General features: G+C 72.2%; 106 protein-coding genes, 1 tRNA gene and 1 riboswitch (2 of these 108 running past the window's edge). Of the genes, 69 read left to right on the top strand and 38 right to left on the bottom strand.

Annotation, left to right across the window (positions count from 1 at the left end; all coding sequences use genetic code 11):
• Positions 1-957 carry the 3' portion of a zinc-binding dehydrogenase gene (locus ASG94_RS09300; protein ID WP_056925973.1) on the top strand. Its footprint begins 147 nt before the window's first position, so the window shows 957 of its 1,104 coding nt (coding positions 148-1,104); its start codon lies off the left edge, out of view; it ends in the stop codon at positions 955-957.
• Positions 958-972: 15 nt separating this feature from the next.
• Here the strand turns inward: ASG94_RS09300 and gndA are convergent, their stop codons facing one another.
• Positions 973-2,427 carry an NADP-dependent phosphogluconate dehydrogenase gene (gndA, locus tag ASG94_RS09295; RefSeq protein ID WP_056925972.1) on the bottom strand — a complete coding sequence of 485 codons (1,455 nt, stop codon included), beginning with the start codon at positions 2,425-2,427 and terminating at the stop codon, positions 973-975.
• Between the two features lie 64 nt (positions 2,428-2,491).
• A riboswitch (guanidine-III (ykkC-III) riboswitch) is annotated at positions 2,492-2,557 on the top strand.
• Between gndA and ASG94_RS09290 the strand changes: the two genes are divergently transcribed.
• Positions 2,556-2,882, top strand: a complete 327-nt coding sequence (locus tag ASG94_RS09290) for a DMT family transporter (RefSeq protein ID WP_235537184.1) — start codon at positions 2,556-2,558, stop codon at positions 2,880-2,882. Its footprint overlaps the riboswitch before it by 2 nt.
• Positions 2,883-2,917: 35 nt before the next feature.
• On the opposite strand, the gene ASG94_RS09285 is transcribed toward ASG94_RS09290, so the two are convergent.
• Positions 2,918-3,565: a TetR/AcrR family transcriptional regulator gene (locus ASG94_RS09285; RefSeq protein WP_082624026.1), complete on the bottom strand. Its 648-nt coding sequence runs from the start codon at positions 3,563-3,565 to the stop codon at positions 2,918-2,920.
• An 83-nt stretch (positions 3,566-3,648) separates the two neighbouring features.
• On the opposite strand from ASG94_RS09285, the gene ASG94_RS09280 reads away from it, so the two are divergent.
• Positions 3,649-5,175: an MFS transporter gene (locus tag ASG94_RS09280; RefSeq protein WP_056925971.1), complete on the top strand. Its 1,527-nt coding sequence runs from the start codon at positions 3,649-3,651 to the stop codon at positions 5,173-5,175.
• A 124-nt stretch (positions 5,176-5,299) separates the two neighbouring features.
• Positions 5,300-6,814 (top strand): MFS transporter, encoded by a 1,515-nt coding sequence (locus tag ASG94_RS09275; RefSeq protein ID WP_056925970.1) that lies wholly within the window; start codon positions 5,300-5,302, stop codon positions 6,812-6,814.
• A 100-nt stretch (positions 6,815-6,914) separates the two neighbouring features.
• On the opposite strand, the gene ASG94_RS09270 is transcribed toward ASG94_RS09275, so the two are convergent.
• From ASG94_RS09270 to ASG94_RS09260, 3 genes are all read right to left on the bottom strand, one after another.
• Positions 6,915-7,001, bottom strand: a tRNA-Ser gene (locus ASG94_RS09270).
• A 32-nt stretch (positions 7,002-7,033) separates the two neighbouring features.
• Complete coding sequence (locus ASG94_RS09265) at positions 7,034-7,489, bottom strand: nucleoside deaminase (RefSeq protein ID WP_082624025.1); 456 nt, start codon at positions 7,487-7,489, stop codon at positions 7,034-7,036.
• Positions 7,486-7,971, bottom strand: a complete 486-nt coding sequence (locus tag ASG94_RS09260; RefSeq protein WP_056925968.1) for a tRNA adenosine deaminase-associated protein — start codon at positions 7,969-7,971, stop codon at positions 7,486-7,488. The genes ASG94_RS09265 and ASG94_RS09260 overlap by 4 nt, the downstream gene beginning before the upstream one ends.
• Before the next feature lie 103 nt (positions 7,972-8,074).
• Here ASG94_RS09260 and upp point away from each other — a divergent pair, with 103 nt between their 5' ends.
• From upp to pntB, 4 genes are all read left to right on the top strand, one after another.
• Complete coding sequence (gene upp, locus ASG94_RS09255; protein WP_056925967.1) at positions 8,075-8,716, top strand: uracil phosphoribosyltransferase; 642 nt, start codon at positions 8,075-8,077, stop codon at positions 8,714-8,716.
• Positions 8,713-9,780, top strand: coding sequence for an alpha/beta hydrolase (locus ASG94_RS09250; protein ID WP_156411489.1), 1,068 nt, complete (start codon positions 8,713-8,715; stop codon positions 9,778-9,780). The genes upp and ASG94_RS09250 overlap by 4 nt, the downstream gene beginning before the upstream one ends.
• A gap of 117 nt (positions 9,781-9,897) precedes the next feature.
• A complete protein-coding gene (locus ASG94_RS09245; RefSeq protein WP_056925966.1) occupies positions 9,898-11,430 on the top strand; it encodes a Re/Si-specific NAD(P)(+) transhydrogenase subunit alpha in 1,533 nt (510 codons plus the stop codon).
• 1 nt (position 11,431) lies between these two features.
• Complete coding sequence (gene pntB, locus ASG94_RS09240) at positions 11,432-12,871, top strand: Re/Si-specific NAD(P)(+) transhydrogenase subunit beta (protein ID WP_235537183.1); 1,440 nt, start codon at positions 11,432-11,434, stop codon at positions 12,869-12,871.
• A gap of 192 nt (positions 12,872-13,063) precedes the next feature.
• Here the strand turns inward: pntB and ASG94_RS09235 are convergent, their stop codons facing one another.
• The 4 genes from ASG94_RS09235 to ASG94_RS09220 form a co-directional block, all read right to left on the bottom strand.
• Positions 13,064-14,161, bottom strand: a complete 1,098-nt coding sequence (locus ASG94_RS09235; protein WP_056925965.1) for an ABC transporter ATP-binding protein — start codon at positions 14,159-14,161, stop codon at positions 13,064-13,066.
• A gap of 9 nt (positions 14,162-14,170) precedes the next feature.
• Positions 14,171-15,094 carry a sugar ABC transporter permease gene (locus ASG94_RS09230; RefSeq protein ID WP_056925964.1) on the bottom strand — a complete coding sequence of 308 codons (924 nt, stop codon included), beginning with the start codon at positions 15,092-15,094 and terminating at the stop codon, positions 14,171-14,173.
• Positions 15,094-16,041, bottom strand: a complete 948-nt coding sequence (locus ASG94_RS09225) for a carbohydrate ABC transporter permease (protein WP_200958040.1) — start codon at positions 16,039-16,041, stop codon at positions 15,094-15,096. Before ASG94_RS09225 ends, ASG94_RS09230 begins: the two co-directional genes overlap by 1 nt.
• Positions 16,042-16,135: 94 nt before the next feature.
• Positions 16,136-17,446 carry an extracellular solute-binding protein gene (locus ASG94_RS09220; RefSeq protein ID WP_056925962.1) on the bottom strand — a complete coding sequence of 437 codons (1,311 nt, stop codon included), beginning with the start codon at positions 17,444-17,446 and terminating at the stop codon, positions 16,136-16,138.
• A 126-nt stretch (positions 17,447-17,572) separates the two neighbouring features.
• Between ASG94_RS09220 and ASG94_RS09215 the strand changes: the two genes are divergently transcribed.
• Positions 17,573-18,592 (top strand): LacI family DNA-binding transcriptional regulator, encoded by a 1,020-nt coding sequence (locus ASG94_RS09215; RefSeq protein ID WP_442938468.1) that lies wholly within the window; start codon positions 17,573-17,575, stop codon positions 18,590-18,592.
• 28 nt (positions 18,593-18,620) lie between these two features.
• Here the strand turns inward: ASG94_RS09215 and ASG94_RS09210 are convergent, their stop codons facing one another.
• From ASG94_RS09210 to ASG94_RS09195, 4 genes are all read right to left on the bottom strand, one after another.
• Complete coding sequence (locus ASG94_RS09210; protein ID WP_056925961.1) at positions 18,621-19,349, bottom strand: VIT1/CCC1 transporter family protein; 729 nt, start codon at positions 19,347-19,349, stop codon at positions 18,621-18,623.
• A 55-nt stretch (positions 19,350-19,404) separates the two neighbouring features.
• On the bottom strand, positions 19,405-19,959 hold the full coding sequence (thpR, locus tag ASG94_RS09205) for an RNA 2',3'-cyclic phosphodiesterase (RefSeq protein WP_056925960.1): 555 nt from the start codon (positions 19,957-19,959) through the stop codon (positions 19,405-19,407).
• Positions 19,960-19,967: 8 nt separating this feature from the next.
• Positions 19,968-21,113: an acyl-CoA dehydrogenase family protein gene (locus ASG94_RS09200; protein ID WP_056925959.1), complete on the bottom strand. Its 1,146-nt coding sequence runs from the start codon at positions 21,111-21,113 to the stop codon at positions 19,968-19,970.
• A 110-nt stretch (positions 21,114-21,223) separates the two neighbouring features.
• Positions 21,224-21,949, bottom strand: coding sequence for a hypothetical protein (locus ASG94_RS09195; RefSeq protein ID WP_056925958.1), 726 nt, complete (start codon positions 21,947-21,949; stop codon positions 21,224-21,226).
• 149 nt (positions 21,950-22,098) lie between these two features.
• Between ASG94_RS09195 and glgX the strand changes: the two genes are divergently transcribed.
• The 6 genes from glgX (at position 22,099) to ASG94_RS09160 (ending at position 33,582) form a co-directional block, all read left to right on the top strand.
• Positions 22,099-24,315, top strand: coding sequence for a glycogen debranching protein GlgX (gene glgX, locus ASG94_RS09190; protein WP_056925957.1), 2,217 nt, complete (start codon positions 22,099-22,101; stop codon positions 24,313-24,315).
• A 96-nt stretch (positions 24,316-24,411) separates the two neighbouring features.
• Positions 24,412-28,578, top strand: a complete 4,167-nt coding sequence (gene treY, locus ASG94_RS22375) for a malto-oligosyltrehalose synthase (RefSeq protein WP_082624024.1) — start codon at positions 24,412-24,414, stop codon at positions 28,576-28,578.
• A 64-nt stretch (positions 28,579-28,642) separates the two neighbouring features.
• The gene (locus ASG94_RS09175) at positions 28,643-29,446 is read left to right on the top strand and encodes an N-formylglutamate amidohydrolase (RefSeq protein ID WP_056925956.1); all 804 of its coding nucleotides are present in this window, start codon (positions 28,643-28,645) and stop codon (positions 29,444-29,446) included.
• Positions 29,443-30,642, top strand: coding sequence for a flavohemoglobin expression-modulating QEGLA motif protein (locus ASG94_RS09170; RefSeq protein WP_200958039.1), 1,200 nt, complete (start codon positions 29,443-29,445; stop codon positions 30,640-30,642). Before ASG94_RS09175 ends, ASG94_RS09170 begins: the two co-directional genes overlap by 4 nt.
• The gene (locus ASG94_RS09165; RefSeq protein ID WP_056925955.1) at positions 30,639-31,679 is read left to right on the top strand and encodes a glutathione synthetase; all 1,041 of its coding nucleotides are present in this window, start codon (positions 30,639-30,641) and stop codon (positions 31,677-31,679) included. The genes ASG94_RS09170 and ASG94_RS09165 overlap by 4 nt, the downstream gene beginning before the upstream one ends.
• A gap of 79 nt (positions 31,680-31,758) precedes the next feature.
• Positions 31,759-33,582: a sensor histidine kinase gene (locus tag ASG94_RS09160; protein WP_056925954.1), complete on the top strand. Its 1,824-nt coding sequence runs from the start codon at positions 31,759-31,761 to the stop codon at positions 33,580-33,582.
• A gap of 38 nt (positions 33,583-33,620) precedes the next feature.
• Here the strand turns inward: ASG94_RS09160 and ASG94_RS09155 are convergent, their stop codons facing one another.
• Positions 33,621-34,313: an NAD-dependent deacylase gene (locus tag ASG94_RS09155; protein WP_082624023.1), complete on the bottom strand. Its 693-nt coding sequence runs from the start codon at positions 34,311-34,313 to the stop codon at positions 33,621-33,623.
• Between the two features lie 124 nt (positions 34,314-34,437).
• Between ASG94_RS09155 and ASG94_RS09150 the strand changes: the two genes are divergently transcribed.
• Positions 34,438-35,103 carry a response regulator gene (locus tag ASG94_RS09150; RefSeq protein ID WP_056925952.1) on the top strand — a complete coding sequence of 222 codons (666 nt, stop codon included), beginning with the start codon at positions 34,438-34,440 and terminating at the stop codon, positions 35,101-35,103.
• A 25-nt stretch (positions 35,104-35,128) separates the two neighbouring features.
• Here the strand turns inward: ASG94_RS09150 and csrA are convergent, their stop codons facing one another.
• The 5 genes from csrA to flgN are packed head-to-tail and all read right to left on the bottom strand — an operon-like array spanning position 35,129 to position 38,650.
• Positions 35,129-35,362 carry a carbon storage regulator CsrA gene (csrA, locus tag ASG94_RS09145; RefSeq protein ID WP_056925951.1) on the bottom strand — a complete coding sequence of 78 codons (234 nt, stop codon included), beginning with the start codon at positions 35,360-35,362 and terminating at the stop codon, positions 35,129-35,131.
• 34 nt (positions 35,363-35,396) lie between these two features.
• Positions 35,397-35,807 carry a flagellar assembly protein FliW gene (fliW, locus tag ASG94_RS09140; RefSeq protein WP_056926397.1) on the bottom strand — a complete coding sequence of 137 codons (411 nt, stop codon included), beginning with the start codon at positions 35,805-35,807 and terminating at the stop codon, positions 35,397-35,399.
• A gap of 8 nt (positions 35,808-35,815) precedes the next feature.
• Complete coding sequence (locus ASG94_RS09135; RefSeq protein WP_162260798.1) at positions 35,816-36,697, bottom strand: flagellin N-terminal helical domain-containing protein; 882 nt, start codon at positions 36,695-36,697, stop codon at positions 35,816-35,818.
• A gap of 14 nt (positions 36,698-36,711) precedes the next feature.
• A complete protein-coding gene (flgK, locus tag ASG94_RS09130) occupies positions 36,712-38,112 on the bottom strand; it encodes a flagellar hook-associated protein FlgK (protein ID WP_056925949.1) in 1,401 nt (466 codons plus the stop codon).
• Position 38,113: 1 nt separating this feature from the next.
• On the bottom strand, positions 38,114-38,650 hold the full coding sequence (gene flgN / locus ASG94_RS09125) for a flagellar export chaperone FlgN (protein ID WP_235537181.1): 537 nt from the start codon (positions 38,648-38,650) through the stop codon (positions 38,114-38,116).
• Positions 38,651-38,852: 202 nt separating this feature from the next.
• Between flgN and ASG94_RS09120 the strand changes: the two genes are divergently transcribed.
• The 29 genes from ASG94_RS09120 (at position 38,853) to flhA (ending at position 63,020) form a co-directional block, all read left to right on the top strand.
• Complete coding sequence (locus tag ASG94_RS09120; protein WP_082624022.1) at positions 38,853-39,698, top strand: sigma-70 family RNA polymerase sigma factor; 846 nt, start codon at positions 38,853-38,855, stop codon at positions 39,696-39,698.
• A 122-nt stretch (positions 39,699-39,820) separates the two neighbouring features.
• Positions 39,821-40,618: a flagellin N-terminal helical domain-containing protein gene (locus ASG94_RS09115; RefSeq protein ID WP_056925948.1), complete on the top strand. Its 798-nt coding sequence runs from the start codon at positions 39,821-39,823 to the stop codon at positions 40,616-40,618.
• Positions 40,619-40,728: 110 nt separating this feature from the next.
• Positions 40,729-42,069 carry a flagellar filament capping protein FliD gene (gene fliD, locus ASG94_RS09110; RefSeq protein ID WP_056925947.1) on the top strand — a complete coding sequence of 447 codons (1,341 nt, stop codon included), beginning with the start codon at positions 40,729-40,731 and terminating at the stop codon, positions 42,067-42,069.
• 12 nt (positions 42,070-42,081) lie between these two features.
• Positions 42,082-42,459 carry a flagellar export chaperone FliS gene (gene fliS, locus ASG94_RS09105; RefSeq protein ID WP_056925946.1) on the top strand — a complete coding sequence of 126 codons (378 nt, stop codon included), beginning with the start codon at positions 42,082-42,084 and terminating at the stop codon, positions 42,457-42,459.
• Entirely contained in the window at positions 42,456-42,812 is a 357-nt protein-coding gene (locus tag ASG94_RS09100; protein WP_056925945.1) for a hypothetical protein, read from the top strand. Before fliS ends, ASG94_RS09100 begins: the two co-directional genes overlap by 4 nt.
• Before the next feature lie 254 nt (positions 42,813-43,066).
• The gene (locus ASG94_RS09095) at positions 43,067-43,426 is read left to right on the top strand and encodes a flagellar basal body rod protein FlgB (protein ID WP_156411488.1); all 360 of its coding nucleotides are present in this window, start codon (positions 43,067-43,069) and stop codon (positions 43,424-43,426) included.
• Positions 43,426-43,821, top strand: coding sequence for a flagellar basal body rod protein FlgC (locus ASG94_RS09090; RefSeq protein ID WP_056925944.1), 396 nt, complete (start codon positions 43,426-43,428; stop codon positions 43,819-43,821). The genes ASG94_RS09095 and ASG94_RS09090 overlap by 1 nt, the downstream gene beginning before the upstream one ends.
• Entirely contained in the window at positions 43,818-44,135 is a 318-nt protein-coding gene (locus ASG94_RS09085; protein WP_056925943.1) for a flagellar hook-basal body complex protein FliE, read from the top strand. The genes ASG94_RS09090 and ASG94_RS09085 overlap by 4 nt, the downstream gene beginning before the upstream one ends.
• Positions 44,132-45,727 (top strand): flagellar basal-body MS-ring/collar protein FliF, encoded by a 1,596-nt coding sequence (gene fliF, locus ASG94_RS09080; protein WP_056925942.1) that lies wholly within the window; start codon positions 44,132-44,134, stop codon positions 45,725-45,727. The genes ASG94_RS09085 and fliF overlap by 4 nt, the downstream gene beginning before the upstream one ends.
• Positions 45,727-46,737: a flagellar motor switch protein FliG gene (gene fliG, locus ASG94_RS09075; RefSeq protein WP_056926393.1), complete on the top strand. Its 1,011-nt coding sequence runs from the start codon at positions 45,727-45,729 to the stop codon at positions 46,735-46,737. The genes fliF and fliG overlap by 1 nt, the downstream gene beginning before the upstream one ends.
• Positions 46,721-47,323, top strand: coding sequence for a FliH/SctL family protein (locus tag ASG94_RS09070; protein ID WP_156411487.1), 603 nt, complete (start codon positions 46,721-46,723; stop codon positions 47,321-47,323). Before fliG ends, ASG94_RS09070 begins: the two co-directional genes overlap by 17 nt.
• Complete coding sequence (locus tag ASG94_RS09065) at positions 47,320-48,621, top strand: FliI/YscN family ATPase (protein WP_056925940.1); 1,302 nt, start codon at positions 47,320-47,322, stop codon at positions 48,619-48,621. The genes ASG94_RS09070 and ASG94_RS09065 overlap by 4 nt, the downstream gene beginning before the upstream one ends.
• Entirely contained in the window at positions 48,621-49,085 is a 465-nt protein-coding gene (locus ASG94_RS09060) for a flagellar FliJ family protein (protein ID WP_056925939.1), read from the top strand. The genes ASG94_RS09065 and ASG94_RS09060 overlap by 1 nt, the downstream gene beginning before the upstream one ends.
• Positions 49,082-50,047: a transglycosylase SLT domain-containing protein gene (locus tag ASG94_RS09055; RefSeq protein ID WP_056925938.1), complete on the top strand. Its 966-nt coding sequence runs from the start codon at positions 49,082-49,084 to the stop codon at positions 50,045-50,047. Before ASG94_RS09060 ends, ASG94_RS09055 begins: the two co-directional genes overlap by 4 nt.
• Positions 50,044-51,486 (top strand): flagellar hook-length control protein FliK, encoded by a 1,443-nt coding sequence (locus tag ASG94_RS09050; RefSeq protein ID WP_156411486.1) that lies wholly within the window; start codon positions 50,044-50,046, stop codon positions 51,484-51,486. The genes ASG94_RS09055 and ASG94_RS09050 overlap by 4 nt, the downstream gene beginning before the upstream one ends.
• Positions 51,487-51,495: 9 nt before the next feature.
• Entirely contained in the window at positions 51,496-52,020 is a 525-nt protein-coding gene (locus ASG94_RS09045) for a flagellar hook assembly protein FlgD (protein ID WP_056925936.1), read from the top strand.
• A gap of 25 nt (positions 52,021-52,045) precedes the next feature.
• On the top strand, positions 52,046-52,885 hold the full coding sequence (locus tag ASG94_RS09040) for a flagellar hook-basal body complex protein (protein ID WP_056925935.1): 840 nt from the start codon (positions 52,046-52,048) through the stop codon (positions 52,883-52,885).
• A 158-nt stretch (positions 52,886-53,043) separates the two neighbouring features.
• A complete protein-coding gene (locus ASG94_RS09035; protein ID WP_082624021.1) occupies positions 53,044-53,319 on the top strand; it encodes a flagellar FlbD family protein in 276 nt (91 codons plus the stop codon).
• A complete protein-coding gene (locus ASG94_RS09030) occupies positions 53,319-54,104 on the top strand; it encodes a motility protein A (protein WP_056925934.1) in 786 nt (261 codons plus the stop codon). Before ASG94_RS09035 ends, ASG94_RS09030 begins: the two co-directional genes overlap by 1 nt.
• Before the next feature lies 1 nt (position 54,105).
• Positions 54,106-55,005 carry an OmpA/MotB family protein gene (locus tag ASG94_RS09025; protein WP_056925933.1) on the top strand — a complete coding sequence of 300 codons (900 nt, stop codon included), beginning with the start codon at positions 54,106-54,108 and terminating at the stop codon, positions 55,003-55,005.
• Positions 55,002-55,445, top strand: a complete 444-nt coding sequence (locus ASG94_RS09020; RefSeq protein WP_056925932.1) for a flagellar basal body-associated FliL family protein — start codon at positions 55,002-55,004, stop codon at positions 55,443-55,445. Before ASG94_RS09025 ends, ASG94_RS09020 begins: the two co-directional genes overlap by 4 nt.
• A gap of 114 nt (positions 55,446-55,559) precedes the next feature.
• Positions 55,560-56,516 (top strand): flagellar motor switch protein FliM, encoded by a 957-nt coding sequence (locus ASG94_RS09015; RefSeq protein ID WP_235537180.1) that lies wholly within the window; start codon positions 55,560-55,562, stop codon positions 56,514-56,516.
• On the top strand, positions 56,513-57,277 hold the full coding sequence (gene fliN / locus ASG94_RS09010; RefSeq protein ID WP_056925930.1) for a flagellar motor switch protein FliN: 765 nt from the start codon (positions 56,513-56,515) through the stop codon (positions 57,275-57,277). The genes ASG94_RS09015 and fliN overlap by 4 nt, the downstream gene beginning before the upstream one ends.
• Before the next feature lies 1 nt (position 57,278).
• Entirely contained in the window at positions 57,279-57,776 is a 498-nt protein-coding gene (locus tag ASG94_RS09005; RefSeq protein WP_056925929.1) for a FliO/MopB family protein, read from the top strand.
• Positions 57,773-58,672 (top strand): flagellar type III secretion system pore protein FliP, encoded by a 900-nt coding sequence (gene fliP / locus ASG94_RS09000; protein ID WP_235537179.1) that lies wholly within the window; start codon positions 57,773-57,775, stop codon positions 58,670-58,672. The genes ASG94_RS09005 and fliP overlap by 4 nt, the downstream gene beginning before the upstream one ends.
• Before the next feature lie 6 nt (positions 58,673-58,678).
• On the top strand, positions 58,679-58,948 hold the full coding sequence (gene fliQ, locus ASG94_RS08995) for a flagellar biosynthesis protein FliQ (protein ID WP_056925928.1): 270 nt from the start codon (positions 58,679-58,681) through the stop codon (positions 58,946-58,948).
• 3 nt (positions 58,949-58,951) lie between these two features.
• Positions 58,952-59,725 (top strand): flagellar biosynthetic protein FliR, encoded by a 774-nt coding sequence (locus ASG94_RS08990; protein ID WP_056925927.1) that lies wholly within the window; start codon positions 58,952-58,954, stop codon positions 59,723-59,725.
• 6 nt (positions 59,726-59,731) lie between these two features.
• Positions 59,732-60,907 (top strand): EscU/YscU/HrcU family type III secretion system export apparatus switch protein, encoded by a 1,176-nt coding sequence (locus ASG94_RS08985; RefSeq protein WP_056925926.1) that lies wholly within the window; start codon positions 59,732-59,734, stop codon positions 60,905-60,907.
• A 67-nt stretch (positions 60,908-60,974) separates the two neighbouring features.
• Positions 60,975-63,020, top strand: coding sequence for a flagellar biosynthesis protein FlhA (gene flhA / locus ASG94_RS08980; protein ID WP_056925925.1), 2,046 nt, complete (start codon positions 60,975-60,977; stop codon positions 63,018-63,020).
• 178 nt (positions 63,021-63,198) lie between these two features.
• On the opposite strand, the gene ASG94_RS08975 is transcribed toward flhA, so the two are convergent.
• Together ASG94_RS08975 and ASG94_RS08970 are read right to left on the bottom strand one after the other, a co-directional pair.
• Positions 63,199-64,893 (bottom strand): histidine kinase, encoded by a 1,695-nt coding sequence (locus ASG94_RS08975; RefSeq protein WP_056925924.1) that lies wholly within the window; start codon positions 64,891-64,893, stop codon positions 63,199-63,201.
• A gap of 251 nt (positions 64,894-65,144) precedes the next feature.
• Positions 65,145-66,080: a 1,4-dihydroxy-2-naphthoyl-CoA synthase gene (locus ASG94_RS08970; RefSeq protein WP_056925923.1), complete on the bottom strand. Its 936-nt coding sequence runs from the start codon at positions 66,078-66,080 to the stop codon at positions 65,145-65,147.
• Between the two features lie 84 nt (positions 66,081-66,164).
• Between ASG94_RS08970 and ASG94_RS08965 the strand changes: the two genes are divergently transcribed.
• Positions 66,165-66,605, top strand: a complete 441-nt coding sequence (locus ASG94_RS08965; RefSeq protein ID WP_056925922.1) for a nitroreductase family deazaflavin-dependent oxidoreductase — start codon at positions 66,165-66,167, stop codon at positions 66,603-66,605.
• A 4-nt stretch (positions 66,606-66,609) separates the two neighbouring features.
• Here ASG94_RS08965 and lhgO read toward each other — a convergent pair whose 3' ends face one another.
• The 5 genes from lhgO to recC all read right to left on the bottom strand — a co-directional run bounded on the left by lhgO (position 66,610) and on the right by recC (position 76,983).
• Positions 66,610-67,818 carry an L-2-hydroxyglutarate oxidase gene (gene lhgO, locus ASG94_RS08960; RefSeq protein ID WP_056925921.1) on the bottom strand — a complete coding sequence of 403 codons (1,209 nt, stop codon included), beginning with the start codon at positions 67,816-67,818 and terminating at the stop codon, positions 66,610-66,612.
• A 52-nt stretch (positions 67,819-67,870) separates the two neighbouring features.
• On the bottom strand, positions 67,871-68,473 hold the full coding sequence (locus tag ASG94_RS08955) for an ACT domain-containing protein (protein ID WP_056925920.1): 603 nt from the start codon (positions 68,471-68,473) through the stop codon (positions 67,871-67,873).
• Positions 68,474-68,558: 85 nt separating this feature from the next.
• Entirely contained in the window at positions 68,559-70,313 is a 1,755-nt protein-coding gene (recD, locus tag ASG94_RS08950; protein ID WP_156411485.1) for an exodeoxyribonuclease V subunit alpha, read from the bottom strand.
• Positions 70,310-73,642: a UvrD-helicase domain-containing protein gene (locus tag ASG94_RS08945; protein WP_056925919.1), complete on the bottom strand. Its 3,333-nt coding sequence runs from the start codon at positions 73,640-73,642 to the stop codon at positions 70,310-70,312. Before ASG94_RS08945 ends, recD begins: the two co-directional genes overlap by 4 nt.
• A complete protein-coding gene (gene recC, locus ASG94_RS08940) occupies positions 73,639-76,983 on the bottom strand; it encodes an exodeoxyribonuclease V subunit gamma (RefSeq protein WP_056925918.1) in 3,345 nt (1,114 codons plus the stop codon). The genes ASG94_RS08945 and recC overlap by 4 nt, the downstream gene beginning before the upstream one ends.
• 92 nt (positions 76,984-77,075) lie before the next feature.
• Here recC and ASG94_RS08935 point away from each other — a divergent pair, with 92 nt between their 5' ends.
• Positions 77,076-77,741 (top strand): HAD family hydrolase, encoded by a 666-nt coding sequence (locus tag ASG94_RS08935; RefSeq protein WP_056925917.1) that lies wholly within the window; start codon positions 77,076-77,078, stop codon positions 77,739-77,741.
• Positions 77,742-77,845: 104 nt separating this feature from the next.
• On the opposite strand, the gene ASG94_RS21325 is transcribed toward ASG94_RS08935, so the two are convergent.
• Entirely contained in the window at positions 77,846-78,019 is a 174-nt protein-coding gene (locus tag ASG94_RS21325) for a CsbD family protein (protein ID WP_082624020.1), read from the bottom strand.
• Between the two features lie 164 nt (positions 78,020-78,183).
• Positions 78,184-79,659, bottom strand: coding sequence for a S8 family serine peptidase (locus ASG94_RS08930; protein ID WP_235537178.1), 1,476 nt, complete (start codon positions 79,657-79,659; stop codon positions 78,184-78,186).
• 136 nt (positions 79,660-79,795) lie between these two features.
• On the opposite strand from ASG94_RS08930, the gene ASG94_RS08925 reads away from it, so the two are divergent.
• The 6 genes from ASG94_RS08925 to ASG94_RS08900 all read left to right on the top strand — a co-directional run bounded on the left by ASG94_RS08925 (position 79,796) and on the right by ASG94_RS08900 (position 86,641).
• On the top strand, positions 79,796-80,536 hold the full coding sequence (locus ASG94_RS08925) for an ABC transporter permease (protein ID WP_442938466.1): 741 nt from the start codon (positions 79,796-79,798) through the stop codon (positions 80,534-80,536).
• Between the two features lie 152 nt (positions 80,537-80,688).
• Complete coding sequence (locus ASG94_RS08920) at positions 80,689-82,353, top strand: ABC transporter substrate-binding protein (protein ID WP_056925915.1); 1,665 nt, start codon at positions 80,689-80,691, stop codon at positions 82,351-82,353.
• Positions 82,354-82,480: 127 nt separating this feature from the next.
• Complete coding sequence (locus tag ASG94_RS08915; RefSeq protein ID WP_056925914.1) at positions 82,481-83,491, top strand: ABC transporter permease; 1,011 nt, start codon at positions 82,481-82,483, stop codon at positions 83,489-83,491.
• Between the two features lie 13 nt (positions 83,492-83,504).
• Positions 83,505-84,443: an ABC transporter permease gene (locus ASG94_RS08910; protein WP_056925913.1), complete on the top strand. Its 939-nt coding sequence runs from the start codon at positions 83,505-83,507 to the stop codon at positions 84,441-84,443.
• Between the two features lie 4 nt (positions 84,444-84,447).
• Positions 84,448-85,482 (top strand): ABC transporter ATP-binding protein, encoded by a 1,035-nt coding sequence (locus ASG94_RS08905; RefSeq protein WP_056925912.1) that lies wholly within the window; start codon positions 84,448-84,450, stop codon positions 85,480-85,482.
• Positions 85,475-86,641, top strand: a complete 1,167-nt coding sequence (locus ASG94_RS08900; protein ID WP_056925911.1) for an ABC transporter ATP-binding protein — start codon at positions 85,475-85,477, stop codon at positions 86,639-86,641. The genes ASG94_RS08905 and ASG94_RS08900 overlap by 8 nt, the downstream gene beginning before the upstream one ends.
• 207 nt (positions 86,642-86,848) lie before the next feature.
• Here ASG94_RS08900 and ASG94_RS08895 read toward each other — a convergent pair whose 3' ends face one another.
• From ASG94_RS08895 to ASG94_RS08880, 4 genes are all read right to left on the bottom strand, one after another.
• Positions 86,849-87,127, bottom strand: coding sequence for a DUF7218 family protein (locus tag ASG94_RS08895; RefSeq protein ID WP_056925910.1), 279 nt, complete (start codon positions 87,125-87,127; stop codon positions 86,849-86,851).
• Between the two features lie 76 nt (positions 87,128-87,203).
• Positions 87,204-88,379, bottom strand: a complete 1,176-nt coding sequence (locus ASG94_RS08890) for a hypothetical protein (RefSeq protein ID WP_156411484.1) — start codon at positions 88,377-88,379, stop codon at positions 87,204-87,206.
• 52 nt (positions 88,380-88,431) lie between these two features.
• Positions 88,432-90,168, bottom strand: coding sequence for a GAF domain-containing SpoIIE family protein phosphatase (locus ASG94_RS08885; RefSeq protein ID WP_056925908.1), 1,737 nt, complete (start codon positions 90,166-90,168; stop codon positions 88,432-88,434).
• A gap of 139 nt (positions 90,169-90,307) precedes the next feature.
• On the bottom strand, positions 90,308-91,696 hold the full coding sequence (locus tag ASG94_RS08880) for a glutamate decarboxylase (protein WP_056925907.1): 1,389 nt from the start codon (positions 91,694-91,696) through the stop codon (positions 90,308-90,310).
• A gap of 203 nt (positions 91,697-91,899) precedes the next feature.
• On the opposite strand from ASG94_RS08880, the gene ASG94_RS08875 reads away from it, so the two are divergent.
• From ASG94_RS08875 to ASG94_RS08845, 7 genes are all read left to right on the top strand, one after another.
• Complete coding sequence (locus ASG94_RS08875; RefSeq protein WP_056925906.1) at positions 91,900-92,520, top strand: hypothetical protein; 621 nt, start codon at positions 91,900-91,902, stop codon at positions 92,518-92,520.
• 74 nt (positions 92,521-92,594) lie between these two features.
• Positions 92,595-93,035 (top strand): DUF6325 family protein, encoded by a 441-nt coding sequence (locus tag ASG94_RS08870; RefSeq protein ID WP_056926389.1) that lies wholly within the window; start codon positions 92,595-92,597, stop codon positions 93,033-93,035.
• 11 nt (positions 93,036-93,046) lie between these two features.
• Positions 93,047-93,346, top strand: a complete 300-nt coding sequence (locus ASG94_RS08865) for an SHOCT domain-containing protein (RefSeq protein ID WP_056925905.1) — start codon at positions 93,047-93,049, stop codon at positions 93,344-93,346.
• Between the two features lie 25 nt (positions 93,347-93,371).
• Positions 93,372-93,911, top strand: a complete 540-nt coding sequence (locus ASG94_RS08860) for a hypothetical protein (protein WP_056925904.1) — start codon at positions 93,372-93,374, stop codon at positions 93,909-93,911.
• Positions 93,908-94,447 carry an RDD family protein gene (locus ASG94_RS08855; protein ID WP_200958038.1) on the top strand — a complete coding sequence of 180 codons (540 nt, stop codon included), beginning with the start codon at positions 93,908-93,910 and terminating at the stop codon, positions 94,445-94,447. Before ASG94_RS08860 ends, ASG94_RS08855 begins: the two co-directional genes overlap by 4 nt.
• 24 nt (positions 94,448-94,471) lie before the next feature.
• Positions 94,472-94,963, top strand: coding sequence for a DUF7144 family membrane protein (locus ASG94_RS08850; RefSeq protein WP_056925903.1), 492 nt, complete (start codon positions 94,472-94,474; stop codon positions 94,961-94,963).
• Positions 94,964-95,005: 42 nt separating this feature from the next.
• Positions 95,006-96,400, top strand: coding sequence for a hypothetical protein (locus tag ASG94_RS08845; RefSeq protein WP_056925902.1), 1,395 nt, complete (start codon positions 95,006-95,008; stop codon positions 96,398-96,400).
• Here the strand turns inward: ASG94_RS08845 and ASG94_RS08840 are convergent.
• A complete protein-coding gene (locus ASG94_RS08840; RefSeq protein ID WP_156411483.1) occupies positions 96,378-99,158 on the bottom strand; it encodes a LuxR C-terminal-related transcriptional regulator in 2,781 nt (926 codons plus the stop codon). The genes ASG94_RS08845 and ASG94_RS08840 overlap by 23 nt on opposite strands.
• A gap of 221 nt (positions 99,159-99,379) precedes the next feature.
• Between ASG94_RS08840 and ASG94_RS08835 the strand changes: the two genes are divergently transcribed.
• The 5 genes from ASG94_RS08835 (at position 99,380) to ASG94_RS21675 (ending at position 104,304) form a co-directional block, all read left to right on the top strand.
• Positions 99,380-100,324 (top strand): YhjD/YihY/BrkB family envelope integrity protein, encoded by a 945-nt coding sequence (locus tag ASG94_RS08835; protein ID WP_056925900.1) that lies wholly within the window; start codon positions 99,380-99,382, stop codon positions 100,322-100,324.
• 85 nt (positions 100,325-100,409) lie between these two features.
• Positions 100,410-101,252, top strand: a complete 843-nt coding sequence (locus tag ASG94_RS08830) for a class II glutamine amidotransferase (protein ID WP_056925899.1) — start codon at positions 100,410-100,412, stop codon at positions 101,250-101,252.
• Between the two features lie 18 nt (positions 101,253-101,270).
• Positions 101,271-102,479, top strand: coding sequence for a carboxylate-amine ligase (locus ASG94_RS08825; protein WP_056925898.1), 1,209 nt, complete (start codon positions 101,271-101,273; stop codon positions 102,477-102,479).
• Positions 102,476-103,195: a hypothetical protein gene (locus ASG94_RS08820; protein WP_156411482.1), complete on the top strand. Its 720-nt coding sequence runs from the start codon at positions 102,476-102,478 to the stop codon at positions 103,193-103,195. Before ASG94_RS08825 ends, ASG94_RS08820 begins: the two co-directional genes overlap by 4 nt.
• Before the next feature lie 887 nt (positions 103,196-104,082).
• Positions 104,083-104,304, top strand: a complete 222-nt coding sequence (locus tag ASG94_RS21675) for a hypothetical protein (RefSeq protein ID WP_156411481.1) — start codon at positions 104,083-104,085, stop codon at positions 104,302-104,304.
• A 291-nt stretch (positions 104,305-104,595) separates the two neighbouring features.
• Here the strand turns inward: ASG94_RS21675 and ASG94_RS22160 are convergent, their stop codons facing one another.
• The 3 genes from ASG94_RS22160 to ASG94_RS22650 all read right to left on the bottom strand — a co-directional run bounded on the left by ASG94_RS22160 (position 104,596) and on the right by ASG94_RS22650 (position 106,299).
• The gene (locus tag ASG94_RS22160) at positions 104,596-104,865 is read right to left on the bottom strand and encodes a hypothetical protein (RefSeq protein ID WP_200958037.1); all 270 of its coding nucleotides are present in this window, start codon (positions 104,863-104,865) and stop codon (positions 104,596-104,598) included.
• A gap of 155 nt (positions 104,866-105,020) precedes the next feature.
• Positions 105,021-105,431 carry a prevent-host-death protein gene (locus ASG94_RS21315; RefSeq protein ID WP_082624016.1) on the bottom strand — a complete coding sequence of 137 codons (411 nt, stop codon included), beginning with the start codon at positions 105,429-105,431 and terminating at the stop codon, positions 105,021-105,023.
• A 502-nt stretch (positions 105,432-105,933) separates the two neighbouring features.
• Complete coding sequence (locus ASG94_RS22650) at positions 105,934-106,299, bottom strand: hypothetical protein (protein WP_442938465.1); 366 nt, start codon at positions 106,297-106,299, stop codon at positions 105,934-105,936.
• A 336-nt stretch (positions 106,300-106,635) separates the two neighbouring features.
• On the opposite strand from ASG94_RS22650, the gene ASG94_RS08810 reads away from it, so the two are divergent.
• Genes ASG94_RS08810 through ASG94_RS08800 form a run of 3 tightly spaced genes read left to right on the top strand, consistent with a single transcriptional unit; the run spans position 106,636 to position 111,778 of the window.
• Positions 106,636-110,199, top strand: a complete 3,564-nt coding sequence (locus ASG94_RS08810) for an ATP-binding protein (RefSeq protein ID WP_056925895.1) — start codon at positions 106,636-106,638, stop codon at positions 110,197-110,199.
• Entirely contained in the window at positions 110,157-110,717 is a 561-nt protein-coding gene (locus tag ASG94_RS08805) for a hypothetical protein (RefSeq protein ID WP_156411480.1), read from the top strand. The genes ASG94_RS08810 and ASG94_RS08805 overlap by 43 nt, the downstream gene beginning before the upstream one ends.
• Entirely contained in the window at positions 110,714-111,778 is a 1,065-nt protein-coding gene (locus ASG94_RS08800) for a hypothetical protein (protein WP_056925893.1), read from the top strand. The genes ASG94_RS08805 and ASG94_RS08800 overlap by 4 nt, the downstream gene beginning before the upstream one ends.
• A 682-nt stretch (positions 111,779-112,460) precedes the next feature.
• Here ASG94_RS08800 and ASG94_RS08795 read toward each other — a convergent pair.
• Positions 112,461-112,676 carry a hypothetical protein gene (locus tag ASG94_RS08795; RefSeq protein WP_056925892.1) on the bottom strand — a complete coding sequence of 72 codons (216 nt, stop codon included), beginning with the start codon at positions 112,674-112,676 and terminating at the stop codon, positions 112,461-112,463.
• A gap of 1,612 nt (positions 112,677-114,288) precedes the next feature.
• On the opposite strand from ASG94_RS08795, the gene ASG94_RS08790 reads away from it, so the two are divergent.
• On the top strand, positions 114,289-114,540 hold the full coding sequence (locus ASG94_RS08790) for a hypothetical protein (RefSeq protein WP_056925891.1): 252 nt from the start codon (positions 114,289-114,291) through the stop codon (positions 114,538-114,540).
• Positions 114,541-114,687: 147 nt separating this feature from the next.
• Here the strand turns inward: ASG94_RS08790 and ASG94_RS08785 are convergent, their stop codons facing one another.
• Positions 114,688-114,782, bottom strand: partial view of a hypothetical protein gene (locus tag ASG94_RS08785; protein WP_056925890.1) — the final stretch only. Its footprint extends 1,216 nt past the window's final position; the window shows 95 of its 1,311 coding nt (coding positions 1,217-1,311); the start codon falls outside the window, past its right edge; its stop codon occupies positions 114,688-114,690.

The raw sequence follows: 114,782 nt of genomic DNA, 5'->3' as shown, positions 1-114,782 counted from the left end.
TCCGACCTCTCCGTCGTCGACGGCAACCGGGTGCGCCCGGTCCCGATGCTGCTCGGCCACGAGGCCGCGGGCCGGGTCGTCGAGGCAGGGCCCGGTGCGACCGTCCCGGTCGGCACCCGCGTCGTCCTGACCTTCCTCCCCCGGTGCGGCGAGTGTGCCGCCTGCGCCACCGACGGGCTGGCCCCGTGCATCCCGGGCAGCGCGGCCAACAACGCCGGGCACCTCGTCGGCGGTGCCCAGCGGCTGCACCGCGACGGCGCCGACGTCTTCCACCACCTCGGCGTCTCGGGCTTCGCCGACCACGCGGTGGTCCACGAGACCTCGGTGGTCGCGGTCGACGACGACGTGCCCGCCGAGGTCGCCGCCGTGCTGGGGTGTGCCGTCCTCACCGGCGGTGGTGCGGTCCTCAACGCCGGCCGGCCCACGCCGGGCCAGACCGTCGCCGTCGTCGGGCTCGGGGGAGTCGGGATGGCCGCGGTGCTGACCGCGCTCGCCCAGGACGGCGTACGCGTCGTCGGCGTCGACACCCTCCCGGAGAAGCTCGACGCCGCCCGGCGACTGGGTGCCCACGACGCCCTGACGCCCGACGAGGCCCTCGAGCAGGGCCTCCAGGCCGAGGTCGTCATCGAGTGCGTCGGACGCGCCCGCGCCTTCGAGTCGGCGATCGGGCTGACCGCCCCCGGCGGCCGGACCGTGACCGTGGGCCTGCCCGCCCCCGACGACACGGCCACCGTGTCGCCGCTGGCCCTGGTCGCGCAGGGCCGCACCATCATCGGCAGCTACCTCGGCTCGGCCGTCCCGAGCCGGGACATCCCCGTCTTCGCCGAGCTCTGGCGCACCGGGCGGCTGCCGGTCGAGCACCTGGTGTCGTCGCACATCGCCCTCGAGGACATCAACGAGGGCATGGACCAGCTCGCCGACGGACACGCGATCCGCCAGGTCATCACCTTCGGCTGAGGGGCCGCCCGCCGGTCAGCCGGCCGACTCCTCGGGACGCCCGTCCTCGGCCCACCGCGTGTGGAAGGTGCCGTCGCGGTCGGTCCGCTGGTAGGTGTGCGCGCCGAAGTTGTCGCGCAGCGCCTGGATGAGCGCCGCCGGCAGCCGGTCGCGCCGCAGGCCGTCGAAGTAGGCCAGCGACGAGGAGAACGCAGGGGTCGGTACGCCGCCGCGCGCCGCGGTCGCGACCACCTCGCGCCAGGCGTCGACGCCGTCCTTGACGGCGTCGGCGAAGTACGGCGTGGTCAGCAGCGTGGTCAGGTCGGGCTCGTCGGCGTACGCCTCCTTGATCCGGTCGAGGAACTGCGCCCGGATGATGCAGCCGCCGCGCCAGATCGTGGCCACCTCGCCGAGGTCGATGTCCCAGCCGTGCGCCTCCGCGCCGGCCGCGATCTGGTCGAACCCCTGGGCGTAGGCGACGACCTTGGAGGCATAGAGCGCCGCGCGGACCTGGTCGACGAAGGCGTCGCGGTCGACCTCGACGCGCTGCGCCTCGGGGTCGGTGGCGAAGACCTCCCGCGCGGCGGCGCGCTGCTCGGTGTGGCCCGACAGCGACCGGGCGAAGGTGGCCTCGGCGATGCCGGTGACGGGGACGCCGAGCTCGAGGGCGTTCTGCACGGTCCAGCGTCCCGTGCCCTTCTGCTCCGCGGCGTCGCGCACGACGTCCACGAACGCGTGCCCGGTCGCGGCGTCGGTGTGACGCAGCACGTCGGCGGTCATCTCGATGAGGAACGACTCGAGGTCGCCGCCGTTCCACTCCTCGAAGACGTCCGCGACCTGGGCGGGCTCGAGGCCGAGCACCGAGCGCAGCAGGTCGTAGGACTCGGCGATGAGCTGCATGTCGGCGTACTCGATGCCGTTGTGCACCATCTTCACGAAGTGCCCGGCGCCGTCGGGGCCGACGTGGGCGCAGCAGGGCGTGCCGTCGACGACTGCGGCGATCGACTCGACCACCGGGCGCAGCCGCTCGTACGCGTGCTCGGAGCCGCCGACCATGATCGAGGGGCCGTGGAGGGCGCCCTCCTCGCCGCCGGAGACCCCCATGCCGACGAAGTGCAGGCCGTGCTCGGCCAGGGCTTCCTGCCGGCGGATGGTGTCGGTGAAGAGTGCGTTGCCGGCGTCGACGACGATGTCGTCCTCGTCGAGTAGCGGCACGAGCTCGTCGACCACCGCGTCGGTGGCCTCGCCGGCCTTGACCATGATGACGATCGCGCGCGGACGGGCGATGGCTGCCACCAGCTCCTCTAGGGACTCGGCGCCGACGAAGTCGCCCTCGTCGCCGTAGTCCTCGAGCAGCGCGGTCGTCCGCGCGGTCGTGCGGTTGTGCACCGCGATCGTGTGGCCGTTGCGGGCGATGTTGCGCGCCAGGTTGCGTCCCATGGTGGCCAGTCCGGTGAGTCCGATGGTCGCTCGAGCCTGCTCGTCGGTCATGTCTCGCCCAACGTGCACCCCCGACCCGCTATTCCGGCGCCGGGGGCTCGCGCGGCTAGGATCGGCGCTGAGCCGACCCGGCTCGCCGGACGAGGGAGCCCGTACCCGGACAGCGACAAGACGGCCTCATGGAGGTCGTCATGGCGTGGTTCGTGCTCATCCTGTCCGGGGTCCTGGAGGCGGTGTGGGCCGTCGCCCTCGGCCGCTCGGAGGGGTTCTCGCGTCCCGTCCCGTCGGTGGTCTTCGTGGTCGGCCTCGTGCTGAGCATGGGCGGACTGGCCTACGCCATGCGCACCCTGCCGGTCGGGACGGCGTACGCCGTGTGGGTCGGGATCGGCGCCGCCCTCACGGTGGGCGTCGGGATGGCCACCGGGACCGAGTCGGTCAGCGCGGTCAGGCTGCTGCTGATCGCCGGCCTCGTCGGCTGCGTGGTCGGGCTCAAGCTCGCCCACTGACGCAGGGGCGGCGTCGTACGCCCGCGCCCGTCCGCTCACTTGGGCGCGCCGCGCGGGGCGAGCTCCGGCCAGGTGCCACTCGCTCCGAGCCCGCGGTCGACGCTGAGGAGCAGCGAGGTCAACGCGGCGGCGCGATCCGACGGCTCGAGTCCCCGCAGCGGCCCCTCCACGTTGAGCACCGCGAACCCGTGCACCACCGACCAGCAGGTCACCTCGGCGCCGGGGCGGTCCTTCGGGGACAGGTAGCCGACGTCGACCAGCTCGTCCAGCGCGACGTTGAGCATGCCGTAGGGGTCCTCGCCGGCGCCCTCGGCGTCGGGGGCGTCGGGGTAGGCGGTGAACAGCAGCCGGAACAGGCCCGGCTCCGCGAGCGCGAACTCGACGTACCCGGCGCCGATGGCCACCAGGCGCCGACGGGCGCGAGCGACCGGGTCGGCCTCGTCCACGGTATCCAGCCGACGGTGGACGGCGCCGACCAGCTCGACCATTGCGCGCTCGGCGACGGCGTCCACGAGGGCGTCGCGGTCGGCGAAGTGCCGGTAGGCCGCGTTGTGCGACACGCCGACCCGACGGGCCACCTCGCGCAGGGCGAGGCCCTCCGGACCCCGCTCGCGGACCGTCTCGACGGCTGCCTCCACGAGCGCCGTGCGCAGGTTCCCGTGGTGGTACGGAGTGGTGGTCACCCGCCGAGCCTATTCGATGTTGACACCGGTAACTTCAGGGGTCACTCTGGTGTTACCACTGTCAACATCGCCCCGGAGCCACCGTGAACCGTCCTCACGCCATCCTGGCGACCGTCTGCCTGGCCGCCCTCACCATCAACCTCGACACCACGATCGTGAACGTCGCACTCCCGAGCCTCGCGCGCGAGCTCGACGCGAGCACCCGCGACCTGCTGTGGGTCGTGGACGGCTACAACCTCGCCTTCGCCGCCTTCGTCCTCGCGATGGGCAGCCTGAGCGACAAGTTCGGCCGACGACCGGCCCTCGTGCTGGGCCTCGCGTCCTTCGCGCTCACCAGCGGTGTCGCGGCGCTCGTCGACAGCGTCGAGGCGCTCGTCGCGCTGCGGGTCCTGATGGGCATGAGCGCGGCACTGATCTTCCCCACGACCCTGTCGATCATCTCGAACACGTTCCCGGACCGTCGGGAGCGGGCGGCCGCGCTGGGCGTGTGGGGTGCCGCCGTCGGCATGGGAGTGGCCCTGGGCCCCATCACCGGAGGCTTCCTGCTCGAGCACTTCTCGTGGCACAGCGTCTTCTGGGCCCTGGTCCCGGTCGGCCTGGTGGCCATCGCGATGACGCTGGCGTTCGTGCCGGAGTCGCGCGACCCCGGCGTCCCCGCCCTGGACCGCACCGGCCTGCTGCTCTCGGTGGCGACCCTGGGCGTGCTGACGTGGACGATCATCGAGGCACCCGAGCGCGGCTGGGCCAGCGCCGCCACCGTGGGGGGCTTCGCCGCCGCCCTGGTGCTCGCCGTCGTGTTCGTGCTCGTCGAGAGGGCGTCGCGTCACCCGATGCTGGACGTCACCTTGTTCTTCGACCGCCGCTTCAGTGCCGCGTGCGCCGCGGTGACGATCTCGTTCTTCGCCCTCTTCGGCTTCATCTTCCTCATCACCCAGTTCTTCCAGTTCGTGCGCGACTACTCGGCACTGCAGACCGGGGTGCGCATCCTGCCCGTGGCGCTGTCCATCGCCGGGGCCTCGATCCTGGGCGCGCACCTGGCGCCGCGCATCGGGACGAAGGTCGTGGTGACGATCGGACTGGCCTCGCTGGGCTCGTCGTTCCTGTGGGTCTCGACGATCGGCGTGGACGTGTCCTACGCCAGCACCATCGTCCCGCAGATGGTGCTGATGGGGCTCGGTCTCGGACTGATCAGCACCCCGGCGACGGAGTCGATCATGCAGGTGCTGCCGCCGGCCCGAGCCGGGGTGGGCTCGGCGGTCAACGACGCTTCCCGTGAGCTGGGCGGCACGCTGGGCGTTGCAGTGGTCGGCTCGCTCTTCTCCTCCCTGTACGGCGCCCGGCTGGTCGAGGCCCTCGACGGCAGGCTGCCGGCCGACCTCCTCGACCGGGCGCGCGGCTCGGTCGGCTTCACCGACGCCCTCGCGGCCCGGGCGCCGGGCGTCGCCGATGCCATGGACGCGGCGTTCATGGACGGGCTGTCCCTCGCCTGCGTGGTCATCGGGGTGCTGTGCCTGCTCGGGTCGGCGGCCGCGTGGTTCGCCCTGCCCGGCGAGCGCTACGACCCGCTGGCCGAGGCGCGGCCGGTCGCGGAGACGGTGCCGACGAGCTAGTCACCGAGAACGCCGTCCCGCAGGCCGACCGGCGACCTCACCCCGCACGGGTGATCTCCTCACGCCGTCCGAGGTGCTTGCGTGGACGGGTTCGCGAGAATTCCCGGGCGAGAGGAACCGCGAGATGGTCGAGGTCGACGCGACAACGGCGAAGGGCGCGGGCGGGGTGCTCGCGGCCACCTGCATCTCCACGCTGGTGGTCAACGCCAACACGTCCGCGGTGAGCATCCTGCTGCCGGCCATCAGCGCGGACACGGGCATGGCGGTCGAGACCCTGCAGTGGGCCGTCACCGGCTACTCACTGGTCGGCGCCGCCGTCATCGTGACCTCGGGCTCCCTCGGCGACGTCTTCGGTCGCAAGCGCGTCTTCCAGATCGGCCTCCTGCTGTTCATCGCGTCCTGCGTGCTCATCGCCCTCGCCGACTCGGGAGGGATGGTGATCGCCGGACGCCTCGTCCAGGGTGCCGCCGGCTCCACCATCCTGGCCTGCGGGCTGAGCCTGCTCACCGTGGCCAACAGCGGCTCGGCGCAGGTGCGAGCAGTGTCCCTGTGGGGTGCCGCCGCCGCCGTCGGTGCCGCTGCCGGACCCCTGGTGGGAGGGGTGCTCGTCGACGTGGCCGGGTGGCAGGGACTGTTCTGGATCGACGCGGTCATCGCGGTCCTGGTCGTCGTGCTCACGGCCGCCACCGTCTCGGAGTCACGCGACCCGGACCGGCCACCGACGATCGACTACGCCGGGTCCGCGCTCGTGGCGCTGACCCTCGCACCCCTGATCCTCGCGCTGAGCAAGGGCAGCGACTGGGGCTGGCTGTCGCTCGCCACCCTCGGCTGCTTCGTGGTGTCGGTGCTCGCGGGCGTCGGGTTCGTCGCCGTGGAGCGCCGCGTCGCCCTCCCGCTCCTGGACCTGGCGCTCCTGCGCAACCGGGTGCTGGTCGGGTCGACCATGGCCATCCTGATCGGCGCCGGCACGATCAACGCGCTCATGTTCGTGCTGAGCCTCTACCTGCAGGACCCCAGCACCCTCGGGTTCAGCCCGCTGGACGCCGGCCTCGCCACCCTGCCCGCCACCGTCGGGCTGGTCGTGGTCGCGCCCCTGGTGCCGCGACTCGCCACGAAGTTCGGCGGCCGCCAGGTGGTCGCCATGGGCTTCCTGCTCACGGCGCTCGGGTTCTGCGCCGTCGGCCTCGTCGAGTCCTCCTGGAAGTACGGCGCCTTCGTGCTGCCGCTGCTCGCCATCGCCGTCGGCATGGGCCTGTCCAACGGCCCGGCGTCGGCGGCATCGACCGCGTGCGTCCCGGCCGCCCAGGTCGGCTCGGCCTCCGGGGTCTCGAACATGGCGCGCTACGTCGGGGCCGCCGTCGCGACGGCACTGGCCGCGACGGTGTACGGCTCGGTGACCGCCAACCAGATCGCCGACGGGGCCTCCGACGCCGACGCGCTGGCCTCCGGCCTGTCCGCGACGTCGTGGCTGATGGCCGGGTTCAGCTTCGCCGGCGTCCTCATGGCCGTGGTCATGGGACGCAGGTTCCGTGCCTCGCAGGGAACCCTCGGTGATGCAGCGGCCGCGGCCTCCGCGCACACCCACACCCTGCCGACGACCGCCAGCGGGGGAGCCATGGCGGTGGCCCTCCGGTCCTGACCGGAGGATCCGACGGCCCGGGGCCGTCCGATCCTCCGTGCAACCGGACCGGGCCCGAAATGAGCGACAGCCGGATCCAGGGGATCCGGCTGTCGATAGGCGGTGGCGGTGGGATTTGAACCCACGGTGGGTTTGACCCCACACATCATTTCGAGTGATGCACCTTCGGCCGCTCGGACACGCCACCGCGGGAGAGATTACCGGACGGTCGACGCGGCGCTAAATCGACCTCTGCTCGGCGAAGAACGCCTCCAGCAGGGCGGTCGACTCGGCGGCCAGGACTCCGCCGAGCACCTCCGGCCGGTGGTTGAGGCGCCGGTCGCGGACGACGTCCCACAGCGAGCCCACGGCGCCGGCCTTGTCGTCGTACGCACCGAAGACGACACGCTCGACGCGGGACAGCACGGCCGCGCCGGCGCACATGGTGCAGGGCTCGAGGGTGACGACGAGCGTGCAGCCGGTCAGCCGCCACTCGCCCCGCGCCCGGGCGGCGGCGCGCAGGGCGACGACCTCGGCGTGCCCGGTCGGGTCGCCCTCGGCCTCGCGCACGTTGCGGCCGCGGGCGAGGACCTCGCCGGCGGGGTCGAGCACGACGGCACCGATCGGGACGTCCCCGGTCGCCACCGCCTCCTGCGCCTCGGCCAGGGCCAGGCGCATCGCAGGCTCCCACCTCATGCAGACGTGAACCCGACGGCGTCGTCGAAGAGCTCGCCGAAACCGAGGCGGCGCGTGATGTCCGACAGCATCTCGTCGGGGAAGAGGTCGACGTCGTCCAGCAGCACGCCCATGTCGATCGCGTGCATCCCCAGGTCGCCGAGCAGGTCGAGGTCGCCCGCCGGCACCTGCTCGTCCTCGTCGTCGGCGGGCGGCAGGCCGAGGAAGTCGACGGCCGACTGGGCCAGCTCCCACTCCTCGGCGGCGGTTACGTCCGACAGGAGCACCCGGGTGGTCGACCCGACCACCCGCACCAGGACGAAGAAGTCCTCGTCGACAGCCACCATCGCGACCGCGCCGCCGTCCCCGGGGAACCGCCGCAGGGCGTGCGCGAGCGAGTGGACGGAGTCGTAGGCGGGCGAGGCGATCTCCTGCAGCTGCCACTCGTCGCCGTCGTGGAACGCGGCCAGCGCGAAGTCGATCCCGTCCGACTGCTCAGACATGGCGACCCCTTCCTCGTGCTGCGTCCCGACCGAGGTTCCAGAGTCGCAGAAAGCCGACCCGCCGCCAACCCTGTTGCCGCCCGCGCCCACTAGGGTTTGCGCCATGCGCACCCACGTCGTCGACCACCCGCTGGTCTCCCACAAGCTCACCACGCTGCGGGACGAGTCCACCGACTCGCCGACCTTCCGCCGGCTGACCGACGAGCTGGTCACCCTGCTGGCCTACGAGGCGACCCGCGAGGTCCGCGTCAACGAGGTGACCATCCAGACGCCCGTCTCGGAGGCGACCGGGGTCAAGCTCGCCAGCCCCAAGCCGCTGGTGGTGCCGATCCTGCGCGCCGGCCTCGGCATGCTCGACGGGATGATGCGGCTGCTGCCCACCGCCGAGGTCGGCTTCCTCGGCATGATCCGCAACGAGGAGACGCTGGCCGCCTCGACGTACGCCGAGCGCCTCCCCGAGGACCTCTCCGGTCGCCAGTGCTACGTCCTGGACCCGATGCTGGCCACCGGCGGCACCCTCGCCGCCGCGATCCGCTTCCTCACCGACCGCGGTGCCGACGACATCACCTGCATCTGCCTGCTCGTCGCCCCCGAGGGCGTGGCCGCGCTGGAGCAGGAGCTGTCCGACCTCGACGTCCCCGTGGCCGTGGTGACCGCTGCGATGGACGAGCGCCTCAACGAGAAGGGCTACATCGTCCCGGGCCTGGGCGACGCGGGCGACCGCCTGTACGGCGTGGCGCAGTGACCCTGCGGCCCGGCCGCCGCGACCGCCTCGAGCGCAGGATCAACCGCCTCGCCTCCGCCAGCCCGGCCCGCCTCCAGGCGCTGCTCGCCGGCCGCGAGGTCACCAGCGAGGGCCAGCGGCTGAGCCCGCAGTTCGCGCTGGCCCTGCGCGCGCTGGCGCTGAGCGGCAAGACGTCGTACGACGAGCTCGACGTCCCCGCCGCACGGGAGCTGCTGGAGAAGGAGTCCTGGACCTTCAGCGGCCCCACCATCGAGGTCGGGGCCGTCCACGACGTCACCCTTGCCGAGGACGGCGAGGTGCCCGTCCCGGCGCGGCTCTACCTCCCGGCCGACGAGCCGGGAGGCTTCGGCGGACCGCCGCCGGTCGTGGTCTTCCTCCACGGCGGCGGCTGGGTCCTCGGCAGCGTCGAGAGCCACGATTCCGTCACCCGCTTCCTGTGCCGCCACGGCCGGGTCGCGGTGCTCTCGGTCGACTACCGCCTCGCCCCCGAGCACCCCTTCCCGGCCGCGGTCGAGGACACGCTCCACGCCGTGCGCTGGGCCCGACGCCACGGTGAGGAGTGGGGGTACGACGGCACCCGCCTCGCCGTCGCCGGCGACTCGGCGGGCGGCAACCTGTCCGCCGTGGCCTGCCAGCAGCTCCGCGGCACCGACGACCTGCCCGACCTCCAGGTGCTGGTCGTGCCCGGCGTCGACTTCTCGCGGCACACGGCCTCGCGGGCGACGTACGGCAACGGCTTCTTCCTCACCGACGGCGAGATGGACTGGTACGAGGACCACTACCTCGGGCCGGACACCGACCGCAGCGACCCGCGGGCGTCCCCGCTGCTGGCCGAGGACCTGTCGGGGCTGCCGCCGGCGTACGTCGTGGTGGCCGGCTTCGACCCCCTGCGCGACGAGGGCGAGGCCTACGCGCACGCCTTGCGGGATGCCGGCGTGCCGGTCACGCTGCGCCGCCACACCACCCTGGTGCACCCCTTCATCAACGGTGTCTCGATGAGCGACGAGGCGCGCGCCGCGGGCTTCGAGATCGTCGGCGCGATCCGCCTGGGCCTGGGCGTCTGACCCCTAGCCGGCGGGGCGCGCCGGGTCCTCGACGTGACGCGGACCACACGAGACGCCCGTGTCGAGGGGCGCTCCGCGTGTACCTTGAGCGCGGTCCGACCCCGACAGGAGGCGCCCGTGCGCATCGGTATCCCCCGCGAGTCCCGGCAGGGCGAGACGCTGGTCGCCGCCACGCCCACCACCGCCGGCCAGCTGCAGGCCCTCGGCTACGAGGTCGTGGTCGAGCGCGGCGCGGGCACCGCTGCCGCGCAGCCCGACGACGCGTTCGAGGCCGCCGGCATCCGGGTCACCGATGCCGAGGAGGTGTGGTCGAGCGACGTCGTGGTCAAGGTCGACGCCCCCACCCCGGACGAGATCTGGCGGCTGCGGGCCGGGTCCACCGTCGTGTCGCTGATGGCGCCGGCGCGCAGCCCCAAGCTCATCGAGCAGCTCCAGGCGCAGCGGGTCACCGGCCTGGCGATGGACGCCGTCCCCCGCATCTCGCGCGCGCAGGCCATGGACGTGCTGTCGTCGATGGCCAACGTGGCCGGCTACCGCGCGGTGGTCGAGGCCGCCCACGCGTTCGGCCGCCAGTTCACCGGGCAGGTCACCGCGGCCGGCAAGGTCCCGCCCGCGCGGGTCTTCGTCGTCGGCGCCGGCGTCGCCGGGCTGGCGGCCATCGGTGCCGCCGGGTCCATGGGGGCGATCGTGCGCGCCTTCGACGTCCGCCCCGAGGTCGCCGAGCAGGTCGAGTCGATGGGCGCCGAGTTCGTCACGGTCGAGATGGAGCAGGAGGTCTCCTCCGACGGCTACGCCAAGGAGATGACCGCCGACCAGGAGGCCGCCACCGCCGCGATGTACGACGAGGAGGCGCGCAACGCCGACATCGTCATCACCACCGCGCTGATCCCCGGCCGCCCCGCCCCGAGGCTCATCACCGCCGACACCGTGGCCGCGATGCGCACCGGCTCGGTGATCGTCGACATGGCCGCGGCCAACGGCGGCAACGTGGAGCTGACCCGGGCCGACGAGGAGGTCGTCACCGACAACCTCGTCACGATCCTGGGCTACACCGACCTCGCCGGCCGGCTGGCCGCCCAGACCAGCCAGCTCTACGGCACCAACGTGGTCAACCTCCTCAAGCTGATGACCCCCGGCAAGGACGGCGAGCTGGTCCTCGACCTCGACGACGTCGTCGTACGGGGCATCACCGTGACCCGCGACGGCGAGACCATGTGGCCGCCACCGCCGGTCCAGGTGAGCGCCGCCCCGGTCGCTGCGGAGCCGGCCGCCGTGCCGGTCGCCCAGGAGCCGCCGAAGCCACCCGACCCGCGCCGAAAGTGGTACGCCGCCGGCCTGGCCGCGGTCCTGTTCGCCCTCGTCGCGGCGTACTCCCCACCCGACTTCCTCGGGCACTTCACCGTCTTCGCGCTGGCGGTCTTCGTCGGCTACTACGTGATCTCCAACGTGGCCCACGCGCTGCACACCCCGCTCATGAGCGAGACCAACGCCATCTCCGGCATCATCCTGGTCGGCGGCATCCTGCAGGTCGGCAGCGACAACACCGTGGTGACCGTGCTGGCGCTCATCGCCGTGCTCGTCGCCAGCATCAACATCTTCGGTGGCTTCCTGGTGACGCTGCGCATGCTCGAGATGTTCAGGAAGGACTGACGTGAGCGACTTCCTGACCTCGGAGCGACTGCCCGGGCTGATCCAGGCGGCGTACATCATCGCCGGCATCCTCTTCATCGGCGCGCTCGCGGGCCTGTCGAAGCACGAGACCGCCAAGCGCGGCAACCTCTTCGGCATGGCGGGCATGGGCCTGGCCCTGCTCGCGACGCTCGTCCTCGCGGCCCGCAACAGCCAGTACGGCGACCAGCGACCGCTCGGCGTGACCCTGGCCCTGATCCTGGTGGCCATGCTCGTCGGCGGGTCGATCGGTGCTTGGCGGGCCCGCACGGTGGAGATGACCGGGATGCCCGAGCTGGTGGCGATGCTGCACAGCTTCGTGGGCCTCGCCGCGGTGCTGGTGGGCTACAACTCGTGGATCGAGCTCCACGACCTCGGCGGCTCCGACACGGTCCACGACGTCGAGGTGTTCGTCGGCGTCTTCATCGGGGCGGTGACCTTCACCGGCTCGATCGTGGCGTGGGCCAAGCTGAGCGGCCGGATGACCTCCAGCCCGCTGATGCTGCCGGGTCGCCACCTGCTCAACCTGGCCATCCTCGTCGCCTCGACGGCCCTGGCCGTGTGGTTCGTGGCCGACGACGGCGACACGGCGCTGGTGCCGCTGCTGGTGATGACGGCGCTCGCGCTGGTGCTCGGCTTCCACCTCGTCGCCGCCATCGGCGGTGGCGACATGCCGGTGGTCGTCTCGATGCTCAACTCCTACTCCGGCTGGGCCGCCGCGGCCGCGGGCTTCATGCTCAGCAATGACCTGCTCATCATCACCGGGTCGCTGGTGGGCTCCTCGGGTGCGATCCTCAGCTACATCATGTGCACGGCGATGAACCGCTCGTTCGTGAGCGTCATCGCCGGCGGCTTCGGCTCCGACGGCGCTCTCAGCGGTGAGGCGCGCGACTACGGCGAGCACCGCGAGATCACCGCCGACGAGACGGCCGAGCTCCTCGCCGACGCGAAGTCCGTGATGATCACCCCCGGCTACGGCATGGCGGTCGCCCAGGCGCAGTACCCCGTCGCCGAGATGACCAAGAAGCTGCGCGAGCGGGGGGTCGAGGTCCGTTTCGGCATCCACCCCGTCGCCGGCCGGTTGCCCGGCCACATGAACGTGCTGCTCGCCGAGGCCCGCGTGCCCTACGACATCGTGCTGGAGATGGACGAGGTCAACGGCGACTTCGCCCACACCGACGTGGTGCTGGTGATCGGCGCCAACGACACGGTCAACCCCGCCGCGCTGGAGGAGCCGGGCTCGCCGATCGCGGGCATGCCGGTCCTCGAGGTCTGGCACGCCAAGGAGGTCGTCGTCTTCAAGCGGTCGATGGCCACGGGCTACGCCGGCGTGCAGAACCCGCTGTTCTTCAAGGAGAACTCCCGGATGCTCTTCGGGGACGCCAAGGAACGGGTCGACGACATCGTGCGCGCGCTGGGCTGATCCCCTGGCACTGCGCCGGGTGGCGGCACATCGCAGTCCCACCACGCAGAGTGGCGGCGTACGACGTCAGACGTGGCCCCGGAGCTGCGATCTGCCGCCAGTTTGCGCGCGGGCGGCCTCGCCCGGGCGAAATGCGGTCCGCCGCCCCCCGAGGCGGGAGGCGGCGGACGAGCCGGGCGTCGTACGACGCTCTCAGTCGGTCGGCAGGGCGTCCCCGGACTCGACGTCGAAGGCGTGCAGGCGACCGGGCTCGATGCTGAACCAGACCTTGGCGCCCTTGGCGGGGACCGAGCGCGGGGCGATGCGGGCCACGACGTGGTCGGCGCGCAGGTCGTCGCCGATCATGTTGCCGTAGAGGAAGGCGTCCGAGCCGAGCTCCTCGATGACCAGCGCCTCGACGGGGAACGACGCGGCGTCGTCGGCCGAGGACAGCACCAGCGCCTCGGGACGGAAGCCGAGCTGGACCTTGTCGCCCTTGAGCGCGCCCACCGTCGAGCGGGGCAGCGGCACCCGGGCCTCGCCGATGAGCGCGTGGCCGTCCTCGACGCAGAAGGTGCCGAGGTTCATGGCCGGCGAGCCGATGAAGCCGGCCACGAAGGCGTTCTTGGGCTTGTCGTAGAGCCCGAGCGGGGTGTCGACCTGCTGGAGCAGGCCGTCCTTGAGCACCGCGACCCGGTCGCCCATGGTCATCGCCTCGACCTGGTCGTGGGTGACGTAGACGGTGGTGGTGTCGAGGCGTCGCTGCAGCGAGGCGATCTGCGTGCGGGTCGAGACCCGGAGCTTGGCGTCGAGGTTGGACAGCGGCTCGTCCATGCAGAAGACCTGCGGCTGGCGCACGATGGCCCGGCCCATGGCCACGCGCTGGCGCTGGCCACCGGAGAGCGCCTTGGGCTTGCGGTCGAGGTAGGGCTCGAGGTCGAGGATCTTGGCGGCCTCGAGCACCCGGGCGTCGATGTCCGACTTGTTGACCCCGGCGATCTTGAGCGCGAAGCCCATGTTCTCGCCGACGCTCATGTGCGGGTAGAGCGCGTAGTTCTGGAAGACCATCGCGATGTCGCGGTCCTTGGGACGCAGGTGCGTGATGTCCCGGTCGCCGATGAGGATCCGTCCGCTCGTGACGTCCTCGAGGCCGGCGAGCATGCGCAGGCTGGTGGACTTGCCGCAGCCCGACGGGCCGACGAGCACGAGGAACTCGCCCTCGGCGATCTCGAGGTCGAGTCCGTCCACGGCCGGCTTCTCGCTGCCGGGGTAGATGCGGGTGGCCTTCTCGAAGGTGACGCTGGTCGACATGGGGGTTCCTTATCCCTTGGTGCCACCGGCGGTGAGGCCGGCGACGAGGTGCTTCTGGGCGAAGAAGAAGACGATGGCTGCGGGGATGGTGATCAGGACGGCGCCTGCGGTGAGCAGCTCCCAGCGGGGGCTGAACTGCGGGACGAATTGTTGCAGGCCGGCACCGAGCGTGTAGTGGTCGTCGCTCTGCATGAAGGCGATCGCGTAGGCGACCTCGCCCCACGCGGTGAGGAAGGTGTAGAACGCCGTGACCGCCAGGCCCGGGCGGGCCAGCGGCAGGATGACCCGCCAGAACGTGCCGAAGGGGCCGAGGCCGTCGAGCGCCGCGGCCTCGTCGAGCTCCTTCGGGATGGTGTCGAAGTAGCCGCGCAGCATCCACGCGCAGAACGGGACGGCCACGGTGCAGTAGGCGATCACCAGCGACGCCTTGGTGTCGATGAGGCCGGCCTTGGCCATGATCGTGTAGATCGGGACGATCAGGATCGCGACCGGGAACATCTGGGTGATCAGGAAGACCCACATCAGCCCCCGCTTGCCGGGGAAGTTGAAGCGGCTCAGTGCGTAGCCGGCGGTCGCGGCCATCGCGATGCCGATCACCATGGTGAAGGCGGCGACGACCAGCGAGTTGAGGAACCACGTGGGGAAGTTCGTGTCGAAGAGGACCTTGCGGTAGTTCTCCAGGGTCGGGTCGACGACGAACTGGATGTCGCTGCGGCGGATCTCGCTGGCGGGCTTGAACGAGCTCAGCACCACCCACGCCATCGGGAACAGCGCGATGAAGGTGGCCAGGAGCAGGGTGGCGTGGAGCGCCACGCTGGCCCCGACGGAGCGGTCGCTGCGGCGCCGCACGCGGGGCGCGCGGCGGTCCTTCGCCGTCGCCCCGGCGATCATCTCGTCGGTCTCGACGATGACGGGCGGAGTGATCGAGCTCATCAGAACACCTCTCCCTGGGTCTTGAGCACGCGGCGGTAGATCGAGGCGTAGACGATGAGGATCGACAGGATCAGCACGCCGTACGTCGCGGCGAGGGAGTAGTCACGGATGCCCTCGAAGGCGGCGCGGAAGGCGCCGGTCACCAGGATCTCGGTCTCGCCGGCGGGCTGGCCGCGCGTCACGAAGTAGATGATCGGGAACATGTTGAAGGTCCAGATGGTGCCGAGCAGGATCACCGTCGAGCTGACCGGACGCAGGCCGGGCAGGGTCACGTTGCGGAAGCGCTGCCACGGGGTGGCACCGTCCATCTCGGCGGCCTCGTAGAGGTCCCCGGGGATCGACTGCAGGCCACCCAGGATGGCGACCATCATGAAGGGCACGCCGAGCCAGATGTTGGCGACGATGGCCGTGGACAGCGAGGTCCACCGGTCGTCGAACCACGACACGCCGCTCCCGCCGAGGGCCCGGAGGGTCGCGTTGATGAGGCCGAAGTTCTCGTCGAAGAGGAAGCGCCACGCGAAGGCGGCCACGAAGGCCGGCACGGCCCACGGGACGATGAGCGCCACGCGGTAGAACCCCCGGCCCCGGAAGCTCCGGTTGAGCATCACCGCCAGGCCGAGGCCGATGCCGTAGTGGAAGACCACGCAGGCCACCGTCCACACGATGGTGTTGGTGAACTGCAGCCAGAAGTGGCCCTGGGCGCCGGTCAGGACGTCGACGTAGTTGTCGAGGCCGACGAACTGGGAGGCCTTGGGGTTCGGCGAGCAGGTCTCGCCACCACCGAGGGTCTTCTTGCAGATCTCGCTGCGCTGGTTGGACTCGTTGAGGTCGGTGAAGGACTGGTAGACGCCCTGGACCAGCGGGGCCAGGACGAGGACACCGAGCACGGCCACGGTGGGCAGCACCATGGCCCAGGCGTACCAGTGCTTGTCGAAGCTCTTGCGCATGCTCTCAGCTGTCTGGTGAGGGGACGGGGGAGGGGAGCCGGGGGGGCTGGGATCGGTGCGGGGGCGGCTCGAGGGCCGCCCCCGCACCGACGTGTCAGTCGAGCGAGTAGTCGGGGACGACGTCGCTCTTGTAGGTCTCCGCGGCCTTGTCGAGGGAAGCCTGGACGGGCTTGCCCTGGATGAGGACCTCGGTGGCCATGGTGTCGAGGGCGGCGAAGAACTGTCCACCCTCGGGGATCCACGGGCGGGCCTGGGCGACGCCCATCGCGTCGGCCCACAGGGCGACCCGCTCGTTGGTGACCATGTCGTAGGCGTCGGCGTTGCCGGGCAGCAGGCCCAGCTCGTCGGCGACGAACGCCTCGGACTCGGCCGAGCTCATGAACTTGATGAACGCGATGGCGGCGTCCGCCTTCGACTCGTCCATGCCGGAGTAGACGACGTAGTTGTGGCCGCCGACCGGGGCGCCCTGACCGGCGGAGCCGGCGGGGACCGGCGCGACGCCGAGGTTCTCGATGCCACCGAACTTCGGGTCGTCAGCGATGCCGGCGACCTCCCACGGGCCGTTAAGGATCATGCCGACCTTGCCCTCCTTGAAGAGGGTCATCATGGTGCCGTAGGGGTCGTTGGCGACGGGCTTGACCGCGGCGCCGGACTTCACCATGTCCTGGGCGATCTGGATGCCCTTGGCGGCCTCCGGGCTGTTGACCGTGATGGTCTCCGACTCGGTGTCCACGAGGTCGGCGCCCTCGCCGTACATGAACGGCAGGACGAAGTAGCCGCCCGAGTTGAGGTAGATGCCGCCGACGCCGGCCTTGCTCTGGAGGGCCTCGGACGCGGCCTCGACCTCTTCCCAGGTGGTCGGCGGGGCCTCGGGGTCGAGGCCGGCCTTCTCGAAGAGCGCCTTGTTGTACATCAGGCCGAGGGTGTCGGTGACCTGCGGCACGCCGTACGTGCTGCCGTCGTAGATGTTGCTGGAGAGCGGCGTCTCCTGGAAGTTGTTGTCCTCCAGGGCGGCGGTGCCGTCGAGGGCGTAGAGGTAGCCCAGCGAGGCGAACTCGGGGGTCCAGGCGACCTCGGCCCGCAGGATGTCAGGCGCGCCCGAGCCGGACTCGGCCGCGGTCTTGAACTTGTTCTGGGTCTGGTCGAAGGGGACCGTCTCGTGCTTGATCGTGACGTTCGGGTACTCCTCGTTGAACTTCTCGATCAGCTTGTCGTAGGCGGGGGCCTCGTTGGTGGGGTCCGAGGTGTCCCACCAGGTCAGCTCGGCCTCCATCGAGGTCGGGTCGGTGTCTCCGGAGGAGGTGTTCGAGTCGGCGTTGCTGTCGCTCTCCGAGCCGCCGCCACAGGCGGCGAGGACGAGGGCGAGCGCGGCGGTGCCGGCGATACCGGGCAGCGTGCGGCGCATTTGTGCTCCTTGCGAGGGGTGGTGTCACCGACCGGGAAGGGGTCCTGTGACGAGGGTCACCGGACGATAGCAAGAAGCCTGCAAGATTTGGAAGTCCTTGCAGGATCGCTGCAAAGCCGCTTTCATGTGACCATGCCCACCCTCGCCGAGATCGCTGCGGAGGCCGGTGTCAGCGAGGCGACGGTGTCCCGCGTGCTCAACTCCAAGCCCGGCGTGAGCGACACCTCCCGCCAGTCCGTCGTCACCGCCCTGGACGTCCTGGGCTACGAGCGACCCCGCCAGCTGCGCCAGCGCAGCGCCGGGCTGGTGGGCCTGGTCGTCCCCGAGCTGGAGAACCCGATCTTCCCGGCCTTCGCGCAGGTCATCGAGGACGCGCTCGCCCGCCGCCGCTTCACGCCGGTCCTGTGCACCCAGTCGCCCGGCGGCATCTCCGAGGACGAGTACGTCGAGTCGCTGCTCGACCACGGCGTCGCCGGGATCATCTTCGTCTCGGGCAAGCACGCCGACCGCGGCGCCGACCACGACCGCTACCGCACCCTCATCGAGCGCGGGATGCCGGTCGCCTTCATCAACGGGTACGTCGAGGGGCTGGGCGCGCCGTTCTTCTCCACCGACGACCGGGCCGCGATGCGGATCGCGGTGTCCCACCTGGTCCAGCTGGGCCACACCACGATCGGCCTGGCCATCGGCCCGGCCCGCTTCGCCCCGTCGCACGACAAGCGCGAGGGATTCGTCGAGGCACTGGGCGACGAGCTCGGGCTCTCCGAGGCCGCGGCCCGGGGCTGGATCGCCGAGGGTCTCTTCACCGTCGAGGGCGGTGCGGCCGCGGCACGGGCCCTCATCGACCGGGGCGCCACCGCCATCGTGTGCGGCTCGGACCTGATGGCGATGGGCGCGATCCGCGCCGTGCGCGACGCGGGGCTCAGCGTGCCCGGCGACGTGTCGGTCGTCGGCTTCGACGACTCGCGGCTGCTGCCCTTCCTCGACCCGCCGCTGACCACGCTGCGCCAGCCCGTGGGCGAGATGGCCCTGCAGGCCGTGGACACGCTGTGCTCGGCGATCGCCGGACAGCCCCTGCCCAGCCACGACTACGTCTTCCGCCCCGAGCTGGTGCTGCGGGCGTCCACCGGACGCGCTCCTGCCTGACGTCGCCACCCCGAGGGGCGGCGCGGGGTCAGATCCCGCCCACCAGGGCGCCGATCCCGTAGGTCACCACCATGGCGATGACGCCGCCGCCGACGTTGCGCAGCACGGCCCGGCCGGCGGGGCTCTGGCCGAGGCGGGCGCTCGCCCAGCCGGTCAGGGCCAGTGCGAGCACCACCGAGACCCCGGTCACCCACACGCGGGCGCCCGCGGGACTGAGGCTGATCGTCAGCAGCGGGAGCAGGGCGCCGGCGGTGAAGGCCAGCATCGAGGCCCAGGCGGCGTGCCACGGGTTGGTGAGCGCGTCCGGGTCGATGCCCAGCTCGGCCTCGGCGTGCGCCCCCAGGGCGTCGTGGGCGGTGAGCTGCTCGGCCACCTGCAGCGCGAGGTCGTTGCTCAGGCCCTTCTGCACGTAGAGGTCGGCCAGCTCCGCGAGCTCCTCCTCGGGCTCCTCGGCGAGCTCGCGGCGCTCCTTGGCCAGCAGGGCCTGCTCGGAGTCGCGCTGGGTGCTCACCGAGACGTACTCGCCGGCGGCCATGCTGATCGCGCCGGCGACGAGCCCGGCGACGCCGGCGACGAGGATGGCCTGGCTGTCGGTGGTGGCGCCGGCGACACCGACGACCAGGCCCGCGGTGGACACGATGCCGTCGTTGGCCCCGAGCACCGCGGCCCGCAGCCAGTTGAGGCGCGTTCCGAGGCTGTCGTCGTGGGGCTCGTCGTCGTGGGGACCGATCTCGAGGTCGGTCGCGTCGGTGCTCATGGGGCCATCCTTCGCAGCGCGGGGCAGTCCCGCAACGAAGGCCAGCCTGTGCTGGCTAGCCCAGCGGGAGCGTGGCGACCACCTCGTGCCGCGGGCGCCCGCGCGGGCCCTCCCCGAGGTACGACGCCACCAGGGCCACCTCGTCGACGGTCCAGGACGGACCGGCGTAGGTGTCGAGGAGCCGCACCCACCGGCTGACGTTGGCCGGGCCGCCCAGGCGGGCCAGCGTGAGGTGCGGCCGGAACCGCTGGCCGTCGACGACCGCACCGGAGGTGTTGGCCGCCGCCCGGGCACCCCGGGACAGGGCGTCGAAGTCGCCCTCGAGCCCCGCCCACAGGACTCGTGCCCGGTCGGGGTCCGGGAACGCGCCGCCACCGACGACGCGGCTGGCGAACCGCTGCTGCCGGCCGGCGGTGGCGGCCAGCCGCTCGGTCAGCTCGTCGACGGAGTGGTCCGCGACGTCCTCCATGAAGGCCAGCGTCAGGTGCCACTGCTCGGCCGGCGCCCAGCGCCAGCGCTCGTCGGGCCGGGCGCCCGCGTCGCGGCGTACGGACAGGAAGTCGTCGAGGTCCTCCACCGCCTCGGGTGGAGGGACCACGGCGACGAACATCCGGGTCGTCACAGGCCCAGGTCGCGCCCGATCAGCATCTTCATGATCTCGTTGGAGCCGGCCCAGATCTTGCTGACCCGGGCGTCGCGCCAGGCGCGGGCGACGCGGTACTCGTTCATGTAGCCGTAGCCGCCGTGCAGCTGGACGCAGTGGTCGAGCACGTCGTTCTGCACCTGCGAGGTCCACCACTTGGCCTTGGCGGCGTCGACCGCGGTCAGCTCGCCGCGGGTGTGCTTGAGCACGCACTGGTCGACGTAGGCCTGGGTGACCTCGACCTGGGTGACGAGCTCGGCCAGCAGGAAGGAGTTGTGCTGGAAGCTGCCGATCGGCCGGCCGAAGGCCTGACGGTCCTTCGCGTACTGGACCGTCTCCTCCAGGATCTGCGCGGCGTGGGCGAGGTTGGTGACCGCCGAGCCGAGCCGCTCCTGCGGCAGGAACTGCATCATCGAGATGAAGCCGGTGTCGAGGGGGCCGATGAGGTCGTCGTTGCTGACCCGGACGTTCTCGAAGGCCAGCTCGGCGGTGTCCGACTCGTCCTGGCCGACCTTGTCGAGCACGCGCCCGACCGAGAAGCCGTCGAGCGAGGTGTCGACGCCGAAGAGGCTGATGCCCTTGGCCTTCTTCTCCGGGCTGGTGCGGGCCGCCACGACCACCATGTCGGCGCTGCCGCCGTTGGTGATGAAGGTCTTGGAACCGTTGATGATCCAGTCGTCGCCGTCACGCACGGCCGTGGTCTTGAGGTTGGCGAGGTCCGAGCCGCCGCCGGGCTCGGTCATCCCGATCGCGGTGAGCAGCTCGCCGGAGCAGAAACGGGGCAGCCAGCGCTCCTTCTGCTCGTCGGTGGTCAGGTGCACGAGGTACGGCGCGACGATGTCGGCGTGGATGCCCACGCACGAGGGCAGGGTCATGTTGACCTTGGCGAGCTCCTCGGTGAGCACGGCGTTGAAGCGGTAGTCGCCCGCCTCGGAGCCGCCGTACTGCTCGGGGATCTCCAGGCCGAGGTACCCCTGCTTGCCGGCGGCGAGCCAGAACTCGCGGCTCAGGCCGTGCCCGGCGGCGTACTCGTCGAGGTGGGGGACCACCTCGCGGTCCAGGAACTCCTTGACCGAGGCGCGGAACGCCTCGTGGTCCTCGTCGTAGATCTCGCGCGTCATGGCGGCTATGTTACCCGCCAGTCACCTGAGGTGGGCGCGGTCGTGACGGACGCCGCACGACCCGCTCCCGGGCACGGACCTCGCGTACGTCGGCCGGGACGGCCGCCGCCTCAGAGCCGGGCGGTGTCCCCGCCGTTCGGGGCCTCGACCTCGAACGGCTCGTCGAACTCCGAGAGGGCGAGCACGACGGGTTCGCGGCCGCCCTCCACGGTCATCTTGACCACGCGATGGGGACTCTCGCTGAGCACCCAGGTGCGTTGCAGCGCGACGCCGCCGGGGCGGGCGCTGATCTCGACGGCGCGAGCACCGTCCAGCTCGACCTCCGTGCCCCGGGTCGCCTCGACCTCCTGTCCCTTCTCGTGCTCGAAGGCCGAGAAGTCCTTGAGCAGCGCGTCGAGGTCGCAGACCCGGCCGAACGTCTTCCCCTCCACGGTGATCCACTTCCGGCTGAGCCGGTCGAGCTCGGAGCGCGGCACGTCGCGGCCCCTGGTGACCATGTTGTAGAAGGCGGCGTCGCCCTTGAACCAGGTCGTGCCGCCGACCCGGCGCAGGTCGACGTGGCGGCCCTCCAGGCTCAGGCTGCCGCTGCAGCGGCCGGCGCGATCGACGTGGAGGTCGACGAAGAACTGCCGGCCGTCCTCCCACACGGAGCCGGTCAGGCGCAGCGACTCGACGTCGTCCATCGCCCTCTCGCCCGCCACGGCGATGGTCGTGGCGGACTGCTCGGCGAAGTCGCTGGTCCGCGCGGCCTCGTAGACCGAGCAACCCGAGACGAGCGAGACGCCGAGGGCGGCGACGGCGAGACGCGCGAGGACGCGCTGCGTACGTGATGCCACGAGTGACCCCCTGATCGACCGGCGGCAGCATCAGACCATGCACCCGCAGGGGTGCGCAGGCGAACGGCCCCGACGCCCGGACGGTGACAATGGTCGTCCGGCCCCGTCCTGCGGATAGGCTTTGAACGATCCAACTACTTAGGAGCCCCGTGCAGATCTGGCCAGGAACGCCCTACCCGCTCGGTGCCACCTTCGACGGCAGCGGCACCAACTTCGCCCTCTTCAGCGAGGTCGCCGAGCGTGTCGAGCTGTGCCTCTTCGAGGTCGGCCCCCGCGGCAAGGTCACCGAGACCCGCCTCGAGGTCACCGAGGTCGACGCCTACGTGTGGCACTGCTACATCCCCACGGTGCAGCCGGGACAGCGGTACGGCTACCGCGTCCACGGCCCGTGGGACCCGGCCAACGGCCTGCGCTGCAACCCCAACAAGCTGCTCCTCGACCCCTACGCGAAGGCGACCAGCGGCGAGATCCAGTGGGACCAGTCGCTGTTCGGCTACGACTTCGGCGACCCCGACTCGCGCAACGACGACGACTCCGCGGGCCACATGACCCACGGCGTGGTCATCAACCCGTTCTTCGACTGGGAGGGCGACCGCCGCCTCAACATCCCCTACAACGAGTCCTTCATCTACGAGGCGCACGTCAAGGGGCTCACCCAGCTGCACCCGGACGTGCCGGAGGACCAGCGCGGCACGTACGCCGGCCTCGCGCACCCCGCGATCACCGACCACCTCACCAAGCTCGGCGTCACCGCCATCGAGCTGATGCCGGTCCACCAGTTCGTCCAGGACTCCACCCTGCTCGACCAGGGCCTGCGCAACTACTGGGGCTACAACACCCTGGGCTTCTTCGCCCCGCACGCCGACTACGCCTCGAGCGTGGAGGGCCAGCAGGTGCAGGAGTTCAAGTCGATGGTCAAGGCGATGCACGCCGCGGGCATCGAGGTCATCCTCGACGTGGTCTACAACCACACCGCCGAGGGCAACCACCTCGGCCCGACGCTGAGCTTCAAGGGCATCGACAACCCGGCGTACTACCGCCTGGTCGAGGACGACCAGCGCTACTACATGGACTACACCGGCACCGGCAACAGCCTCAACGTGCGCCACCCGCACTCGGTGCAGCTGATCATGGACTCGCTGCGCTACTGGGTCACCGAGATGCACGTCGACGGCTTCCGCTTCGACCTCGCCGCCACCCTGGCCCGGGAGTTCTACGAGGTCGACAAGCTCTCGACCTTCTTCGAGATGGTGCAGCAGGACCCGGTGGTCAGCCAGGTCAAGCTCATCGCCGAGCCGTGGGACATCGGCCCCGGCGGCTACCAGGTCGGCGGCTTCCCGCCCCAGTGGACGGAGTGGAACGGCGCCTACCGCGACACCGTGCGCGACTTCTGGCGCGGCGAGCCCTCGCTGGGCGAGTTCGCCTCGCGCCTGTCCGGCTCGTCGGACCTCTACGAGCACTCGGGCCGCCGGCCGTTCGCCAGCATCAACTTCGTCACGGCCCACGACGGCTTCACCCTGCGCGACCTCGTCTCCTACAACGAGAAGCACAACGAGGCCAACGGCGAGGACAACAACGACGGCGAGAGCCACAACCGCTCGTGGAACCACGGCGTCGAAGGACCGACCGACGACTCCGAGATCCTCGAGGCCCGGGCCCGCGAGCAGCGCAACTTCATTGCCACCCTGCTGCTCAGCCAGGGCGTGCCGATGCTGCTGCACGGCGACGAGCTCAGCCGCACCCAGAACGGCAACAACAACACCTACGCCCAGGACAGCGAGATCGCCTGGGTCCACTGGGACCGGGCCGACAAGCCGCTCATCGAGTTCACGGCCGCGGTGGCCAAGCTCCGCGCCAGCCACCCGACGTTCCACCGCAAGCGGTTCTTCACCGGCAACACGGTGCGCACCGGTGACGGCCAGCGCCTCAACGACATCGTGTGGCTCGCGCTCGACGGCACCCCCATGGAGGACGACAAGTGGGAGGGCCAGAAGGCGATCGGGATGTACCTCAACGGTGACGGCATCGCCGGCAAGGACGCCCGCGGCGGCACCATCACCGACGACCACTTCCTGCTCTACTTCAACGCCGACGGGCCGGCCGACGTGACGCTGCCGGCCGACGAGTACGCCGCGGCGTGGGACGTGGTCATCGACACCGGCGGAGCGGCCGACACGGCGCAGACGCTGGAGGCGGGTGCGACGCTCGCCCTGGGGACCCACAGCCTCGTCGTGCTCCGCGAGCACGCCGAGCCCGAGGGGCAGCCGGACCACTCGGTCGCGGCGTCCTTGGCCTCGCTCGCCGACGCCGGCTCCGTCGACGCCACCCCGGCGGCCGACGAGCGGCACCGGCACGACCAGGACTGAAGCAGCAGGACTGATGCAGCAGGACTGATCCCGGGAGGGGCTGGGTACGGCCCCTCCCGAGACCAGCCGACCGAGCAGACCCCACCGAGAGGGACCATGCGCACCCCCGTCAGCACGTACCGGATCCAGATCACCGAGGACTTCGACCTGCACGAGGCGGCGCGGGTGCTGCCCTACCTGCACGACCTCGGCGTGGACTGGGTCTACCTCTCGCCGTTGCTCGCGGCGGAGGCGCACAGCAACCACGGGTACGACGTGTCCGACCACGGCCGCATCGACGCCGCCCGCGGTGGGGTGTCCGGGCTGTCGGCGGTGTCGGCGGAGGCCCACCGGCTGGGCATGGGCGTGCTGGTGGACATCGTCCCCAACCACGTGGGCGTCGCCAGCGCCAGCGACAACGCCTGGTGGTGGTCGGTGCTGACCCACGGCCAGGCCTCGGACTACGCCGACGCCTTCGACATCGACTGGGCCGCCGGCGGCGGTCGGCTGCGCATCCCGGTGGTCGGCGACGACGACCTCGCCGACGACCCTTCGACGGGCTCAGGACAAGCGGGGATCGACCACCTGGTGGTCGAGGCGGGCCAGCTGCGCTACCACGACCACGCCTTCCCGCTCGCGCCCGGCACGGCGGACGACATGGACGAGCTGGGGCTCACCGCACAGGACGTCCACGCCCGTCAGCACTACGAGCTGGTCTCGTGGCGCACGGCCGACGCGGGCCTCAACTACCGCCGCTTCTTCGCGGTCAACACGCTGGCCGCCATCCGGGTCGAGGACCGCGAGTGGTTCGACCGCTCCCACGACGAGATCGGCCGCTGGTTCTCCGAGGGCCTCGTCGACGGTCTGCGCGTCGACCACCCCGACGGCCTGCGCGACCCCGAGGGCTACCTGCGCGACCTGGCCGAGCTCACCGGCGACGCCTACGTGCTCGTGGAGAAGATCCTCGAGCCCGGCGAGGAGCTGCCCCGAGAGTGGCCGACCGCCGGCACCACCGGGTACGACGCGATGGCGCTCGTCGACCGCGTCCTCACCGACCCGGCGGCGGCGCAGGCCCTCGGCGCGCTCGACGAGCGGCTGCGCGGCGGGCCCGTCGACTGGCCCGCGATGGTCCACGACAACAAGCGCGCCGTCGCCGACGGCATCCTGCGCTCCGAGGTGCTCCGCATCGGCCGCGAGCTGCGCGTCGCGCTGAGCCGCTCGGGGGTCGACGCGCCGACCGACACCGACGACGCCGTGGGCGAGCTGCTCGCCTGCTTCCCCGTCTACCGCTCCTACCTGCCCGGCGGCCGCCACCACCTCGACGAGGCCTTCGCCCTCGCCCGCGAGCTGCGACCCGACCTGGCCGCCACGCTCGACGTGCTGCTGCCGGTGCTGTCCGACCCAGCCCAGCCGGCGGCCCTCCGCTTCCAGCAGACCTCCGGCATGGTGATGGCCAAGGGTGTCGAGGACTGCTCCTTCTACCGCTGGTCGCGCCTCACCTCGCTCAACGAGGTCGGGGCCGACCCGTCCGTCTTCTCGGTCACCACCGACGAGTGGCACGACGCCATGGCGACCCGCCAGCGTGAGTGGCCGCACGCCATGACCGCCCTCTCCACCCACGACACCAAGCGCGGCGAGGACGTGCGGGCCCGGATCACCGCGCTCGCCGAGGTCCCCGACCCGTGGGAGCGCGCGCTCGACCGCCTCCTCGACCTGGTGCCGCTGCCCGACCCCGGCTTCGGCAACCTGCTGTGGCAGGCCGTCATCGGTGCGTGGCCGGCGGCCGGGCTCGACGGCGACTGGCGCGAGCGCCTGCACGGGTACGCCGAGAAGGCCATGCGCGAGGCCGGCGACCGCACGCAGTGGACCGCCCCGGACGAGGACTACGAGGCGGCCGTGCACGCGGCCGTCGACGCCGCGATCGACCGGCCCGAGGTGCGGGCCCTGGTCGACGAGGTGCTGGCCGCGGTCGCGGACGCGGGCTGGAGCAACGCCCTGGTCGCCAAGCTCGTCGCGATCACCATGCCCGGCGTGCCCGACGTCTACCAGGGCAGCGAGCTGTGGGAGCAGTCCCTCGTCGACCCCGACAACCGGCGTCCGGTCGACTACGACGTACGCCGCAGCCTGCTCGAGGCCGTCGAGCAGGGCCACCGCCCGTCCCTGACCGGTGGCGTCGACGACCCGGGCGCGGCCAAGCTGCTCGTCACCCGCGCCGGCCTGCTGGCCCGCCGCGAGCAGGCCGAGCTCTTCGACTCCTACGCCGCGCTGGCCGCGACCGGTGAGGCCGCCGACCACGTGCTCGCCTTCGACCGCGGCGGCGCCATCACCGTGGCGACCCGCCTCCCGCTCGGCCTGGCCGCGCGCGGCGGCTGGGGCTCCACCACCCTCGCCCTGCCGGCGGGGGAGTGGACCGACGCGATCTCCGGCCACGTCCACACCGGCGACGTCCCGCTCGCCGACCTGCTCGCCGACCTGCCCGTGGCCCTGCTGACCCGCAGCGCCGCGCCGCTCGACCCGGTGCGCGGCCGCTTCGACGTCTGGGCGCCGCGCGCCCGGACCCTGACCCTCCAGGTCGGTGACCAGCGGGTGCCGATGGCCCGCCGTGCCGACGACTGGTGGACCCCCACCGGCCCGGTGCCCGACCCTTCGACGGGGCTCAGGACAGGCGGCGAGGTCGACTACGGCTACCTCGTCGACGACGGGGACCGCCCGCTGCCCGACCCGCGCTCGCGGCGCCAGCCGGACGGGGTGCACGGTCTCTCGCGCACCTTCGACCCCGGCGCCCACGAGTGGTCCGACGACGCCTGGACGGGACGCCAGCTCGCGGGCTCGGTCATCTACGAGCTGCACGTCGGGACCTTCACGCCCGAGGGCACCCTCGACGCCGCGCTCGGCCGGCTCGACCACCTGCGCTCGATCGGGGTCGACCTCGTCGAGCTGATGCCGGTCAACGCCTTCAACGGCACCCACAACTGGGGCTACGACGGCGTCCTGTGGTCGGCGGTGCACGAGCAGTACGGCGGCCCCGCGGCGTACCAGCGCTTCGTCGACGGCTGCCACGCGGCCGGCCTCGGCGTGATCCAGGACGTCGTGCACAACCACCTCGGTCCGTCGGGCAACTACCTGCCGGTCTTCGGGCCCTACCTCAAGCAGGGCGCCAACACGTGGGGCGACCTCGTCAACCTCGACGGGGAGGGCAGCCACGAGGTCCGCCGCTACATCCTGGACAGCGTCCGGGCCTGGTTCACCGACATGCACGTCGACGGGTTGCGCCTCGACGCCGTGCACGCGCTCTCCGACGCGTCGCCGACCCACCTGCTGGAGGAGATGGCGGTCGAGGTGGCCGCCCTGTCGGCCCACCTGCGTCGCCCGCTCACCCTCATCGCCGAGTCGGACCTCAACGACCCGCACCTCGTCACCCCCCGCGAGGCGGGCGGCTACGGCCTCGACGCGCAGTGGAGCGACGACTTCCACCACGCCGTCCACGTGGCCCTCACCGGCGAGACCGACGGCTACTACGCCGACTTCGAGCCGCTGTCGGCGCTCGGCAAGGTCCTGACCCGGGGCTTCTTCCACGACGGCACGTTCAGCTCGTTCCGCAACCGGCCGCACGGCGTGCCCGTGGACGTCGAGCGGGTGCCGGGCTGGCGCCTGGTGGTCGCCAGCCAGAACCACGACCAGATCGGCAACCGGGCCCGCGGGGACCGGATCACCGAGGCGCTCGACGACGACCAGCTCGCCTGCGCGGCGCTGCTGACGCTGGCCTCGCCCTTCACCCCGATGCTCTTCCAGGGCGAGGAGTGGGCGGCCTCGACGCCGTTCGCCTTCTTCACCTCGCACCCCGAGCCGGAGCTGGGCCGGGCGACCGCCGAGGGCCGGCTGGCGGAGTTCGAGCGGATGGGCTGGGACCCCGCGGTGGTGCCCGACCCGCAGGACCCTGCGACGTACGAACGCTCCAGGCTGGACTGGGACGAGCTCGGGTCCGGGCGCCACGCGGTGCTGCTCGACGTCTACCGGCGCCTCGGCGCGCTGCGGCGCGAGCTGCCCGAGCTCACCGACCCGGACCTGCGCCGGGTGGACGTGGACGTCGACGAGGATGCCCGCACGCTGGTGATGCGGCGCGGCGCCGTCACGGTCGTGGTCAACTTCGGTGGGTCCGCGGCGCGGGTCGAGCTGCCGGGCGAGCACGAGCTGCGCTTCACGACCCCGTCCGGGGCCTCGCTCGTCACCGACGGCCTGGAGCTGCCGGCGCACGCGGGTGCGCTGCTGCGTCGTACGCGCTGAGCCCACACCCCTGTGGGTGTGCGCGGTTGGCCGCCGGGCGAGGGCGGTCGGTAGACAGGCCCGCATGACGACAGGGAGAGGGACGTCCGGGATCGTCGCGTTCACCGGGGGCTGGGACACGCAGGTCGTGGCCACCTCCGTGCACGCGGGGCACGACCTGCGGCCCCGCGTGGCCGAGGCGATGGTGCTCGGCGAGGACGTGCGGCTGCGCGAGGAGGACCCGTACACCGACGTCATCGCCACGGCCGTCGAGTCGCGTGCGCTGACCTTCAGGTCCCGCTTCGAGGTCGACCTCAACCGCCCGCGCGAGGAGGCGGTCTACCGCAAGCCCGAGGACTGCTGGGGCCTGGACGTCTGGGCCGACGGCACGCTGTCGGAGGAGCTCACGACCGGCAGCCTCGAGGTGTACGACGAGTTCTACCGCCGCCTCGGCGAGCAGCTCGACGAGGTGGCCGCGCGCGGACCCTTCGTCCTGCTCGACGTGCACTCCTACAACCACCGTCGCGACGGCGTCGACGCCGAGCCGGAGCCCGCGGAGGACAACCCGGACGTCAACGTCGGCACCGGCACCCTGGACCGTGAGCGCTTCGGGGGCCTGGTCGACGACTTCATGACCGCGCTGTCGGCGGAGCAGGTCGGCGGCGAGCCCCTGGACGTGCGCGAGAACGTGCGGTTCCAGGGCCGGGCCGTCTCGTGGTTCGTCCACGACCGCTACCCGGACGTCGGCTGCTGCCTGGCGCTGGAGTTCAAGAAGACCTTCATGGACGAGTGGACCCGTGAGGTCGACCACGAGGGTCTCGCGGAGACCGTCCGCGCCCTCGGCGCCACCGTCCCGGTGCTCGAACGGGCCCTGGCCCGGCTCCGGTGAGCCCGGACAGCGAGCCGACGGGGCCCGCGTCGTCGGTGCCGGGGATCGCTCCCACCGACCGCGCGATCGACCACGCCCTGGCCCAGCTCTCCCGCACCTTCCGCTTCCTCCTCGACATCACGCCGGTCGACGCCGACGACGTCAAGGACGACTTCCTCGAGGGCGAGGACCCCGAGCCCGACTTCACCTACCGCGAGCTGGAGACCGACCCCGAGGTGGTCCGGGCCATGCTGGACGACATCAGCGTGTCGTCCGTCGAGGACGCCACGCTCGGCCACCTGCTGCGCGCCAAGCACCGGGAGATGGAGCTGCAGCTCGACATGCTCCAGGCGCGGGAGTCCGACGACTTCCTGCAGCTGAGCATCGAGCTGTACGGCGGGGTGTCGCCGGCCCTGCGCCGGCAGGCCGAGGCGCTGCTCCAGGCGGTCACCGGGACGGAGCCCCCGGGCGACGCCCTCGACGCCGAGGAGTTCCTCGCCCTGGCCCAGGCCGAGATCGCCCACTACCGCGAGGTCGACCCGGACCTGGAGATGCACGCCGAGATCAGGCCGGACGTGAACGGCGTCATGGTCTCCGGCGACACCCTGCTCATCGGTCCCGAGTCGCGGGTGCAGCGGGCCCGTGCGGCCGCCCTGCTGCACCACGAGGTCGGGACCCACCTCGTCACCCAGGCCAACGGCGCCCACCAGCCGATCAAGGTGCTGGGCGTCGGGCTGGCCGGCTACGACGAGACCCAGGAGGGCCTGGCCGTGCTCGCCGAGATCGCGTGCGGCGGGCTCACCGCCTTCCGCCTGCGCCAGCTCGCCGGCCGCGTCGTGACCGTGCACCGCCTCATCGACGGTGCGACGTTCGGCGAGGCCCACGAGGCCCTGGTGGCGGACGGCTTCCCGCGCGGGAGCGCGTTCACCACCGTGATGCGCGTCTACCGGTCCGGAGGGATGACCAAGGACGCCATCTACCTGCGCGGCCTCGTCGAGCTGCTCGAGCACCTCGGCGGCGGCGGTGCGCTCGACCTGCTCTGGCTCGGCAAGTTCTCGCTGGGGGACCTGCCCCTCATCGGTGACCTGCGCGACCGGGGCGTGCTGCACCCGCCACGGGTGCTGCCCCGCTACCTGCACGACCCGGCAGTCGCGGCCCGTCTCGACAGGGCCGCCGGGACCGAAGATCTCAGCACACTCCTGGAGGGACACCCATGAAGATCGGCTTCGTCGTGAACGACATCGAGACCGAGCAGGCGCAGTACACCACCAACCGACTGGCCATGGCGGCCAAGGAGATGGGGCACGAGGCCTGGTACATGGGCATCGGCGACTTCGCCTACGAGCCCGACGGCTCGTTGAGCACCAAGGCCCGGGCCGGTGACGCCAAGAGCTACCGCTCGCTGGAGCGGCACCTGTCCGACGTGCAGAAGCCCGAGGTCGAGCAGCTCATCGGGCTCGACGAGTTCGACGTGGTCATGCTGCGCAACGACCCCGCCGACGACGCCGAGAGCGACCCCTGGCGCAACAACGCCGGGGTGGCCTTCGGCCAGCTCATCGCCTCCACCGGCGTGCTGGTCGTCAACGACCCGACCAGCCTGGCCAACGCGCTCTCCAAGGCCTACTTCCAGCACTTCCCCGAGGTGGTCCGCCCGCGCACGCTCATCTCCCGCGACGAGGACATGATCGAGGAGTTCATCACCGACCTCGGCGGCAGGGCGGTCCTCAAGCCGCTGCAGGGCTCCGGGGGCGCGGGCGTCTTCCTCATCGACCGCAAGGAGGCGCCCAACCTCACCCAGATCATCGAGGCGATCTCCCGCGACGGCTACGTCGTCGCGCAGGAGTACCTCCCCGAGGCCGTCAACGGCGACGTCCGGCTCTTCGTGATGAACGGCCAGCCGCTCCAGCACCAGGGCGAGTACGCCGCGTTCCGGCGTACCAACAAGACCAAGGACATCCGCTCCAACATGTCCGCGGGCGGCACAGCCGAGAAGGTCACGGTCACCGACGAGATGCTCGCCATGGTCGAGGTGGTCCGCCCCAAGCTGGTCGCCGACGGGATGTTCCTCGTCGGCCTCGACATCGTGGGCGACAAGCTGATGGAGATCAACGTCTTCAGCCCCGGCGGCCTCGGGAGCGCGCAGAGCCTGTACGAGGTCAACTTCGCGCCGGCGATCATCGGCGAGCTCGAGCGCAAGGTCCACATCCGTCGCCACTACCCCGAGATCGACAACATGAGCCTCGCCACGAGCTGAGGGTCTGCACGTCCGTCTGCGTGAAACAGCCCCCATGACGCGGGTCCGCGTGTCATCGTGGGCGCTGGAGGTGAGGGGCATGACCGGCACGGAGCACGTCGTCGCGCCCGAGCGCCCCCACCAGGGGGGCTGGGGCGAGCCGGCCACCCGTGCCCAGCTGTGGCGCATCGCGGACGACCTGCGACGCCGCGCGGGCTTCGGCATCTGCGCGATCGAGGTCCGGCGCAGCGACGACATGATGGAGTTCGTGGCGATCGCCACCGACGACCCGGCCGCTCGCGAGCTCGAGGGGCAGAGCTCGCCCCTGGACGTCATGTACCCCGCCGTCGAGCTCGGCGAGGCGGTCGGTGTCTTCACCTTCGTGGCCTGGGAGGCGATGTCCCAGGAGGCCTGGGAACGCATCGAGCCGTACGTCGTCGTACCCGACGGGAAGATCACCGGCGACCCCCTCGCGTGGCACCCCCAGGACATGCTCGTCGCCCGGCTCATGGACGCCTCGGGTCGCCTGCGTGCCTTCGTCTACCTCGACGTGCCGGACTCGGGCCGGCGACCCACGCACGGCGACCTGCTCGCCATGGGAGCGGACCTCGACGTCGGGCTCCAGGCGGTCATCACCACCGTCGAGCGCGAGGAGTACGCCGCCGGCATCCGGCTGGCGACCGGCGCCCGGGCCGTCGTGCGCTCGGCGGTGAGCCGGCACGGGCTCACCGAGCTGCTGCGCGTGGCGAGCGAGGAGCTGCTGCGGTCGTTCCGTGCACAGCTGCTGGTGGTCGACGTCTTCGGGGAGACCCTGGTGGTGCACCCGGAGGCGTCCGTCGGGCTGCCCGAGCCGTCGTTGCACGCCGCCGTGCAGGCCTCCGCCCGCGCGTGCTGGGCGGGCCAGCGGGTGCTGCTCATGGACGGCACGCGGGTGTGGGGCGACGACGCCCTCGACGCCGAGCGCGGCGACGAGCTGGTCGCCTACCTGGCCGCCTCCGGGCTCGGTGAGGTGGTGGTGGTCCCCGTCGGCGCCGGCGACGAGGTGCTCGGCATGCTGGTCATCGCCCGGGCGGCCGGGCGCGCCGGCTGGACCGACGACGAGAGCTCGGCGGCGCTCGACGTGGGCCACGACCTGGGCCGCGCCATCCTCAACGCCCGGGCCTCCCAGCGCGAGCGGAAGGCGGCCGAGGAGCTGCGTCGGGTGGACGACTACCGCGCCGGGCTGATCGCGACGCTGGCCCACGAGCTCAAGAACCCGATCGGGGTCGTCTCCGGGCACGCCGAGATGCTCGCCTCGCTGGCCGACGTCGAGGGCCTGCCGCCGGCGGCGCTGGTGTCGCTCGAGGCGATCACCCGCGGCGCCGACCGGCTCGCCACCTTGGTCGAGGACCTGATGACGCTGAGCAAGGTGGGCGACCCCGCCCGCGAGCTCGACGCCGTGCCGGTCGACCTGCGTCGCCTCACGAGCACGGTCGTGGAGCAGGCGGGACTCGCCGCCGCGCAGGGCGGCGTCACGCTCGTCGGGGCCATGCCACCGGACCCGCTGCTGGTGCTGGGCGACGAGTCGTCGCTGACGAGCATGGTCACCAACCTGGTGACCAACGCGATCGGCTACTCCGACGCCGGGGGCGGGGTGCGGGTCTCGCTGTGGCGCCAGGGCGACGACGTCGTCCTCGAGTGCGCCGACGAGGGCCTGGGCATCTCCGCGGAGGACCAGGCCCGGCTGTTCACCGAGTTCTTCCGCAGCTCCAACACGGAGGCCCTCGGACGCCCGGGCACCGGGCTCGGCCTCACCATCACGAAGCGGGTCGTGGAGCGCCACGCGGGCCGGATCGAGCTCGAGTCCGAGCTCGGCGTGGGCTCGACGTTCCGCGTGCTGCTGCCGGTGGCCGAGCCCCCCGAGGCCCTCGTCGTCACCTGGTGACGGCCGTGCGGCCCCGCACCCGTCGACGGCCCGCCGGCCTAGAGGGCCGCGAGCACCTCGTCGACCCAGGCGGGCACCAGCTCGGTGGCCGGTCCGCGGCGGGACCGGTGGACGTCGCCGCTCGCCTCGCTCGGGTCCAGGTTGAGCTCGAGGGTCTGCTTGCCGTTGCCGAGGGCGTAGTGCACGAAGGCCGCGGCCGGGTGGACCAGACCCGACGTACCGATCGAGACGAAGAGGTCGCACGCCCACAGCGCCTCCTCGACGGCCTCCATGTCGTGGGGCACCTCGCCGAACCACACCACGTCGGGACGCAGCGTCGCCTGCCCGCAGGTCGGGCAGGCCGGGCGGTGGCCCAGCGGGCCGTCCCACTCCGTGCGCTCGTCGCAGGAGGTGCACCACGCCGCCCGCAACCGGCCGTGCATGTGGTGCACCCGGCGCGAGCCACCCCGCTCGTGGAGGTCGTCGATGTTCTGGGTGACGAGGTGGAGCCGGTCGCCCAACGCCTCCTCGAGCCGGGCCAAGGCCCGGTGCGCGGCGTTGGGGCGGACCCGGGCGAGGGCCGCGCGGCGCTCGTCGTAGAACCGGTGCACCAGGTCCGGGTCGTCGTCGTACGCCTCGGGGGTCGCCACGGTCATCGGGTCGTGGCCCTCCCACAACCCGTCGGCGTCGCGGAACGTCGGCAGCCCGCTCTCCGCGGAGATGCCTGCTCCGGTCAGGACGACGATGCGCACGCCACCACCCAACCATCCGACCTAGCACGGCCCGCGATCGGACCGACATCCGGGGACCCGCCACGCGGCGTGCGCCGGGAACCTACGCTGGGACCCGTCTCATCGGGGAGATGGAGGAGTCACCATGCCGCACGGCGTCGCGGAGGGCAGGATCCGCGTCTACCTCCTCGACGACCACGCCCTCGTACGCCGGGGGCTGCGGGCCGTGCTCGAGCTCGAGGACGACATCGAGGTGGTCGGCGAGGCCGGGACCGTGGCCGAGGCCGTGCCGCAGATCCTGGACCTGGTGCCGGACGTCGCGATCCTCGACGGCCGCCTCCCCGACGGCCACGGGATCGAGGTGTGCCGTCAGGTCCGCTCGGCGGACCCGCGCATCAAGGCTCTCATCCTCACCAGCTACGACGACGACGAGGCGCTCTTCAGTGCCATCCTCGCGGGCTCCGGCGGGTACGTCCTCAAGCAGGTCGACGAGTCCGCCCTCGTCAGCGGGATCCGGGCCGTCGTGCAGGGCCACTCGCTCATCGAGCCGGAGGTCGCGGTCCGCGTGATCGAGCGGATGCGGGGGGCCGGCACCGTCCCCGACGGCATCGACTCGCTCAGCGGCACCGAGTCGCAGATCCTCGACCTCATCACCGAGGGGCTGACCAACCGGCAGATCGGCGAGCGCCTCTACCTCGCGGAGAAGACGGTGAAGAACCACGTCACCACCCTGCTCGCCAAGCTGGGGGTCAAGCGGCGCACGCAGGCCGCGGTGATGGCCTCCGAGCTCCGGCGTCGCCGGTCGCGCTGAGGGCGTCGCCGACCGCGCTGAGGCTCTAGGGCCGGTCGCGCAGCGCGTGCAGCAGGGAGTCGACGGTGTCGTCGCTCGGGGAGGCGGCGTCCTTGTTGGACTGCTCGAGCTGGACGAGCAGCTCGGCGCGGTGCACCGCGACCGATCGTGGCGCGGTGATGCCGATGCGCACGACGTCACCGCGCACCTCGAGCACCGAGATGGTGACGTCCTCGCCGATCACGACACTCTCGCCCGCACGGCGGCTCAGGACCAGCATGCCGTCACGCTACCCGGTCGCGCCGAGGCACAGGTCACCCGATCAGCGGGGTGGCGACGGACAGGGCGGGGTCGTCGAGCAGGACCTGCACGGCCCGCTGCGTCGCGGTGTCGACGAGGACCGGTGCGGCCAGGTTGGCCGTCGTGGTGGCCAGGGACTCGCCGGCCGTCAGGACGCAGAGCATCACGATGTCGTCGAGCGAGGACGAGCCCAGCTCGGTGAGGACGTCCTCCTGCACCTCGGGGGCGTAGTCGGGGAAGAACGTCACCGGGGGCACGACCAGGAACCGCGTCCCGGGCCGGTCGATCGAGGTGAGGCTGCACAGCACCCCGTCGTCGTCGACCTGCACCAGCGCGAAGCGGGCCAGGTCGGGGAAGCCGGGCATCGGCTGCACCAGCTCGATCACCGGGATCTCGGGCAGGGCGCTGCTGGCGGGAGTCTCCATCGTGGCGATCATCGCAGAAAGTCCACCAGGCTCGGCTGCAGCACCCGTGAGGTGGCGGCGAGGGCGGCCTGGTAGGCGACCTCCTGCATCTGCAGCTCCATCATCGTGCGGGGCAGGTCGGCGCTCTCGATCTCGGCGAGGGAGCTGGTGAGCGTGAGCTCGACGTCGCCGGCGCGGGTCGCCGCCTGCTCGACCCGCACGGTCCGGGCGCCGACGTCGGCGCGGGCCATGGTGATGCGGCTCCCGTCCGCGGCCAGGGCGTCGAGGCCGACACCGATGGCCGTCCGGTCGCCGGCACGCAGCGCAGTGGACAGCGCGCTCAGGTGGTCGAAGACGTTGTCGCCGTCCGTGCCGAACGCGGCGGGGCCGGCCAGGGCCACGTCCACGACGCTGCCCTCGGCCACGGTGCGGTTCACCGCGCCGGTGTCGCCGGCGAAGGTCACCACGCCACCGGCCTGGCTGAACGCGACGGAGCCCGCCGTGGTCCCGCCCAGGACCGGGCGGTCGAGGTACGACGTGTTGGCGGTGGCGAGCAGGCCCGCCCGGATCTGGTCCACCTCGACGGCGAGGGCCTCGCGGGCCTCGGGGCCGGCCGAGCCGTTGGCACCCTGCTGCGCGAGCTCCCGCGCGCGTCGTACGGCGTCGCCCGCGGTCCCCAGCGTCGCGTCGATGGTGTTGAGCCAGCCCAGGCCGTCCTGCGCGTTGCGGGCGTACTGCTGCTGCGCTCCCGCCGCCGAGCGCAGGCGCATGGCCGAGCCGGCGTCGCCGGGGTTGTCGGAGGCGCGGTTGAGGACCCGGCCGGTGGACAGGTGCTCCTGGATCTGGGCCAACCGCGAGAGGCTGCCCTGGAGGTGGGTCATGGACCGGTCGGTCAGCATCGACTGGGTCACCCGGCCGATCGTCATCAGCGCACCAGCCCCGTGCGGTTGATGAGGGTGTCGAGCACCGAGTCCAGGGTGGTCATCACCCGGGCCGCGGCCTCGTAGGACCGCTGTGCCTGCATCATCGTCACCATCTCCTCGTCCAGGCTCACGCCGGACAGCTGCTCACGGGAACCGTCGACCTGGCCGGTGAGGTTCTGCTGGGTGGCCGCCAGGCGGCGGGTCGAGGCCACGTCACTGCCGAGGACGGTGACGAAGCGCTGGTAGGACTGCTCCGGGCCGGCGAGCGCGTTCGCCACGGCGGTGGCGTTGCCGCCGTCGCGGTTGGGACCGCCGCCGACCCCGGAGGCGGCGAGCAGTGCCGGGTCGGTGACCAGGAGGACGAGGGGGCCGCCGGGAGCCGCGGGGTCGACCCCGAGGAGCGGTCCACCGGGCGTCCCCTGCGCGTCGTACCCGGACCGGTGGGCCGCGTTGACGGCGTCGGCGACCTGCTGCGCGACGCCCTGCAGCGACGAGCGGAGGGCGGGCAGCGTGGTGGAGAGCAGCTCGACACGTCCGCCGGCCTGTCCACGCAGGCCGGCCACGGCGGTCGCAGCGCCACCGGGCGGGGTGACGGAGAGGGCCAGCGGGGCACCGTCCGCGGTGCCGTCGGGGTTGATGCCCGCGGAGACGTCCAGCCGGCCGGCGCGGTTGCCGGCGACGAGGGCGACGCCTCCCACGGTCACGTCGAGGCCGCCCTGGCCGTTCTCGACGGCCGTGCTGCCGGTCAGCTCGGAGAGCCGCAGCGCCATCTGGTCGCGCGCGTCGAGCAGGCCGGAGGCGTCGTTGCCGGTGAGCCGCGCGGCACTGATCGCCTCGTTGGTGGCAGCGAGGTCGGAGGCCAGGGCGTTGGCCTGGTCGAGGTCGGCGAGCAGCGCCATGCGCTGGTCGCCCTCCTCGGACTCGACGCTGCGACGCTGCACGGCCACGGCGTCGACGAAACCGGTGGCCGTCGCGAGCACCTGGGTGCGCGCCGCCGACGAGTCGGGGTTGTTGGCCAGGTCGTGCCAGGCGCTGCGGACGTCGGCCAGGGCGCCCGAGATGCCGTCCCCGGCGGGCTCACCGAGGGAGGCCTCCACGCGGGCCAGCGCGGCGGTGCGGGTGTCGAGGTAGGACTGGGTGCCGTGCTCACGGCGGGCGCGCGCGTCCAGCAGCGGATCGACGAGCCGGTCGAGCGAGCCGACCCGGACCCCGTCGCCGTGACCGTCGTACCGGCTCCACATCGCGGGCTGGGCGGGTGCGCCGACGGCCTCGCCGACCACCCGGCGGCGCGCGTACCCGTCGGTGGAGACGTTGGCGATGTTGCCGCTCGCGACGTCCATGACCGTCTGGTGGTAGCGCAGCGCACTGAGGGCGGTGTTGACCGAGCCGAAGGTGCCGGACACGTCACAGGCTCCGGTCGACGAGACGGTTGCGCAGCGGCTCGGCGGTGGCCGCGCCCTCGGCCGTGTAGCCGTCGGTGGACTCACCCATCGAGAGCAGCGTCTCCCGCGCGGAGCGGTAGCCGGCCGAGATGAGGTGCCGGTTGGAGTCCGCGAGGGCGCTGATCTCGGCCGTGGCGGCGACGAACGCCGCGCGGTGCTCGGCCAGGATCGTCGACCACGGCTCGTCCGCCGCCTCGGCCAGCGCGGCCAGGCTGGGGTTGCTGGACATGCCCGTCGCCGCGGCCGCCTCGTCCGAGGCCACCGCCCGCAGCACGTCGGTCTGGCGGATCGTCGCCAGCAGCGCGTCGATGTCGCGGGCGGCAGCGGCGAGCCAGCGGCTGCGGCCGCTGGCCAGCACCAGCTGCTCGACCTCGAGCTTGTAGTGCAGCTCGTCCAGCAGCTCGCGCTCGCGCCAGAGCACCAGGGAGAGCCGCTCCATCGCCTCCATCGTGGCGTCCACTCTCCCTGTGCCGGTGATGATGTCGTCGGTGCGCGTCACGGTGGACACATCGGGTGCCGCGGCCCGGACCTGAGGCGTTCGGGTGTCCGGTATGGACCATCACCGGGTCGCGGGGTGAGCCAGTCCGGCATGGCCCGTTCGGGTCAGGCCCGTCGGGACCACGGTCCCCGATGGATCCCACCGACGGCCCTTCGTCCACATTTCGTCAACGCAACGTCTACGGGACATCAACACTTCCGAGGTGCCCAGCAACAGCCCGTCCTCCGTGCCCTCCTCAGACGACCTGGTGACCTCCCACATCCCCCTCGTGGGTCACCTCGTCCGGGAGACGCTCGCGCGGGTGCCGGGCCACGTGGACCGCGACGACCTCACCTCCGCGGGACTCGCCGCCCTCGTGCTGGCCGCGCGGGCCTATGAGCCGGAGCGCGGGGTCCCGTTCGCCCGCTACGCCTCGACGCGCGTGCGCGGGGCCCTGCTCGACGAGCTGCGCAGCGTCGACTGGGCGACGCGTGCCGTGCGCCGCCGCGCGCGCGACCTCGACGAGACCAGGACCCGCCTCACCCACTCCCTCGGACGGGTGCCGACCGACGCGGAGGTGGCCAGCGCCCTCGGCCTGCCGCTCGAGGAGGTCGTGGCCAACCGCGAGGACCTCGCGCGCGCCCAGGTGCTCTCGCTGGAGGCAGGTGACGAGCACGGGTCGTACGCCGAGTCCCTGGCGTCCGCGTCCCTCACCCCGGAGCGGGCGCTGGAGCACCAGGAGCTGCTCGGCTACCTCGGCGAGGCGATCGCCGAGCTGCCCGAGCGGCTGCGACGCGTCGTCGAGGGCTACTTCCTGGACGAGCAGCCCATGGCGGAGCTCGCCGCCGAGCTGGGCGTGACCGAGTCCCGGGTGTCCCAGCTGCGGGCCGAGGCGATGGTCCTGCTCCGTGACGGCATCAACTCCCAGCTCGACCCGCACCTGGTGCCGCAGCACGAGCGTCCCGGCGGGGTCGCGGCCCGCCGGCGCGAGAGCTACTTCGCCGCCGTCGCCGAGCGGCACGCCGCGGCCCTGCGCCCGGTGCGGCACCGCGTCGCCACCAGCGCCTGAGCGACCACGGGAAAAAACTTCCGGTCGATCCCTCACGTGGGGCCACGACCGGCCGAACAGCACCTCGACGGAGTCCACGGACGGACTCCAGCTCGATCCCATAACCACGGAAGGAATCCATCATGGGTCTTCGCATCAACCAGAACATCGACGCGGTCAACAGCTACCGCAACCTGTCGGTCACCCAGGGCCAGATGTCCAAGTCGCTGGAGAAGCTGTCCAGCGGCTTCCGCATCAACCGCGCCGCCGACGACGCGGCCGGCCTCGCCATCTCCGAGGGCCTGCGCTCGCAGGTCGGCGGTCTCAAGATGGGTGCCCGCAACGCGCAGGACGGTGTCAGCCTCGTGCAGACGGCTGAAGGCGCGCTCACCGAGGTCCACTCCATGCTGCAGCGCATGAACGACCTGTCGGTCCAGTACAACTCGGGTGCCCAGAGTGCCGACTCCAAGACTGCGCTGGCGGCCGAGTTCGGCCAGCTCAAGACGGAGATCGGCCGGATCCAGGACAACACGAAGTTCAACGGCGACGCCCTGTTCGACGGCACCGCCAAGACCTTCCAGGTCGGCTACGCCAGCACCGACACGATCGACATCACGGCGACCGCGACGGGCGACTTCAAGACCAGCATCGCTGCCCTCGACATCACCACCTCGACCTCGGACGACGTCCAGGCGGAGATCACCAAGGTGTCGGGCCAGCGGGCCGAGCTCGGTGCCACGCAGAACCGCTTCGAGCACACCATCAACAACGTCAACGTCGCCATCGAGAACCTTTCGGCGTCGGAGTCGCGGATCCGCGACACCGACATGGCGGCCGAGATGATGAGCTTCACCCGCTCGCAGATCCTGTCCCAGGCCGGCACGGCCATGCTCGCGCAGGCCAACCAGGCCCCGCAGGGCGTCCTCTCGCTGCTGCGCTGAGGCTGACCGGCCAGCTTCTCCCACGGTGACGGGTGGGCCGCGGTCTCCGCGGTCCACCCGCCACCACCCGGGAGCGGCGGCCCCACGACGGGGAACGAGGGAGGACGACGATGAGCCCAGCGGCCAGCATCAGCGGCCTGGGGAGCGGCCTGGACACCGCCACCATCATCGAGCAGTTCATGCAGCTCGAGGCGGCCCAGCAGACGCGCCTGAAGTCCCGTGCGAACAGCGAGAAGTCCGTCGTCTCGATCCTCCAGTCCCTCAACACCAAGATCGCCGCGCTGGCGACCCGCGCCGCCGACCTCGCCAAGCCCGCCACCTGGGCCGCGGTCGCCGCGACGTCGACCGACGCCAAGGTGTCGGTGACCACGACCGGCACGGCCGGGCCCGGCTCGTTCTCGCTGCGCGTCGACCGGACGGCGGCGAGCCACCGGCTCGAGCACGCCACCGCCGTCGGGCTGGACGCCGCCGGCGCCGTGCCCGCGACGGTCCGCCTCGACCGCCTCGACGGCACCGCCGCGGTCGACCTCACGACCGACGGGACGCTCCAGGGCCTGGTCACCGCGATCAACGACCCGGCCAACGCCACCGGCCTGCGGGCCACCGCCGTCAAGGTCGGGACCGACGCCTACCGGCTGGTGGTGGAGTCCGCCGCCACGGGGGCGGCCTCGGACTACACCCTCACCGACGCGGTCGACGGCTCGGCGCTCCTCGGGGGGGCGACCCTGCGGGCAGGCCGGGACGCCCAGGTCACCGTCGGTGACTCGATCGTGGCCACGTCCTCGACCAACACCTTCACCGACCTGGCCGCGGGGGTGTCCGTCACGATCGCGGCCGGCACCGCGCCCGGCGCCACCGCGGAGGTGACCCTCGCCCGTGACCCGGCCACGCTGGCGACGTCGCTCAAGGGCCTCGTGGACGCGGTCAACGCCGCGCTCGCCGACATCGACACCCAGAGCCGCTCCGGCGGCGTCGCGGGGTCGAGCGGGCCGCTCTCCGGCGACCGCGGGGTGCGCGAGGTGCGGGACCGCCTGCTCGCCAGCGTCTTCCCCGGCGACGGCACGACGCTGGCCGACCTGGGCGTCCAGACCGACCGGAGCGGCCGGCTCGTCCTCGACGAGGCGGCGTTCCGGAAGGCGTACGAGGCCGACCCCACCGCCGTGCAGACCCGGATGACCGCCGGCGGCACCGGCTTCGTCGCCCGCGTCGCGGAGGCCGCCAAGGCGGCCACCGACCGCACCACCGGCATCCTCACGACCGCCATCACCGGCCGCAACGAGTCCATCAAGCGGCTCGACGACGGCATCGAGGCGTGGGACATCCGTCTCGAGCTGCGGCGCACCACCCTCACTCGTCAGTTCACGGCCCTGGAGACCGCCCTGAGCCGGATGAACAGCCAGTCCTCCTGGCTGTCCGGCCAGATCTCCTCCCTCACGACATCGGGAAGCTAAGGAAGGCACCCCATGACCAACGCTGCATCGGCCTACACGACGGCCTCCGTCCAGACCGCCAGCCCCGCGCGGCTGCTGGTCATGCTCTACGACCGGCTCGTCCTGGACTGCCGTCGCGCCATCATGGCGCAGCGTGCCGGCGACCACGCCGCCGCGCACGGCCACCTGCTGCACGCGCAGGACATCGTCGCCGAGCTGCAGAGCAGCCTGCGCCCCGAGCTGTGGGACGGGGCCGAGGCCCTCAGCAGCCTCTACTCGCACCTGCTCGTCCAGCTCGTCCAGGCCAACGTGCGACGCGACGCGACGGTGACCGCGCAGTGCCTCGACCTCATCGTCGGCCTGGCCGACGCGTGGCGCCAGGCCGCCCTCGAGACGGCGACGTTGGCGTGAGCGCCCTGATCGTCGAGGAGGAGGGCACGGCCCACCTGATGGTCGCCTGGGAGACCGTGCTGGACCGCCTCGAGGCCGACGTGCGGATCTCCGAGCGGATGCTCGCCGACCTCGAGGCGGACCTCGAGATCGGTCGCGACGCCGGGGTCGGCACGTGGACGCCACTCGCCGTGGACGGACCCCTCCCCGAGGCGCTCGTCGGGCGCGCCCGCGAGCTCGAGCGACGTCAGGCGGCCCTGCGCGAGGGACTCGTCCGGGCGATGGCCGACACCCGCGCCGGACTGGCCCGCGTCCGCCGCACGGCCTTCGCCGAGGCGACCTCCGCGCCGGCGTACGTCGACGTCTCTGCCTGACCGCCTGCCTGACCGCCCGCCTCACCGCGGGCCCTGATCGCACGGCCGTCACGGGTGTGACCACCTGGTCGGACCAGCCGGCATGACCCGGCCGGGTGGTGCCGACCGGGACCAAGGTCCCCGACTCGTGTGGCAGGCCTGTTGACTTCTCCACAACTCCTCAACACCGCACGCGTGGCGCCGATGCGGAGGGTGAGCACGGACCGCTCACCCCCCGCCGAAGGACCGGCACCACCTCTCCTGGAGGAGAACGCGTGTCCCTCGGCATGCCCGATGCCGTCTCGTCGGTGCTCGCCTCGGCCCTCGACGGCCTGGCGACCCGGCAGAACGTGATCGCCGACAACATCGCCAACGTCGACACCCCGGGCTTCCGGGCGACGAGCGTCGACTTCGAGACCTCGCTGCGTGCCGCGATGCAGCGCGGGGAGATGTCCGCCGACGGGGTGGCCCCGACGACCCAGGCCTCCAACGCGCCGGTGGGGACCGACGGCAACAACGTCGACCTGCGCCAGGAGTCGCTCTCCGCGGTGCAGACCCAGTTCCAGTACCAGATGATGACGCGCGCGGCCTCCGACCACTTCGCCCTCATCACCACCGCGGCGGGGTCCTTCTGATGGGCGCCTTCGACATGCTGCGCATCGCCAACTCCAGCCTGGGCATGCACCAGACCTGGCTCGACGCGCTCGCCCACAACATTGCCAACGCCAACACCGTCACGGCCACCAGCGACGACGCCTTCCAGGCGCAGATGGTGGTGGCGACCGCCCGCCCCGAGGGTGGGGTCGACGTCGCGGGCATCGAGCTCGGCGACGCCGAGGGGCTGCTGGTGCACGATCCCGACCACCCGCTCGCCGACGCGGACGGCATGGTCCGCACCCCGGCCATGGACATGTCCGTGCAGATGACGTCGCTCGTGCAGGCCCAGCGCGGCTTCCAGGCATCGGTCCAGGTCACCAAGACCGCCCAGGACACCTACGGCGCGGCACTGCAGATCGGACAGGGTCGATGAGCATCGGCGGCATCGAGGCCATCGGCTTCACCCCCCTCGCCGCCCCCGTGGTGTCGGCGCCGGCGTCCCCCGCCGCGGCCAGCGGCCCCGGCAGCGACTTCGGCAGCATGGTGCTCGACGGCATCGAGCGGCTCGAGGGCGTGCAGGACAAGGCTGACGGCCTCGCCGTCCGTGCGGCGTCCGGCACCCTGCCCAACATCCACGACTACACCCTGGCCGCCACCGAGGCGGAGGTCGCGACCAAGCTCACCGTCGCCGTGCGCAACAAGGCCATCGAGGCGTTCAGCGAGATCATGCGGATGCAGGTCGGATGAAGGCCGGGATCACGCGCGCGCTGGACCGCTACCGCCGGTCGTTCCTGCTGTTCACGCCGGGGCAGAAGGTCGTCACCGTCGTCGGCAGCCTGGCCCTGCTCCTCGCGGCCTTCATGGTCTTCCGCTGGGCCTCCGCGCCGTCGTACTCGCCGCTCTACACCGACCTCGCGCCCGAGGACGCGTCCGCGGTCGTCGAGCAGCTGCAGGCGGACGGCATCGCCTACGAGATCGGCGGCGGAGGCGGCACCATCTCGGTGCCGAGCAAGGACGTGTACGCGACCCGCATCGCGCTGAGCGGGGAGGGCATCCCCTCGCACAGCAGCGACGGCGGCTACGCCCTCCTCGACGGGCAGGACATCTCCACGTCGCAGTTCAAGGAGCAGACCGACTTCAAGCGGGCGATGGAGGGCGAGCTGGCCGCCACGATCGAGGCCATCGACAGCGTGGACACCGCGGTCGTGCACCTCGCCATGCCCCCCAAGCAGGTCTTCGCCGAGGAGCAGGACCCGGCCACCGCCTCCGTGCTGGTCGACACGCGGGCCGGCACCGAGCTCGACCCCGACCAGGTGCAGGCGATCGTGCACCTCGTCGCCTCCAGCATCGACGGGCTCGACCCCTCGAAGGTCACCGTCGCCGACTCCACCGGACGGGTGCTATCCGACGGTGGCGACCCCGCCGACGGCATGACGACCGGTCGCAACCGGCAGGTCGAGGAGTACCAGGACCAGCTGAACGCCAAGGTGCAGACGCTGCTGGACCAGGTGTTCGGCCCCGGCAACTCGTCGGTGCAGGTGACCGCCGTCCTCGACTTCGACCGCAAGGTCACCGAGACCACCACCTACGGCTCCCAGAAGAACGCGCCGACCCTCTCGGAGTCGGTGCAGGACGAGACCTACTCCGGCAACGGCGCCCCCGGCGGCGCCGGCGGGGTCGTGGGACCGGACGCGCAGCTGGAGACCGGCGGCGCCGGGACGGACGGCAGCTACAGCAACACCTCCACCGTGCGCGAGAACGGCATCGACAAGGTCGTCGAGCAGTCCGAGACCGCGCCCGGGTCGATCAGGTCCCTGCACGCCGCGGTCGTGGTCGACACCAACTCCGAGGTGGTCGTGGACGCCGCCGAGATCGACGACCTGGTCTCGGCGGCCATCGGGCTCGACGTCGAGCGGGGCGACACGATCGCGACGTCGGTCGTGCCCTTCGACACCTCCGTCGAGGACGCCAACGCGGCGGCCCTGGCGGAGGCCAAGGCGGCCGAGGCCGCGGCGAGCCGCAACGCCTGGATCCGCAACGGCGTGCTCGGCGGCGTCGTGCTGCTGCTGGTCGGCCTGGCGTGGCGCCGGTCGCGACGCAGCGCCCAGGCACGTGAGGACGCCACGTCGTACGTCGTGGAGCAGCTGCGCCAGGAGCAGGCCGAGAGGGTCGCCCTGCACGCCCTCTCCGAGCGCGCCGACGACACCGCCACGCAGCTGGCGCTGGCCCCGGTGCCCGCCGGCGTCGACGGGATGCGCGACGAGCTGGTCGCCCTCGTGGAGCGCCAGCCCGACGAGGTCGCCGCGCTGCTGCGCGGCTGGCTGGTGGAGCGTCCGTGATGGCGACGATGACCTCCGCCGGGGCCCGCAAGGCAGCCATCGTGCTGGTGCGCCTCGGCAAGGACCGCGCCGCGCAGGTGCTGGCCCACATGAGCGAGGACGAGGTCGAGGCGGTCTCGAGCGAGATCGCCCAGCTCGTCTCCGTCCAGCCGGACGAGACCCGCGACGTGATGGGCGAGTTCTCCGACCTGCTCGCCGCGCGCCAGCACCTCCTCCAGGGCGGGATGGACCTCGCCCGGGACCTGCTGCAACGCTCCCTCGGCGAGGACCGGGCCGAGGAGGCCCTGCAGCGGCTCAACGCCAGGGCGATCCAGCTCCCGTTCCAGTTCCTGCACCGCGCCGATCCCGCCCAGCTGCGGTCCTTCATCTGCGACGAGCACCCCCAGGTCATCGCCCTGGTGCTGGTCCACCTGTCCGCCGAGAAGGCCTCGCTCGTGCTCTCCGGGCTGTCCTCGGAGCTCCAGGCCGAGGTGGCGCACCGCATCGCCGTCATGGACCGTGCCAACCCCGACACCGTCCGGGTCGTGGAGTCGGTGCTCGAGCGACGTCTCTCCTCGGTGCTCCAGCCGAGCGACTCCTCGCGCGTGGGTGGTCTCGGACCGCTCGTCAGCATCATCAACCGCGCCGACCGCTCCACTGAGCGCCAGATCGTGGACGGGCTCGAGAGCCTCGACGCCGGCCTGGCCGAGGAGGTGCGCAGCCGGATGTTCATGTTCGAGGACATCGTGGGCCTCGGCGACCGGGACGTGCAGCAGGTGCTGCGCCAGGTCGAGTCGTCCGAGCTGGCGCTGGCGCTCAAGGGCGTCTCGCAGGAGGTGCGCGACAAGATCACCGGCAACCTGTCCGAGCGGGCCGCCGAGAACGTGCTCGAGGAGGTCGAGCTGCTCGGCCCCGTCCGGCTCACCCAGGTCGAGGAGGCCCAACAGTCGGTCATCCGCACGATCCGGGCGCTCGAGGAGCGCGGCGACATCGTGGTGCGCCGAGGAGGCGACGATGAGTTCATCGACTGACGCCGCCCCCCGGTGGGCCGCGCCTCCCGCGATGACAGGCATGCGGATGCCCGAGCTGAGCCTCGTCGAGACCACGCGCTCGGCGGCGCGTGCCCAGGGGTACGCCGTGGGCTGGGCCGAGGGACGTCGCGAGGCCGAGGCCGCCGTACGCGCCGAGACCGACGACCTGGTCCGCGCCGCCGCTGCGGCCGAGGACCGTCGGGCGGGCGAGCACGCCGCCGCCCTCGCGGCGCTGGGCGAGGCCGCCGCGTCGCTGCGCGAGGAGCTCGCCCGCACCTGTCGTCGCGTCGACGAGCAGGCCGGCGGGCTCGCGCTCGAGCTGACCCGGGCCCTGGTGGGTGCCACGACCCCCGACCCCGCGCACGTCCTGGCCCGGGTCACCGGGCTGCTGCCCGAGCACGCCGTGTGCTCGGTCCGGCTCCACCCCGACGTCGCCGCGACCGCGGGCGACCTCGGCGCGCTGGGGATCTCGGTCGTGCCCGACCCCGCCCTCGGTCCGGGGGACGCCGTCGCCCGGGCCGACGACCACGTCGTCGACCTGCGCGTCGACGAGGCGCTCGCGCGGCTGCGGGAGGCGCTGTCATGAGCCTGCTGACCTCCGACGTGCGCGCGCGTGCCCTCGGGGCCGTCGCCCCCCTGCGCCTCGGCCAGGTGGCCGAGCTGCTCGGCCTCCAGGTGCGGGTGACCGGCCTGCCCGCGGCCGTCGGCGACCTCGTGTCCGTCGAGGGGCGCACCACCGTCCTCGCCGAGGTCGCAGCCAGCGGCCCCGCCGGGCTCACCTGCCTCCCTCTCGGCGAGGTGACCGGCCTGCGGGTCGGGGACGTCGTGCGCCACACAGGCGGCCCCCTGCAGATCGGCGTCGGCGACGCGCTCCGCGGTCGGGTCCTCGACGGCCTCGGTCGCCCCGTCGACGGCGGACCCTCCCTCGACGACCTGCCGCGGGTGCCCGTCACCCACCCGGTCCCGCCCGCCCTCAGCCGCCCGCGGATCGAGGAGCAGGTCGGCCTCGGCGTGCGGGCGCTCGACGCGCTGACCCCCTGCGGGCGCGGCCAGCGGATCGGCATCATGGCCGGTTCCGGTGTCGGCAAGTCCAGCCTGCTGTCGATGATCGCGCGGGGGACCGACGCCGAGGTGTCGGTGATCGCCCTGGTCGGCGAGCGAGGGCGCGAGGTCCGCGAGTTCATCGAGAACGACCTCGGGCCCGAGGGCCTGGCCCGCTCCGTCGTCGTGGTGGCGACGTCGGAGGCCCCGCCGGTCGAGCGGCTGCGCGCGGCCACCGTCGCGACCCGCATCGCCGAGTGGTTCCGCGACAGCGGCCGCGACGTCGTGCTGATGATGGACAGCCTCACCCGGGTCGCCATGGCCCAGCGCGAGATCGGCCTCTCCGCCGGTGAGCCCCCGGCCACCCGCGGCTACCCGCCGAGCGTCTTCACCCTGATGCCGCAGCTGCTGGAGCGGGCCGGGACCTCCGCGACCGGCAGCATCACCGGCCTCTACACGGTGCTGGTGGAGGGCGACGACATGCAGGACCCCATCGGCGACACCGCGCGCTCGATCCTGGACGGCCACGTCGTCCTCTCGCGACGGCTCGCCACCGCGGGCCACTTCCCGAGCATCGACGTCCTCGAGTCCCTCTCCCGGGTCGCGGGCGCGGTGACGACGCCCGCGCAGCGTGCGGACGCGACGCGGCTCCGCCGGCTGCTGGCCGCGCACCGGTCGGTGCGCGAGCTGGTCGAGATCGGCGCGTACGTCGCCGGTGCGGACCCCGACGCGGACGTCGCGCTGGCCCGCATGCCCGCCATCGACGACTTCCTCCGCCAGGAGATGGACGACCCGACCCCGACCGCGGACACCTGGCAGCGACTGCGGGAGCTGGTGTCGTGATGGCGAGCAGGACCGACGTGGCCGCCGACGCCGGCATGCGGGCCGTGGCCCGGGTGCGCGGCGTGCGCGAGCTGGACAGCCGGCTCGGGCTGGCGCGTGCCGCTGCCGACGAGCGCGAGGCCGCCCGGCGCCTCGCCGCCGTGCAGGACCGTCTCGTGGCCAGCGCGGTGCCCGAGACGAGCGACCCCGTGTCGTTCGCCCTCGGTCGTCTCGCGGCGTCCGGGGTGGCCACCGAGCTCGCGGACTCCCGCCGCGCGCTCGCCGCCGCGGGGAACCTCACCGCGGCCGCCCGCGACCACTGGCAGCGCGACAGCACGCGACTCTCCGCCGTCGAGCTCCTCCTCGAGCGCCGCCAGGAGCAGCGACGCGCCGAGCGGCTGCGCCGCGAGACCGCCGAGGTCGACGACCTCGTGGCCGCCCGCTGGCTGCGCGCTCGCCGCCGCTCCGGGGGAGGGGCACCATGAGCATCACCGACGTGACCTCGCGCATCGCCCAGATCCAGGCCCAGCTGGGCATGCTGCCCCGCGCCACCTCGGCCGTCGCCGGCGCCTCCTTCTCCGGGGTGCTCTCGCGCGCCGCCGTGGCGGCACCGGGTGCGGTCACCGGTGCGGTCACGGGCGAGCAGGTCGTCGCCAAGGCGCGCGAGATGGTCGGCCTGCCCTACGTCTGGGGCGGCACGGACCCGGAGCGCGGCGTCGACTGCTCGGGCCTCGTGCAGTCCGCCTACTCCGCCTTCGGCATCGAGCTCCCGCGGCTCTCGGCCGACCAGGCCCGCTCCGGCACCGAGGTGCCCAGCCTCGCCGCGGCCCGGCCCGGTGACCTGATCGCGTGGGACAACTCCAGCCGCAACGTCGGAGCCGACCACATCGCGATCTACCTCGGCAACGGGCAGATGATCGAGGCGCCGCGCCCCGGCGGCCGGGTGCAGGTCGTCCCGGTCACGACGCCTCCCGACTACATCCGCCGAGTGCTGCCGGACGTCGCGGTCACGCAGCCGGTGGCGGGTTTCACCGCGGGCGTGCCGACGTCGCGCGTCCCCGAGGGAACGCCGTACTCCTCGCTGTTCGAGCGCGCCGGCGCCGCGCACGGGATCGATCCCGCGCTGCTGGCCGCCGTCGCCCGGCAGGAGTCCGGCTTCGACCCCGCAGCCGTCAGCCCGGCCGGTGCGCAGGGCCTGATGCAGCTGATGCCGGGCACGGCGAGCGGCCTGGGCGTCACGGACCCCTTCGACCCGGCTCAGGCCGTCGACGGTGCTGCCCGCCTGCTCGACGACCTCATCGGCCGCTTCGGCCAGGTCGACCTCGCGCTCGCGGCCTACAACGCCGGGCCGGGTGCGGTCCTGCGCTACGACGGCGTGCCGCCCTACCCCGAGACGCGCGCCTACGTGCAGTCCGTCATGTCCGCCTGGCAGGAGTCCGCAGCATGACCGTCAGTCCTGTGCCGACCGCTCCCGTGGTCCCGGTCCTCGCCCCGGACGCCGTGGCGGGCCATGCCTCGGTCTCGTCCTCCGGCTCCGGGGACGCGGGCGCGGACGTCTTCGCCGCGCTGGTCGCCGGCCTGCTGGCCCCGGCCGCCGGATCCACGGCGGCGGGACTGGGGGAGGAGCCCGGTGCGCCCGCGGCTCCCGCCGAGGAGGCCGCGACCGACGGGCCGACCGCGCCCGTCGTCGTGCCCCCGGCGGCGTTGCCGGTGTGGCCGTTGCTCGTGGACCGGCCCGTCGCTGTCCAGACGGACGACGTACCGGCACCCGGTGCCGCGGGGGGTCCGGCCCCGACGTCCGGGCCCCCCGTCGCCGGTGCCGTGTACGACGCGTCGTCGCGCGCCGCCGCCATCCCGGCGGCCCCCGGGTCCCCGGCCGCCCCCGGGCACATCGCGGCTCCGGCGACCCCCGAGGCCCCCGTGGCTCCCACGACCCCGGGTGCCCTGGCGGCTCCCGCGGCCCCGGTCGCTCCGGCGAGCCAGGTGACCCGGCCGGCGGCCGTGGCGCCGGCTGGCCTGCCGGCCCAGGCGGCTCGAACGGCCCTCGCGGCCCCCGTCGCCCCGGAGGCCGCCGTGGACCCTGCGTCCCCGGCCGCCCCCGAGCAGACCGCGGACCCGACGCACCCCGCCGCCGAGTCCCGGGACACGACGGCGAGCGGCTCGGTCACCGGGGCTGCTGCGACGTCGCCCTCGCCCGGAGCGGACCCCGCCGTCCCCGCGGCAGCCCCGGCGCCGGTCCCCGCGCCGGCCTCGCCGCCCGGCGCGATGACGGACCCGGTGACCGGCCTGACGACCGGCCCGGTGACCGGCCCGGCGGCCGTCGCCGCGCCGACCGCTGTGGTCGCGCCCACCGCCCCCGAGGGCGCCCGGACCGGACCGGTGGTGGCTCAGGTCGTGCCGGAGGTGACCCGGATGGTGTCCCGCGGCGACGGCGTGCACCGCCTGACCATGCGGCTCCAGCCGGAGGCCCTCGGCGCCGTGCGGGTGACGCTGACCGTCCGCGACGGCGAGGTGCACGTGCAGCTGGCCGCCGGCGAGGACGCCCGACGGGCCCTGGCGGAGGGTGCCCCCGAGTTGCGGCGGGTGCTCGAGCTCGCCGGCGCGTCGGACGCCCGCGTGGTCGTGCGCGACCTCGCGGGGACCGCGGTGGGCCCCCTCGCCCCCTCGACCCCCGGCGGCAGCGCCGGGCCCCTCGACCAGTCGCCCGGCCCCCATGCGGGCACGGGCGGCGACGCCTCGCAGCCCGGCACGGGCCGGGGCGAGCAGGACCAACGCGCACGGACGCGTGGTGGAGCACCGGCCATGGACGGCCTCATCGATGGAGCGAACCCGCTCCGTCCCGACCCGGTCGGCGGTGCCCCGCGGGGCATCGACCTGACCATGTGAGGAGGGTTCGTGTCCATCTCCCCCACTGAGGCGGTGGTCCCCGCGACCAACGCCTTCGCCCTGGGTGCGACGTCCACGACGGCCGCCCAGGACGACAAGCAGATGTTCATGGAGCTGATGGTGGCCCAGCTGCGCTACCAGGATCCGCTCAACCCCACCGACTCCGGGGAGTTCCTCGCGCAGTCGGCGCAGTTCACCGCCCTGGAGAAGATGCAGGGCGTCTCCGACGCGGTGGGCGCGCTGCTGGGCTCGCAGATGGCCTTCGGCGCCGGCGCCATGGTCGGCCAGCAGGTCTCGTGGGTCGACACCGACGGTGCGACCACGCACACGGGCAGCATCGACGGGGTCACCTTCGGCGCCCAGGGCCCGGTCTTCGACATCGGCGGCGTCCAGGTCCCCCTCGCCCAGCTCCTCTCCGTCGGGACCACGACCCCCGTCGTGCCCGACACCACCACCGACACCGGCGTCTCCGGCACCGACGTCACCGGCACCGACACCACCGACAGCCCGGGCACCGCCCGGACGACGGCCTGAGGCCGTTCCCGAAAGGACTCATCCCATGCTCCGCTCACTGTTCTCCGGCATCAGCGGCCTGCGGGCCAACCAGACGATGCTCGACGTCACCGGCAACAACATCGCCAACGCCAACACGGTCGGCTTCAAGGCCAGCACGACCGTCTTCCAGGACACCCTCAGCCAGGTCATGCGCGGCGCCGGCGCCGCGGGCTCCGGCAACGGCGGCACCAACCCGCTCCAGGTGGGCCTCGGGGTGCAGGTCGCCGCGACCGCCGGCACCTTCACCCAGGGCTCCGCACAGTCCACCGGCAGCGCGACCGACCTGATGATCCAGGGCGACGGCATGTTCGTCCTCGGCTCGGGCGCCGAGCGCGTCTACAGCCGCGCGGGGGCCTTCACCTGGGACGAGCAGGGCAACCTCGTGTCGCCCAGCGGCAAGAAGGTCCAGGGCTACGCCCCCGGCGACGCGGGCGGCACCCTGCGCGACATCAACCTCGACGCGCCGGCCGGCAGCCTGCCCGCCGGCGTGGAGATGACGTCGTACTCCATCGGCGCCGACGGCGTCCTGCGCGGGACCTTCTCCGACAACGTGCAGCGTGACATCGCCGTCGTCGCGGTCGCCGACTTCACGAACCCCGCCGGTCTCGAGAAGGTCGGCCAGACCGCGTTCCGCGCCAGCGCCAACTCCGGTGCCCCCGAGCTCGGCGTGGCCGGCCAGGGCAACCGCGGAGACCTGGTGGCCGGCACCCTGGAGATGTCGAACGTCGACCTCGCGGCCGAGTTCACCAACCTGATCCTGGCCCAGCGCGGGTTCCAGGCGAGCTCGCGGGTGATCACCACCTCGGACCAGGTGCTCGAGGAGCTCGTCAACATCAAGCGCTGACCCCGGCGCACGACCGGCGCCCCGGGCAGGAGACCTCCTGCCCGGGGCGTCGTACGCATTTCGACGTCCGGTTCCTCAGGTCGCGGTCGCCGCCGCCGATGGGGAGCACGAGGCCCACGGACGGGCCTGACGTGGGAGCACAGGGATGGTGCACTGAGATGATCTTGTTGACCCGACTCTCGGGGACGGTGTTCGTGCTGAACGCCGACCTGATCGAGCGACTCGACTGCACGCCGGACACGGTGGTCACCCTCGTCGACGGCAAGAAGTACGTCGTCGCGGAGGGCATGACCGACGTGGTCGAGCAGGTGCGCGCGTGGCGTGCCGGCGTGGTCGGGCTGGGACCGTTGACCGGCCCGGAGCGGCCGGCCCCGGCGCCGCGCTCGCACCTCGCCGCCGTCGCGGTCCACCCCGCCCGGGACGGGGACGGCTGATGGACCCGGCAACCCTGATCGGCGTCGGCCTGGGGCTGGTGATCATCGTGGTCGCCAACATGCTCGAGGGCGGCAACCCGATGAGCCTGCTGCTCCTGCCGCCCATGCTGCTCGTGCTGGGCACCACATTCATGGTGACGATGGCCGGCGCCACGATCCCCGACACCAAGAACGCGCTGAAGGCCCTCAAGACGGCCTTCACCGCCAAGGTGCGCCCGGCCGCCGACGTCGTCCCGACCGTGGTCTCGCTCGCCGAGAAGGCCCGCAGGGAGGGCCTGCTCGCGCTGGAGGACGAGCTGCGCGGCGTCGACGACGCGTTCCTGGTCAAGGGCGTCACCCTGGCCATCGACGGCACCGACCCGGACGAGGTCCGCGACATCCTCGAGGCCGAGGTGCACGCCGTCCGGGTGCAGGGCAAGCACTCGGCCAAGTTCTTCGCCGACGCGGGCGCCTACGCGCCCACCATCGGCATCATCGGCACCGTCATGGGCCTGGTCCACGTCCTGGAGAACCTCGCGCAGCCCGAGGAGCTCGGCCACCTCATCGCCGCGGCCTTCATCGCGACGCTGTGGGGCGTCATGTCGGCCAACGTGATCTGGCTCCCGATCGGCAACCGCCTCAAGCGGCTCACCGAGCTCGAGGCCGCCCGCATGGAGCTGGTCATCGAGGGGGTGGCGGCGATCCAGGCGGGGTCCAACCCGCGCATCATCGCCCAGAAGCTGGCCTCGCTGCTGCCCGCCGGCGAGCAGCCGGCCGCCGCGGCGACCGGTACCCGGGCGGCCTGACGTGTCCGCCGGAGGTCGCCGTCCCCGTCGCGAGGAGCACGAGGAGCACGAGAACCACGAGCGGTGGCTGGTCACCTACGCCGACATGGTCACCTTGCTGATGGTGCTCTTCATCGTCATGTTCTCCATGAGCGTCGTGGACGAGAAGAAGTTCAACGCCCTCAAGGCCGGCCTCGCCGCGGGCTTCGGGGACTCGACGTCGGTGATGACCGGCTCGGAGTCGACGTTGGACCAGCCCGGCGTCGCACCGATCGCACCGGTGCGACCCGACGCCGCCCTCACCGCCACGCCGGCGGTGCAGCGGGCCCAGCGCGCGCTGGTCGACCAGGAGCAGGGGTACGCCGCCGCGCGGGCCGAGGCGGCCCGTCTCGACCGGCTGGGGGAGGAGCTCGGCCGGGCACTGCGGGAGGCCGGCCTCGCCCACGACGTCAGCCGCCGCATCGACGACCGCGGGCTCGTGCTCAGCCTCACCTCCCGGCACGTGGTCTTCCAGCCCGACCGCGCCGAGCTCAGTCCCCGGGGCCAGCGCGTGCTGGACGTCGTCGCACCGGTGCTGCGCGGCACCCCCGAGGATCTGCGCGTGGACGGGCACACCAACCAGGTGCCGGTGAAGCCGCGTTTCTTCGCCACCGACTGGGACCTCTCCTCGGCCCGCGCGGTCACCGTGCTGCGCTACCTCAACGAGGCCGGCGCGATCCCCGGGGAGCGGCTGAGCGCTGCGGCGTTCGGCCACGAGGTGCCCCTCGTCGACCCGAGCCGGCCGGGGTCGCAACGCGTCAACAAGCGGGTCGACATCGTCGTCATCTCGGCGCTGCCGGCCGCCGCCCGCGAGCTGCTCGACGAGGTCGCAGCGACCGAGGGCGAGACCCCCCAGGACGAGACAGAAGGAGGCTCCTCATGAGCAGCACCACCCTCAACCGCCCCGCCGAGTCGCAGGCCGAGACCGACGAGGAGGGGAAGGGCGGTCGCAAGCGGCTCGTCGTCGTGGCCGCGGTCGTGCTGGTAGCGCTGGTCGCCGGCTGGTGGTTCCTCCTCCGGCCCAGCGGCCCCACGGAGCCCGAGCCGGGTGAGGTGATGACCCTGGAGCCCATCCAGGTCAACCTCGCCGACGGGCACTACCTGCGCATCGGCATCGCGCTCCAGCTCTCCGCCGACGCCCACGAGGCCGACGGCAGCAAGGCACTGGACGCGACCATCGACCTCTTCAGCGGCACCGACCAGGGCGACCTGGTCAAGGCCGGCCAGCGGCAGGAGTACAAGTCGGAGCTGGAGGAGAAGCTGCACGAGGACTACCACGGAGACGTGCTGGAGGTGTACTTCACCGAGTTCGTCACCCAGTAGCCGGCCCCGTCGCACCCCCGTCGCCCCCCTCCGGCGAACGGGCCGTCGCGGTCGGCCTGAGTCCGGTCCGCGCCGACCCCTCAGATCCGGGGAGCGGGCGCCGATAGGGGGGTCGTGACGCTCCTCCCGCCTTCCCCCGGCCCGGCGTACGCCGGCGCCCGCGCACGCCGGCGCGCCCGCACGGGATCCGAGCCGACCGCCTACGACTTCCGGCGACCGATCCAGCTGTCGCGCGAGCACTCGCGGCTCCTGCAGCTCACCCTCGACGGGTTCGCGCGCCAGGCGGGCACCGTGCTGACCTCCGGCCTGCGCACCGTGTGCGCGGCACGCCTGCTCGGCGTCGCCCAGCAGACCTACGCGGAGTACATCGACTCCCTCGAGGCCACCACCTACCTCGTCAAGTTCACCGCCGAGCCGGTCCCCGGCATCGGCCTGCTGGACCTCCCGCTCCCGGCGGTGATGAGCGCGATCGACCACATGCTCGGCGGCCCGGGCTCCGGGGAGCAGCCGCAGCGTCCCCTCACGGAGATCGAGAGCGCGGTCGTGCGCGGCGTGGTCACGCGCCTGCTCGGCGAGCTGGAGTACAGCCTCACCGACATCGTCGAGGTCCACCCCGAGCTGGCCGGCGTGGAGTACAGCCCCCAGCTGGCACAGGCGGCCGGGGCCGGCGAGGTGATGGTGGTGGCGACGTTCGACCTGATGGTCGGGGAACGTTCCCACCGGGTGAGCCTGTGCCTGCCGTTCGCCAGCCTGCACCCCCACCTGGTCCGCGCCGCCGCGCCGGCCCCGGTCTCCCACCGGGAGCAGGCCCAGCGCGCCCGGGCCGCTCAGCTGGTGGACCGTCGGTTCCAGGACGTGCCGGTCCCGGCCGTCGTCCGCTTCCGTCCGACCCGGCTGGGACCGGACGCCCTGAGCAGCCTCGCCGTCGGCGACGTGCTGCGCCTCTCGCACCCGTCCACGGCACCGCTGGAGATCGTCGTGGGCGAGACCACCTTCGCCCACGCCACCCCCGGCACCCACGGCGCCCGGCTGGCCGCGTTGGTGGTCGGCTCGTCCAAGGAGAACGCATGACCACCCTGATCGACCCGCTCACCGACCTGACCACCGGCCTGGTCACCACTGCCGCGGCGGCCGCCGCCGCCGTGCTGCCGGCACCTGCCGCGCTGGTCGCGGGCGCCCCGGCCGCGGGCGACGCCTCGGCCGTGGCCGGCTTCGCCGGCGCCGCGGTCGCCGAGCTGCACCTGCCCGGCGCGCCCCGCGTGGCCGTGCTGGTCGGCGCCGACCTGGTGCAGGCGCTGGCGAGCAGCCCGCTGGGCGGGCTCGACCTCGCCGCCGCGACCCAGCCGGCCCTGGACGCGGCCGCCGCCGCCCTCGGCGCCCGCTGCGGCGCCGCCCGCGAGGTGGCCGTGGCCCAGGTGGCGATCGACCTCGGTGGCCCGTCCACGCTGGTGCCGCTGCTCGGCGACGGCCTCCCGGCCGGTGCCCTGCTGGTCTCCGACGCCGTGGGCGCTGCTGTCGCGGCCGTGCGCGCGGCCGACGCGGCCGGCTCCGACCCGGTGTCGCTCCCGGGCGCCCCGATCGCTCGTCGAGGCATCGAGATGCTCCACGGCGTCGACATGGAGGTGACCGTCGAGCTCGGCCGGACCCGGATGACCGTCCGCGACCTGCTCGCGCTCTCCCCGGGCGCCGTCCTCGAGCTGGACCGCGCCGCCGGCAGTCCCGCCGACCTGCTCGTCAACGGCCGCCTCATCGCCCGCGGCGAGGTCGTCGTCGTCGACGAGGACTTCGCGCTGCGGGTGACCGAGATCGTCGACGAGAGCACTGCAGGCTGACGTGCTCGAGCTGACCGTCCGACTGGTCGCCTCCCTGGCGGTCGTCGTGGGCCTCATGCTGCTGCTGGCCCGGATCGTGGGCAAGCGGTACGGCGCCCGCGCCGGCGCGCCGGTGCAGGTGCTGCACCGCCAGCCGCTCTCGCGCAGCACGTCGGTGGCCGTCATCACCGTCGGCAGCCGCGTCCTGGTCGTCGGCACGACCGACCACCAGGTCAGCCTGCTCGCCGAGCTCGACCCCGAGGACCTGGTCGTCGAGGGCGAGCTCGACGGACCGGGCGCCGAGGAGCTCGTGCTGCTGCCCGCCTCCACCCCGGACGGGTCCGTCGCCGGCAGCCCGCTCCGTGTGCCGACCGTCCTGCGTCCCACCGGCGCCCACCGTGCGGCCCACCGCGCCGAGGGCACGCGCCGTACCGTCGACGGCGGCGGCCTCGCCGGGTCGGTGCTCTCGGCGCAGACGTGGCGCCAGGCGTTCGCCGCCGCCACGGGCAAGGCCTCGTGAGCCCGCGCGAGCGGGTGCGCGGCAGCCTGGTCGGCCTCCTCGTCGCGACCGTCGGCGTCGTGCTCGCGAGCCTGGGCCTGCTCGTGTCGCCCCCGGCCGCCGCGCCGGCCGGTGCGGCCACCCCGGCCTTGTCCACCCCGGCGCTGTCCGCCCCGGCGCCCGCGCTGCCGATGGCGCCCGAGGGCCCGACCGCGCCGCGGGGTCCCCAGGGACCGGACGGCCCCGGGTCGGACAGCTCGGTCACCATCGACCTCGACGGCCTGACCGACAAGCCCGGCACCCCGGTCACGGTCATCCTGGCCCTGTCGCTGCTCTCCCTGCTGCCGGCCATCCTGCTGACCTGCACCAGCTTCACCAAGGTGCTCGTGGTCCTGGGGCTGACGCGCAACGCGCTGGGCCTGCAGCAGATCCCGCCCAACCAGGTGCTGGCCGGGCTGGCGCTCTTCCTCTCGCTGTTCATCATGGCGCCGGTGCTGTCGGAGATGAACGACACCGGCCTGCAGCCCTACCTCGACGGCGACAAGACCGTGACGGCGGCGTACACCGACGGGGTCGAGCCGCTGCGGGACTTCATGCTCGACCAGACCGGGGACGACGAGCTGCGGCTGCTCACCAATGTCGCCGGTCGCGAGCTCCCCGAGAACCGGGACGAGGTGTCGATGGCGACGCTCGTGCCGTCCTTCGTGCTGAGCGAGCTCAAGCAGGCGTTCATCATCGGCTTCATCATCTTCATCCCCTTCCTGGTGATCGACATCGTCATCAGCGGTGCCCTGATGGCCCTCGGCATGATGATGATGCCGCCCGTCATGGTGTCGCTGCCCTTCAAGCTCCTGCTGTTCGTCCTCGTCGACGGCTGGGGCCTGGTCATCACCTCGATCGTCTCGAGCTACGAGTAGGCCGCCATGACCGACACCACCGTCATCAACATCGCCCTGCAGACCATGGTGGTCGCGCTGAAGCTCTCCGCGCCCATCCTGGTGACCTCGCTGGTCATCGGCTTCACCATCTCGCTGTTCCAGTCGATGACCCAGATCCAGGAGTTCACCCTCGCGTTCGTGCCCAAGCTGGTGGGGGTGGGCCTGGCGCTCCTCATCTCCGGCGGCTGGATGCTGCAGACCCTCGTCGACTTCACCCGGGACCTGTTCGCCATGGTCCCCACGTTGCTGGGCTGAGCCGTGGGACCCACCCTCACCGTCGCGGGGGAGCCGCTGCTGGCCTACCTGCTCGCGTCGGTGCGGATCATCGCCTGGCTGGCCCTGGTGCCGCCCTTCGCCGGCCGGTCCGTGCCGGTGGCGGCCAAGGTCGTGCTCTCCCTCGGCCTCGCCTTCGCGGTCGTGCCGTCGGTCGAGCGCGGCAGCATCCCCACGGCCACCGGGGAGCTCCTCGTCACGGTGCTGACCCAGGTGGTCGTCGGCTCCGCGCTCGGGCTCGTGACCTACGTGCTCCTCGCGGCCGTGGCCACCGCCGGGTCGCTCGTCGACACCTTCGGCGGCTTCCAGCTGGCACAGGGCTTCGACCCGCTGTCGATGAACATGAACACCGTCTTCGGCAAGCTCCACCAGATGCTCGCGGTGATGATCCTCTTCGCGACGGGCGGCCACCTCATGGTCCTGGGCGGGCTGCTGCGCAGCTTCGACCTGCTGCCCCTCGGCGAGGCGCCCCGGCTGGAGGGCGCCTCCCACGTGCTCGTCACCGCGTTCGGCATGTTCTTCCTGACCGCCGTGCAGATCGCGCTGCCCCTGATCGCCGTCCTCTTCGTGGCCGACCTCGGCCTGGCGCTGCTCACCAAGGTGGCCCCCCACCTCAACGCCATCAACGTGATGTTCCCGGCCAAGATCGGGCTCACCCTGCTGCTCCTCGGCCTCTCCCTCCCGGTGCTGCCCGAGGCCGTGGGGCGCCTCGTCCAGCTCGCCAACGAGGCGCAGGCCAGCCTCGTGTCCGGGGGGTGAGGGCGGGTGTCGGAGGAGAAGACCGAGAAGCCCACCGCCCGCAAGCGCAAGGAGTCGCGCAAGGAGGGGCAGGTCCCGCGCACGCAGGAGCTGGGCGGCTGGGCCACGCTGCTGGTCCTCGGCGCGGTGATGCCCAGCCTGCTCTCCCACGAGCTGACCGCGCTCGCGACGCTGATGAAGGACTGCTTCACCGTGCGGGGCGACGTCGAGGTCGCCGACGCCATGCTGCTGCTCGGCCGGGGCGCCCGGCACGTGATGCTCACCCTGGTCACGCTCGGCTCCGGGGTCATGCTCGTCGGCGTCGCCGCCGCGGTCGCCCAGGGCGGCTTCTTCCTCGCCACCAAGAGCGTGAAGCCGTCGTGGAAGAAGCTCGACCCCATCCAGGGGTTCAAGCGGGTCTTCGGGACCCAGGCGCTGTGGGAGGGCGCCAAGATGCTGCTGAAGAGCTCCGTCGTGGGCTTCGTCGTCTACGGAGCGGTGATGGCGCTGATGCCCCTCATCGGCGGGCTGGTGCCCATCTCCGCGGTGCTCGAGGTCGTCCGCGACGAGGTGTTCTCCCTGGTCCGCAGCGTGGCCGTCGCCGGCATCGTCATGGCGGTGGCCGACTACGCGATGGTGCGCCGGCGGATGGGCAAGCAGACCCGGATGACCAAGCACGAGGTCAAGCAGGAGAGCAAGCAGACCGAGGGCGACCCGCTGGTCAAGAGCGCGATCCGGGGCCGCCAGCTCGCCGCCGCGCGCAACCGGATGATGGCCGACGTCCCCACCGCCGACGTGGTGCTGGTCAACCCGACGCACGTGGCCATGGCCCTGCGGTACGACGCGGAGCGGGGCGCGCCGCGTGTGGTGGCCCGGGGGGCCGGGGTGGTGGCCCAGCGCATCCGCGAGCAGGCCGTCGAGCACGGCGTGCCCCTGGTCCGCGACGTCCCGCTCGCGCGCGCCCTGCACCGCTCCACCGTGGTCGGGCAGGAGATCCCGCCCGAGCTGTACGCCGCCGTGGCCCAGGTCCTCGCGTTCGTCATCTCGCGCCGGTCCACCGGCAGCCGGGGCGGCGAGCACCGCAGCCCGCGTCGGGAGAGCGACCTGCCCGCCGTGGCCGTCGCGGGACGGCGACGCCGCGCCGTCGTACCGGTCGCGGTGAACCCCTCAGGAGCGGTCGCCGCCGGCCGATGGGAGGCGTGACGCCAGGACGGCGTCGTCCGGTGCCACGGAGGGCGCCCTGTCCGGCGACCCTCCCGAGAGGCACCACGTGGAACCCAAGCGTCTGATGCAGCTCGGCGTCCCGGCGGGCGTCGTGCTCATCGTGATGATGCTCGTGGTGCCGCTGCCCGCGGTCGTCCTGGACCTGCTCATCGCCTTCAACATCACCGGCGCGCTGCTCATCCTGCTGGTCGCGATGTTCGTCCACCGGCCGCTCGACTTCGCGGCGTTCCCCTCCGTCATCTTGGTGATGACGCTCTTCCGCCTCGCTCTCAACGTCAGTGCGACCCGGCTGGTGCTGCTCGACGGGTACGCCGGCAAGGTGATCGACACCTTCGGCCACTTCGTCGTGGGCGGCTCGCTCGTGGTGGGCCTGATCGTCTTCGCGATCCTCCTGGTCATCCAGTTCCTCGTCATCACGAAGGGCGCCGAGCGGGTCGCGGAGGTCGGGGCGCGCTTCACCCTCGACGCGATGCCCGGCAAGCAGATGGCCATCGACGCGGACCTCAACTCGGGCCTCATCGACGAGGAGGAGGCCCGTCGCCGGCGCCTGGAGGTGCACGGCGAGGCCGACTTCTACGGCGCGATGGACGGTGCCTCGAAGTTCGTCAAGGGCGACGCGATCGCGGCCATCGTCATCACCGTGGTCAACCTCGTGGGCGGCTTCGCGGTCGGCATGGCGCAGAAGGGGATGTCCTTCGGCGACGCCATCACGACGTACAGCCTGCTGTCGGTCGGCGACGGGCTCGTCTCGCAGATCCCGGCGCTGCTCCTGTCGGTGGCCACCGGCCTCATCGTCACCCGGTCCACGGCGAGCGGCGACATGGGCTCCGACATCCTGCGCCAGCTCGGCGGCAACCGGGTGCCGCTGCAGATCGCCGGCTTCGGCGCGCTGTTCATCTGCCTCATCCCGGGCCTGCCCAAGCTGCCGTTCGTGGCCGCCGGCGGCGTGATGCTGCTGGCGTCGAGCCGCGCGCCGAAGGAGACCGGCGAGCCCGAGCAACCGCCGATGGAGCAGGCGCTGGCCGCACCGCCGGACAGCCCCGAGCTGCTCGCCGCCGAGATCCAGGTCGACCCGCTCGGGCTGGAGCTCGCGCCGGACATCATCGACCTCGTCGACGCCGCCAACGGTGGAGACCTGCTCGACCGCGTCAAGGCCCTGCGCCGCAAGATCGCTGGGGAGCTCGGCATCATCGTCCCGCCGGTGCGCACCCGCGACAACCTCGACCTGCCCGCCCGCACGTACGTCATCAAGCTGTACGGCATCGAGGTGGCGCGGGGCGAGTCACCCCGCGGCACCGTCCTGGCGATCGGGGACACCCTGGGCGGGCTGCCCGGGGAGTCCACCCGCGAGCCCGTCTTCGGGCTCGAGGCCCGGTGGATCCCCGCCGAGCTGCGCGTCCAGGCGGAGCTGAGCGGCGCCACCGTCGTCGACCGGGCCTCGGTCATCACCACGCACCTGGCCGAGGTCGTCGGGACCCACGCCGGCCGGCTGCTCGGTCGCGAGGACGTGAAGACCCTCACCGACCTGGTCAAGCGCAGCCACCCCGTGGTGGTCGACGAGCTCACTCCCGCGCAGCTCACGCTGGGCGAGGTGCAGCGCGTGCTCCAGCACCTCCTGGAGGAGCAGGTCTCGGTGCGCGACCTGGTGCGCATCTTCGAGGCGCTCTCCCTCAAGGCCCAGGTCACCAAGGACCCCGACGCGCTCGCCGAGGCCGCCCGCGCTGCTCTCGGGCCGGCCATCGTGGCACCCCACCTGGCCGACGGCGCAGTTCACGTCATCAGCTTCGAGCCGACCCTGGAGCAGCGGATGCTCGAGGCCATGCGTCCCGCGGACCCCGGCTCGGTGATCGCGCTCGACCCGCTGCTCGGCCAGCGCGTGCTCGCGGAGGTGACCGACCTCAGGACGGCAGCCGAGGACCGGGGCCTGCGGCCGGTCGTGGTCTGCGCGCCGCAGCTGCGCCCGGCGGTGCGTCGCATGCTGGTGCCCGTCCTGCCCTCGACGGCGGTGCTGTCGTACACCGAGCTGACGGGCGCCACCCAGGTGCGCTCGGTCGGCACCGTGTCCGGTGACCGGCTGGCGGTGACGGCGTGAGGACCGTCTCGGGCCCGGCGCTCGTCGTCGCCGCCGTACTGACCTCGCCGGCGCTGTGGGCCGCGGCCACCGGTGCGATGCCGCTCGACGTGGCGCTGGTGCGCTACCTGCTGGCCGTCGGCGTGTGCGGTGTCCTGCTCTCCGCGGCGGCCGGATGGATCGGGACCTCCCCGGGGGCTCAGCCCTCGGTCTCGACCGCACCCGCGTCGGAGCCCGCGACCGGGTCCGCGCCCGGATCCGGCTCGCCGACCGGGTCCACGACCGCACCGGGTGCCGAGGGCTCGGCACCGCTGGTCGGTTCCGGCCCGGCCTGACGGTCCAGGCGCACCTGCCAGCGCAGCCGGGTGCCGCGCCCGTCGGCCGGTCCCACGTCGAGGCCGCCGCCGAGCTCGCGGGCCCGGGCGGCGAGGTTGCGCAGGCCGCTGCGGGGGCCGTCGTCCGTGCCGGCGCCGCGGCCGTCGTCGGTCACCGTGAGGGTGAGCAGGCCGTGCTCGGCCGAGACGTCGACCTCGCACCGGGAGGCGTGGGCGTGGCGGGCACAGTTGGACAGGGCCTCCCGCAGGACCACGGTCGCCTGCTCGGCCAGGTCCTGCTCGACCAGCGAGTCCACCGGTCCCCACGTGCGCACGACCGGCAGGAACCCGAGTGCCGACTCGTACTCCTGCGCGAGCGCGAGCACGTCGCGGCGCAGCGAGCCCGAGCTCCCGCGCTCGAGCGCGAAGATCGTGCTGCGGATGTCGCGGATGGAGTCGTTGATCTCTCGGATCGCCTCGGCCACGTGGTCGGCGCTCGCGACGCCCGTGCCCGTCGTACCGGTGCCGTTGTGCGCGGTCCGGGCCCGCAGGGTCAGCCCCGTGGCGTACAGGCGCTGGATGACCACGTCGTGCAGGTCGCGCGCGATGCGGTCCCGGTCGGCCTCGAGCACCGCGTGCTGCCGTTCCTGCTGCAGCACGCCGTGGTCGAGGACCAACGACCCGTGCCGCACGAAGGAGGTGAGCAGCGACCGGTCCTCGGGGAAGCGCCCGGTGCGTGCGGGGTCCAGGACCAGCACCACCACGCCGACGTATGCGTGGTCCGGGCTCAGCGGCACGCCCCAGACGGTCTCGCCGTCCACCCGGGCGGTGAAGTCCGCGCCGTCGCCCTGCGCGGTCCGCGCCTGCTCGGCCACCCGGTCGAGGAGCCGGGGCAGCGCGTCGCTGCGCTCGCCGGCCACGGCGGTCACGTCGACACCGTGCTCACCCGCTGCGACCACCGCCGCGGTCCGGGCACCCGCGATGCGGCGTGCCCCCTCGGCGATGCGGGCCATCGGCTCGGCGAGGAGGAAGGGCGGTCGCAACGACTGGTCCACCGCGGCCGCGAGCTCGACGGCCTCCCGGCGTCGCTCGCTGAGGGCGTAGCTGAGGGCGTTGCGCACCGCCACGCCGGTCACCCGGCCCAGCTCGGCGATGCTCTCGACGGCGGCGTCGGCGAAGCCGTCGCCGGCGGGGTCGGCGAGCAGCAGGTCCGCGAAGAGCCGCCCGTGGACCAGCACCGGGACGCGGAGCACCTCGTCGCCGGACTCGGGGTCGAGCGTCCGGAGCACGTCGGGCTCGCGTCCGCCCGCCCGTTCGTCCGCGAGCGGCAGCCCGGCGTCGCCCAGGCGCTCCCGCAGGACGGCGGCCGCCTCGGGGTCGATGCCGTGCACCAGCAGTCGCGGCTGCTCTCCGTGGCAGGAGTCCTCGACGTCGTCGAGGACGGCGAGCACCACGCGGCGCGCGCCGGTGCGGTGGGCGCCGATGGTCGCGGCACGCTCGAGCACGGCGTCGAGGTCGAGGACGGACACGATCTCGAGCAGGTCGGAGCGCTGTCGTACGGCCGAGCCCGAGAAGACCATGGCCCGGATTCAACCAGTCGGGTGGGAGCGCCCAGGATGCCGGGCCGTCCGCCCCATGTAACGCGCTGTTGCACGAGCTCCACACCCCACCGGTGGGGTGTGCAGCGCATGTAACGGAGCGTTACAACCGGGTGGCTGGTCGGCACCTCGATCCGCGACGTAGACACGCGGACATCGGTCGTGCGACCAGCACCTGGCCCGCGTGCGCGCCGGCCCCCGCCGGGGGTGGTGTCCGCGCGTCTACGAGCTCCTCAGAAGTACCAGGGGTACGGCGACCAGTCCGGGTCGCGCTTCTCGAGGAACTGGTCGCGGCCCTCCTGGGCCTCGTCGGTCATGTAGGCCAGCCGCGTCGCCTCGCCGGCGAAGAGCTGCTGGCCGACGAGCCCGTCGTCGAGGAGGTTGAAGGAGTACTTGAGCATCCGCTGGGCGGTGGGGGACTTGCCGTTGATCCTGCGGCCCCACTCCAGGGCGGTCGCCTCGAGGTCGGCGTGGTCGACCACCCGGTTGACCGCGCCCATCCGGTGCATGGTCTCGGCGTCGTACTCGTCGGCGAGGAAGAAGATCTCCCGGGCGAACTTCTGCCCGACCTGCCGGGCGAGGTACGCCGAGCCGTAGCCGCCGTCGAAGGAGCCGACGTCCGCGTCGGTCTGCTTGAAACGGGCGTGCTCGCGGCTGGCCAGGGTGAGGTCGCTGACCACGTGCAGGCTGTGGCCGCCGCCGGCCGCCCAGCCGGGGACGACGCTGATGACGACCTTCGGCATGAAGCGGATCAGCCGCTGGCACTCCAGGATGTGCAGGCGGGCCAGCTTGGCCTTGTCGATCGGGTTCGGCGGGGCGCCCGCGTCGTCGTGCCCGCCGGTCTCGTACTGGTAGCCGGCCTTGCCGCGGATGCGCTGGTCGCCGCCGCTGCAGAACGACCACTTGCCGTGCTTGGCGCCCGGGCCGTTGCCGGTGAGCAGCACGCAGCCGACGTCCGCGCTGGTGCGCGCGTGCTCGAGGACGCGCAGCAGCTCGTCGACGGTGTGCGGGCGGAAGGCGTTGAGCACGTCGGGCCGGTCGAAGGCGATCCGTACCGTGCCGTGCGCCTTCGCCCGGTGGTAGGTGAGGTCGGTCAGGTCCTCGAAGCCGGGCACGTCGTCCCACTGGGACGCGTCGAAGATCTCGGACACTCCGTCGATCGCACTCATGCCCGCAACCTAACGTCCGCGTCGCGTCGTACGCCGACCCGGCCCCTGTGGAATCCGGGGGCCCGACGTGGTGTTGTCGCGGACATGGCACTGACAGGCGAGTACGTCCCGAGCGCAGCGAAGTGGGTCCGCGACAACGTGGAGGAGTACGAGGCGACGAACGGCGAGAAGGGCGGCACGCTGCCCGGCACCGACTTCCCCGTCGTGGTCATCACCTCCGTCGGCGCGACCTCCGGCAAGCTGCGCAAGAACCCCGTGATGCGCGTCGAGCGCGACGGCGCCTACCTCGCGGTGGCGTCCAAGGGCGGCGCGGACGAGGACCCGGCGTGGGCCGACAACTTCCGCCGGCACCCCGAGGTCGAGCTCCAGGACAAGGCGGAGAAGCACACCTACCGCGTCCGCGAGCTGTCGGGCGACGAGCGGGCGGACTGGTGGCAGCACGCGGTGGCCACCTGGTCGACGTACTCGTCGTACCAGGAGAAGACGGACCGCCTGATCCCGATCTTCCTGCTCGAGCGCGCCTGAGGACTCAGCGCGACCCGGAGCGCCGGCCGAGCGCCTCGGCCACGACGTGCTCGGCGATGGCCAGCGCCGACGTGGCCCCCGGGGACGGCGCGTTGCGGACCAGCACGACCCGGTCGGTGCCGGTGATCACGAAGTCGTCGACCAGTCGTCCGGAGGAGTCCATGGCCTGCGCGCGGACGCCGCGCGGGCCACGGGTCACCCCGACGCCGTCCAGCTCCGGGACGTAGCGCTGCGCCTCGGCGACGAAGCGGCGGGGGCTCACCGCGGTCCGTGACTCGCGGACCGCGGCCGCGACGTTGCCGGCGGCGAAGCGCCAGAACCCGGCGAAGCCGACCGCGTCGAGGACGTCGCGCGGGACCACCCGGCGGGGTCGGTAGGACTCGCGGCCGAGGGAGAGGAAGGCGTTGGGCCCGAGCATCAGGGCCCCGTCGACCCGCGGGGTCAGGTGGACGCCCAGGAACGGGTAACGCGGGTCCGGCACCGGGTAGACCATCCCGCGCACCAGCGAGCGCTGTCGCTCGGGGACGAGGAAGTAGTCGCCGAAGAACGGCACGATGCGCGGGTCCCGCGGCTCGCCCAGCAGTGCGGCGAGACGGTCCGACTGGAGGCCGCCGCAGACGATCACGACGTCGAACTCCGCCTCCTCGAGCGCGGTGCCCACCCGGACCCCGGTGCCGCGCTCGTCCAGCGTGGTCACGGCCTGGCCCAGGCGCAGGCTGCCCCCGGCGGCCACCAGCTCGTCGGCCAGCGCCCGCGTCATCGCGGGGTAGTCCACGATCGCGGTGTGCGGGGAGTGCAGGGCGCGTACGCCGACCGCGTGCGGCTCGAGGGCGCGCAGCCCGTCGGCGTCGACCATCGCCACGTCGGGGACCCCGTTGGCGACCGCCCGCGCGTGGATCGCCTCGAGGCGGCCGACCTCGGCCTCCTCGAGCGCCACCACCACCTTGCCGCACTCGTCGTACGCGATGTCGTGCTGCGTCACGAACTCCTGGAGCAGGTCGACGCCACGGCGGCACAGGGTGGCCTTGAGGCTGCCGGGCTCGTAGTACAGCCCGGCGTGCACGACGCCGCTGTTGTGCCCGGTCTGGTGGGCGCCGACGTGGTCCTCCTTCTCCAGGAGCGTGACGTCCGCGCCGTGGTGGCACGCCAGGTGGCGGGCCACCGCGGTGCCGATGATGCCGCCGCCGACGACGGCGGCGCGCAGGCCACTCATCGGGCGAGCATGCCACAGCGCGAGGCGCCCGCACGGGGAGCCGGGCGCAGCCTCAGACGCGGCTGATGGTCTGCGCCAGCCCGAGCAGGTGGCCGAGCCGGGCGAGCTCGGAGTCGAGGAAGTCGGGACCGCCCCGGCGCCCCAGCACGATCACGTCGCCGTCGATGGGCGCTGCGCACAGCAGGGTCACGTCGTCGACCCCCTCGAGGCGGCTCGGCCGGTCCAGGCCGATCCAGCCGAGGGTCCGGGGTGCGGCGTCGGTGGCCCGCACGACGGTGCCGTCGGGTGCGATCCGCGAGGCCCAGTCGACGCGGAAGGTGATCGGCAGCAGGTCCAGCACCCGGTCGATCGCGTGGGAAGGCTGGGCGGTCAGCTCCTCGACCACCTCGAGGTCGAGGAACAGGTTGCCGCCGGCGGCGTACCGGTTGATCCAGAGCACCTCGACGCCGTCGATGGCGTTGCACGCCGAGACCACGGAGTCGGGCATGGCGCCGGGGCTGATCTCGAGCAGCACGTCGTCCACCGCACGGCCGTCGGAGCCCTTGTCGACGATCTCGATGGCCTCGATGTCGCCCCCGGCCTCACCGATCGCGCTCGCGACGCGACCCAGCGATCCCGGGACGTCGGGCAGCGAGACGCGGAGCAGGAACGGCATGGTGCGAGGCTAGCGGCGACGTGTTGCGGACGTGTTGCCCGTACCGCTGCGTGGGCGGCGTGTCCGGGTGGTGTCCGGACGTGTGTCACCGGCCGGCGAGGCGCACTCGTAGGCCGCTCGCGCGCTGGGCCTGCCGCTCGATGGCCGCCCGGACGGCGGGCTCGGGACCGATGACGCGCACGCGCTGCTGGGCCCGGGTGACCGCGGTGTAGAAGAGCTCGCGGGTCAGCAGTCGCGACTCGACGTCGGGCAGCAGCACGCTCACCACGTCGGCCTGGCTGCCCTGGCTCTTGTGGATCGTCATCGCGTGCATGGTCTCCACGGAGCCGAGGCGCGACGGTGCGAAGTGGAGCGGCTCCGGGCCGGAGCCGGCGATGGCCACGCGACGACCGCCCTCGGGGGTCGCCACCACGACGCCGGTGTCGCCGTTGTAGAGGCGCAGCGCGTGGTCGTTGGCGGTCACGAGCAGCGGTCGGCCGAGGTAGTCGCGCTCGTGCAGCGGGTCGCCGGTCTCGGTGGCCAGCCACTGCTCGATGCGGCGGTTCCAGTGGTGGACGCCGTACGGGCCGTCGCGGTGGGCGCACAGCAGCCGGTGCCGGTCGAGGGCCGCGAGCGCCCGGGGCATGTCGCCGGCGACCGCGGCGTCCCGCACGGCCAGTGCCGCGGGCAGGGCGGTGGCGCGGATCTGCGAGGCCGGGTCGGCGTCGGTCACCCACTCGACCGCCTCGTGACCCGCGGCCAGCACCTCGAGGGCCGCGTCGGCGTCGCCGAGGCGCAACGCCTCGGCGAGGGCCCGGATCTCCGGGCCGAAGCGGTGGGTGGTGCGCAGCGCGGCCACCGGCGAGTCGGGCCGCCCCTCGTAGCCGCGGACGAGGTCGGTGAGGACCGCGCCGGCGTCGACGGAGGAGAGCTGGTCGGGGTCGCCCACGAGCACCAGCCGGGCGTCGGGGCGCACCGCCTCCAGCAGCCGCGCCATCATCGTCAGCGACACCATGGAGGACTCGTCGACCACCACGACGTCGTGCGGCAGCCGGTTGCCGCGGTGGTGCCGGAAGCGGGTGCTGTTGCCCGGCAGCGGCCTCAGCAGGCGGTGCAGGGTCATCGCCGAGAGCCCCGTCAGTCGGGCCCGGTCGGCCTCGGCGAACCCGGTCGCCGAGCCGTGCACCGCCTCCTCCAGCCGCGCGGCCGCCTTGCCGGTCGGTGCCGCGAGGGCGACGCGCAGCCCCTGCCCGTGCGCCTGCGCCTGCTCGTGGAGGGCCACCAGGAGCCCCGCGACCGCGGTGGTCTTGCCGGTGCCGGGGCCGCCGGTGATCACCGTCGTCCACTGGCCCGCGGCACCGCGGCACGCAGCCTGCTGCTCGCCGTGGCCCTCGCCGAAGACGCGGTCCAGGGCCGCGTTGACCACGACCGGGTCGTACGACGGCGTCGAGGCGGCGCGGGCGGTCAGGTCGTGGAGGACCTGCGTCTCCTGCTCGTGGTAGCGGTCGAGGTAGAGCAGCCCGTGCTCCCAGTGCAGCACCCCGAGCCCCACGAGCGGGCTGGCCGCGACCGCGCCCGCCCAGGCGACCGGGTCGGGCCACGGGAGGGCCTCGGCGACCGGCAGCTCGGTGACGGTCGCCAGGTCGAGGCAGATCGAGCCGGCCCGCACCGCGCGGGCGGTCAGCGCGATCGCGAGCAGCACGGTGTCGTCGTCCTCCCTGCCGAGGCGCCCGAGGGTGGTGGCCACGTGCACGTCGGCGGAGGTGATCAAGCCGGCGGTGTTGAAGCTCGCCAGCAGCCCCTGCGCGCCGAGGGCGAGGCGGGCGTCGGTCGGGTCGTCGACCTCGAAGACGTCGCTCACGGTGCGACTCCGTCCAGCAGGTTGGAGAGCTCCTCGACGAGCGCGACCGGCGGCCGCCACGCGAAGACGCCGCACGGCGCCCCGTCGACCCGAGGGGTGTCGGGACCGCACATGCCGCGCAGGTAGAGGTAGAGCACGCCGCCCAGGTGGGCCGCCGGGTCGTAGTCGGGCAGACGCCAGCGCAGGTAGCGGTGCAGCACCACGACGTAGAGCAGGGCCTGCAGCGGGTAGTCGGAGTGCCCCATGGCCTCGTCGAGCACCGCGGGCCGGTAGTCGTGGGCGGTCAGTGGCGCGGCCAGGTCGCCGAGCCAGTTGGTCTTGTAGTCGGCCGTCAGGTAGCGGGTGCGGCCGTCCACCTCGACCCGCAGCACGAGGTCGATGGACCCGGTGAGGTAGCCGGTGAGCAGCTGGTCGGCGAGCCCGGCGTCCGCGGCGAGGGCGTCGGCGTACCCCCGGACGGGGTCGCCCTCGGGCAGGTGCCGCCGCAGCATCGGCGCGAGGTCCCCGAGGCGCACGGTCCCGGCGGAGTACGACGCGTCGTCGCCGCCCGCGAGCGGCAGCTCGAAGTCGAGCTCGGTGAGCCGGTCGCCGGCCCCCACCTCGAGCAGGGTCGACTCGGCGGCCAGGGGACCGAGCGGGCTGGTGCACACCGCCACGAGGGCGTCGGCGAGCTCGTCGGCGTCGAGGTCGACCGGCCACCACACCCGCTGCTCGGCGATGTGGGCCAGCACCTCGGCGCGGAAGTCGGGCGACCCGGGGTCGGCGTGCTCGAGGACCGCGTGGACCAGGGAGCCGAAGGTCGCACCGACCGGGAGGGCCGCCATCGGGGATGGCACGGCCGCGAGGTCGAGGTCCGGCGCGGGGACGGGGGCGTCGAGGTCGAGGAGGCCCAGGTCATCGTCGTCCTCGAGCTCGGGGACCTCCTCGGGCTCGGAGAGGGAGTGGCCGTGCGGGGTGCTGGCGGCCGCCGACAGCGAGGAGTAGGAGGTGCGCCGCCAGGCGGTGTCGACCCGACGGGTGAAGCGGCGGGCAGCGAGCGCATGGACCGGCTGGGCGATCGGCGTCGTGTCCGGCGCGGGACTGTCGGCCAGCTCGGGCTCGGGACCGCCCGCGGCGCGCCAGTGGCCCAGGATCTCGACGATGCGGTCGTCGGCCACGACGGGCTGCTCGTCCGGCACGGCGGCGGTGCCCGGTCGGCGCCCGAACAGCAGCCGGTGCAACGGGGAGGCGGGGGTGTTGAGGGCGGCCGGGGCGTACCAGGCGACGACCTGCGACTGGGCGCGGGTGAGGGCGACGTAGAGCAGGCGCAGCGCCTCGCCGGCGTCCTCGCGCCGGTGCCGGGCGACGTGCGCACCGCGCCACGGACTGGCGCCGCCCACGTCGCGGGCGCGCCGGCCCGCGTCGTCGTGGAAGAGCGGCACGTCCGGGTCGTTGCCGGTGTAGCGGTTCCACAGGGTGGGGACGTAGACGATGGGGTACTGGAGGCCCTTGCTGCCGTGGATCGTCACCAGCTGGACCGCCTCGGCGTCGGAGTCGAGGCGACGGGTGCGCTCGGAGGCCACCTCGACCTGCTCGTCGGCGACCTGGGCGCGCAGCCAGGCCAGCAGTCCCACGATGCCGAGCCGCTCGTCGACCGACACCTTGTGCAGGGCCTCGCCGATGTGGCGCAGGTCGGTGAGGGTGCGCTCGCCCCCGACCCGGGCCAGCACCCGCGCGGTGAGGCCGTCGACGACCGTGGCCTCGAGCACGGCCGCGACCCCCCGGGCCGCGAACACGTCGGCCAGGGTGCGGACCCGGTCGGCGAGCCGGTCTGTGCCGTCGTCCCCGCTGGCCTCGAGGTCGGCCGCGGAGATGCCGAAGAAGGAGGTGAGCGCGGCGGCCCGGACCCGGTCGGTGCGGTGCGGCTGCTCGACGGCCTCGAGCAGGGTGAGCCACTCGGTCGCCGCGGGGGTGTGGAAGACGGTGCCCCCCGAGCTGATGACCGCGGGCACCCCCAGCACGGCCAGCGCCTCCTGCACGGCCTGGAGCTCGGCCCGCCGGGCCGCCAGCACCGCGACGTCGCCGGGCCGCACCCGCCGGCCCCGGAAGGTGGCCGTGCCGGTCAGCAGCCGCTTGATCTCCCGGGCGACGTCGAGCGTGACGTGGTCGCGCCAGTGGCCGACCGTGACCTTGGCGCGCGGGCCCACCCCCAGCTCGGCGCGACGTACGACCCGGAGCCGGAACGGGTCGCCGGCGCCCTCGAGCCGCGAGCCCGGGTGCGATGCCTCGACGGGGTGCACCACGATCCGCTCGTCGCCGAGCTCGGCGGAGCGCAGCAGTGCCTGGAGCCGGGAGAGCAGGGCCTCGTCCGAGCGGTAGTTGACGCCGAGGGTCTGGGTCTCCCCGGCCGTCTCCGCGGCCCGGAGGTAGGTCACGATGTCGCCCCCGCGGAAGGCGTAGATGGCCTGCTTGGGGTCGCCGATGAGCACCATCGTCGCGGCGCCGGTGAAGGCGCGGTCGAAGACCTGCCACTGCACCGGGTCGGTGTCCTGGAACTCGTCGATGAGCACGACCTTCCACCGGTGCCGCATCCGCGCCCGCGCCGGTGCGTCCTCCTCGGCCAGGGCGTCGGCCAGCTGGACCAGCAGGTCGTCGTAGCTCAGCACGCCGAGCCGGCGCTTGCGGACGTCGATCTCGGCGAGCACGTCGAGGGCGAACCGCACCCGGGCCGCGGCCTCGGAGTCGGGCGCCTCCTCGAGGGCGTGCTGCGGCTCGACCACCGCGCGCGGGTCGCCCACCACCTCGCGGGCGATGCGCAGGGCCACGTCGCGCGACCACGGCGGGGTGCGCTCGCCGGCGAAGCGGGCGAGGTAGAGGTCGTCGACCACCTCGGTGGTGAGCTGGTCGAGGTCCTCGACGAGGGTCGCGGAGGCGTCGGTGTCGCCCGCCACCCCGAGGCTGCGCAGCACCAGCTGGCAGAACTGGTGGATGGTGGCGATGGTCGCCGCGTCGAAGGAGACCAGCGCGTCGGTGAGCCGGCGGGCGCGCCGCCGCCGCTCGTCGTCGCCGGCGTCGAGCAGCCACGTGTGCAGGTCGCTCGGCGCGCGCTCGCCCGTCGGGTCGGCGAGCACCTCGGCCGCCTCCACGAGCTGGGCCCGCACCCGCTCGCGCAGCTCCTGGCTGGCCGCCCGGGTGAAGGTCACCACGAGCATCTCGTCGAGCGTGGTCTCGCCCGCGGCGACGTACTTGGTGACGAGGGCCGCGATCGTCCACGTCTTGCCGGTGCCGGCGCTGGCCTCGAGCAGGGTGGTGCCCGTGGGCAGCGGGTCGAGGATGGAGAACGTCTTCACAGCGACCTCACCAGCTCGCGCCCCTCGCCCAGCAGCGGTCCCCACGTGAGCCACGCGTAGTGGGCGAGCCGGTGCGGAGCCGGCCCGGTCTCGTCGCCGCGCAGCGGCGCGGTCAGCAAGGAGTACGGCGGGTGCTCGCCGAAGGCGCGCACGTGCCAGGCGTCGCGGTCCTCGCGCGGGAAGCCGGACTCGTTGAAGCGCGGGGTGGTCCACTCACGGTCGGCCTTGAGGTCGGGGTCGGACTCCCGCCCGGCCAGGGCGAAGCGGTAGTCCTCGGCGTAGGCCAGCGACGTCCGCACGGGCAGCGGCAGGGGCTCGCACTGGCCCCGGTCGTGGACGTCGATGAGCTGGCGCAGCCAGGCGCGGGCGTCGTGCTCGGCCAGCGGGCGGACCATCGCCACCTGGCCGCCGGTGCGGTGCTTGCCGACCGTGTGCATCGTCCAGTTCTCGTCGGGGTGGCCGGCCGCCAGCGCCAGCGCGTCGATCCACGCGGCGAGGCGGTGCTTGGCGCCGAGGCTGGAGTAGCTGACCGCGACCCGGTTGTTGCCCCACACCTGGCCGATCGTGCCCGTGACACGTCGGTCGCCGAGGTCGATGTCCACGTCGAGGGACCGGGGAGGGCCCGTGCGCAGCGACAGCCCGTGGGTGACCAGCGGCTTGACCTTCTGCACGATCGAGGTGAGCACGCCGACCCCCAGCTCGCCGGGGGGCAGCAGCCCGCGCAGCTGCTCGGCGACCATCCCCGTCTGCGGGTCGGCGCCGGCCAGCACGTCGCCCACGAGACGGTCGCCCACCGCCCACTGCTCCAGCCCGTCGAGGACGATCGGGACGGCGTCCTTCGCCTCGTCGGCGTCGTAGGGGGTGCTGATCCGCAACCGGCTGCGGAAGAAGCCGCGGACCGGGTGGGCGAAGAAGTCGTGGAGGTCGGCGAGCGCGACGTCGGTCGCGGCCTCCGGTGCCGGCAGCGGCTCGGGCACCAGCTCGCGCACCTCGATGCGGGGTCGGCGCGCGGCCAGGGCCCCCGCCAGCGCCGTCTGGTCGAAGGTGAAGGGCTCCGCGCCCCCGAGCCGACCGGGCACGAGGTTGACCTCGTCGAACGGCTGGAGGGGGTGGTGCACGAGCAGCCGGTCGCGCACGGGCGCGGCAGCGGTGCGGTCGAGGGCGTCGAGCAGCTCGCCGAGGGGCACGGCGGGCGGCCGGGCGGCGCCGTTGTGCTCGCCGTGGCCGGTGTAGGTGACCACCAGGGTCTCGGTGGCCGCCCCGATCGCGTCGAGCAGCAGCTGGCGGTCCTCCGAGCGCAGGTCGCGCTCGCCGGTGAGCGGGCGGCGGGCCAGCACGTCGTCGCCGTCGACGGAGGCGATGCGGGGGAAGACGCCGTCGTCGAGGCCGACCAGGCAGACCACCCGGTGCGGCACCGAGCGCATGGGGACCATGGTGCAGACCGTCAGGGTGCCGGTGCGGAAGTTGGAGCGGGTCGGTCGACCCCGCAGCCGGTGCTGCAGCAGGGCGCGCACGTCGGCGTGCCGCAGGGTCGTGGTGGCCCCGCTGACGCTGGAGCTGATGCGGCCGATCTCCCGGTCGAACTGCGCCAGCTGCCAGGCGTCGGCCAGGGCGGTCGAGGTGAGCCGGTGCACGGCCTCGGAGATGGCCGCGGTCCACTCCTCGACGGTCTGCGCGCGCTCGGCCCGCTCGGTGAAGGCGTGCAGCCGCTCGACGAGCTCGGCGAAGCGTCCGGCGAGCTCGAGGTCGCCGTCCCCGACGTCGTCGATCGGCAGCGTGCCCCCGACGAACCGGTGGCCCTGCCCGGACATCGCCGCGCCCAGCAGCACCCGCCGCATCCCGAAGCGCCAGGTGTTGGCGTCGACCGGGACGCCGAAGGTGCGGCGGTGCGCGGCGTCGTACCCCCAGCGGATGCCGGACTCGGCGACCCAGTGCGAGACCCGCTCGAGGTCGTCGTCGCCCCACCCGAAGCGGGCCCGGACCGGATCGGCGCCGGCGAGGTCGAGCACCTGGGTCGCGGTGAGCCGTCCCCCGGCGAGCTCGACGAGGGCGGCCGCGACGCCGAGGAGCGGGTTGGTGGCGCCGAGCGAGCGGTCGGCGAGCCGGACCCGCAGCTGGTGGGCGGGGTGGCCGGCCCCGTCGGCGGTGACGTCGGCGAGCCCGAACCCCGCGGAGATCAGGGGTGCGTAGGACTCGATGTCCGGGCACATCACCAGGATGTCGCGCGGCTCGAGGGTCGGGTCGTCCTGGAGCAGCCCCACGAGCACCTCGCGCAGGACGTCGACCTGCCGGGCCGCGCCGTGGCAGGCGTGCACCTGCACCGAGGGGTCGCCCGAGGGACGCCCGGCCCTCAGGTCGGCGTCGGGCGCGGCGTTGGCGCGCAGGTCGTGCTGGAGCCAGCCCAGCAGGGTGTCGGGCAGGGGAGGGGTGGGGCCGACCGCGACGGCGGCCTCCCCCAGGCCGCGCCGCAGCTCGCGGGAGTCGCGGCCCAGCGAGGCGAGCAGCGGGTGGCCGACGGCCTCCGCGGACGTGTCGTCGGTGCGCGGCACCGGGCCCTGCGCTGCGGTCGGCGCCAGCTCCTCCCAGAGCGTGGTGGAGGCCTGAGGCAGCCACAGGTGGACGTCGCGCAGCTCGCCGAGGGCGCGCAGGAGCGCGACCTCGGTCACCGGCAGTCGGGTGTGGCCGAAGAGGGAGAGCCGGGGCGGCAGGTCGAGGTCGTCGCCACCGGCGCGCAGCCGCGCCACGGTCTCGGCGTGCCGCACGTCGGGCGGGGTCGCGCCGACGTGAGCCAGCAGCCGCCGCCACAGCTCGGCCTGCCAGTGTAGGTCGTCGTCGAGGACGCCTCCGGCGCCGTCGGTGTCGCGTCCCTCGCGCCAGTCCCCGACGAGCGCGGGACGCTGGACGGCGTACGACGCGAAGAGTCCCGCCAGCCGGCGGGCCACCGCGTAGCGGCGCGCCTTGCGCTCCGCGCCGGTGTCGAGGTGGCCGAGATGACGGCTCAACGCCTCGAAGCCGGTCTCGCCGAGACAGGAGTCGATGACCTCGAGCAACGGCCACGCGAGCCGGTCGGGGTCCCACGGGTCCTCGGAGTCCTTGCCGAGCAGCATCGCCACCAGCGAGTGGGGGGTCACGAAGTCGACCCCGGCGCACACGCCGTCGCCCCGCCGCCCGCCGACGCCGAGGCGGTGGCTGAGCCGCTGGGTCAGCCACCGCTCGACCCCGCGTGCGGGCACCACCACGACCTCGCGTGCGAACGGGTCGCCGAGCGGCGTCGCCAGCAGGTCGGCGAGACCGTCGGCCAGCGCGTCGGTGCGCTCGGCGACATGGAGGTGCAGGGCCATGACGTCACCCTGCCATCCGGCACCGACAGCACTCCGGACCGGCGCCCCGGGGGAGGGTGCGGACCGGCGACCGCGCTGGTTACCGTCGACGCATGGATACCCCGGTCGTGCTCCTGGACATCGACGGCACGCTCGTCGACTCGACCTACCACCACGCCGTCGCGTGGCACCGGGCCTTCGTCCGCCACCACGTCGACGTGCCCCTGTGGCGGATCCACCGCTCCATCGGGATGGGCGGGGACAAGCTGGTGGCCGAGGTCGCGGGCGTGGAGGTCGAGGACCGGCACGGTGACGCGCTGCGCGAGCGCTGGCAGAGCGAGTACGCCGCGCTGCTCGACGAGGTCGCCCCGCTGCCCGGCGCCCGCGACCTCGTCGTCGACCTGCACCAGCGGGGCCACGTCGTGGTGCTGGCGTCGTCGGGGGCCGAGCGCTTCGCCCACGAGGCCGTGCGGATGCTGGACGTCGCCGACGAGGTGGCGGCCGTGACCTCGTCGGACGACGCCGAGGAGTCCAAGCCCGAGGCCGACATCCTCGTCGTCGCCCTGGACCGGGTGTCGGGCGAGCGGGCGGTGCTGGTCGGGGACACGCCGTACGACGTCGAGGCGGCCTCGCGGATCGGGCTGGCCTGCGTCACGGTGCTGACCGGCGGCTACTCCCGGGCCGAGCTGGAGGAGGCGGGTGCGGCGCTCGTGGTCGAGTCGCCGGGCGACCTCGTCGGGCTGGAGTGGGGCGACCTGGTGCGTCCGGCCCGTCGCTGACGGGTCCGGGAACGGGACGAGGGACACCGACCCCCATCGATGTCCCTCGCTGCCGTTCGCGAGAACGGCGGGCCGCCCCAGGGGGCGACGCTCTCCCCGAAGGGTCAGTGCTTGAAGGCGTCCTTGACCTTCTCGCCGGCCTGCTTGACGTCCGACTTGGCCTGGTCGTTCTTGCCCTCGGCCTCCAGGCGGTCGTTGTCCGTGGCCTTCCCGGTGGCTTCCTTGCCCTTGCCGGTCAGGTCCTCGGCCGTGTTCTTGATCTTGTCGTCAAGACCCATGACTCACACCTCGTTCACATGCTGGTTCCCGGAGGGCCGGGCTCCCTTCGAACCTGCCACCCAGCACCACGCGGGCCAACACCCCTGCGGGTGGCCCGGTCGCACCGGTGGCCGTCGTCCCCGAGACGGACGACGGCCACCGGGCCCGGGGGGTCAGGTCCGGGTCAGCGGATCGCCTCCGCGGCCGCGACCACGTCGACGAGGCCGTAGCCCTTGTCGTACGACGTGGTGCCGAGCGGTCCCGGCTCGTAGGCCGCGCCGTCGGCGTACTTGTGCGCGGTCGTCTTCAGCGCGGCCTCCACCTCGGCCGGGGTCGCGGTGGGGTCCGCCTGGAACAGCTGGGCGACGATGCCGGCGATGTGCGGCGCCGCCATCGACGTGCCGCTGATGGTGTTGAACGTGCCCACGTCGAGCGGGCCGGGGCCGTTCTCCGGGGCGAGGCCGGTCGCGCAGATGGCCAGGTAGAGCCGGCACGAGGAGGTGATGTTCTCGCCGGGTGCTGAGATGTCGGGGTACGTCGACTGGTCGCCGGCCCGGCCCCGCGAGCTGAAGTCCGACACGGTGCCCTCACGGGTGCCGGTGTCCTGGTCGTAGTAGGACGCCACCGAGATGATGCCGCCGGTGGGGTCGGTGCCGGGCGGGTTGGACAGGCTGGTCGAGCCGTCCCCGCCGTCGTTGCCGTTGGCCCACACGGTCACGACGCCCTCGGCGGCCAGGGCGCGCTGGAGCTTGACCGTCGCCGACTCGGGGTCGAACGCGCCACCGCCGCTCGGGCCGTAGGAGTTGTTGGTGACCTTGATCGGCGGGCACGTCGTGGCCGGGACACCGGCTCCGCAGGGCGCCTCGTGGTTCTCGAGCACCCAGTTGAGCGCGGCGTCGGCGCCGATGATGAACAGGCCGGCACCGGTGGAGACGGAGACGAGCTTGGCGCCGGGCGCGGCACCCTGGAGCTTCTTGCCACTGCTCAGCGTGACCGGGTTGCCGGCCACGATGCCGTTGACGTGGGTGCCGTGGCCGCCGACCGACAGGGTGTCGGTGTCGACCGAGGTGGGCACCCTCTGGACCGAGCAGACGGCCTCGAGGGGGTCGCACAGCGTCTTGAGGTTGGCCACCACGGCGCTGCTGCCGTCGGGCTCCTTGAAGTAGGGGTGGGTGGGGTCGACGCCGGAGTCGATCACCGCGACGCTGACGCCGTGGCCGGTGAGCTTCTGGCCGTCGGCACCCGTCAGGGTCTGGGTCGCCTCGTAGCCACGGGTGGCGGTGTTGCTGGTGTCCTGGAACAGGTCGATCGCCTGGTTGCCCTCGACGTGGGTCACGCCCGGTTCCGAGCGCACCGCCTGCACCTGGCTGCCGGTGCCGGTGGCCACGACGACGGCGATCTTGTCGAAGCTGGTGACCGCGGTCATCCCGGTCGCCGCGACGGCGTCGCGCGCCTGCTGCAGCGTGGCGCCGTGCACCATCACCGAGGTGGGCGTGCCGGCGTCGAGCCGGGCCAGCTGGGTGACGAGCCCGGACGACAGGTCGGCCCGCTCGCCGGAGTCCGCCGCGGTGGCGGACGTCGGGACGGTGAGGCTGGCTGCGGCGACGAGCGCGACGGCGCCGACGGCCAGGCTCCTCACCGGTGTGGTCGTGATGCGCACGATCGAATCCCTCCACGCCCCGTCGCGTTCGGTGCGGTGCGACCCGGTCGGTCGGGTCACGAGGCGATGTGGGGTGAACGAGCCGGAGCCCCACGGGTCACGGCGGGTGTCCCCGCGGTGCGGGAGGATGCGACGCGTGGAGCACGTCTGGTGGGGCCTGGGACTGCTGGTCGTCGCCCTGACGACGTTCGTGCTGGCGCGCCTCGCGCGGGTCCGGCTCGGCTGGCTGCCGGTGACCGCGATCCTGCGCGCGAGCGTCCAGCTGGCGGCGGTGGCCCTGATCCTGCGCGGGGTGCTCGCCGTGCCCTGGACGGTCGCCCTGTTCGTGCTCCTGATGGTGACGACCGCGACGTGGACCGCCGGCGGCCGGGTGGCGGGTCTCGTCGGAGGTCGCCGCATCGCCCTGGTCGGGGTGGTCGCGGGCGCCACCGCGTCGCTGGTCCTCGTCTTCGGCCTCCGGCTCGTCGACCTCGAGGCGCGCTACGTCGTCGCGGTCGCCGGCATCGTGATCGGCAACGCGATGAGTGCCGCGACCCTCGCGGGGCGCACCTTCCTGCGGGACGCGCGAGCCCGGCGAGACGAGGTCGAGGCGTGGCTCTCCCTCGGTGCCACTCCGGCGCAGGCGTACGACGACGTGGGGCGCACCGCGGCTCGCGAAGCGCTGCTCCCGACCCTCGACCAGACCCGCTCCACCGGTCTCGTCACCCTCCCGGGCGCCTTCGTGGGCGCCCTGTTCGGCGGCGCCACGCCGGTGGTGGCGGCCCAGTTCCAGCTCGTCGTCCTGGCCGCGATCGCCCTCACCATGCTCACCACGGCGGTCGTGGTGACCCGCCTGGCAGGCCGCGCGCCGTACGTCGTCGTCGCTGCCGACACCTGATCGTGCGGCGCGCACCCGTTCTCTGGTCGTGTCGCGCTCGTGTCCCCGTCGTGTCCGCGGTCGGGCTAGAGTGCCGACCCTCAGTGACGTGGGTCACGTTCGGGCCGGGCCGGCGTGGAGGTGGACCACACCGACAGCGAGGTGTTGATCTGATGAAACCAGTCCGCAAGCTGGCGTCCCTGGCCGTGGTGGGCGCACTCGCGCTGGCCACGGCGTCGTGCGCCGAGTCCGAGCGCGGTGACGGCGGGGAGGGCGGCGGCGACGAGTCGACGTTCACCTTCGGCGCCGCCGGTGCCCCCGAGATGTTCGACCCCCTCTACGCGACCGACGGCGAGACCTTCCGCGTCACGCGGCAGATGTTCCAGGGCCTGCTGGGCATCGAGCCGGGCAGCGCCGAGGTCATCCCGGAGCTCGCCACCGAGTGGACCTCCAACGAGGACGGCACGGAGTGGGTCTTCACGCTGCGTGACGACGTGACCTTCCACGACGGCGAGCCCTTCAACGCCGACGCGGTGTGCGCCAACTTCGAGCGGATGTTCGACCAGAACGAGGCCGGCCAGGTCGCCGCGGAGTACTGGGGCTACGTGATGGGCTCGTTCAAGAACGACCCGGAGGGCTCGCTGTACAAGAGCTGCGAGGCCACCGACGAGTTCGAGGCGACCGTCACCATCAACCGGTCCACGTCGGGCTTCCCGACGATGCTCACCCTCGCGGCGCTGGCGATGCAGTCGCCGAAGGCGATGGAGGAGGGCAACGCCAACGACATCGCGGCGCAGGGCGAGGGCTTCAGCTTCCCCGACTACGCGCAGAACCCGGTCGGCACCGGCCCCTACCAGTTCGTCGAGTACGACCAGGCCGACGGCAACGTCAGCCTGGAGGCGTACGACGACTACTGGGGCGACGCGCCCGCGTCCGACAAGCTGACCTTCCGGGTGATCCCGGACGAGAGCACCCGTCGCCAGGAGCTCGAGGCCGGCAGCATCGACGGCTACGACCTCCCCAACCCCGCCGACTGGCCGGGCCTGGAGGAGAGCGGCAACAGCGTCGAGGTCCGCGACCCGTTCAACATCTTCTACCTCGGCTTCAACCCCGAGGCCAACCCGCAGCTCAAGGACCTCAAGGTCCGCCAGGCGATCTACCACGCCCTCAACCGCGAGCAGCTCGTCCAGACGCAGCTGCCCGAGGGCGCCGAGGTCGCGACGCAGTTCATGCCCTCGACGGTCAGCGGCTACGACAGCGCTCTCGAGCCCTACGCCTACGACCCCGAGCAGGCCAAGCAGCTCCTCGAGGAGGCGGGCGCGACGGGCATGACCCTGACCTTCGCCTACCCGACCGAGGTCAGCCGTCCGTACATGCCGGACCCGCAGCAGCTCTACGAGGCCCTGCGCACCAACCTCGAGGACGTCGGCATCAAGGTCGACGTCAAGACCGCCTCCTGGAACGGCGGCTACCTCGACAACGTGACCGCCGGCAAGTACGACGCGTACCTGCTCGGCTGGACCGGTGACTACGACTCGGCGTTCAACTTCATCGGCACGTTCTTCGGCAACCTCAAGGAGAACGACTTCGGCACCGAGGTCATGCCGTGGGGCAAGAAGCTCGCCGACGACCTCCAGGCGGCCGACGCCATCGTGGACGAGGACGAGCGGGCCACCGCGTTCGAGGACCTCAACCGGCAGATCATGGAGGAGTACCTCCCCGGTCTCCCGATCAGCCACTCGCCGCCCGCCCTCGTGGTCGGGCCCGACGTGGAGGGCGTGGTCCCGAGCCCGCTGACGGCCGAGGAGTTCAGCACGGTCAGCGTCGGCGGCCAGTGAACCGGCCGCCCAGGTCCGCCTGACCGGTCGACACGGGATCGACGTGACGTCGATCTGAGGTCGAGGGGGGTCGCCCGCACGGCGGCCCCCCTCGACACTGCCCGCCACCTACTGCTGGGAGCAACTCGTGGTCCGATTCATCGTGCGCCGGATGCTGCAGATGGCCGGTGTCCTGGTGATCTTGTCCGTCCTGCTCTTCGTCTGGCTCAAGGCGCTGCCGGGCGGTCCCGTCTCGGCGATCCTCGGCGAGCGCGCCACGCCGTCGCGCCGGGCGGCCCTCGAGGCGGCGCTGGGGCTCGACCAGCCGATCCACGTGCAGTACCTCCGGTTCCTCGACCGAGCCCTGCACGGTGACTTCGGCGCCTCCACCGGCGTGCTGCCGGGCGAGGACGCCTTCCACGTCTTCCTCATCCGCCTGCCCGCCACCATCGAGCTGTCGATCGTCGCGATCACGCTCGCGGTGGCGCTCGGGATCCCGCTGGGCTACTTCGCGGCGCGCCGCAAGGGCTCGCTCCTCGACTCCGGCGCGGTGGTCTTCTCCCTCATCGGGGTGGCGGTGCCGGTCTTCTTCACGGCGTTCCTGCTCAAGTACTTCGTCGCCGTCCAGTGGCAGCTGCTCCCCGTCTCCGGGCGGCAGGACGCGAGGCTCGACGCGACGAGGGTGACCGGGCTCTTCGTCCTCGACGGCATCCTGACCCGGGAGTGGGACGCCGCCTGGGACGCCACCTTGCACCTCATCCTCCCGGCGCTGGCGCTGGCGACCATCCCGTTCGCCGTCATCTTCCGCATCACCCGCGCCTCGGTGCTCGACACCCTCGACGCCGACTTCGTCCGCACCGCCGAGTCCAAGGGCCTCACCACCAAGGTGATCCGCGGACGGCACGTGCTGCGCAACGCGATGCTGCCGGTGGTGACCACCATCGGACTCTCGCTGGGCGGCCTGTTGGCCGGTGCGATCCTCACCGAGACCGTCTTCTCGTTCCCCGGCATCGGGGACGCGATCGCCCAGGGCTACCGCGAGAAGGACTACGCGGTGCTGCAGGTGCTGATCCTCGCCTCCGCCGCGATCTTCGTGATCATCAACCTGGCCGTCGACATCGCCTACGCCATCATCGACCCCCGGATCAGGACGAGGTGACCTCGTGACCCCCATGTCGTACGCCGACCGCCGCAAGGAGCGCATCGACGCCCTCGCCGCCGGGTCGGTCGACGAGACCCCCGGCGTCTCGCTGATCGCCAGTGCCTGGCGACGGCTGCGCCGCGACCCGGTCTTCCTCATCGGTCTGGCCATCACCGTGGTCTTCGTCGTGCTCGCGATCATCTCGCCTTGGATCGCACCGCACGACCCGGCGGCGGCCCCGCTCCTCGACAAGGTGCGCCCGCAGTCCAACCCCGTGCCCGGTCCCGAGGCGGGCTTCCCGCTGGGGGCCGACGACCGCGGCCGTGACCTGCTGTCGCGGCTGCTCGTGGGCAGCCGCCAGACCCTCGTCGTCGGGGTCGTCGCCACCCTCTTCGGGCTGGCCGGGGGCCTGGTCCTCGGCACCCTCGCCGGGGCGTTCGCCGGCCGCGTCGACTCGGTCGTCATGCGCATCGTCGACGTGATGCTCTCGGTGCCGTCCCTGCTGCTCGCCTTCACCATCGGGGCGCTCGCCGCCCGCCCGAGCCAGACGACGCTGATCATCGCGATCGCGGTCATCCAGGTGCCGATCTTCGCCCGGCTGCTGCGCGGCTCCATGCTCGGGCAGCGCTCGAGCGACCACGTGCTCGCGGCGCGGGCACTGGGGGTCAAGCAGCACGCGATCGTCTTCCGCCACATGCTGCCCAACTCGCTGGGGCCGGTGATCGTGCAGGCGACGCTGGTGCTGGCGATCGCCATCATCGACGCGGCGGCGCTGTCGTTCCTGGGCCTCGGCAACCCCGACGACCGCCAGCCCGAGTGGGGACAGATGCTGGGCCGCTCGCAGGAGTTCATCTACGACTACCCGCATCTGGCCGTCTACCCCGCGCTGTGCATCATCGTGGTGGCCCTCGGGTTCACGCTGATGGGCGAGTCGTTGCGCGAGGCCCTCGACCCGAAGACCCGGAGGTGACGCGATGAGCGCCACGATCAGGACCACCACGAGCCACCCGCCCTCGCACGGTCCGCTGCTGTCCGTGGAGGACCTCCGGGTCACCTTCACCCGACAGGGCGAGGAGCCCTTCCGCGCCGTCGACGGCGTCTCCTTCGACGTGCACCCCGGGCAGACGGTCGGCCTGGTCGGCGAGTCCGGCTGCGGCAAGTCGGTCACGTCGCTGGCGATCATGGGCCTGCTGCCCCAGCGCGGCAACCGCGTCGAGGGCACCGCGACGTACGAGGGCGTGGACCTGCTCGGGCTCTCCGACCGCGAGATGCGCGACCGGCGCGGGCGCGACATCGCGATGATCTTCCAGGACCCGCTGTCCTCGCTCAACCCGGTCGTGCCCATCGGCGTGCAGGTCACCGAGGTGATGGAGCGGCACCGCGGGATGAGCCGCAAGGACGCCATGCCGCACGCGCGCGACCTCCTCGAGCGCGTCGGCATCCCGGACCCGAAGGCCCGCCTCAAGAACTACCCGCACCAGCTCAGCGGCGGCATGCGCCAGCGCGCGCTCATCGCCATGGCGCTGGCCTGCGAGCCGCGGCTGCTGATCGCCGACGAGCCCACGACCGCGCTCGACGTGACGATCCAGGCGCAGATCCTCGCGCTGCTCAAGGAGCTGGTGAAGGACACCGGCACCGCGCTGGTCATGATCACCCACGACCTCGGCGTCGTCGCGGGACTCTGCGACGAGGTCAACGTCCTGTACGCCGGGCGCATCGTCGAGCGGGGGGACCGGCACCGGCTCTTCGGGCGTCCCCGCCACCCCTACACGCACGGCCTGCTCGGATCCATCCCGCGGCTCGACGCCCCGCGCGGCGACCGGCTCACCCCGGTCCCCGGCTCGGTGTCCGACAACCTGCCCTGGACCTCGGCGTGCGCCTTCGCCCCGCGCTGCTCGCACGTGCTCGACGTGTGCCGAGAGCAGACCCCGCAGTGGGAGTGGGAGAGCGACGGCCGCGGGCTGCGCTGCCACAACCCCGTCGACGCCGAGGAGTTCCGCCGTGGCTGAGCCGTCCACCCGCACCACCGAGCAGACCCGCGCGCAGGCCGGGGAGGTGCTGGTCGACGTCCGCGGCCTCAAGGTGCACTTCCCGATCAAGCGAGGCGTGGTCTTCGACCGGACCATCGGCCACGTGTACGCCGTGGACGGCGTCGACCTGCAGATCCGCCGCGGCGAGACCTACGGACTGGTCGGGGAGTCGGGCTGTGGCAAGTCCACCCTGGGCCGCGCCATCCTCAACCTCGAGACCCCCACCGAGGGGACCGTGTCGTTCGACGGCGAGGACGTCGCGAGCCTCACCGGCGAGCGGCTGCGCCGCAAGCGCCAGCACATGCAGATGGTCTTCCAGGACCCGATGTCCAGCCTCGACCCCCGCCAGTCCGTCGAGGCACTGCTGGTCGAGGGCATGCGCGCCCACGGGCTCGACCAGGACAAGGCCGCCACCAGTGCCCGGCTGCGCGAGCTGCTGGGCGCGGTCGGGCTGCCGGCGGCGGCCCTGGCGAAGTACCCGCACGAGTTCTCCGGCGGCCAGCGCCAGCGCATCGGCATCGCTCGTGCCCTGTCGGTGGGCCCCGACCTGATCGTGGCCGACGAGCCGGTCAGCGCCCTGGACGTCTCGGTCCAGGCGCAGGTGCTCAACCTGCTCGAGGAGCTGCAGGTCGAGTTCGGCCTGACCTACCTCGTCGTGGCGCACGACCTCGCCGTGGTGCGCCACATCAGCGACCGGATCGGGGTGATGTACCTCGGCGGCCTCGTGGAGGAGTCCGAGGCGGGCGAGCTCTACGACCTCCCGCTGCACCCCTACACGCGCGCGCTGATGTCGGCGGTACCCGTGCCCGACCCCGCGCTGGAGGACGCCCGCGAGCAGATCCTGCTCACCGGGGACCTGCCCTCGCCGTCCAACCCGCCGACCGGCTGCCGGTTCCACACGCGCTGCCCGTGGCGCCAGCCCACCCGTTGCGACGAGGAGCGCCCGCAGCTGCGGGTGGTCGAGGTGCCCGGCGCCACCGAGGGCCACCGGGTGGCCTGCCACTGGGCCGAGGGGATCGCCGCCGGCGAGATCCCGCGGCACGAGGTCGTCCCCCAGGCCGTCGAGTCGTACGACGCCACCACGCCCGCCGACGACGGCTCGCCGTTCGGACCCGCCTCGGTGGGCGAGGTCGGCTGAGCGAGGTCGGCCGAGCGCTGGCGCACGCGGGCGGTGCGCCCGGTCGGCCAGGGTGGCGGCAGATCGCACTCGGCTCGCCTGAAGTGGCGGCACATCGCAGCTACTCCGGGCAGATCCTTGTCGCCCGCCGCCACTCTGCGCGGGGTCGTTGCCGTCCGCCGCCACTGTGCGCAAGGGTGCGGCAACCTGCCGCCAGCCTGCGCGGGGTCAGTGGTGGCGCAGCGCGTCGATGAGCTCGTCCTTGGTCATCGACGACCGCCCCTCGATGTCGAGCTCGGCGGCGCGCTCGCGCAGCTCCTCGACCGTGCGGTCCTCGTAGTCCTCGGCCCCGCCACCGCGGCGGCCGACCTTCGACCGGCCCTGGGCGGCCGCGGCGTTGGCGATCCGGGCGGCCTTCTCCTTGCTCGCGCCCTCGTCGCGCAGCGCCTCGTAGACCTCGGGGTCCTTCACGCTCGGGCCCGGGTCCTGCTTCTTCTTCTCGGCCATCGGTCCTCCTCTGACTCAACCCTCCCCTCGGGCCCCACCGGCGGACAACCCCTCCAGGGGTGGCACGCGGAGTCGCTCAGCGGACCGCGCGCCACACCCGACCGCCCTCGCCGTCGTCGGCGAGCAGCACCACCTCGTCGTCGTGGGCCGCGACGGCGAGCACGTGCTCGCCGGCGGTCTCCGGCGGCGCCGCCGGGAGGGAGACCTCGGCCCACTCGTCGCCGTCGTCGCTGTGCCAGAGCGCGTACGCCGACCCGTTGCTGGTCGTGGCCCACAGTCCCGACCCGCTGGAGACCAGGGAGGCGACGAAGGGGCTGCTGCGGGACTCCTCGGGGATCGAGCCGAAGTCGGACGCGGCGTCCCACCCGCCGTCGTCGTCGCGCAGCCACGCGCCGAACCGGTCCCCACGCAGCCCCAGCGCGACCAGGCCGTCGTCGGTGGCCACCACGCGCTCGAGGTCGTCGAAGCCGTCGGTGCCGGGCACCTCGTGCCGCTGCCAGGTGCGCGCGTCCGGTGAGGTCCACTCCAGTGGTTGGCGATCCAGGGTCCCGGCCTCGCTGCCGCCGCCCACCACCACCCACGCCTCGCCGTCCCAGGACGCACCCTGCGCGAGGGAGCTGACCCCCTCCTCGTCGGCGAGCCCGGGGACGTCCTCCTCGATGGTGAAGTCGCGCCCGTCGGTGGAGTGCCACACGGCCGGCCCGCTGATCCGGTTGCCGGTGATGAGCCACCCCGGGTCCGCCCCCGTGATCGGGCCCACGTTGGTCGCGGTGGCACCGCCGTACAGGTTGAAGGGAGCACGCTGGTCGTCGAGCCCGCCGTCCTCCTCGAAGAACGTGGTGACCCGCGGGTTGCCGTGGGCACCGCCCGATCGTGCGCCGATCGCCACCACCGTGTCGCCGGAGCAGGCGACGCCCGCCAGGACGGCGCGCCGGCCCCAGTAGGTCGTCGCGGTGACGGGCAGCGCCTCCCAGGTCGTGCCGTCGCCGGAGCGCCACGCCGCGGGCCGGGCGTCCTGGGTCTCGCTGGGCTGGTCGAGCACCACCCCGCCGACCGCCCACCAGGCGTCGCCGCAGTGCACGGCGTCGCGCACGGCGACCCGGCCGGGCGCGCCCTCGGGGACTGGCAGCTCGGCGGCCGACCAGTCCGGGTCGACGGACGAGGAGCAGGACGCGAGCAGCAGCGTGCCGGTCACGACGGCCGCGGCGGACACGCGGCGGACCGGTCGGCGGTCCCACCTCGCGTCCGTCACGTCGCGAGCGTACGACGCGCCGCCGACGCCCGCCCGTGGGCGAGCACGGTGCTCAGTCGAGGCGCACGGCGAGCACCGCGACGTCGTCCTTGAGCTGCCCCACGAGCATGTCGTCGAGGATCGCGTCGACCAGCCGTTTGGCCGGGAAGTGGCGCCGGGCGCTCGCCGAGCGCGCCAGGCGGTCGAGGCCGTCGTCGATGTCCTCGCCGCGCCGCTCGACCAGGCCGTCGGTGTAGAAGAGCAGCGTCGACCCCGGCTCGAGGTCCGCCTCCCCCTCGTGGCGGGGGAGGTCGGGCGCCAGTCCGACCAGGGGCGAGATCTCGGTCTCCAGCCACCGGACCTCGCCGGCGGGGTCGATGTGCAGCGGCGGCGGGTGGCCGGCGTTGCTCCAGCGGACCCGTCTGCCGTCCACCCGGGCGACGACGAGGGTCGCGAGGGCCTCGATGCCCAGGGGCTCGAGCGAGCGGTCCAGCCGCTCGACCGTGCCCGAGGGGGACCCGTCGCCGGCCTGCAGCTGGGCGCGCAGCGCGGTCCGGAGCTGACCCATGTCGGCCGCCGCCTTCATGTCGTGGCCCACCACGTCGCCGATCACGAGTGCGGTCGCGCCGTCGGTCATCACCAGGGCGTCGTACCAGTCCCCGCCGACCTGCTCGCGCGCCGCCGCGGGACGGTAGCGGGCGGCCAGGTCGAGGCCGGCCACCACGGGCAGCGTGGTGAGCAGGGCGCTCTGCAGGATCCGCGCGGTCTCGACGCGCTCCTCGAGGAGCAGGGCCCGCTGGACGGCCGAGGCGGTGTACGACGTGAGCGCCGAGATGGTGATCCGGTCGTCGTCGGTGAACGCTCGCTCCTCCGGCCACAGCAGGGCGAGGACGCCGAACACGCGTCCCTCCACGCCCAGCGGCTCGAACGCCCGGGCGACGCCGGTCTCGGTCGTGGTGCCGACCGCGGGGTAGTCGCGGTTCTGCTCCTCCGGGCCGCGGAAGAACAGCGGGAGGCGACCGTGGAAGACGTCGCCGAGCGGCGTGGAGGAGTCGGCCGGGACGTCCTTGAACTGGCGGGCCCGCGCCCACTCGTGCCTGCTCTCGACCAGCAGCATGCGGTCCCCGCGGACGTCGTGGTCCTCCCCGAGCTCGCCGAACGCGTCCAGGGTCGCGGCGGCGGAGTGCAGCCACAGCACCGCGTGGTGGCAGCCGAGGTGCTCGCGGGCGACGTCCTCGAGCGCGGTCGCCACGTCGGTCACGGTGCGGGTCTCGGTGAGGGCCTGGCTGAGCCGGAGCAGCACGTTGGCCCGCCACACGAGCTGGGTGGCGTAGTCGATGCCCTCGTCGGCCAGGCGGCGCAGCTCGCGCTGCGCGATCTCGGCGGAGCAGGCGGCCGCCAGGTCCTCCAGGAGGGCGAGGTCCTGGTCCGTCCACTCCCGCGGCTCGGAGTCGATGGCGCACAGCGAGCCGATGATGCGGTCCGCGTGGTCGCGCAGCGGCCAGCCGGCGTACGCGATGACGTCGAGGTCCTCGATGGCGCGGTTGTCGCGCAGCCTCGGGTCGACGCGGGCGTCGGCGATGACCAGAGGGGCCCCGTCGGCGACGACGTACTGGCAGAAGGAGTGCGACAGCGGGGTCTGGCGCGTGCGCTGGTAGGACTCCGGCAGCCCCACGGCGCCCGGGAAGACCTGGCGGCGCGCCTCGACGACGGACACCAGCGCCACGGGGACGCCCAGCGCGTGCCGGACGAGCCGCGCGTAGCGGTCGAAGGAGGGGTCGGCGATCTCCCCGTGGTCGTGCGGCAGCACCGGCCTGCTCCCATCTCCCGAGCGGTCGATGGGCAGAGCGTAGGTGAGCGGCGGGGCCCGGGTGACCGCTTTGCCCGAGCCTCACCCGAGTGGGTGACGCCGACGGCGTCGTCGTGCGACCCGGGGTCCTCCTGAGGGGTCAGTGGTGGAAGCCGCTGGGCTGTTCCTCGCTCGGCATCGGGGCGGACAGGTCGTCCATCCACTCGGTCGCGGTGGCCAGGTCCCGCAGGAACAGCTCGGCCATGTCGTGGCTGAAGCCGTTGCGCACCACGAGGCGCAGCACCGCCAGGTCCTCGCGGTTCGGGGGCATCGTGTACGCCGGCACCAGCCACCCGCGCTCGCGCAGCTTGCGGGACATGTCGAAGACGTCGAACAAGGTGACGTGGTCGGCGACCCGGAAGGTCACCACGGGAAGCTCGCTGCCGTCGGTGATCACCTCGTACTCCGGCATCCTCCGCAGCGCGTCGCCGAGGTGGCGGGCGACGTCCTGGCACGCCTGCTGGACCTCCCGGTAGCCCTCGAAGCCGAGCCGGAGGAACTGGTAGTACTGCAGCACCACCTGGGCGCCGGGCCGCGAGAAGTTCAGCGCGAAGGTCGGCATGTCCCCGCCGAGGTAGTTGACGTGGAAGACCAGGTCCTCCGGGAGGTGCTCGGTGTCGCGCCACAGCACCCAGCCGACCCCGGGGTACACCAGGCCGAACTTGTGGCCCGAGCTCTGGATCGACACCACACGCGGCAGCTGGAAGTCCCACACGAGGTCGGGCTGCACGAACGGGGCGATGAAACCGCCCGACGCCGCGTCGACGTGCACGGGGACCGCGACTCCGGTGGCGGCCTCGTGCTCGTCGAGGACCCGGCAGATCGCCTCCACCGGCTCGTAGCTGCCGTCCATCGTGGAGCCCAGCACCGCCACGACCCCGATGGTGTTCTCGTCGACGTAGTCGAGCAGGTGCTCCTCGGTGAGGTGCAGGACGTCGCCCTCGAGCGGCACGTAGCGCGGCTCCACCTCCCAGTAGTTGGCGAACTTCTCCCAGACGACCTGGACGTTGCCGCCCATCACGATGTTCGGCCGGTCCGTCGACGCACCGGCCGCCCGGCGCGCCTGCTGCCAGCGCCGCTTGAGCGCCATCCCGGCCAGCATGCACCCCTCGGAGCTGCCGGTCGTCGAGGTCCCGACGCTGACGGCCGCGTCCGGCGCGTGCCACAGGTCGGCGAGCATCCGGACGCACCGAGACTCGATCTCGGCCGTCTGCGGGTACTCGTCCTTGTCCACCATGTTCTTGTCGACGGTCGCGGCGTACAGCCGGTCGGCCTCGTCGTCCATCCAGGTGGTCACGAACGTGGCGAGGTTGAAGCGCGCGTTGCCGTCCAGCATGACCTCGTCCAGCACCACCTGGTACGCCGTCTGCGGCAGCATCGGGTTCGCGGGCAGCCGGTCGCGCGGCACGTCGACCATGCCCGCCCGGGTGAAGCGCGGCACGACGGTCAGGTCGGGTGCTGCCTGGTCGGGCTTGGTCCACACAGCCATGAGGTCCCCTCCGGACACACTCGGGTCGAGCGCCACCGCGCCCGCCGCGCAACTTGTCGCGGCCGGCCCAGCGTCCCCGCGGACGCGCGCACGGCGCCTCACCCGGTGCGGATGAGCAGCGGCTCGAGGCCGCCGTGGTGCACTGCGCAGGGTCAGGGGGGCTCCACCCGCGGCGAGGGAGGTCGGGCGTGGCGAGGTCGGGCGTGGCGAGGTCGAGGCGGTCCCTGACCCGCCAGGGGTGGACGGCATCGCTGTTCGTCGTCGGGTCCACCTGCTTCCTCCTCGGCCCGCTGCCCGGCTTCGTCGACCTCGTGGGCACCCGCGTCGACGCGCTGGTGTTCTTCGTCGGCTCGCTCTTCTTCACCTCCGCAGCCACCCTCGAGTGGACCCTCACGAGGGCCACGAGCCGGCGCGCGCCCGAGCTGTGGAGCAGTGGCGTGCAGCTGGCGGGCACCGTGTTCTTCAACGTGTCGACGTTCCGGGCGCTGAGCACCACCTGGGGCGACGCGGACTACGACGACGTCGTGTGGCGACCGGACGCCTTCGGGTCGGTGTGCTTCCTGGTCTCCGGGCTCCTCGCCTACGCGGTGGTGGCGGGCCGTCTGCTGGCCCTGCCACCCGCGACGACGGACGGGACGATGGCCGCACTGAACCTCCTCGGCTGCCTCGCCTTCGGCGCCGCCGCCCTGGGGTCCTACGTCGTCGCGGGCAGCGACACGGCGGTCCGGGTGGGCGTGGCGAACGCGGGCACGTCGCTGGGTGCCCTGGCCTTCCTCGCGGCCGCCGTGCTGCTGCTCCGCGACGATCTCACCCGAGCGGGATGAGGCCGACGGGTCCCGGGTGGAGCAGGGTCGGCGTGACGCCGTCTACTCCGCCGGGAGGCACCGTGAACACCGCCATGACCGCCGCAGACACCGACGTCCACGGTCCCGTGGACTTCCTGCTCCTCGAGTTCCCGCGCAGCGGGCTCACCGGCCGGGCCGGTGAGGCGCTCCAGGACCTGGTTCAGGAGGGGACGGTGCGGCTCTACGACCTCACCGTCATCAGCAAGGACGGCGACGGTGCCGTCGAGGTGCTGGAGCTGACCGACCCGGCCTCCGGCGTCGGGAGCTTCAGCTGGTTCGCCGGAGCGCGCTCGGGACTCATCAGCGACTCCGACATGGAGCAGGCCGCCGCGGCCATGGAGCCCGACACGGTGGCGGCGCTGATCGTCTACGAGAACTCGTGGGCCATCCCCTTCGTCGCCGCCGCCCGCGGCAGCGGCGGAGAGGTGATCGCCAGCCAACGCATCCCAGCCACGGACGTGGCTGCCGCGCTCGACGCGCTCGAGCTGGGCTGAGGAGGACGACGATGCCAGGACTGCTCCGCGGGGTCGCCCGCACCGCCGTGGTCGCCGGGACCGCGACCGCCGTCAGCGGTCGCGTCCAGCGACGACAGGCCGCGAAGTTCGCCGACCGGGACGCCCAGAACGCCGCGAGCCGGCAGCAGGCGTACGACCAGTACACCGAGGCGCCCCCGCAGGAGGCCCCGGCCGCGACGTCCGCGGCCGATCCACTCCAGCAGCTCAAGGAGCTGGGTGACCTCAAGGACCGCGGCATCCTGACGGACGCCGAGTTCGCGGCACAGAAGGCCAAGATCCTCGGTTCGTGAGGAGTTCGAGGGAGCGAGGGACGACATGCTCGGTCTGGTACGGGCCGCCGTCCGCACCCTGCCCGGTCCGGGCAGGGTGATCGACGCCGGCCGGCGCACCGCCGGGTCGGTGCTGGGCCGGGCCGCGGACCGCCTGGTGCGCGAGGTCGGCGAGCACGTCGACCTCACGCCCCTGGTCCGCCGGGTGGTCGACCTCGACGCGCTCGTGGCCGGCGTCGACATCGACGCGATCGCCCGTCGCCTCGACGTCGACGCCGTCGCCCGGCGCCTGGACGTCGACGCCGTGGTCACCCGGGTGGACGTCGACGCGATCGCGGGGCGCCTGGACATCGGCGCCGTGGTGGACCGGCTGCCGCTCGTGGACCTGGCCCAGGGAGTCATCGACGAGATCGACCTGCCGGGCATCATCCGCGACTCGACCGGCTCGGTGGCCTCCAGCACCGTCCGCGGCGTACGCATGCAGAGCGTCTCGGGCGACGAGGCCGTCGCGCGTGCCGTGGACCGGCTGCGGCTGAGGGGACGCCACCGACAGGTCCCCGAGCCCCGTCTGAACGACGGCTCGTGACGCGGCCCGAGCTCTCCTCCGTGCCCGTGGAGGCACGGGCCTTCCAGGGGCACGCCGCGGGCCTGGTCACCCGGTCGATCGCCGCCGCGTTGGACGCGGTGGTGGTGGGCCTGCTGATGCTGGCGGGCTACCTGGGTCTCAACGGACTGCTCTTCCTGGTGGATCCGCGGGGGTTCACCGTGCGCGACCCCCACCTGCTGCTCAGCCTGGCCGTGGCGTGGGGCGTCGCGGTCGTCTACCTCACCGCCTGCTGGGCCCTCACCGGACGCAGCTACGGGTGCCACGTGATGGGCCTCAGCGTCCTCGACCATCGTGGTCGCCGGCCGCACCTCGTGACGGCGTTGGTGCGGGCGGCCTTCTGCGCCTTCGTGCCGATCGGGCTGCTGTGGTGCGGCGTGAGCCGGACGAACCGCTCGCTGCAGGACCTCGTCCTGCGCACCCGGGTGGTCTACGACTGGATCCCGCACGACCCCGAGGTCCACCCCCGGTCATCCCAGGAGGATGACGCCGAGTCCCGGCACCGCGGCGAGTCTTGAGGGAGTCTCTGAAAGGACCGGACCATGACCGATCGCAATGCTGGTGTCACCACTCCTCCCGCCTCGGCCGCCGGCCAGCGGAGGGCTTCGAGTGGCGAGGACTACGTGGACGACGGACCCACCATGTGGGTCGGCTGGATCGCCTTCGCGAGCATGATGATGATGCTGCTGGGCGCCCTGCACGCCATGCAGGGGCTCGTCGGGCTCTTCCAGGACGAGTACTACCTGGTGGGCAAGAACGACCTCGTCGTCCACGTCGACTACACGACGTGGGGCTGGGTCCACCTGATCGCCGGCATCCTCCTCGCCGTCGCCGGCGGGGCCCTGCTGGCCGGCCAGATGTGGGCGAGGGCCATCGGGGTGCTGTTCGCCTTCGGCAGCGCGATCCTCAACGTCGCGTTCCTGTCGGCGTACCCGATCTGGTCGACGATCATGATCGTCGTCGACGTGCTGGTCATCTGGGCCATCACGGTGCACGGCCGGGAGATGCGTGACGCCCGCGGCTGGAACGCCTGAGCCCGGTCGCACGGTCACGACGACGACGCCGCCACCGACGACATGACCGACACCCGGGCCGACGTGCCGGGCGACGACGCCGAGCTGCAGGCCCTGCGCCAACGGGTCGCCGAGCTCGAGGCCGAGCTCGCGTCCCCTCCGCCCGTCCCGCCGTCCGCCACCGGCCACCACCGGTGGCGGTCGGCGGTGTCGGCGACGTTGATCGTCGTCGCCTGCGTGCTGGCGCCCCTGGCGGTGAGCGCGGTCTGGGCGGACCGGCAGATCTCCGACACCGACCGGTACGTCGAGACGGTCGCCCCCCTGGCGGACGAGCCGGGGGTGCAGGCCGCGGTGGCGGACGAGGTCACCGCGGAGGTGCTCGACCGGATCGACGTGTCGACGCTGACCTCCGACGTCGTCGACGGCCTCGCCGCGCAGGACCTGTCGCCCCGCGCGGTGGCGGGCCTGCGGGCGCTCCGGGTGCCCCTCACCAGCGGCATCGAGAGCTTCATCGCCTCCACGGTGGACAAGATCGTGGCCAGCCCGGAGTTCGCGAAGGCGTGGGTCGAGGCCAACCGTGTCGCACACACGCAGGTGGTGCGGCTGCTGTCCGGGGAGCAGGGCGGCGGCATCAGCGCCCAGGGCGACGAGGTCACCATCAACCTGGGTCCGATCATCGAGCAGGTGAAGCAACGCCTCATCGACCAGGGCTACTCCGCGGCCGACAAGATCCCCACGGTGGACAAGTCGTTCGTCCTCGTCGCATCGGCCGGGGTGAGCAAGGCGCAGCGCGTCTACGGGCTGCTCGACACGCTCGGCTACTGGCTGCCGATCATCTCCTTGACCCTGCTCGCGATCGGCGTGTACGTCGCCCGGTCCCGGCGCCGTGCCCTGATCGCCGGCAGCCTCGGCTTCGTCGCCGGCATGGTCGTGGTGGGCGTGGGACTCCTCCTGGCCCGGTTCCTCTACGTCGACGCCGTGCCCTCCGACGTGCTCTCCGCCTCCACCGCCGGCACCATCTTCGACACGCTGGTGCGCTTCCTGCGCACGGGACTGCGGGCCGTCGCCGCACTGGGACTCGTCGTGGCGCTGGGCGCCTTCTTCACCGGACCGTCGCCGTCGGCGGTCCGGGCGCGGCGGGTCCTCTCCCACGGGATCGGCGGGGTCCGCGACAGCGCGGAGTCGCACGGCGTCCAGACCGGCAGGGTCGGGGAGTGGACGTTCGAGCACAAGCGGGCCCTGTGGGCGGCGGTCGTGCTCGGCGGCGGCCTCACCCTGCTCCTGTGGTCCCAGCCGACGGCCGGGATCGTGATCTGGACGGCCGTCGTGGTGCTCCTGGTGGTGGGTCTCGTCGAGCTGGTCGCCCGGCCGGTCGCGGTGGTGCCCTCCGGGACCGCCGCCCCGTCCTCCGGGGCCGAGGTGCCGGCCGCCGAGGTCAGGCGCTCCGACCGTCCCTGAGCTCCGGGTCGGCCTCCGGGCCGTCGTCCTCCGCGCTCGGGCGGGGGGCGTCCAGGAGGCCCAGCTCCCAGGCCCGGCGCACCGCGTCGTTGCGTCGCTCCGCGCCGAGCTTGCGCAGCAGGTTCCGCACGTGGGTCCGCACGGTGTTGACCGAGATGAACATCGCGGCGCCGATCTCGGCGGTCGTCGCGAGGTCGTTGAGGTAGCCGAGGACCTCCAGCTCCTTGGCGGTGAGCGGCTCGACCACGACGGGACGGGCGACGCCTCGCTCCTCCAGTGCCGGCAGTCGCCCGTGCCCCCGGCCGCCCCGGCCCCGGGCCGGCAGCGACCGGGTGTCCGGCGCCTCGCCGCCGGCGCGCGCGCCGGGCCCGGCGGCGCTCAGCCACGGGTGGGCGGTCTGGAGCTCGTCGTGGCTGCGCAGCAGCTGTCGGACCGTCGGCGGAGCCTCGGTGAAGGGTCGCCGGGTGCGCTGGGGTGCGGCCAGGCCGAGGGCCTGGGTGAGGAGGGCGACCGCGGAGCTCTCGTCACCCTCACGCAGCCAGAAGGCGGCGTCGTCCAGGGCCAGGCTGATCTGCATCTCGAGCGGCGGTTCCCCGTGCCACTGCGTCGTCTCCAGGGAGATCCGGCCGGCCTCGGGGTTCTCCGGGTCCGGGCCGCCCTCCGCGGCCGCATGGACGGCCTGCGCCAGCTCGAGCCAGTCGGTGACCCAACCCGGGGCCCACCGGTCCGCGAACGACGCGCGTGCCGTCTCCAGCGTCGTCCGCGCGCCGGCGAAGTCGCCGTTGGCGTGCAGGACCCGCGCCCGGACCACCTCCAGCAGGATCTCGGTCACGGGATCGAGGGCGCCGCGGTGCTCGTCGGCCAGCGCGACCTGACGTCGGGCGGCACGCACGTGGGCCCGCTCGGTCAGCAACCAGGCAGAGGCCACGCAAGCACGGCCGATGACGGACGCGGCGGGACGCGAGGCCAGGGCCTGCACCTGGTCGTCGACGCGGTCGAGGAGGAGCAGTGCCTCGCTCGCCTCCCCGAGGATCGCCGACAGCAGCGCGCCCTGCGTCAGGGCCGCGAGCGCGAGCTCGCCGGCGCCGACCGCCTCGGCGGCGTCGAGCGACGCCGATTTCGCGCCGTACAGGTTGCCGCCCCACAGGTGCAGCCCCGACCGGAGCAGGGCCAGCTGGCCCCCGAGCTCCGGGCGCAGGTCCGGCTCGGAGGGCAGCAGGGTGGCGAGGTGCCGTTCGGCGACGCGCAGGGCCTCGAGCCCGGTGTCGGTGTCGAGCTCCGCGGCCGCGAGGGCCGACTCGAGCAGCTCCACGGAGAAGGCGTCCGCCGAGGTGGCCGAGCTCGACAGCTGGGCGCGGCCGTCGGCCAGCGACGTCCGGGCCAGGGGCATGTCACCGGCCCGCAAGGCCAGCGCCGCGCGCACGATCGCGGCGGGGCCGCCCGACGTCGCGGGCGGCATGGCCTCGAAGAGCGGCGCGACGACCGTGTCCAGGCGTGCGTCGAGGAGCCGGCCGATCGCCAGGTTCTCGACGAGGTAGCCCGCGGCGTCGCTCCACAGGCCCGCGGCGGCCGCGTGCAGCGTCGACTCGTGCAGGTTGCCGCTGTGGGCCCACCAGTGCGCCGCGACGTCGTGCAGGTCGGGGAGCAGGTCGGGCCGCTCGGCCTCCAGCCGGGAGAGCAGGAACTCGCGGAAGAGGGGCTGGTACTCGTACGTCGTGGGGTTGCCGGAGACGGGCGCGATGAACGTGTTCGAGGTGGCCAGGAGGACCATCGCGTCCCGGCCGCCCGGGTGGCCGCTGAGCGCCTCGAAGAGTCCGATCGGCAGCTCGTCGGGGACGCTCGTACGCAGCATGAGCTCCCGCACGTCCGGGGACTGGACGTCCAGGACCTCCCGGGCCAGGTAGTCGCTGACGGCCGGCTCGCTGCCCGTGAGACCGGCCAGCGTCGCGTCCGGATCGTCGGCGCCGCTGAGCCGGGCGGCGGCGTACGAGAGTCCGGCCGCCCACCCGCGCGTCCTCGCGAGCAGGGTCGTCAGCTGGTCCGGGGTCAGGCTGGCCCCCTCGCCGAGCAGCAGCGCGGCCGCCTCGGCACGGGTGAAGCGCAGGTCGTCGGACCTGATCTCGGCGAGCCCCCCGGCCAGCCGGTAGCGGTGGAACGGCAGCACGGGGTCCGAGCGCGTGAGGATCACGACCCGGACGCAGTCCCGGGCCTGCTGCATGTAGAGGTCCAGCTCATGGTGCAGGTCCGGTCGGGGGACGACCTCGTCCACCACGAGCACGACCGGCCCGCCGCTCGCCGCGCGCCGGGTGAGGGAGCCCAGGTGCTCGAGGTCCAGTCCCCGACCCGGTCGCGGGCCTGCTCCCGCGCACCCGGCCGCCGCCCACAGCTGGCGGGCGACCTCGTCCCACAGCCGGCCCGTCCCCTCGGCGGGCCGGCCCGGCGGGACGGTGACCAGCGGGCCGGGCACGCGCCCGGTCGCCGCCCAGCTGGACATCAGCACGGACTTGCCGGCGCCGGCGGGGGCACTCAGCAAGGTGAGGGCGCTCGACCCCACGGCGTCGTCGACCAGGCCGACGAGGCGCGGGCGGAGCACGGCTCCCGGGGAGGGGCGGCCGGGGAAGCAGGGCTCCTCGGGCAGGGCTCCCTCGTCCGGCGCTCGCGCGGGTGGACGGTCATCGAGGCCTCCTCCCGCGCGGGGGCTGACCAGGCGGCGCCGCAGCACCGGTGCGGTGGTGCTGGAACTGGACGACGCTTCCATGGCACTCCTCGGGCCTGTGGGACCAGGTGGGGAGGACCCCGGACGTCCCTTATCGACATTCGGCCACCGGACGGGCGCCGGGCAGGGTCCTAGGTCCTTCGGGTGGGGGTACGACGTCATGGCCCCCTGCGACCGGGGCGCTCCGTCACCCGCGGCGGATGATGACCGCGCAGGTCCGTGCGCCGTCCACTGGTCCCGAGCACCGAGGACGGGCCGATGAGTTGAGCAGTGAACCCGAGCGACCCAGCCTGTACGTCGCCGAGCCCGCGTCGCCGCCGGCGGACCCGGTTCGGCAGCTGGTCGACGCCGCCTCGAGCCACCTCCCGCCCCGGCTCGGGGCCTGGGTCGAGACGGCGATCTCGCAGTGGCCGGGCAGGGTCCTCACTGCCAGCGTGACGAGCTTCGCGCGCATCGAGCTCTTCGACCGGGCCATGACGATCGCGGCGCAGTTCTTCACCTCGATCTTCCCGATCCTGCTCATGGCGGCGACCTGGTGGGGTCCGGACAGCACGGACCTCGCCGCGGCCACGGGCATGCCGGCGGAGACCCAGGACGTCCTGGACCAGGCGATCAACGGGTCGCAGAGCACGAGCTTCGGCATCGTCGGGGTGCTCATCGTCCTGGTGTCGGCGACGAGCCTGTCCCGGGCCCTGACGCGGGCGTTCGCAGCGATCTGGTCCCTGCCGCGCCCGACCTCCAGCCTGACCTCGGCCTGGCGGTGGTTCGCGGTCCTGGTGGCGCTCGCCCTGGCGGTCACGCTGACGCTGACCGTGGTGCGACGGGTCGGCGAGCAGCCGCCACGGGGACTGTGGGCGATGGTGCTGTCCTTCGTCATCAGCCTCGTTCTGGGGGTCTTCGTGCCGTGGGTCCTGCTGGCGGGGGCGGTCAGTGCCCGGATGCTGCTGCCGGGGGCCACCCTGGTGGCGACGGTGATGGCGTTCGCGCGGCCGGCCATCGCGACCTGGGTGCCGCACGCGCTCGAGGTGAGCGCGGGTCGGTACGGCTCGATCGGCGTCGCCTTCACCTACCTCGCCTGCCTCTACGCGATGTCGTTCTGCTGGCTGACGGGTGCCGTGCTCGGCCAGGTCGTCGCCACCGACGAGGGGTGGTTCGGCCGGTGGGTCCGCGGCGAGGACACCGGCCGGTCCGAGGGTGTCCCCGGGTGAGACCGGGGTCATCCGTGCCGGGTGATGCCGCGGGGGAGGAGCGGGGCTTGCATGGGTGGACGGACCCCGACCAGGAGGAAGCCCCATGTGCCGTTGGCTCGCCTACACCGGATCGCCGATCCTCGTCGAGGACCTGCTCTACCGACCGGAGCACTCGCTCATCGTCCAGAGCATGAGCTCGACGATGGGGGCGGAGGCCACCAACGGTGACGGGTTCGGGCTCGGGTGGTACGGCGACCGGCCCACTCCCGGCGTGTTCCGGAGCACCGAGCCGGCGTGGAACGACCGCAACCTGCACGAGCTCGCCGGTCACATCACCTCGGGCTGCGTCCTCGCCCACATCCGCGCCTCGACCGGCTCGCCCGTCCAGGAGACCAACTGCCACCCCTTCCGGCGCGGGAAGTGGCTCTTCGTGCACAACGGCATGATCAGCGGCTTCCACCGCTACAAGCGCGACCTCGCGATGGCCGTCGACCCGTCACTCTTCGCCGACATCGAGGGGTCGACGGACACCGAGGTGTTCTTCTACCTGGCGCTCACCTTCGGACTCGAGTCCGACCCGATCGGCGCGGTGAGCCGGGCGGTCGGCCTGATCGAGGACGTGGGCCGCCGCCACGGTGAGGCGTTCCCGATGCAGATGACCGTCGCCACGACCGACGGCGAGAGCCTCTACGCCTTCCGCTACTCCAGCGAGGGCCGGTCCAGGTCGCTGTTCCACAGCGCGGACGTCTCCGCGCTGCGTCACCAGTACCCGGACAACCCCATGCTGCGAGAGCTCTCCGACGACGCCCGGATGGTCGTCTCCGAGCCGCTCGGCAGCCTGCAGGGTGCATGGCTGGAGGTGCCCGAGGCGACGTGTCTCAGCATCCGTGACGGCCGCCAGGAGCAGGTCCCGTTCACGCCGACCCTGCTGCAGCCCGCCGTCTGACCTGGGGGCGGATCCGCCGTGTGCCCTGCAGCCCCCCGGACGACGCCGCCGCCCGCACCGCCGCCCGCACCGCCGGTCCCGACGGTCGGGGTCGAGGAGGAGTTCTTCCTCCTCCACCCCGACGGCAGCACGGCCGCGGTCGCTCCCCAGGTCCTCGGGGACCTCCCGGTGGGGCGACGGTTCCAGGCCGAGTGGATGCAGTTCCAGATCGAGTCGGCCACGGGGGTGTGCACCGACCTGGGTGCGCTGGCCGCCGAGATGACCGCCGGACGTCGGGCCGTGGCCCGCGCGGCGGCCGCTCGGGGGGCGGAGATGATCTCGAGCGGTACGGCGCCCTTCCGGTCCAGCGGTCCCGGCGCGCACACGGAGGACGACCGCTACCAGCGCATCCGGGACCGCTTCCCCGGGCTCGCCGACGAGGTGGTGGCGTGCGGCGCCCACGTGCACGTGGGGGTGCCGAGCCGGGCCACCGGCGTCGAGACCCTCAACCGGGTACGCGGGTGGCTCCCGCTCCTGCTCGCCCTGAGCGGCAACTCACCGATGTGGGACGGCGGCGACTCGGGGTGGGAGAGCTACCGGCACAAGGTCTTCAGCCGCTGGCCGACGGCGCGGGTGGCGCCGTGGTGTCGCGACCCCGACGCCTACGACGCCGCCCTGGCCGAGTGCATCGCCGCCGAGGCGGTCGACGCCGGCAGCGTCTACTGGTACGCGCGCCTCTCGCCGCGCTTCCCCACGGTCGAGTTCCGCATCGCCGACACCGGCCTGACCGTCGCCGACACGCTGCTCCAGGCGGCGCTGTGCCGGGCCATGGTCGCCACGGCGATCGCGGAGGCCGCGGCCCACCAGCCGGTGGTCGTGGTTCCCGAGGCCGTGCTGGAGGACTCGCTGGTGGGTGCGGCCCGGTACGGCCTCGGCACGCTCCTGGTCGACCCCCGGACGGGGGTCCTCGCGCCGGGACCGGCCGTGCTGTACCGGCTCGTGGAGCACCTGCGCCCGGCCCTCCTGGCCGCGGGCGACTGGACGACCGTCGCGCAGCTGGTGACGCAGCGGCGTACGCAGAAATCGGGCTCGGCCCGCCAGCGCGCGCTGCGCAAGCGGCTCGACCACGTGGGCTTCGTGGCCGCCCTCGCGGCGGCGAGCGTGCCGGGCGACCCCGGTCCGGTCGGTGCGGCGTACGCCGGCGGCCCCGTGGCGGGTATCGGACACGACGAGGAGGACGGACGATGAGTGCAGTGACCTGGACCGAGGGCTCCGGGTTCCGGCGCCACGTCGCCCGCGGTGCGGGAGCCGTGTGGGTGGGGGCGAGCGCCTTCGTGCTGGCGGTCGGCGTCGCCGCGGCGACGTTCCTGCTCGGCTGGCTGGCGAGCGCCGGTCTGTTCCTCCTGGTGATGGTCTCCGGCTGGCTGTGGACCGGGCTGAGGTGGCTGCTGGAGGAGGACCCGGGGCGCTTCCGTCTCGGGTCCGTCGGGCTCGTCGCGCCGACGTTCGTGGTGGGCGGCATCGGGCTGCTCGGCATGCTGGGCCTCGGGGCGGTCCCGGTGGTGGCGGTCCTGGTCCTGCTCCACCCGGACGTACGGCGTCGGGTGCGGGCCCTGGTGGGTCCCGAGCGGCTGGCGAGGGTCACGCCGACGAGGCTCCGGACCGATCCGTCGCGCCCGCCGTCCCCCCGTGCCCCCGCGGCCGGGGAGGTGGAGGAGCCGGTCCTCGAGGTGACCGACGAGCTGACCGACGCCGACCTGTGCGAGGCCTGGCGGAGCAGCTACGTGGCCCTCCAGCGCGCCCGCACCGACGCCTCCCGGTTCCGGGCCGTGGAGATGCGCGTGATCTACCTCGACGACCTCGAGCGTCGCCTCGGCGACGACTTCGCGCGGTGGATGGAGTCGTTGCCCCGGGCGGCCGAGGACCCGCGCCGGTTCCTGCGCGACCAGGAGCCCAACGGCTGAGGGGGCACTTCCTGACCGCACGGAGGCCCCGAGCGGGCACTCTCGTGCAGCACGGACGCACCGACCGGGCGCTTCGTGACCGCACGGACGCGCCGAGCGGGCGGTTTCGTGACCGCACGTGGGGCGCCGCCACGCGACTGGCGGACCCGACAGGGATCCGGGGCCGCCGGACGTCGTACGCCGCCAGTTGAGCCCGCGCCTGCCATCGCCGGCCCATCACCGGCCCATCACCGGCCCAGGGTGGCGGCAGACCGCACGGGAAGCAGGCCCAGCCCGACGACGTGCCGCCCCTCTGGGGCAGCACCCCGCACCTGGCGGGCCCGACAGGGATCCGCAGGCGCCGACCGGGTCGCCCCCAGAAATGCACGAAGCCCGGGTCAGCGTGCTGACCCGGGGCTTCGTGTGCTGCGCGCCTGTAGGGATTCGAACCCCAAACCTTCTGATCCGTAGCGGCGCGTAACGCTTTTCGGGCCCAATCGAGTCAAGTCATCTTCGAGGAGCGCTTGCGGACGTTTGCGCAGGTCAGAGGCGTGTTGGACGCCGCGTGAAGGCCCGGCGTGGGCCGTGCGGCAAATCGTTATCAAACACGCTTCTGGAGGGGTTTCTGCAACCGTTTCTGCACCGAGTTGTGAAGAGCCCGTTGGATGGTTGTGGTCGTCATCAGGCCCAGGTGGATGCGCCTCGCCATCGGTCGTGGCCCTGCAACTCACACTCGCGGGACTGTCGGTTGCTTGGGCGATGATGTCGCCATGGCACGGAAGGGCCCTACATTCGAAGCGCTGGTGGCGACTCGCGTCGAGCTCCTCATCGAGGCTCTCGGTACGGCTACGCGAGTAGCGGAGTGCCTGGGTGTCACCCGTCCTCTGCTGTCTAAGTGGAGTGCCGGCATGGTGATGCCGACGCCGGCACAGGCGAAGCTGCTGGTCGATCTCGACCACGTGGTGGCACGCGGGTCGCTGATCTACGTCCCCGAGATCGTGAACGAATGGCTGTTTGGCCACGACTCGTATCTCGAGGGAGCTCGGCCCATCGACGTGTTGCATCTTCGAGGGGTCGGCGATGTGCTGGCCGCGCTTGACTCGCTCGAACAGACGGCTTGGGGCGGATAGCGACCGACAACGGCTGCCACCATATTCCATTCAGGGACTGCCCCATCTCGCGTGCAGCTCCGTCCGCGCCACAGCTGCAGTGCGCCGCGCCGGGGTCACCAGAGGAGCGGATGAGGTACTGAAGCTGGGAGGCCCAACCCACTGCTTAACGACAGCCTTGCATTTCTGCAGACCGGGATTGCGATACGTCACGAGCGACCGCTGCAAGTGCTGGAGCCGACGCAGAAGGGGACGGCCAACCACACTGGAGATCGAGGTCGTGCAGGCGAGGCGTTGGCACGGCTGCCGGTCCTAGTCAGACGTCCCTGAGTAAAGGTCAGTCATGCGTTTGATCGCTTGCTGCTTGGTCATGCCATGGATGTCATGCTCGGGCACACCGAAACCGAGGAGTGTCGCGACCACGCCGGCGGGAATCGCTTCGTGAGGCTCAACTTCCACCACCCCTCGAGAGGGCTTTACCCCCTCATTCACACAGGCCCAGAATTCTTCGCTCGTGACGTCGAGTTGGTCACGAAGAATATGACTCCATAACTGCGGGCCGTATGAATCGCGGTCGTTCACCGGGAAACTGACGCGTGTGTAGAGAATGCGTCCGTCTGAGAGCACAAGTTCGTAGCGGTGATGATCCCCTGTTTTGCCTCGGGCTGACTTCCGCTTCTCCCATCCCTCAGTTACACAGAAGGTCTGGTGGTCCTTCCGTGTGGCCGCCGGAAACTTCACCGCCCGCGCAGCCAAGCCTTCAGCTGTCCATCGGACGACAGCTCGACCAACTGAACGACTCCCCAGTTGTCCTCGTGATTCGGGGCAAGACGTAGCCGATCGGACCACGCTTCGGCGTAGTCGCGGAGAGCTTCGACCCCTTCGTCTAGCGCTTCCTCGACTGATTCCCCGGACGCTGCGATCGGCAAGCCAGGCAGGAACAAGCTCCATCCGCCGTCCTCGGCAACGAGCTGCGCACGTGCTGGGCGCAGACTGCTGAGGAAGTGAACGAGTCGCCTAGCATCCACTGCGGCCACTCGGGTGTCATCACGACTAACCGACGCAGGGCGCCCTTCGACTGCTGCGTCGAGAACGTCCTTGAAGTGGTTTCGGCCCTCGGCCATGGTTGGGAAGTGGGTGGTGGCCATGGTGGTGCTCCTGAGTGTGGTGCGGTTCGCGGCCGCAACCGGCCGTGTGAGATTGAATGTACACGATGTACATCGAGTCCTCAAGAGCATGTGGTGGAGTCTCACTAGCGCGGCACGCGGGGATGTCATCTTCAAGGCGCGCTCACAGACTCTTGCGCAGGTCGGAGCCGCATTGGATGCCGCGTGAGGTTTGTGGTGGGTCGTGCGGGAGCTCGTTGTAGGACGGCTTCTGAAGGGGTTCCTGCAACTGCTTCTGCACCCTCAATCAGGGGGATGGAACGTCTCCGTGCGTGCGGCGCTGCCATAGCTGCGCAGCTACCCGTGACACCGACCACGCGGCGCAGGCAGGTCTGCAGGCGGTCCCGGTACTCGGTGGCCGGTCACCCGTGTCGAAGGGAGCGGGCCACTCGGCTGATCATCGTTTGGAAGAGGCTTGCGGGCCGTATGGTCCGTGCTACGCAGTCCGGGGACTCCTAATGCGCTCGACCGCGGCCAATCTGTCTCAAGCTCGGGTGCGAGGCGCGTGTACTCCCTGCCCGCGGAATCTGGGTCGACCCGCATCGCGCAGGACCTGCAACTGCTGCCTGATCTTGTCCCGAACATGTCGGTTAACCGGGTCGAGCGCAGCCAATTCGGCTCCTTCGACGTACAACTCAGCGAGGGTGAACTTGATTGGAAGAGACTCAACCACGCGGTGGACGTCGACCGTCCGCCTCGCGAGGTGAGACTTTGTCGCACCATTCGGCCGTCGGCGCCCGCTGATTCTTGTCGATTTGAGTTCGAGCTCGAGGCCGCAGCGGCGGCAGCCAGATCGAGGGACGGCCGGTTGGGCTCGACTCGTTCCAGACCTGTGATGCAACTCGGGCACCACAACGCATGTGACCCCCAAGCCTCGGACATGCCCCGTATGCGCTGAGATTCCCCTGAGCGCCGTCGTGTCGACCGGGTCAAGTACAGGGTGCGCCGCTCACAGGTTCGACATGCCCAGTTCGCTTCTAGCACGATGCCAGGTCGCAGAGCATGCACCAGCAGGCCGGTTCAATGCGAGAACGCGCGCTGCACTATGACGCTAGGCCGAAGTCGTCCGAGTTTAGAGAAAGCCGTTGGCACGGCGGGAGATGATGCGCGTGCAGCCCCGGCCGTAAGACAGCCCGCTTTGACAACGACCTGCGTACTGTGGGTCTAGAGCAACTAGCCTCCAGCCATGACCGCATCACCGGATCCCGACCTCATCAGACTTCTCGAGAACCTCCGGTACGCCGTCTACAACAGCACCACCGACGCGATCCCGTCCGCCGAGTTGGTCCTGTCCCGACTCAAGACCTCTGACTCCGGGAACGCTCAGGAAAGGTTCGAGGTCGATGCACGCAACCTCGATAACCTGCACGCAGCGCAGGTCCGGAACTCCGAAGACGAGCGAGTTTGCCGTGCGGTGTTGTCGCAGTTGCAGCACTTCACTGAGCAGCGCGATGTGGTCTCCGGCGCGTTCCGGCGGCACGTGGACGCATTTCCTGAGGCCGTGGGACCACGGACGCTCCTGGTGCAGTGGCAGCTGCGCTGCGGCGACATCGATGGAGCAGTCGCGACTATCGAGTCGCTCGTCGACCTCGCCCCGACCTGGATCGACGACCGGTTGGAGTCTGCCAAACACGCCTCGCTGCGCTTCGACCAGGAAGCACAGGATCGACTCGACGAGGCCCTTTTGGCCAGTGGTATCGGCACGGCCGGGATAGCGTCCAAGGTGCGACGCGCCGAAGTGGCCGGAGGGTTCGGCGATAGCGCGGCAGCCATCCGCATCGTCGGCCGGGCCGCTCGTGGCGGCGACCTGGAGCTTGTGCGAGTGGCGATTGCCGTGGCCGAGAACGCGCGTGAGAGCAGCGCCCGCCTCTACGGCACCGCGGCCCGCAGCTTCTCCATGAAAGGCGATGTCGACGCCGTTACGGCGCTGTGCGCCGCCTCGCCGTTCGGCCCCGAGGATGACGGCGGCGAGATGCTGTTTGCACTGACGTGTGCCTACGAGAACTCCGGCCGCTGGCTCGAAGCTGCGGGCCTTCACGAGAAGCATAAGCAGTTGCCGCGGTTCCAGTTGGCCGAAGCGCAGAACCGCCGACTGAACGCGCTGCTTAACGCCGACCTGGTCTCCGATGCGGTGGAAGTCGTGAGCGCCGCCATGCGCGACGGCAGGTCGTGCTTCTCGATGGAGATCGTGCAAAGGACAATCCGGTCGGCTGCACTCACACGTCCGCTGCTGGCCGCCGACGTGCTTGCGTCCTGGCAGGGTGTCCGGGTCACCGTCCGAATGCTCGAGGAGATCCTCGCTGCCGTCATGGTTGCTCGCGGTGCTGATGTCGCGGTCTCGTGGTTACTGGGCCACCGCACTCACTTCCGAGTCGACGAGGAGACGTGGCACACGGTTCTTCGGCTTCTGCTCGATAACGGAGAGAGTGTCTGTGCTTGGCTGGGCGCCGCCCGCGAGCAGGCTGAGTCGGACCAGCTCAGAGCTGTCGCGTCCCTCACCGCCGCGGATGACCTTTCCCTGCTTGAGATCGTTTTCCCGCGGGCCGGTTCGCTTCCTCCCCACGTCAACCAGGCACTAGTGATGCACGGGCTGTTACGGGTCGCTGAGCTGCCCGTAGACGAATTGGACGCATGGACCGCAGCTTTGGCGGCACTGCCGTTCGAAAGGCGCAGTGACGAGTACGCCGACCTGGTCGCGGCCGTGGCGGACCGTTTCACCGTCGAGCGGCAGCCCGCGCGCGCGCTCGAGATACTGGAGCAGCTGTGGGACTTCGGCGACGACCAGGTCCTGATCGCGTGTCCGCCATCCGTCATCCAGAGCTGGGTGCGCGCCCTCCGATGGGGCCGACCAGACCGGTGGGAGCGCGACTGCGGAGCCACCATCCAGCGCATGATCTGGGTGCGACGCCAGCTACGGGTCAATCAGAGTCAGCCGCCGACGCCCGGCAGGGAGGAGGCACTGCGGCTGCAGCACCGGGCGACCGAGTCGGTTCGCGCGTTCGTGGAGGCCTTCGCGGAGCTCAACCAGGTCGGTCGTTACTCGCATATCGACCGACAGGTGGAGCGGCTGACGAGCGCCCGGATCGACCCCACGCCCGCGACGCTCGAGTCACTCATGGTGGCACTGCCGCGCGAAGCCCGGCTCGGTCACCTCGACCGAGTCCGAACACTGCTCGGCGGTCAGTCGATGACGGCAGGTCTGTGGACGACCTTCGTCGTGGGTGGTCTCTCGATCTCCCGGGTCGAGTCCAGCGAGAGCACCCCAACGACAGTTCGGGAAAACGTTGCCACGTGCCTCGCCCGGGGCGAAGAAGTCCTCTTAGAGGCCATAGCCGCACTCCGCTCTGCTCCAGGACTGTCCGCGGTCGACGCCAACTTCAGCCAAGGCGAGCTGCTGCGCATAGCCGACTCCTACCCGACGAGCCGCTATAAGGCGTACGGTCCGCTCGCCAACGACGTCCGTAGCCGCCTCCGGTCGTGCCACACCGCTCACGACGGGTTGGTTGCGACCCTGTCCGCGATCAGCGCGGCCCACGCGCGCTACGGCTTGGTTGCTGGAGTCGATCGAGTGCACCGCGCCTTCGACACGATCGAGCACCGTGCCAGCCGCGACGCACAGCTCGACCGTCTGGAGGCAGCGGGGCGCGCGGGCTCGGGTCCCGAAGTTGACCTCGCCGCGGCCGGGCTGGGGGTCGACGGCATGGAGTGGAGCTCACCGGACTTCCTTCGGCTGGCACGCGTTTCCGGCGAGTTCAACACCGTCGAGCCCCGTCACGTGTTGACCGCACTTGGTACAGCCGACGTCAATGACGACTGCCGCTCCGTCCTCGCGGTCGAGCTGCGCCGTGCCCAGGCCCGACGCGACGGCCATGCCGTCTCGGTCCTGCACCGCCTCGCTGAGCACCTGGGGGTCATCATGCCGGCCGACCTGCACCCCGCGCTTTTCCCGTCAGTCCCAAGCCACGTCACCGGCATCGAAGACCTTTGCGACCCCGTCTCAGGCGAGCGGCGGGCGGACGTGCTCACAGCCGAGCAGTTTCGCAACTTCCAGGGTCTCGTGCTTCACATGATGGCCGTTCCAGGGAAGAACCTGAACGACGCCCTCCCGGTCCTTCGGCGCGCGGAGGAGTCCGACGACCGAGCGCGTGCGGCACTGACCCTCGTGCGGCCAAGTCTTGAGGAGGCCGGCCAACGGATTGAACGGCTGCGCCGCCTGCTGCGGATCGGCGAGCGTGACGACGTGAGCGGGACGACCCTGCTCGAACCCGTCATCGACGAGGTCCTTGCGTCCTTCCGGTCCACGACCGACCGTTTGTCGATCATGGTGGAGCGCGACCTCGAGGAGGGCCTCACTACCGAGGCCAACGCGGGGCTTGTCGCATTCCTCATCGAGAACTTGGTAAGCAACAGCGTCAAGCAGGGCGACCTCCTGCGCTCGCAAGGACGCACACCGGAGGGGGGTTTCCGGATATCGGTGTCGACGCACTTCCGAGCTCCGCAGCTAGGCGACGACCAGCGATACGGGATCGTAACGATCGGAGTACGGGACAACGGCTCTGGGCTGCCCCCCAACCTCATGGACGATATCCGGTCTTGGAACTACACGAGTTCGCCAGACCACGGACTGGGGATCGGTCTACGATCGACCGCCGAAGGCGTCGACCTGGCAGGCGGGCGCCTCGCGGCGCTGGACCAGGGCGGCGGCGCGTGGGTGACGATCGAGCTCCCCGCAGGAAGGGCGCTGAAGTGAATTCTCGGAAGCTGCCGGTCGTCGTCGTCGACGACGACCCAGATGTGCTGCGGGACGACGTTGCCTACCTCGGGTTCGACTACCCGGGCCGCGAGGTCGTGACGTATCAGCAGCTGACGAGCGCCGTACCGGCGCTCATCCGACGCGAGGAGCCGTTTGTCCTGATCCTCGACCACGACTTCCCGCCCGAGGGCGGCACGACGCGCTTGGAGGGACACGTCCTTGCTACCCGGCTCCGCGAGCGCCACCCATGGGGGATGCTCCTGCCGATCTGTTACCGCTCGGGGAGGTTCTCGGCCACCGCGTGGACCGAGCTCACAGCTACCGAGGGGTCCTTCGCTCCCACCATGTACGTCGACAAGGCGAGCATGGGCGTGGTCGGCTGCGTCGAGATGCTTGACTCTGCGTTCGCGCGCACCCGCCAAGCGTGGCTACGTCAGGCCGAGTTGCTGCTCGAGTACAGCGACTACGACGACCTCGAAGACGTCGTCCCGACGTTCCCGCCGGACCCAGAGTGATCCGCATCAGCCGGAGCGAGTTGGTGGAGCGCTCGTCCGACATAGTGCTCCTCGACCTGGAAGCGACTGTTGACCTCGCCCATGGACGCGCCGTGCCGAAACTCCCCTCCGAGATGCGGTCGTCAGTCTTCTGCGTCCTTTCCGACACGGTCGCAAGAATCTCGGAGAAGTCATGCACGGAGCTCACGCCGGAAGCACGAGAAAGGTATGCGGAGACGCTCTCGTTCTTGGGCCGCGCCCCCGCGTTGCCTGAAGGTCAGCAGCTCGTCGTGCTGCTAAGGGACGAGGCGGTGGTTCGGTCGAGCATCCGCCTGACGACCCAAGCACGCGACCTGGTCAGCAAGTACGAGCTGTACGTCCACCAGTTGGTCATGATCGGAGCGATTCGGGAGCTCGATGACGTAGTGCGCGACGACGGAGCGCGGGTACGCACCCACGTCGTGGCCAAGAGCGACTCGCTGGCGCAGCTCGTCGTTGATCTCTACAACGAAAGTCTCTACGTCCGCGTCTCGGCCCAGGCGCCCCGCGTGCAGGGCGGGTACCGGCCCGGTCCGTTCGACGCGCTTGCGGCGCTCGGCACGGCTCCGGTCAGCCGGATGGCCCGTACCGGGGGAGGTCGCGTCCGCGGCCCGCTGTTCGATACCCACGTGATGCTTCACCCAGACGTCCATGACAGCCCGGGCGTGCGCGACGCGATGGAAGGACATTCCGACGTGCTGTTGCCGCACCGTGTCGCACTCGAGCTCCTGAGTCATTCGCTTCCGGCTGCTGCTAGGCGCGGGATTCCACGTGGCGAGGCTCGACGGGGTCTGCGTGACATCCACCGAGGGCGGTTCCAAGGGCGCGAGCTACACATCGCCGAGGACGAGTCCGCTCATGACTGCCGCCGCCAGCTCGAGCTTCACGCACGCTCAGCTACTGAAGATTTCTCATGTCCCGGGTTGACCGACGAACAGCTCATCATCCTTGGCGAACGACTCAACGCCGAGGTGTTCACGATGGACGGGGCCGCGCGAACATGGTCCAAGGAATACTTTCCTTCGGTCCAGCTCCGACCCTGACGATTGCGGTGCCGGTTTCGACAGGCTTGCCGAACTGCCCGCTTGGTGCGGCGCTCTCGACGCGGCCGCCACAACGGACGGACAGCAGGTGGCTCGAAGGGCGCGCAACTGCACGCCGTCGGAGGCATCGAGGATCAGCAAGTCGTCGCCATCGATATCCGAAGAGCGCGCCGGCTCACCGGAGCCGGGCCCGCGGCTGTACTCACCGCGCCGGTGTCGCCTGCACCACCGACATTGGTCGGCCGCGGGTGAGCGGGTGGTCGCTCAACAGTCAGCCCGGTTGGCCGCGCTTGACTCGCTCGAACAGAGGGCGTGGGGCGGATAGCGGCGGAGAACAGGCCGCTCCAAGCGTCATTCAGCACTGCCTCGATCTCCAGTGCAAGTGCTGCCATCCGCCCGTACTCGTCGTTACCGATTCGATCTGGCGCGACGACCGAATCGCTCTCGCGTGCGCTACTCAGTGGGTTTGTCCTGGGCCGGGGTTCCAGCCGTGTGCTGCGCGGGTTGATGATGCGCTAACTCAACGTCGTGATGGAGCCAGGCGCGTCTGGGCCGCCCGGGCCGATGAGCTCCGCGCCTGAGCTTTGGACTTGGCGACACTTCACAGAAGCACGCCACGGCAGTCGACGATCCCATTCGCCCCGCTCGTGGACCGACTGAACTAGTTGAGGACTGCCCAGCGTCAAAGCGTCATCGCTCCGGTTGCCACGTCGCATGGGTTGGTCTCGCAGTCGTCGTCATCCCCTTCGATGTACCCCGTGCCCTTGCTCATGCCATCACCGCACTCGGCGCACCACGACCATTCGGTGTCTCCGTCTTCGGACACTTGTACGTCGGCCATGCCTTCGCCCTCGCATACATGGCAGAGGTAGTAGTGCTCGTCATGCTCGATTGCCATCGATGACCTCCTCGACTCTCAGTGGTGGCGGCCCTCGCGCGCGGAGTGGATATCAGCGGAGGTCGTAATCCTCATCTTGACCAGACGACATCCAGATGTCTTCCGCGTACGACGATCCGCTCAACGACTCACCCCAGAGATCGTCCGGGTCTGCATTGTGGTCCTCGCCGATCGTGCAGCGGCAGTCCTCTGCGTAGGAGACCTCGTTTCCCTTTTGGTCAACTTGATCAACGAAACGCTGGTGCTTTGGGCCTGTCGGCATCGATCCTCCTCGATTCTGGCCGAGTCGTTGCCCGAGAGTACGTCAAAGAGGATCAGCGATCGGAGAAAGTTGGGTCTCCACCCTGGAAGACCATCGGCAACCAGAACGGCCGATCTGCGTCACTTCGTAGCCGCTGCTGACTCTGATTCCTGCCGTGTTTTGGTCGCGGCTGCGGATCGGCCGAGAACGTCTTGGGGGACCCACAGGTTACTCCGCGCGTCGCGACTACCTGCCGTAGTGTCGGCTTTGGCAGTGACGGGCTTGAAAGGTTGACGATGGGACTCTTCGACAAGGTGTTAGGCGCCGTGGCAGGCCTCGGCGGCGAAAGCGCTGACGACACCGCGACTTGTCCGTTCTGCGGGTGGGTGGGTAACAGCGACGAGATTTCAGTCGATTTTGGCTGCACCAACTGTGCTGATGGATTCCCCACGTACTGTTGCGGGGGTATCTACGAGCAGGGCGAGGACACCTGCGCCAGCTGCGGCGAGCCGCTCTGACCTCGCGCTTGCTCGAATCGACCGCTGCCCTCGAACTGGACTCCCGACCGGCGGCTACGCCGTCCACCATGTCTGTCGTTGCGCCGCGTAACGTCCACACCAGCGTGTCGGCTGGCAGCATAGGAACCGGATGGGCGTCGGCGTCGGTGAGTCAGCCCTGAGTGCCCGACCGAGCGCTTCTAGCATTCCGTCGACCAGCCGGCACTAGACCCAGCGTCCGCACGGCTCCCGCACCTCGTGCTCGCCGTCTACGTACTGCTTCGTCCTCGAGACCGCACTTCACCCCCAGAGATGGGGTAGATCGCGTAACGCGTGTGACCTGCCGGAACGCCGCAAAGAGAATCGTTCCGGTCCCGCCGCCACTTCCCTGAAATCCCACGGATTGTGGGTCAACTCGGGATAGGCGGACGACGGATGGTGTCATAAGTGGACGGCCGGCGGCGGCTATCCCAGTTGGCACCGGTCCTCGCCTTCCGTCGGCGGGGACGGCTCACGCGTGTGCGTAGCAACCATCGACCTGTACTACGAGAAGCCCACCGCGAAGGCAAACAGCGACGACGGGCACAGTGAGGCAGTGCTCGACCTAGGGAGTGGCCAACACTCGGCACGTCCAAGTGAGCGCCTTGGGAGTCGAAGTACCTGAGGATCAGGCCCCAGAGGGCCTTTCATCTCGATCCCGATCCCCATCACGCTTGTCAGTCTTGCTTGGATCTCAGGAACCGCCTTGCCCTTTCGGGGCCCTGCCGCTCTTCACCCTCTTCTGAGTGCTGCTCGTTACTGCTCCTGTGATGGTGATGGCTCTAGCCTGAGCAACCCACCGCCACCACCACGACATCACCGGAGGAGATCGGCCATGAGCGATCGCGCCATCCCCACGCATGAGACCACCCCGTTCACCGACTGGCTGCGCGAGTACGCCGATGAGGACAAGATTGCTGGCGACCTGCTGGGCGACATGGACGACGACACCGCTGTGCGCGGTCGCGACCTAAGCGCCGATGAGCTCTACGACCACGTAGCTGCCCACAACCCCCACCCCGAGGCCTTGGCAGTCATTAGGCGCGCGGCGCGCGCCGGCGGCTACCCCTTCAACCGTAGGGAGTGAAGTCGGCTGGGACGTCGCGCCACGAACTCGTGAGCTGGCCGACCGACGAGGCGCCGCGCCGTTGACGCCGCCCGACTTCGGTGTCTTCCGCCCACCGGTCGCCTGGCGCGCCTAGTGTGCGGACGACATGTGTCCAGTTGCAGGATCTCAGTAGTCCTCAGGCCTCGGCCCGAGTCGCAGAAGAAGCTCAAGGCTGGGGAGCAGGTCGCCGTACTCGTCGACCAATCCCCACCCGACGTACG

The organism is Nocardioides sp. Soil805, assembly GCF_001429625.1.
In the GTDB taxonomy this organism is placed as follows: Bacteria; Actinomycetota; Actinomycetes; order Propionibacteriales; family Nocardioidaceae; genus Nocardioides.
This window is presented reverse-complemented; position numbering and strand designations above follow the sequence as displayed.

Bases quoted from the DNA above. Each gene is read 5' to 3' on its own strand.
- gndA (WP_056925972.1), bottom strand. From the start codon at position 2,427: ATGACCGACGAGCAGGCTCGAGCGACCATCGGACTCACCGGACTGGCC.
- ASG94_RS09290 (WP_235537184.1), top strand. From the start codon at position 2,556: ATGGAGGTCGTCATGGCGTGGTTCGTGCTCATCCTGTCCGGGGTCCTG.
- ASG94_RS09275 (WP_056925970.1), top strand. From the start codon at position 5,300: ATGGTCGAGGTCGACGCGACAACGGCGAAGGGCGCGGGCGGGGTGCTC.
- ASG94_RS09265 (WP_082624025.1), bottom strand. From the start codon at position 7,489: ATGAGGTGGGAGCCTGCGATGCGCCTGGCCCTGGCCGAGGCGCAGGAG.
- ASG94_RS09260 (WP_056925968.1), bottom strand. From the start codon at position 7,971: ATGTCTGAGCAGTCGGACGGGATCGACTTCGCGCTGGCCGCGTTCCAC.
- upp (WP_056925967.1), top strand. From the start codon at position 8,075: ATGCGCACCCACGTCGTCGACCACCCGCTGGTCTCCCACAAGCTCACC.
- ASG94_RS09235 (WP_056925965.1), bottom strand. From the start codon at position 14,161: ATGTCGACCAGCGTCACCTTCGAGAAGGCCACCCGCATCTACCCCGGC.
- ASG94_RS09230 (WP_056925964.1), bottom strand. From the start codon at position 15,094: ATGAGCTCGATCACTCCGCCCGTCATCGTCGAGACCGACGAGATGATC.
- ASG94_RS09225 (WP_200958040.1), bottom strand. From the start codon at position 16,041: ATGCGCAAGAGCTTCGACAAGCACTGGTACGCCTGGGCCATGGTGCTG.
- ASG94_RS09220 (WP_056925962.1), bottom strand. From the start codon at position 17,446: ATGCGCCGCACGCTGCCCGGTATCGCCGGCACCGCCGCGCTCGCCCTC.
- ASG94_RS09210 (WP_056925961.1), bottom strand. From the start codon at position 19,349: ATGAGCACCGACGCGACCGACCTCGAGATCGGTCCCCACGACGACGAG.
- thpR (WP_056925960.1), bottom strand. From the start codon at position 19,959: ATGTTCGTCGCCGTGGTCCCTCCACCCGAGGCGGTGGAGGACCTCGAC.
- ASG94_RS09200 (WP_056925959.1), bottom strand. From the start codon at position 21,113: ATGACGCGCGAGATCTACGACGAGGACCACGAGGCGTTCCGCGCCTCG.
- treY (WP_082624024.1), top strand. From the start codon at position 24,412: ATGCGCACCCCCGTCAGCACGTACCGGATCCAGATCACCGAGGACTTC.
- ASG94_RS09175 (WP_056925956.1), top strand. From the start codon at position 28,643: ATGACGACAGGGAGAGGGACGTCCGGGATCGTCGCGTTCACCGGGGGC.
- ASG94_RS09165 (WP_056925955.1), top strand. From the start codon at position 30,639: ATGAAGATCGGCTTCGTCGTGAACGACATCGAGACCGAGCAGGCGCAG.
- ASG94_RS09160 (WP_056925954.1), top strand. From the start codon at position 31,759: ATGACCGGCACGGAGCACGTCGTCGCGCCCGAGCGCCCCCACCAGGGG.
- ASG94_RS09150 (WP_056925952.1), top strand. From the start codon at position 34,438: ATGCCGCACGGCGTCGCGGAGGGCAGGATCCGCGTCTACCTCCTCGAC.
- csrA (WP_056925951.1), bottom strand. From the start codon at position 35,362: ATGCTGGTCCTGAGCCGCCGTGCGGGCGAGAGTGTCGTGATCGGCGAG.
- fliW (WP_056926397.1), bottom strand. From the start codon at position 35,807: ATGGAGACTCCCGCCAGCAGCGCCCTGCCCGAGATCCCGGTGATCGAG.
- ASG94_RS09115 (WP_056925948.1), top strand. From the start codon at position 39,821: ATGGGTCTTCGCATCAACCAGAACATCGACGCGGTCAACAGCTACCGC.
- fliD (WP_056925947.1), top strand. From the start codon at position 40,729: ATGAGCCCAGCGGCCAGCATCAGCGGCCTGGGGAGCGGCCTGGACACC.
- fliS (WP_056925946.1), top strand. From the start codon at position 42,082: ATGACCAACGCTGCATCGGCCTACACGACGGCCTCCGTCCAGACCGCC.
- ASG94_RS09090 (WP_056925944.1), top strand. From the start codon at position 43,426: ATGGGCGCCTTCGACATGCTGCGCATCGCCAACTCCAGCCTGGGCATG.
- ASG94_RS09085 (WP_056925943.1), top strand. From the start codon at position 43,818: ATGAGCATCGGCGGCATCGAGGCCATCGGCTTCACCCCCCTCGCCGCC.
- fliF (WP_056925942.1), top strand. From the start codon at position 44,132: ATGAAGGCCGGGATCACGCGCGCGCTGGACCGCTACCGCCGGTCGTTC.
- fliG (WP_056926393.1), top strand. From the start codon at position 45,727: ATGGCGACGATGACCTCCGCCGGGGCCCGCAAGGCAGCCATCGTGCTG.
- ASG94_RS09070 (WP_156411487.1), top strand. From the start codon at position 46,721: ATGAGTTCATCGACTGACGCCGCCCCCCGGTGGGCCGCGCCTCCCGCG.
- ASG94_RS09065 (WP_056925940.1), top strand. From the start codon at position 47,320: ATGAGCCTGCTGACCTCCGACGTGCGCGCGCGTGCCCTCGGGGCCGTC.
- ASG94_RS09060 (WP_056925939.1), top strand. From the start codon at position 48,621: ATGGCGAGCAGGACCGACGTGGCCGCCGACGCCGGCATGCGGGCCGTG.
- ASG94_RS09055 (WP_056925938.1), top strand. From the start codon at position 49,082: ATGAGCATCACCGACGTGACCTCGCGCATCGCCCAGATCCAGGCCCAG.
- ASG94_RS09050 (WP_156411486.1), top strand. From the start codon at position 50,044: ATGACCGTCAGTCCTGTGCCGACCGCTCCCGTGGTCCCGGTCCTCGCC.
- ASG94_RS09040 (WP_056925935.1), top strand. From the start codon at position 52,046: ATGCTCCGCTCACTGTTCTCCGGCATCAGCGGCCTGCGGGCCAACCAG.
- ASG94_RS09035 (WP_082624021.1), top strand. From the start codon at position 53,044: ATGATCTTGTTGACCCGACTCTCGGGGACGGTGTTCGTGCTGAACGCC.
- ASG94_RS09030 (WP_056925934.1), top strand. From the start codon at position 53,319: ATGGACCCGGCAACCCTGATCGGCGTCGGCCTGGGGCTGGTGATCATC.
- ASG94_RS09020 (WP_056925932.1), top strand. From the start codon at position 55,002: ATGAGCAGCACCACCCTCAACCGCCCCGCCGAGTCGCAGGCCGAGACC.
- fliN (WP_056925930.1), top strand. From the start codon at position 56,513: ATGACCACCCTGATCGACCCGCTCACCGACCTGACCACCGGCCTGGTC.
- fliQ (WP_056925928.1), top strand. From the start codon at position 58,679: ATGACCGACACCACCGTCATCAACATCGCCCTGCAGACCATGGTGGTC.
- ASG94_RS08975 (WP_056925924.1), bottom strand. From the start codon at position 64,893: ATGGTCTTCTCGGGCTCGGCCGTACGACAGCGCTCCGACCTGCTCGAG.
- ASG94_RS08970 (WP_056925923.1), bottom strand. From the start codon at position 66,080: ATGAGTGCGATCGACGGAGTGTCCGAGATCTTCGACGCGTCCCAGTGG.
- ASG94_RS08965 (WP_056925922.1), top strand. From the start codon at position 66,165: ATGGCACTGACAGGCGAGTACGTCCCGAGCGCAGCGAAGTGGGTCCGC.
- lhgO (WP_056925921.1), bottom strand. From the start codon at position 67,818: ATGAGTGGCCTGCGCGCCGCCGTCGTCGGCGGCGGCATCATCGGCACC.
- ASG94_RS08955 (WP_056925920.1), bottom strand. From the start codon at position 68,473: ATGCCGTTCCTGCTCCGCGTCTCGCTGCCCGACGTCCCGGGATCGCTG.
- recC (WP_056925918.1), bottom strand. From the start codon at position 76,983: ATGGCCCTGCACCTCCATGTCGCCGAGCGCACCGACGCGCTGGCCGAC.
- ASG94_RS08935 (WP_056925917.1), top strand. From the start codon at position 77,076: ATGGATACCCCGGTCGTGCTCCTGGACATCGACGGCACGCTCGTCGAC.
- ASG94_RS21325 (WP_082624020.1), bottom strand. From the start codon at position 78,019: ATGGGTCTTGACGACAAGATCAAGAACACGGCCGAGGACCTGACCGGC.
- ASG94_RS08920 (WP_056925915.1), top strand. From the start codon at position 80,689: ATGAAACCAGTCCGCAAGCTGGCGTCCCTGGCCGTGGTGGGCGCACTC.
- ASG94_RS08910 (WP_056925913.1), top strand. From the start codon at position 83,505: ATGTCGTACGCCGACCGCCGCAAGGAGCGCATCGACGCCCTCGCCGCC.
- ASG94_RS08905 (WP_056925912.1), top strand. From the start codon at position 84,448: ATGAGCGCCACGATCAGGACCACCACGAGCCACCCGCCCTCGCACGGT.
- ASG94_RS08895 (WP_056925910.1), bottom strand. From the start codon at position 87,127: ATGGCCGAGAAGAAGAAGCAGGACCCGGGCCCGAGCGTGAAGGACCCC.
- ASG94_RS08880 (WP_056925907.1), bottom strand. From the start codon at position 91,696: ATGGCTGTGTGGACCAAGCCCGACCAGGCAGCACCCGACCTGACCGTC.
- ASG94_RS08870 (WP_056926389.1), top strand. From the start codon at position 92,595: ATGACCGCCGCAGACACCGACGTCCACGGTCCCGTGGACTTCCTGCTC.
- ASG94_RS08865 (WP_056925905.1), top strand. From the start codon at position 93,047: ATGCCAGGACTGCTCCGCGGGGTCGCCCGCACCGCCGTGGTCGCCGGG.
- ASG94_RS08860 (WP_056925904.1), top strand. From the start codon at position 93,372: ATGCTCGGTCTGGTACGGGCCGCCGTCCGCACCCTGCCCGGTCCGGGC.
- ASG94_RS08850 (WP_056925903.1), top strand. From the start codon at position 94,472: ATGACCGATCGCAATGCTGGTGTCACCACTCCTCCCGCCTCGGCCGCC.
- ASG94_RS08845 (WP_056925902.1), top strand. From the start codon at position 95,006: ATGACCGACACCCGGGCCGACGTGCCGGGCGACGACGCCGAGCTGCAG.
- ASG94_RS08840 (WP_156411483.1), bottom strand. From the start codon at position 99,158: ATGGAAGCGTCGTCCAGTTCCAGCACCACCGCACCGGTGCTGCGGCGC.
- ASG94_RS08830 (WP_056925899.1), top strand. From the start codon at position 100,410: ATGTGCCGTTGGCTCGCCTACACCGGATCGCCGATCCTCGTCGAGGAC.
- ASG94_RS08820 (WP_156411482.1), top strand. From the start codon at position 102,476: ATGAGTGCAGTGACCTGGACCGAGGGCTCCGGGTTCCGGCGCCACGTC.
- ASG94_RS21675 (WP_156411481.1), top strand. From the start codon at position 104,083: ATGGTGATGCCGACGCCGGCACAGGCGAAGCTGCTGGTCGATCTCGAC.
- ASG94_RS21315 (WP_082624016.1), bottom strand. From the start codon at position 105,431: ATGGCCACCACCCACTTCCCAACCATGGCCGAGGGCCGAAACCACTTC.
- ASG94_RS08810 (WP_056925895.1), top strand. From the start codon at position 106,636: ATGACCGCATCACCGGATCCCGACCTCATCAGACTTCTCGAGAACCTC.
- ASG94_RS08795 (WP_056925892.1), bottom strand. From the start codon at position 112,676: ATGGCAATCGAGCATGACGAGCACTACTACCTCTGCCATGTATGCGAG.
- ASG94_RS08790 (WP_056925891.1), top strand. From the start codon at position 114,289: ATGAGCGATCGCGCCATCCCCACGCATGAGACCACCCCGTTCACCGAC.